The sequence below is a fragment of the Microbulbifer variabilis genome, from assembly GCF_056232115.1.
On the sequence record NZ_CP174325.1, the window covers coordinates 3,990,913 to 4,106,255 of the forward strand.

Below are 115,343 nucleotides of genomic sequence, written 5' to 3' on the forward strand. Positions count from 1 at the left end.
ACTTACGGAAATTATCATAGAAGCAAAAAAACACTACCCAGATGCACGTAATCGCCTTGACCATATTTCTATGATGGATTTAGAAACACGAGAGAAAGTCGTAAAAAATAACATTCCCACTAATGCCACTCCAATGTTTGTTAATGAACTTGATGCGGGGCTAAAAGGCAAGGTGATCTATCAATATATGCCACGTGATTATATTGAAGAGGCCCTTAGCCCTTACCAAGAGCTGGCAAATAAGTATGACAATGTCTCTTTATCTGGCGATACACCAGCAGCCCCCATTGATCGTGCTTATCCTATCTATTTGATGCAACAGTCTATGACTAACAAAGAGCCATCTATTGAAGGTTCAACAGCATTCCCCCCATGGCGCCCTACTTTGACTATTGATCAAGCATTACATACCTATACGGTAGCACCAGCCTGGCAGATGCGCATGGAAGACAAAATAGGCTCGATAGAAGTAGGAAAGTATGCAGATATGGCAATTTTCGAAAAGAGTCTAAGGGATATTGAACCGGACAACTTGATAGAAGAAGCCAAAGTTGTTGGGACTCTTCTTAACGGAAAATTTACCCATCGTGAAAACCTATAACAACAGTCACCGCATCAAAGGCTATGTGTCTCGTGTATAGAATGATAACAGTTACTTTACATCCCTCTTAAGATATCACCCCATACATTAAATCCAAAAATTATTCAGTATCCTACTTATCTTTTGAGCAGTTATTTTAACTTAGGATAACTTACAAAAAGTAATACTCTTCTATATGTTGCCGAGAATAAATGTAATTGTTACGTAAGCGGTACACAAATTACATACTTTTATGAGTAGTGGGGTTTATGCCCCGCTTACGAAGGCCAACAGCGATTAGCAAGCAGTGGATCTGCTCGCCGACCAATTACTGGTTATGGAGAAAGTACACAATGATTAAGTTAGGACTGTTCCGGAGAACCATTTTTTTCGCTTGCTCGATATTATCGTCCACTGTTGCGATAAACCCTGCAGCCCATGCGCAAGTAGTTAAGGAGTCATTTATCGTTCGAGAAAATATCACACCACCAACCGGCTACCAGAAATGCGAATCATTTCTCTTTGGAGATACCGATAAGTATCCCCTCAACCCTACACTTCCTCGCCACCTCAGAAATTGCCCTGCAATTTTTAAAGGTAAATAGCAAGATTTCAATCTCGCCAAATCCAGTGCACTCAATGTATAGGTCAAGTTCTGAATAATATTTGAAAAATATTTTGTGAACAATTCTGGATATTCTAAAAATCAACAATTTTTTTGCTAAATCATGGTATCAGCTGAACGAGCTACCCTATATAGTGGCACCGCCTAACTTTGATTAAAAGTAGGTTAGTTTTCATTGTTTTTTGAGAAGTGGGAGAGATACCAAAGTGATTAAGATAATTTTTTTGAAAAGAGATCTAAAGCTTCCAATCATTGGCGGCTTGATAGCGGCAGCAAGCTTGCTATCAACAACGGCAATGGCCGAAGTTGATATAAATCAATTACGTCAACAATCAAAAATTATGTTCGGCACTCTCTCAGAAACTATGCCAGGCAGTGAGAATGACACCCCAGCTATGGTTGAGCTTGGAAAAACACTGTTCATGGACAAACGGCTTTCAGTCAATGATAGCCAATCCTGTAACAGCTGCCATCAAGTAGGGAACTACAACGGTTCGGGCGTTGACAATGAAACGACATCACCGGGAGCTTTACCTGGTACCAAGGGTGATCGAAACTCTCCAACGGTCTGGAACTCAGGATTCCAGATGGCTCAATTTTGGGATGGTCGCGCAGAGGACCTGAAGGAACAGGCCAAAGGTCCAATTTTAAACCCTGTAGAGATGGGGATGCCTTCAGAAGAGGCTGTTGAGACAAAGATTTCAAAAATTGCCGAATATCAAGAAAGTTTCAAACACGCCTTTGGTAAAGAAAATGCTATCTCTTACGACAATATTGCTCAGGCCATAGCTGCATTTGAGCGCACCCTGATTACGAATGATCGTTTTGATGATTTTATGAGTGGCGATGATCAGGCCATGACAAAAAGTGAGTTAAAGGGCTTACAAACCTTTATCAACACTGGTTGTTCAACATGCCACAATGGTGCAACCTTGGGTGGAAACATGTACCAGAAGATGGGGCTAGTCAACCAATATCCACACCAAGAAGATTTAGGTCGTTATAAAGTTACAGGCCTTGAAAAAGATAAAATGATGTTTAAAGTTCCAATGCTACGCGATGTAAGCAGAAGCGCTCCTTACTTCCACGACGGGCGTGTAGAAACCATTGAGCAAGCAATTTACGATATGGCTTGGTACCAATTGGGGCAGAAATTAAGCACACAACAAGTAGATGATATTGCAACTTTCCTAAACGCTTTAGAACATCAAGCTCATTAAGCTATTTCCCACCCTTCGGGGTGGGGCCCTTTCACTCTATTTAATTTTGGCTAGGCTCGCGGATTTCAAATCACTAGCTCATTGATAACTTATAATCATTCAGCCTTGCCTTTGTGTATCAGACACATTCAGAGATAGCAGCTAGCAGGCTAAACAGTTTCCTGATTGCTAACCAGTTGATAATGTATAGTGCTCTAACAATATCTATACCAAGTCGGAAAACTGAAATCCATAGGGATATGTACAGTTTTCAGCTACCGATTTGCGGCAGCTCCATTGAATTACTGTTCACTACCTGAGCATTCAGTCATCAGATGTCCTTATCCAGGATTACGGGCACGAACAATTACGATACTTACTCAAGAGGCATTTGATTTAGCTAGTGAAAAGATGACGTGAGATGGTTTTGAGGATGATATAAAAGTTCTCCTGGCCACGTCGACTCATTGGCTTCGTCATATTGGTGCAACTGGTGCCTCAATGGATGCAGAAAATAGAGATCTTAAAGACCTATCGGCAAACCTAGGACATGGGAAACTGTGTACTACTGATAAAGAATATGTTCACGCCGATGATAAAAAGCGTGCAGTTTCAGGGAGAACGAGGCGAGTTTGAAAATAAATTATGCATCAATAGATTGCAGTTAATAGAAAAATAGTATTTTGAACAATGATGTATTGGTCGTCGACGCGCGCTATCACTTGATCTTCCCCCAGACAACTGCAACAAGTCGAGCCCTAATGATGATCGCGGCCAACAGCGGATTGCTTGAGGCCGTTGTGATGGTACTCAGTAATGCAGCGCTTCCATTCTGGGTTGAGCTTCTCGCGGCCAGATAGGAAGTGGTTTTGTATCTCATTGATAAAGACATCATTGGCTGATGTCCCCAAAATACTTTGCTTCTGTAGGCCCGCCCTCTTCTCAATATCGAGCTCCTCATTATGATATACGCAGATTGAGAATCTGTTCTAGCATAATGCGGGGGATGCTGGTTAGTTCTGCAAACTTATTGTGATTGATACCTTCGATATTGGTAACTACCCGTCGTCCTTTTTAGGGTATGCTTGGAATTCTGGGCACAGTTCACTTAAATACGGGCTAGGATATCTTATTGCAGTAAAGGAAATTCTTCAATGATTTAAAATTAAGTGAACTGTCCCCCGGATTTTTCTTTATTGGTTAAGCAAGCTCGGATGTATTTTTCGATTACCCAAAATATTTCCTACAACTTTCCCAACTTCTTGCTCAGTGGGAAGTTGTGCTACGTCATACGCGAACCATGCCAGTGAGTCTGCATTATTCACCGCATTCATCACACCAATTTCTTGCATTTTTCTAGCCGCATTATCTTGTCCACGTAACATTTTTAATGCCTCTTGCTCAACGATTTTGAATACTTCATCACTAGACTTGTCCTTATGAATATTAAGATATAAAGGACCAAGTTTACCAATTTCTTCATCTAATTTATCTACAATGCTTCCATCATCCTTGAAGTACTCATGATCCACTGTATCCGCGAATTTATGTGTCCCCTCGTGTATCAGAGTGACGGTGCAGTATATATCACCTTTTGGCCAAATTTTTTTGAAATTCAAATGGACGGGGTGATAGTGAGGCTTCATATAGCCCCCTCCATTGAGTTTTCCCCCCAACATCGAGATTAAACTGTTGCCCCCTTGCCATTGCGCTTTCTTCATCTTATATGTTTTTGAAATATAATTGGGCACGCTTTCAAAAATGTCCACCCACACAAAACCCGCCATATTATCCGTGGGGTCCCCCCAACCTATTTTCTTCATGACAGAAGTCTGAAGTTTTGCCACGATGGGCATCTGTTCCCTGTCTGCAAGCTCCACCCCCTTTTTCAAACCCGCCTGAGTTCTATTTAACCGAGAAATTATCGCGTTTAAACAAGGGATGTATTTTTCTGATGAACTATCTGCGGGAAGGCCGAAGTAGTAAGAAAGTAAATTATGAAATGTACCTGGAACCTTATCAGGGGTAACAAGAGCTGTGGCGCATACTTTCATCGCCCGATTCAGAATTGCCTGTGCTTCATCCAGCCAATATCCACATGATTTTTTTACTTTCGTTTGAAAGAGGGCCGATGCATCATCCTCGACCAACACGGAAAAGCTAACCCCATGCTTAATGCTGCGACTAATTAGTTTTGCCATGACGATTCTCCTATGATCCCTTATTTTTAGGTAATAACTGCAATTGATTCACACAGCGAGTAGATCATCTCGCTGCCCTATAAATAATATATTCGGCTTTATTTCACCCCTGCTTGCTCTTGGTCGACGGTTTAATCGGTTCATAATAAATACACCTTGATAAGCAATGATGACGTGAAACTTAACCGCCAATCAAAACTGTCGGACATCCGATTACAATCTTGCCGCCATGGCCAGTTGTATCTCCCATGCGGGCAGCAGGCTTCTTTTGCAGCAGTACGGTAGTGCTGCCCATAGCCACAGTATCTGGTGGTCCTACACAGGTACAGGCACTGCCAACCGTAGCTGAGGGCATTCCGCCGATAATGACCGTTGGAGCACCTGGGCTGAGGATCGGCCCGCCGACGTGAGGTACAGTACCTGTCACCATCGGACAGACATGCATATCCGTAATACGCGAAGCAGGCTTGCCCATATTTAGTCCTCTATCCTGCCATTACCGCCACGTGCCAGATCCAACCCTTGATTCATGTATCTTGCGAATCTTTTGCCGGGATCCACTGGATCAGATAAAACTGCAGCGAGAGTGACACTACCAGCGACGGCGTGTGCATAAAGATGTTCTGGCGGCTCAACCACAGGCTCACCTTCCGCCGCCAGACTTCCATGGCACCAACTCGCTGCTGTAGCAGCCCAGCTCGCTGGGGTTTTGTGCTTGGTTTTATCGCCCAGGGTTTTGCACTTTAACCGAGTCTCTTCGCTGGGTTTTTTGGCCCAGCTTTCCGCAGCGACTAATGCATTTACATTGTCTTCATCAGTTTCTGGGCTTTGAATATCCCGAGCTGCGAGACAGGCCCACCAAACAGCTTCCCGTTTGGGGAGCCCATGTGCCAATAGTTTGATCGCATCGGGATAAAGACCCGCGTCAACCAGTTGGTTAATGCTGACCTCGGGTGCAGTATCGGGCACCAGGTGCTCTTCCGCTTCTTCACTCACCTCAAAATTTTTTAGCAGCTCCGCCGCGGTAAGTGCTTGTACTTTGATCAGGTCAGTCATTCTTAGTTAATCCCCATCAGTTGATCATAGTCACGCCGCCTTTCAGGGTAAGCATGCCGCCGCCTTTAACTTCAGCTGTAGCATCTCCCTTGCAGGAAAGCATTGTACCTTTGATGGTGATTCCCGCTGGGGTTAGCTTAATACTACTGCCCCCAACCTTTAATTCAATTGAAGCTTTTGAGGATATTTTGATAGCCCCCATAGCATCTGTGGTTTGCGAGCCTTTGCTAATCTTGAGTGTGTGATTGCCTGAACCAATCGTGACAGTCTGGTTTCCTTTATCCACATTCAATTTTTGGTCACCTTTGGCAATGGTGACCACTTCGCTACCATCAGTTACGGTGATGCTACGATCCTGTTTAACTTCCAGAGTTTGCTTGTTTTCTATTTTGCCAGTTTGGTCATTATGGATAACAAAGTTGTGATCCTTACCGGCTTCCATATAGATTTCTTCGTTGCCACCTTTGTCATCAAAGCGCAACTCGTTAAAGGTGCTGCCCTCATACTCGGTTTTCCAGCCACTTTGGGTGGCGGTGTAATTGGGGCCTGGATTATCGCCGTTATATACTGCACCGGTAATCAATGGTCTATCCGGGTCGCCATTAATGTAGGTAACAACCACTTCCTGGTTTACCCTGGGTACAAAGTTTGCCCCCCAGTTTTTTCCGGCAAAAGACTGCATCACTCTGACCCAGCAACTATTTTGTTGTGAGTTCCAGGGGAACTTCACTTTCAGTTGGGTGTAGGGGTCCTGAGAGCTGTCGGATGCGGTTGCTTTTACTTCCAAGACACGTGCCACTTGTGGTGAGTGTATTTTCTTTGCAGAAACATTCGGCTGTGGGCGTGGCATTACCGCAGATGGAATACAGCTGAAGGTATTGTGGAAGTGGGTTTCGTTACTGTTACCGTCTGCAGCTGAAACATGCACAGACGTAATAAGATACTTCCCCTTTTCTGACGACAACGTGTGATCAAAATTAAAACGTCCGCCGGCAGTAAAGGAGGGGCAGTCACTACGTCCATGGCTGACATCAAATAGCGCTTCCTGTGCTTCCATAGCACGTTCTGCCAGTGCTTTATGGTAACTATCAGTAAATTTGTGTTTGTGTTCACCATCAGCCTGGAAGTGGTTCAGGCCATATAAGCCGCGCATGTAGTTAGAAGCATCATTCAGCTTACTGGTGGTTTTAACTTGCTGCTTATTGTCTTTGGTAGCAGTAAATTCACTGTAATCTTTGAGCTCAAAACCGCCGCCATGGTAGTTGAAGTTTCTTCTCCAGCTACTCACTGTGTTTTTTGTGGGATGGCTACCGCCTCCGTCATACTCAATTTTTTCACTTTCACAGTCGTAAAAATCTTGAGGATCATCGCAGAGTACAAGCTCATGCTGCCCTTCAGAGTGCTTGAAGTAGTAGGAAATACCCTCTTCAGCCATTAAGCGATTGATAAATTCAAAGTCGCTTTCATCAAACTGTACACAGTATTCACGGGTGATGTATTCGGCATTTAGCTTTAAGGTCAGTTTGATAACCTTGCTGTATTCACCGAGCACTTCTTCAAGAATTTGCTTGGCGGACTTCTTTTCGAAAACTCTGTTGGAGCCTCCGAGGCTCGTGAACCACAGGCCAGGTTGAAGAATTGCGCTATAACTACGCACGCCTTCGGCGTTTACATCGTGAAGGGAGAACTGGGTAACATAGCCGTTAATATGGCGTGGTGTCTCAGAGTGGTGAATCGAAACAGTTACTGGTTTGCCGACAAGATCTTTTTGCTCAATAGCGTGATCATCAGAAAGAAGCTGTACTTCATAGCGGAATAGCTTGGAGACATGCTCCTCGCCTTGTAAGGTCGTTGCGATCAAAGCATCCGAGCCGACTGGGCTGTCGACCGTAATCATTCTTTTATCTTGATTGAGTGTAGCCATGGGCAGCCCCAACTATCCCTACGGTGCCAAATAAGAAATGAGATTTTAGAAATCTGCAGTTCTTTAGGTCAGTGCTCGTATAAGCACTCAGCTAAAGAACTGGAGGGCGGTAGCCCGCAGGTACTCTGCAGGCCACCGTTCAACCCGAAAAGAGTCGAACCAATTACAGCGGAGTCGCTGTGGTGAGGTCGTATCCAACCTTCATGTTCTTCGGGTTCTTGTTAGTCTTATCAGCGTGGTCGAGTTCGGCTTCGATTTTGGCGAAGCTCAGAGAGATGGACTCCTGAGGAGCGCCACCGGCAGAAGCACCAATGCTGTAAGAGGAGATGATTACGTCAGTCAGCTTGTAAACCGCGTACTTTTCTACAGAGTTGGCGCCGGTCTGTACAACATGAATCTCTACGGGCACACCTTCGTCACCAGTGACAGAAGACTTGAACAAGCCGCCGGAAGCTGCGTCGATGCGCTTGGTGAGAGTAACTTCGCTCAGGCTTGGGCGAGAGGCTTCACGGTTGGAGGTAGCACCGGCTTCCATGGTGATACCGCGGCCAACACCAAAGTTGAAGCTGTCAACTTCGATCCAGTCTTCGTAACCTTTGGCGGTGACGTTGCCTTTAGTGGCTTTGTTATTGAAGTTCAGGTAGATAGACATGGGGATTCTCTCTTGTTTGGCTTTTGATGTTGGTGGTTAACCCTTTACCACGGCGATGAGTCAGTAGCTCAGTTAACGTCGCAGTGGTAACTGGGGTGATTTAAACAGAGAGAAAAGCAAAGAAAAACTATAATTTTTCGTTATTTAATCGACTCTGGCACCAATTATCCGAAGCCCTTTTACTATTGTTGGGTATATGCCCGCTGAGCGTATTCGACTCTGACACCAATTAAATATACAGAGAATTACAGTTTAATTTTCCGTCTCGCAAAAATTTAGAAGGATTTTGAAAATCTTAAGAATTGCTAGCTCTCTTATATTAATTGAAATTATTTTAATAGGGGGCGGAGTTGAACGATAAGATACGTATTGTTTGGCCGAGTGGCTCTTCGCCTGGCCCAGAGTAAGCTGAAAGTGGGTTAACGGAAGATGGTGATGTCACTGTCGTTGTGCGTCAGGATGCTGCCGGTTCCAATGACCGTCTACCAATTCCTGGAATTGATCATCACTGGTAGAATTATTAATATGGAAGAAGCTTGCCGCATTGGATTAACCAACGAAGTGGTGCCAAGGGGAACCGCTTTTAATCGTGCAGTTGAGCTGACACAGTTTATCTCTCCCCTTCCCTAGCCAGTTATTCATTCAGATAAAGGGGCTGCCATTCGCGGCTATGGACAAGGTCTTAAAGACGGTCAGAGTATTGAAGCTGAATGCTTTAGTCGATTATTCAGCAATGCTGAGGTCAAAGCAAAGGTAAACCTAAGACTTTAGAAGAGCTGAGAGAACATGACGCCCTTGTATTTCGAGCACCTACTGGAAAAGTGAGGGCCTGGTCATTTCGAGAAAATGATGATTCAATTATTGAGTTTTCCCCTTCCCCGCTGGCAATATTTAGAGATGGACGAACTTTATTAGACGCAGTTGTTTCTGGTATGGGTATAGCCCAGGCATACGATAAAGCACTCGACTCTTCTATTCAGAGTGGAGAAATTGTTGAGTTATTTCCGGAGAAAGTGGCGCCTGTCCCACCTGTTAGCGCACTGATTCCTGACGGGAGAGCTATGCCTGCAAAAACAAGGGTTTTCATCGATTTTTTGAAAAATGAGCTTAATTAAGCTTCCGGATACTAAATGTAATAATCCAAATACCATCTGGTGCTGGCTCTGTTGTTTGATCCAAAGGTTCCAGGAAGTCTGTAATGCTCAGCACTACAACTTAATCCTTAACAGACAAGCCCCATTTTTATTGGATTCTAAGCTCCAACATTATTCTCTATTATATGTCATATTAACTAATATATTTTTGAGCCCAGGCTCCAATAACATTGCCGACATATTCAGCATCTGATTTCTTCATAAGCAAGTGATCGGCTTTATCTAAGGAAATAAAACTTTTTGGATGGTGCGCAGCGCTAAATATTTTTGCAGCATGATCAATAGAAACAGTGCTATCTAGTGGTGAATGCATAACTAATAAAGCTTTCCTTAATTCCTTAAGGTTAACCAAGATGTCTGCTTCATTTATATCGTCGATAAACTGCTTTTTAAGTGTAAACTCTCGGCCAGCAAGCACCACTCTTGCCTGTCCTGTTTTATTGATGTTATCGAGCTCATCTTTAAACATATGCTGGATATGTTTTACATCACTTGGAGCGGCTATAGTAACAACAGCTTTAGCTGTCTTTAACATACCTGCGGCTTTTAATACGGCAGCACCACCAAAACTATGCCCAATTAGCAATTTTGGTGCTTCAAAGCGGTGTTCAATTTCATTGTAAGCACTAAGCAAGTCTTCAACATTAGATGAAAAGTTAGTATTGGAAAAATCTCCATCACTGTTACCTAATCCAGTAAAATCAAATCTTAATACTGATATTCCTTTGCTAGTCAATGATTTGCTAATAGCGCTCGCAGCAATGATATCTTTTGAGCATGTGAAACAATGTGCAAAAATTGCATAGGCCTTTGGATTTCCGGTGGAATTCTCTAATTTACCCTTTAATTCTACGCCGTCACGATTTGGAAAATTAAACTCCATAATACTATCCAATATATATTGATTATAAGACACTCTAATCATAACAAAGAAAAACCCCTCTCTATTATAGAAAGGGGTAAATGAGTAGGTGGTAGCCTTCTATATACCAACTGATATGGGCTATGCCTGTATTTGCTTAAGTTCGATAGGATATTCCTGCTTCATATAATCGATATCCGCTGCTTTGAAGGTGCTCTCACTATCTTTACTTGAGCCAGTTAATATTTCCAAATCTCCGACAATCTCGCTAGCTAGAAACTGATTCTTCGCTCTCCATGGACCAATAGAAACCCTTTATAAAAACATCAATAGAAACTTTGTCATGAAATACTTTTAAGAATTGGGGTAGCTTTTAAAGTCTGCGGCTTTGAGGTTTCAAAAACATGCAGGAATGTTGTAGGGTTTGGGTTTCTCCGATAATTGTCAGTCTCATCGCCAAATAGCACCTTGCCCTCTTCATCTAAAGCTATCACTGAGGAAGTAAGCTCCTTATGCGCGCTTTTGCCACCTGAGGGGACACATTTCTTGCATCGCATATCTGCTATGGGATGGCCAATAAGTCAAACGATGAGATATTTGAAGCTATAGTAGTGAAAAAGAAATTATCAATGTTGCTTTGACAACGATGATCCGCATGTTAATCATGGGTTGACCCCCAATCTTATCCCTATTGAGGGAAAGACACCCCATTGTCCGCTCCAGCTACTTCAACTATTGCATGGACCTACAAAGCCGCATTTGACTTTGCCAAAGTAATTAATGGTCGTATCGCTTTCTATTCGAATCAAGTGGTAACCGAAAAGGTTGATGCCTTATCATAATATTATAAATATTGGTGATTACACCGGTATAAGATAGACGGCTATTAGAACTGTACCGATCAATCCATATGACAGCTGGAATACAAGTATTCTACGGATTTCCTTGAAGGCTTAATGCGCCCTAAAGAAAGTAGAAACTTTGCCATTTGTTATACTTCCCTACCTTTCTGCTGGCACTTGTAGCGAAGGATCACCCCGCCCGATTTAAGGGCGTCCGCCCGCATGAGCTCGAAATTCTTCTGGATGGCGTCAGCTTTGAAGAGAGGTGAGCCTGCTCCAAGTACGATTGGTGCAAGACATATCCGGTATTCGTCTACCAAGCCCCTTGCGAGCAGAGTAGCCACAAGGTCTGCGCTTCCGAAAACGAAGATATCTCTCTTCCCTGTCTCCTTCTTCAGCTTGCTAACGTGTTCGACGGCCTCGCCTTTTAAAAGGCGAGTGTTTGACCAATCGGCGGTCTCAAGTGTGCGCGTGATGACAGCTTTCTCAAGTGAGTTCATCATGTCCGCAACCGCCCCGGTTTCATTCCGCCAATGACTGGCCATCCCCTCATAGGTGCGACGTCCAAACAACAAGGTGCCGATTTCATCGCCCTGCTGAAGAGAGAAAGCTTCTAACTCGTCGCCCCACACGGTTCCGTGATGGTCCAGCGCCCAGGGCGTAGTGCCTTCAAAGTACCCGTCCAACGTCATCACATTCCAAACAACTAAACGCCTCATATCCTGTTTCTCCTAAACAAGCGCAAGCATAATCTTGAGCAACAATCGTAAAATGCAACCTTGAGATCGCGTGCAATCAACTGCAGCATAAAGTGCATAACCAATATTCAGCACGCCCGCGAGCAGACCGCCATTGAATACCGCTAACCCCATTTTTTTAAATGAGCAGATGAATCCTTCCCGTTGTAGCTGGATGATGTGTGGCAGGCACCCGTATTAGCCATATTCGTTGTGTCTCCGCCACCAATGATACGGCTGTGTCTGCTGAGTGCCGTCGGGAGCCTCTTCCCAGTTTTCCTGACGGCCGAGCGGTGTGATATCCAAAAGAGTCCACACCGTGCCAAGTGTTTCGACACCTCGGCCGTTAGTGAAATAGGTTCGATAGAGGTCCTCTCCATCGCGATAGAAAACGTTGATACCAAATCCGGTAGCCACATCGAAATCACCGTTGAAGTTGTCCTTGGTTTCATACCAGGGGATTGCCCAACCCATACGTTTCCGGAATGCCTCTATCTCAACGATCGGCGCTTTTGAAACAAAAACGAGAGAGGTGTCTCGGGCATGCAGATGGGCAAGATGAGGGATCTGATCGGCGACCATGCAGCAGCCTTCGCACGGGCTGGGATCAGCGGGTTTCAACATATGGTGGTAAACGATTAGTTGTGAATGGTCATCGAACAAGTCAGCCAGAGTCGCAGTGCCTCCTGGACCCGCAAAGGCATAATTTTGTTCGATCTTCACCCAACCTGAATACCGTCGCTTTTCTGCCAGCCGGTCGTGCGCTCGGGTCAGCTCCTTTTCTGCTTTGCGGAGTTCAGCGAGTTCATCCTTCCAGGCCTTTGGTGACAGGATCTGCCGGACTACTCCGGAGATCTCCTTAGTTTTCCTGCTCTGAATTAAAGTCATAATCAGCTCCAGATCTTGAGTTAAGTTGAGAAGAGTACTTCCCCATGAACTCATACCTCCTCGGCCGCCGCCTCGATCGTGGCGATATCGATCTTACTCATGGACATCATCGCCTTAAAAGCACGCTTCGCTTTGTCACGATCAGAGTTCGTAGTCAGATCCAGAAGTTGTCTCGGTGTAATTTGCCACGAGTGGCCCCAGTGATCCTTGCACCAACCGCAAGCGCTTTCCTGCCCACCATTACTGATGATCGCCTCCCAGTAGCGGTCGGTTTCTTCCTGATTCTCGGTGATAACCATGAAACTAACCGATTCATTTGGAGTGAAACTCGGGCCGCCGTTCACGCCAATAAACTTGCGCCCGAGTACGGTGAATTCGACAGTCAGTTCACTGCCTTCCTGACCGCTGGGATAGTCGGTCACCGCTCGATTAACTCGGTCTACATGACTATCTGGAAAAGTTGCAGCGTAGAATTCTGCCGCCTTCTTTGCTTCGCCATAGTCAAACCACAGGCAGTTTACGAGTTCGGTCATATGTATTCTCCTATGCTTTGGACAGTTTGATTGTTTGCACTAATAAAAATCTTTGGTATTTACAGTCATATCGCATCCTCCGTCGGATGCTCTGCAAACCACTCGACGATTTTGGGCATCTTCATCTCAAATGGTCCGCCAATGTAAACGTTGAGAACGCCGGTGCGTTGATTGCTACGGTTTCAAAGTCGTGCTGGACGCCGGGGGGGATCAAAATGACAGTGCCTTTTTTTGCATCGCGCCACTGCTGGCCTACCAGGAAAGACATGGTGCCTTCCAACACATAAAACAGTTCGATCTCAGCCTCATGTGAGTGCGCGCCGAAGCCTTTGGTGTTCGGCTCAATCCACCATTCCGACACTGAGCATTGATTTGCGGTCTCTTCACCGTCAGCTTTGAAAATTGCTGCAATGCGCCCCATATCGTAACTGCGTCCGCGTTCAGGTTCGATAAAGATCCCTGCTCCTGTTGTATTAGTCATGAATGACGGCCTCCGTTCCTCCCGAAGAGGATGTTCTGTTACCTCACTCAGCATGAAAAATATTGTCTAGGACCGCTTAGCCAAATCAGCGCTATACCAAAGACCGCTCTGCACGATAGTGAGTCGTGGTTTGTTCACCCATGCTTCACTTTTATCGTTCCATAGCGCCTTTGCCAGCAATTATTTTTTCGCGGAACTTCGCTATTCTCGAAATGCGTGTAGCGGATTTCTTGGCTGAACTAAGGTTAAAGGTATAGCTTCGCTGACGCCCCGGCGTTAATGCATGAAACGCTTCTGCAAGCTCAGGATCTCCATCCATGGCTTCTACCAGCTCATCAGGGAGTTCGATATCGCGTTCTGCTCTTTGGGGCTTAATACCTGCTCTAGCGTATCCTTTCGCTTCCTCGATATAAGCCCGTATGATTGGTGCAAGCTTTTCCACCTGATCATTGGCCTTCAGGAGGATCATGTGCGGATACTGCGTATTCGCGCCTCGCTTTTGAAGAACACCCTCATGATCCTTCATCAGTGCAGCATTCATAAAGCTAATGAGGAATCCCTCTCGAAATGCCCCCAGGATGACAATATTTCGACCGGCAAATATATAGCAAGGCTGCCCCCACTTAACGGACTCTTCCAGATCCATGCTCAGGCAAATCCGTTGCAATTCAGTAAGGCCAGGTTTCCATTTCTGGGTTGAGCAATCGGGCGTTGCGAAACGCTCACAACGTCCACAACCTTTTGAAAAATAATCTGCGATATCTGAAATCATGGCCATAATTGGTTGTCCCGCACGAGCAAAGTCGCACCCACTATCAAACTATCATTTTCCCGGAGTCCGATTTTGATGCCCCCTCCCCTACGGCTTCTGCCTTTGAACCCTCGTAATTCAGCATCCATGGCGTTCCATATTTATCCGTGAGTAAAGCAAAACGTTCAGCCCAAAATGTTTCGACGGGGGCCATATCTATGGCTTTTGCTTCCTTTGAGAATACGTTATAGATACGATCAAATTCCCTGAGCGATTTAGACGGAATAAAAATACGGAAACCTTGCGGTTTCTCGTACATTTCGTGGGAGTTATCAGAAGCCATCAGGGTGGCACTGCCCAGTGTCATGGCCATATTCATAACCATATCGTCGCCACCGGGCATTCTACTTTCGGGGTTGGGCGCATCTGCATTTAGGAGGGTGCCCCAGATCTTGCCACCGAGTGTCTCGGCATAATGCGTCATCGCCTCAAGGCAGTTTCCATTGAATGTCAGGTAAATGATGGGTTGCATAACTATCGAGCTCCTTTCGCTATTGTCTCAACGTCAGCTTCTGCGTTTTGATTCCATCTAAACTTGAAGTCTCATAAAGGGGGCGGACTTCAATTTCATATGCACCCTCCATGGGGTTTGGACACCGAGCTGCCCATACCATCGCTTCTTCAATATCACGTACTTCCCAAAGCCATAAACCTGATACGAGTTGCTCGAATTCCGGGAATGGACCATCAACTACTGATATTGCACTCCCATCAGATACAAGACGCTTCCCTTCTGCCGTGGGCTTGAGGCCTACCGCTATGCGTCGGATATCGGCGTCGAGAAGTTCTTCATTAAAGCGGTCCATCGCATTACAAACAGCCTGTGAGGGCAATTTGCCTGCCTCACTTGCCGCCGTAGCTTTGATCAGTACCATAACCAGCATTCAAAATTTCCTTTCATTTACGCCAACATGAATTTGGGCTGCCGGCGCTAATCTTATTGAAGGGAGAAATCTCCAGTGGTGATACTTCCATCCCGCATATAGGTCACACAAATAGTGCCACTGTCTGTCATCGTAGATTGTTGTACATGGAACCCAATAGGGATTACACCGGCACCAAAGAGGCGCTTTCCTTTGCCCAGAATCAAAGGAAAAATCAGCAATTTAAACTGATCAACCAGGTCTGCTTTGAGTAGAGTCTGGATAAAGTCAGCACTGCCCGGTACCAGTAAGTCAGGACCATTGCTGGCCTTGATTTCACGAAGTCGTGCTACCGGGTCATTACCCAGCCATTCGCTGCCTTCCCAGGTAAATTCGGGTTTCGTGCGTGAAGCGACATACCGTGTTGTGCCATCGATTTTTTTAGCCATCTGGATTTCGCCATCATCAACGCCTTCTGGTGGAGGATCAGCAGCTACTTTTGGCCAATAGGCAGCAAAAATATCGTAAGTCCGATGGCCAAGCAGCAGCTCGAATGGGGATGCGAACACATCCCCCATAAATTTACCTACACCTTCATCGAAATAGGACGCCACCCATCCACCATGCTCAAAGCCCCCTGAAGTGTCCTCCTCTGGACCACCGGGAGCCTGCATCACGCCATCCAGACTAACAAACGTGTTTACAATGATTTTTCGCACACAGTTCTTCCTTGGTGATTTTGTTGATCAAAATGGCGTCGCAAGTTGTGCTTAGGCTATTGCTTTCAATCACCATTGAGACTTGAAGAGATAGGTTATTGATCTTCTTTATTCGACTTCCACCCTTGTTGCTTCCAGGTAAGCGGCGAGATTAGAAAGAGCGCACTGCCATCCATTGCGTGTTCCGTCGATCATTCCCAAACCGACCAGAGAGGCGATCTGTATCGTCACCTGGAGTTCAGTCGCGCGCTTATTTTCGCTAATCGCCACGGTGATCAGAGAGGCACTCAATAAAGAGTCGTCTGTATATACACGCTCGGTAAAAAGCAGGCGATGCGGCCTACGGATGTCGTAGTAGTGTGTTTCGACCCGGAATTGCAGATCATTCTTTTGGCCGCACCGATGTACGTCAAGGCCTCCGGCGCGAAAGTCGTTTTGAAGAAACTCGATTGCCTCATCCTTAGAGGGTGCCCCCCATAATGAGCGGGTTTTTGGGTTTTCCCATGCTGAAAAAACCTGCTCTGCCGGTGCTTTGATTGTTTTGCTGATGGATATGGTGTCGTGCGATAACTGTTGGCTCATGTTAGCCCCTTTGCTTAATAGCGGTTCCCAGGCTACCGACTAATAGTTAGCTGATTGGATAACTATAAAAAGCAATAACAGTTAGGTCAATGGATAACTTACTAGTGGCGCAAAAGAGTAAGAGAATTGACCTCTATCTGCTCAAAGTGAAGCGCAACGACATAACAACTATGATCGGCAATGTCATAATGGGGTGCGATATGTGAACCGATCACGCCCTTTATTTCTTTAACAGAAGATCAAGTAGCCGGCTATTGGGATGGAGGGATGACCTACAGCCTTGTAATGTGGCACCCTGTATCTTTATCGTACTCAATCATCCTGTCCTTCAGCGCCAAGTGCTTCGACAAAGCTCGCCATTCGTGCCATTCGGCCTTCCCACTGGGCCGTCTGTTTATTAATCCAAGTTTCTGCAGCTGTCAGTTGCTTCGGCTTGATCTCGCAGGTTCGTACGCGGCCAATTTTCTTGGATCGGATCAAACCCGCATCCTCCAGCACACCAATGTGCTTCATGAATGAAGGTAGTGCCATTTCAAACGGTTTAGCGAGCTCGGTGATCGATGCCGGTCCGCTGGTCAGGTGCTGAATGACAGCGCGGCGCGTTGGATCTGCTAAGGCTTGGAAGACTGTATTCAGATTTTCGTGATTGTTACCCATTCGACTAAGTATATAGGTGTAAAATCGTTAGGCAATGGCCGCAGTTTGGTAATGCCCGTTAAAATCACCCTAATAAAAGTGCTTCATCCCATCCCTATACCAGCCGTTATTTGGATGCACCGTTGTGGAAATAGAATTACTGCAGGAAAAAGCTGACATACCGATAGCAACCCGGATCACCTTATCGATCAAGGCAATGAAAACTTTTCAGGTTCATCAGTGAAAAGCTTATGGCCAGTATGTTCAAGCCTGCCAGTCAGTCATCAAGAGGACCTATGCCTTGTTTGGCCAGTTCTGCTATGCCGGCTTTCATGGCTTCTAGCGCTTCCTTAGGATGGCCCTGCCATTCCTTCACCTCGCCGATAACGCGTAAAGGTTTATGAGACCGGAATGACTTTGTAGGGTTACCGGGAAACCTTTTATTGGTCACATTGGGGTCGTCTTCGATTGGACCCGTCGCCTCGACGATGTAAATCCGTTCTGGCCCGTCACCCAGCGCTAGTTCTGCTCCCCAAACCGCAGCATCAAGTGTTCGCGCGAGGTAAATATGGCCGAGCGCCTTTTTGCCGAAATTCGGATTACCTCCCGGCATAAGCATATCTCCCATTTCGAGGTCCGCGCGCGTTCCGTGATAGTAAGTCCATTCACGGACTTCCGATTTAACTCGTACCCGCCCTTTCGATCGATGTGACATATAAGGGTGGCGTGGTGCACTCTCAACTAAAAGCTCGGTCGCATCCTCTATATCACCTTCCGTCTCCACGATATACACTTTCGGTGGTCCATTGCCTTCGGCGAGTTCTGCGGCCCATATGGCTGCATCCAAATTGGGCGACATGTAGGTATGCAAGGTCTCAACATTGTCACCTGCTATGCCAAATGGGCCGCCGGGCGTGACAACATCTCCTGGGCTGAGATTTTTTCGGGAGCCGTGGTAAAACTCCTTCATGCCAGAATGAACCGTATGGCTCTCTGATTCGCTGCTTGGCTGTTTATCATTCATGCTTAAGGAACCTCCATGTATTTTGAACTGGTCATGATTGGCCTAAGATCATGAGCCACCAAATTTCGATTACGCCCTGGGCAACCGCTTAAGACATTTGGGAGACTGTAATAATCCTCTCTTCGAGATAAGAGGTTGGTCCTGTTTATGAACGCCTAACCTGACCGGTTTTCCGTCAATCTAGTCATATTTTGAAAATCGTCTTTACCGGCGCTTTCGAGAGCAGCAATATCGGCATTTTTATTTCCATCATGGTTTGTTGGCCACATCCCCTGCTTTCCTGTCGGGCAACGTGAGCTCTTAAATCAGTACTCCCGGGGCAAAATGATTGCCAGGGGCTGAAACACTGATGAGTGCGCTATCTGAGGTACAACTGAGTTGCCATATTGATTATAGTTAGCCTACAGGGTAACTATAGTGGATAACAAAATTAGGTCAACATGTCACTATTTACGGCCGAATATAGGAGGATAAGCCCCAAGTAGCCATGATATCTCTGGAGCGCAGTAAAGATATGTTTTAGTGTTAACAGAAAGCAGGCCCCCCCCTGATAAAAAGAACAAGGTATCATCGTGATCGATTTTTCCTATCAAGCGGATATTCGAACCAAACCTATCTCCTACACGGTCAGGGCAACACCGGAAGCGGTCTTTACTGCCTGGGTTACGCCGAGCATGGTTGAAAAATGGTGGGGCCCCGACGGTTTCACTACGCGCGTGCTCAATCTCACGGCAGAGGTTGGCGGGAATTTTGCTTTTGAGATGACAGCTCCAGACGGCAGCTCTTGCGTAATGTCTGGAGTATATCGTTGCGTCGACAGACCGAAGTTACTGAGCTTTGAGGTCCATGAACATTGCAATCTCAGCTTGCCACATGGCACAGAACCGCAAAAGAATTCGTCATTGGTCGAAGTTGTGTTCAGAAGCAGTGAACTTGGCACTGTCGTTTCGCTTACGCATACACTTCTTAACCCTGACTACGCAGAGTTGGCGGTGGTCAGCTGGGCCCAATCACTTCGAAGTATGGACGCCCAATTTTCCGGATCGGTAAATCTGATCTGAGATGGCAAGGTATATTGATGGCAGTCATGAGTCTGTACACAACTTACCACGCTCACTAATTCTTAGACTAAACGCAAGTCAGCGTACTGCAGTGGTCAGTTTACATAATTGTTCAGCCGTTCTTACTTTCCATCCCTACGGCTGGAATTAAGGTTGGCTGTCTCTCAGCACATTGAAAAGAACTAATAGCTTTGACTTCTTAGTGAGTAGCTAGCATCAGACTCAACTTAATTGCTTTCAAGTATTAGAAAGAGCATTAAAAGCCGGTATTGAAAGGCCAGCACTATAACCACCATCTACATTAATGGCTTGACCATTTATAAATCCACAGTCACTTGCTGCTAAGAAGTGTATAAGCGCTGCGATTTCTTCAGGTTTTGCTATGCGTTGCAAAGGAACCGCGGTTTTTTCCATTGCAAGCTGTTGCTTCCCTCCTCTTGCATGAGCCATTGGTGTATCAACTGAAGTAGGGCATATTGCATTAACTCTAATATTCCTGTCTCCCAATTCGAGCGCTGCCGTTTTGGTAATACCAATGATCGCCGACTTTGAAGCAACATATGGCCCCAAATAAGGTACTCCTGATATTCCGGCAGCTGACGCGATATTAATAATTGCCCCACCTTTTTTCATATATGGCGCGGAATACTTAATACTATAGAAAACCCCTAAAGTATTAACCTTAAAATTCTTCATAAAATAGCTATAACTACTATTGCATAGTGAACCGTAGCCCTCATTAATTCCTGCGCAATTAACTACGATATCAATCCTCCCATGTTTCTTTTCTGTCATTTTCATTAGCTCTTCAACTTGGGGCTCTATAGAAACATCTGTTTGTATATAATGCCCTCCCCCAACCTCCTGCAATACTTCTTCTCCTCTTCTGCGTGCTGCAATAACAATTGTTGCGCCTGCCAAATAAAAACGTTTTGCTGTGCTCAAACCTATCCCAGAGCTTCCTCCCGTAATAACAGCAACTTTATTCTCCAAGCTAAAAAAATTACTCATAATGTTTGGGTCCTACCAAAATAAAATTTCAGACACATTAATCGAGAGCAGCTCGAATATATATGTTCAGCATTATTGATCAAGCAGAAATTCTGAGGTGCCTCTTAATTAAATTCATTTGAAAAATAAGTGGTTGACCTATCATATGCCAATAAGCTTCACGTATTAAACTAAGTGCATTCAAGTCTGGCCCTGTGTGACTTAGCGAATCACCTCAATTGACATAACCCTATAAAGATGATGGCAATATAGGGCTGACTATAAAATTGGTTCACATTAAGAAGCATGTGGCTCTATGCTTTTTGGGAATTTATTGCAATTTTATATTGCGATTCATAATATCTGGTGAGGCTTAATGCCGGACTGAAAAATAAAACGACAACACGAACCACCTATAAATATTAAACATTATTAGAATAATGTGGAGAGGACCTATGAGAAGTTATTTAATATCCATTTTTTGTTTGCTGTTAACGTTACCTCTTTATTTGCCGGCAGATGACGGTAGAAAATATCGTTTGATGGAGGAAATCAATTCCGATCAGGTAGATTTCAAAGATTCTCAGAAAAATAGAAAATCAATAGTAAAAAGAGGAAGGTTTAATGGTGAGTTGCGAAAAATAGTAACTGGTGATGAGTTGGAGGTTCTCATAGATGGTAAGTTATCACGATTTAAAACCAAGAATGTTAATAGGAAAAAAAATAGAATCTCTTTTGCTGCATTTGGTCAGAGGAAAGGGGATTTTGTAACGATTGCCGAGAATAATGGTAATGTTGTAGGGTCTATACAAATGTCCGGAAAGCTATACAAAGTTAGGCCGGGTGAAGGTAATACTACAGATATCATAGAGGTGCCTACCGCTACCCTGATTGATCACGATATTAATTATTACGAAGATTTCCCCATGGATGTAGGCGAAAGACCTTCAAATATTGATTCTAGCTTGGGGTCTTTGGATTCAGCCGAAAAAATTACTGTTATTGTCGCATATACCAGTAATTTTGAGAGTGACGCTGGTGATGTTGTCGCTTATATGGATCTATTGGAAGAGGAAACAAATATTTCCTTCTTAAATAGTAATGTAAATACATCCGTTGAAATTGTACACTCATACAAAACAAGTTATGAAGGTAGTGGTGACTTTTATGTTGATAGAGATTTTTTCTCTAACTCAGAAAACCCAGAAACATCTGAGTTACTTCGCCTGAGAGAAACATATAAGGCGGACATCATGATGGTATTGACCGGGAATTCTGGTTATTTCTATTGTGGCGTAGCCAGAGAGATTGGTGCAACCGAATCTACAGCTTTAGCCTTAGCCAGAGAAGGATGTGCAGCTGGATACTTCAGCTTTGCACATGAGATTGGCCATCTATTCGGAGCAAGGCATATTATAACACGTGACCCCAGTATGGAGCCTTTTTCATATGGCCACGGATATTGCAACTCTACGCCATCTACATGGAGAACAGTAATGGCTTATGGTTGCCCATCAAATACTGGAGGTCCAAGGATCCAGCAGTGGTCTAATCCAGGTGTATTTATCAATGGTGAAACCACTGGTTCTATTAATGTGGAAGATAATGCCCGGGTTTTAAATGAACGAGCATTAGAAGTTGCTAACTTCAGGGTATCTGAGGCTTCTGAGTAATATCTAAAGCGTTCAAAGTTATTTTCGCGGGTAGTTTGGCAGCTCGGTTTGTATTTTCAATGAGAACTGAGCTGTCATATCCTACCCTCTCCTATCCCACCTGAGCTGGATGGAGATAAGCATCACTCAGAGAAAATTACTGCATATACATTGACCATATCAATCAATTCCAATCGAAAGCAGATTTTAGATAAGATAAAGCCCATTGACCAACGTCATTTCTGATATCACGATTCGAGCTCGGGTCCTTGATGAGAACCACCGGTATCCAAGGGACGGGATAGGCGTATTCGAATCTGTTTCTCAATCTCGATAATTGCAAACAGCGCAACACCTACACTAACGATAAGTATCCCATCCTGTAGAGATACGGCTTCGGTGGAGAAGATGCCTTGCAAAGGCGTGAAGTAGGTGATGGCGAACTGACCTATGGTAACTACGATCACCGCTAACCATATGACCCTGGTTCCGCATACCGCTTTCCATGTTAAGGAAGTACCGTACATATTGCGGATAAAGAAAAGGTGGAATATTTCCATTACCACCAGTGTATTCATTGCCATAGTACGAGCTAGGTCGAGGGAATACTGCCGCTCAATTGCATAGGTGTAGACCCCGAATACGCCGCAAAGAAACAGGATGCTCACCAGTGCGATATGCCATATCAGTACGCCTGTGAGCAGTGGCTGGCTGCGAGGACGAGGTGGGCGGCACATGGTATTTTCTTCGGTCGGCTCGAAAGCGAGGGCAATACCGAGAGTGACCGCAGTGATAAGGTTCACCCACAGAATCTGAATAGGTGTTATCGGCAGCACCATACCAAACATCAGCGCCACAATAATGGTTGAGGCCTCCCCAGCGTTGGTTGGAAGGGTCCAACTGATTACCTTTTTGATATTGTCATAAACCGTACGCCCCTCACGTATGGCGGCGTCAATTGAAGCGAAATTGTCATCGGCCAACACCATTTCCGCAGCTTCCTTGGCTGCCTCGCTCCCTTTTTTGCCCATCGCAATGCCGACTTCGGCACGCTTCAGTGCGGGCGCATCGTTAACACCATCACCGGTCATGGCAACGGTCATTCCGTGGGCCTGCAGGGCAGTTACCAGTCGCAATTTGTGTTCGGGACTGGTGCGGGCAAAGATGTCGACGTTCAACACTTCTGTTCCCAGTACCGTATCGTCGAGATTATCAATATCCACACCGGTCAGCGCATTTTCAGTGTTTTGCAGGCCTATCTGTTGCCCAATAGCTATGGCGGTCGCCTTGTGGTCACCAGTGATCATCTTCACTCGGATACCGGCCCCTTGGCATTCCGCTACTGCCAGAATCGCCTCCTGGCGGGGTGGGTCAATCAAGCCAACCAGGCCGAGAAAGATCAGCGCATTATCCAGGTCAGTTTGTTCCAATACGGTATGTTCAGGTTTTACGGGCTTGGTGGCCAAGGCCAGCACCCGATAGCCTTGTGCTGCAAGTTCGTTTACCCATTCCTGCCAATAAGCCTCATTCAGCGGAGCAGTGCCTCCCTCAGCGGTACGACTGCTTTCACACATCCCCAGAATCTGTTCTGGTGCCCCTTTAACAGCGATTAGCGCATGGTTTTCATGGTTATGGTCCAGGGTGGCCATGAACTTGTGTGCGGAATCAAAGGGAATGATATCTGTGCGAGTCCATTGATGGCGCGCCTCCCCGCCATCCATTCCTGCCTTGGCGGCAAACGCCAGAAGTGCACCCTCCATAGGGTCACCTTCAACAGTCCAGACACCTTCGAGCTTTCTAAGCTCTGCGTCGTTACATAGGGTTGCTACGCGGGCCAACTCGAGCAAAGGCGAAGGGGCTGATATGGAGGTCGGACTATTCTCGTTTGAGATATCCCCTAGTGGCTCATAACCAACGCCTTCTACGGTATACCGGTGCTGAAGCGTGATCACCGATACGATGTTCATCTCGTTGCGTGTAAGGGTTCCGGTTTTATCTGTGCAGATCACCGAAACCGAGCCCAACGTCTCAATGGCTGGAAGACGGCGGACAATGGCATTTCGTCTCGCCATGGCCTGCACGCCAACTGCCAGCGTAATGGTCAATACTGCCGGCAGGCCCGCCGGTATGGCTGCCACCGATAGACTCACGACGGCCATAAACAATTCGGAAAAATCGTGATGTAAAACAAATAGCCCGAAGGCGAAGATGAGCGCGGCAACTGCCAGGATAAAGAATGCGAGCCATTTGGCGAATATTCCCATCTGCTCCACTAATGGGGTTGTCAGGGTTTCGACCCTGGCAAGCATACTGCTGATACGCCCGACTTCAGTTTGGGCTCCGGTCGCTACTACCACGCCCATGCCCTGCCCGCTGGTAACATTGGTACCGCTGTAGGCCAAACAGGTACGATCACCTAGTGCAGTTTCGATGCCAACCGGATTGGTTCGTTTTTCTACGGCAAGAGACTCCCCTGTCAGTATTGCCTCCTGGATCTGCAAACCGTGAGTCTTCAACAGCCGAAGATCCGCTGGTACTTTATCACCAGCTTCAAGTAATACTATGTCGCCGGGAACCAGCTTCTCGCTATCAACGGTATATCTCTGGTTACCACGCAATACCCCAGCCCGCGGTGCCAGCATATGCCGGATAGCATCCATCGCCTTTTCAGCCTTGCCTTCCTGAATAAAGCCGATAATGGCATTGACGACAACCACGGCGAGAATTACCCCGGTATCCACCCAGTGTTGAAGCAGGCTGGTGATAAACGCAGCCCCCAGAAGGACGTAGATCAGTATATTGTCGAAGTGCGAGAAAAAACGTCGCAGCAGCCCCTTCCTCGGTGGTGCTGGCAAGCGATTGGCCCCATAGATTTTGAGCCTTGCGAGTGCTTCACTTTCGCTAATACCTGCTGAAGTCGTCTTCAGTTCGGAAAGGACTTCATTTTGTGGCAACGCATGCCAATTCTTCTCAGGTCTCATCTCGAATCCCTGGTGGATTCCATTTTATCTCCGGCTGAGAATAGCAATAACCTGAAGCCTTCTGGGCTGTGCAACATACAGGGTGCATGAGCTAGAGTTGTCTATCTGCAGATTTAAGGAATTCCATATTTCTCTGCCAGCCGATCAATTTCTGCCTTGGACCTGGAATTATCGGGGCATTTAGCCCGAAACCATGGATTTAAGTCGCTATTTGTGTTTCCAGGTGGCAAGTCTTTAACATTAAAACATCGGTCCCCAACCTCAACAAAAGTGCCTGTAGTCGTTTTATACATGGCTTCTGTGCGTTCAAGCCGCCGAACTCTATTGCGTTGCTGCGCTAACTTTCTCTCTAAAACCGGATCAAAAACTGCGGGTTGGCTTCTGGTTTCAGAGTCGCCAGATGCTTCTAATGTTGGCGTCGGCTTTTCCATACCTAGGTGATCAGGATTCTGCGGCTGATCGATTTGCTTACTGATTGTTGAAGAGGAATCTGCATTGGTTATTGATCCGCCATTGATATTAGGTGTCGAAGGCGCTTCCTCTATTACATTGTTGCCGATTGTTTCCGCGGTATAACCCTTAAGCTCCTGGGATTTTATATGGGAAGGAGGTAGTTCGGTGTCATCCGTTCTGGGTACTTCTATTTTCTTATTCACCGACAAGTTGATTTCAAGCGGAGATGCAATGCCTGGTGACGTATCTGGTGCAATTGACATCGGTATAATGAGCAGCCCTATATGCACAGCAACAGCAATAACCAATGATATAGCCAGTCGCCGGACATTTATTGTTGTCTTGCTATTGCTGCACAAAGAAGCCGTTATGTTTAAATCCATTTACTTCGTGGACCAAATACTCAGTAAATTTGATCAAAATCCTTGTTTCAAAAGGCAACTGATGATCGGTAAGCTTGGAGATAGGACTCTTTAAAGGCTCGAAAGTTCTAACTCTAATTATAAGATTACAATTTGCCTGCCGACAAAACTAATGTTCAACCTTACGTTCAACCACTATTTACTTATTGAGAACCAAAGACTGAGTGATAGAGGGAAGGCTTTCCAGATTAGACTGACGGAGAGTTTTTATTGAAAGCGAAGCTTGGTTATTACTCATATTCTCTTTTTATATATTAATTTTGCGAAATAGTTCTCACGAAAACCTAAAAACCTTCCAGGGTGAGTTAATCTTTTTGCAGACTCTTTTAGATATTATCTCAGTTGTAGGTATCGACTTGTTAAGGCAGTTGTACTTTCGGTCATACAGTATGACATTTCGAATGTTACCGATAGCAAATACCTATAAGCATTTAATAGTCATATGAGACAGCACAGTAAGAGCTGTTTAGAAATTACTAATAAAATAACAGGAATAATAATGAAAAATATCCGCATAATATGGTTGTTTCGACGCTTGCAATCGGTTTGCTTGGCATTAATGGTCAGTACTGTTTTTATGGGTTCGCCACTTGTAGCGGAAACTGATCCGTACACAATGTTGGTGCAGTTCAATCTCTATTACGATTATGAAACTGAACAACGCACCGATGATCATGCTAAATACGCCTTAGAGCTTCAGCGACGTCTTACATACTCAACACCCATTCGCTACACCCAGGTATTGGCGACACATAATAGTTATAACTCTGATGCTTATGGTGCAATCTGGGTCGGTGCAGAACAATCCCTTAGGGTAAAAGATCAGATTGATGTTGGGGCGGAAATTATAGAATTGGATTTACATCAATTCAGTGGTGAACAGGTTTTTTGTCATGGATCATTTTATTGTAACTTCTGGTTCGACCCTCAGCGTGTCCCCATTGCAACAGTACTGGGAGATTTGAGAGACTGGGCCTATAAGCAAGATCAACACGGCACTAATCGAACAGTAATAGTACATATAGAAAATGCAGTATCCTCTGGTGCTCAAACCACTTTTAAAAATCATCTTATCAGCCAAATTGGCCTGGATTATATTTACACACCGGAAGACTATAAAGAGGACTTTCCCAACGGCCTTGAAGTGGCTAATCACAAGCGAACCTCACTTCCTTCCCGTGAGTTATCAAGAGAAAAAATTCGGCAGCATGATGGTCTGAATGGCAAGAAAAGATTCGTATTTTTCTGGACAAAAAATGACAGCGATACCGATGATAATCATGAAACATTCGATGTAGTATTTGATGGCTGGGGCGGATTGAACCGGCACTGGAAAAGTGGCGACGATGATAGCCTGGACAATTGGGATGATGGCATCAACACGGTAGAGCACTACGATGTCAGTGCCACAGATAGCCGGTTTCAAAATAAAGGTCTATGGTCTTGGGGCGAGGGTGAGCCCAATGACCATGGCACAGGTGAGGACTGCGCCGCTATTAGAAGTGATGGGCGCTTCAATGACCGCCGGTGCGACCGAACCAGTGTATTTGCCTGCAAAAGACGTTTAAATGGTGCCTTGCATGCAGACGATCTAAAGGATGATGGTGCCGCAGACTATCCCCTTATGTGGTCACTGACAACAACAAAAGGCGCATGGCCAGATGGAGAGAGTGAGTGTCAGGCGCTGGGCTCCCAATGGCATTTTGACGTGCCGCGCAATATGGTGGAATCCCTAACATTAAAGGATAAGTTAGCGGTTGCTGGTGAAACGGTTGCCTGGATTGCTTACACCGACCAGGATAGCGAGGGTACGTCGGAAGGTGACTTCGTTATAACAACTGTCGACTACTAATAACTTTATGTTCTTCGCCTAACCACCACCATGTGGTTAGGCTCTCTAACCCCTCCCACCTTCTTTCAGCCTCTCCCTTTCTTTCACCCTCATATGCGAGAGAGTTAAGAGGCGAGATATTTGTCGTTATCCTTAAAATTCGCCAGCTAGACTTTATCCAATCAAAATTAAGGACTAGGCACGACTTCTAAGGAACTCATCTATGCGTATTCCCGCTATCTCTCCAGATGATCTTAACGAAGAGCAGATACCTCTCTACGACGACATGAGCGATGAAATGAGTGGCTACTTCTCTGGATTCGTCAAAAAACGTAGGGATGGTGCTCTGCTTGGCCCTTGGGCACCGGCTCTCTACTATCCGCAATTTGGCAAACCCTGGTGGGAAAATATCAAAGCCATTGCCGCTAAACCCAAGCTTCCAAAGTTGGCTCGGGAAGTTGCCATCCTAGCCACCGGCGCTCACTTTAAGGCGGGATATGAACTCTATTCTCACACTGCTATCGGTGAAAGCCTTCACTTGGATTCGGATAAAATTGCCACCATTACTGCAGGGCAGCGTCCCCACGACCTGACCCGGGATGAAGGGATCGCCTACAGCATTGCTACCTCGCTTGCCTCTGGAGGCAGGCTTCCTGAGGCCACCTGGATAATGGCAGTGGACGAATTTGGGGAAGATGGGGCTGCAGAGCTGATCTTCCTGATAGCTGGATATCACCAGTTATCAGCGATTCTAAATGGCTTTGATGTTGCTATTCCCAGTGAAGATACTTAGGTCTTAGCCTCTGGCTGCAACAAAAATTCCACTACTAATCAATAAAGCTCCTGAACCACACTTCAGAGCAGGCGCCTTGTTTGAATTTCCGAATGAGAGCTTTGCCTTGATGGAAAAGTAGGCATAACCTGCCATAACACTGCCCACTGACAATGTTGCTATCGTGAAGATAGCGAAGATATCGGTTGAAGTAACACTGGTCAGGTCGAGAAATGCTGGGAAAAAGCTCGCATAGAAAAGGATAGCCTTCGGGTTGCCCAAGGTTGTTAGCAGGCCTAACAAAAAGCTCGAAAAGATACCGCCACCACTTGATTCTGGTACTTTCTCTTCATTTTTGATGGCCTTCCCTTTACCAGAAGTGAGAATCAGGTTCACTCCGAGCCAGATAAGGAATGCCGCTCCCGCATATTTAATGATGACAAAGAGGCTACCCATGGCCTCGGCCAATGTGCTTAGCCCTAGTAGAGCCAATAGGATAAATAAATAATCGCCTGCAACAATTCCGGCTGCAGCGATCAGGCCCTGACGCAGGCCTAATGTAAGGCTGCGGGATATCACTGCCAACACGCCAGGCCCTGGAATAAGGGCTAGCACCAGCATTGAAGCGAATAAAGCAAAGGAAGCTGAGATAGTCATTGTGCGTTATCAGTTGGCAATTTTCCCTGCCAGCGATTCTAGCGTTTAACAAATCCTCGGCAACTGTTCTCCGGGTAATCGCTGTAACAAACGGTCACAACCCAGGCTGTTCCGCAGTATTACCTGGGCGTAGCCCTCGCCTTCAACACGACCTATGATTTCGCAAGACGTACCCACGTCAGTTTCCCGCAGGGTTGCGATAGCCAATTCGGAAGCGCTTTCGGGAATGATGGCTACAAAGCGCCCTTCATTGGCAACATAAAGTGGATCTAACCCCAGTATTTCACAGGCTCCCTGCACTGCCTCACTAATGGGGATGCTGCTTTCCTCCAATACAAAGCTCCTGTTGGAACTCTCCGCCAATTCAACCAGTGCAGTAGCCAATCCGCCACGAGTAAGATCCCTCAGGCAGTGGATTTCAACCCCGGCCCGCAGCAGTTTGGATACAGCGCCGTTGAGGGGAGCACAATCACTCGCCAGGCTGCTTTCGAATTCAAGGCCTTCGCGGCTGGCCATTATGGAGATTCCATGACGACCAATATCTCCCGAAAGCAGAATCAGATCCCCACTGCGGATACGACTGGGGTCTATAGATTGATTGCTCTCCAGGACGCCGACTCCACTGGTATTGATGTAGATACCGTCACCTTTGCCTCTTTCCACCACTTTGGTATCGCCGGTAACCAGCTTCACTCCGGTTTTACTGGCTGCTTCTGCCATTGATATCAGCACCCTTTCCAGTATTGCCAATGGCAGTCCCTCTTCCAAAATGAGCCCACAGCTGAGGAACTTCGCTTCAGCTCCTCCCATTGCCAGGTCATTTACGGTGCCATACACCGCTAGCTCACCGATGTTGCCGCCGGGGAAAAATAGTGGAGTGATTACAAAGGAATCGGTGGTAAAGACCAACCTATCGGCATCCCAGGGAAGAGTTGCGCTGTCATGGGCTTGCGATACCCAGGAATTATTAAATAATGGCTGGATATAGTTTTTAAGCAGACGCTGCGTCATCTCTCCGCCACTGCCGTGGCCAAGCTTGACGATCTCATCCGTTTTTGTGGGCAACGGACACTGGATGTTCACGGGGTTTTTCCTGTTGGCTGTAGCGATAATAGGCGGAGCAGGCGCCCTCTGAAGAGACCATTGGAGCACCCAGAGGCTGCTCCGGGCGGCACCCCTTTCCAAAGTGGGGGCAATCTTTGGGTTTTTTCTGGCCCAACATAATTTCGCCACTGATACATTGATGACACTCGGCAGTGCTAATGCGTATGAGATCAAATTTTGACTTGGCATCCAGTGCGGCGAACGCATCATTAAACACAAGGCCGCTCTGGGGAATCCAGCCAACACCACGCCATTGCTGCGCTGAAACCTTAAAAACTCTCCTTATCAGTTCCTGTGCTTGCCGGTTGCCAGCTTGCTCTACCGCGCGCAGATATTGGTTTTGTACGCCGTAAGCACCCTGCTCCAGTTGGCTGATGCACATCAGGATTCCCTCAAGGATATCAAGAGGTTCAAATCCGGTAACAACAATGGGGATATGGTGCTTCTGTACGAGTGGCAGGTATCGCTCATAACCGGTGATTGAGCAAACATGGCCCGCTGCGAGAAAAGCCTGCACACGCGATTCTGGTGAGGAGCAAATGGAATCAATTGCTGGTGTAACCAGAAATTGCGACACAAGCATGGAAAAATTATCCAGTGCTTTATGTAGGGCTTGGGAAGCCGCTATCGCATTGGCTGCTGCAGTGGTTTCAAACCCTACCGCGAAAAAGACCACTTCCCTGGATGGATTTTGCTCGGCAATCTGCACTGCTTGTAGTGGTGAGTAGACAATTCTGACATCGCCACCCCGGGCTTTGACTGCAAGCAGATCACTTTCTGAACCCGGCACGCGCAACATGTCTCCAAATGAGCAGAAGATAACTTCAGGTATGGATGCAATGGCAATTGCGCGATCGACCATTTCAAGAGGGGTCACACAAACCGGGCAGCCGGGACCATGAACCAGCTCCAGCTCTTTGGGGAGTAGTTGGTCCAAACGATGTCTGACGATCGCATGGGTCTGGCCACCGCAGACCTCCATTAGCGTCCAGGGCTTTGTGGTGACTTTGCGGATTTCTGTAGCTATTTTCCGAATGTTATCGCTTTGGCGATACTCATCAAGGAATTTCATGGCCTCTCCAGGGTGCCTGACTCGTCCAGAGCATCCAGGTAACGAAACACCCGCTCGGCTTCTGCTTCCTGAATCTGGCTGATAGCGATTCCCACATGGACAATCACGTAGTCACCGACTTGTGCATCGGGCACCAGCGATAAGTTGATTTCCCGTGCTATACCGCCGAATCGTACCTTGCCCATGCGTTCCAGCGGCGAGTTGCCGGTGATTGCTTCTACCAGGCCGGGGACTCCCAGGCACATAGTGCTTAACCTCCCAGTGGTTGGCCGGCAGCGGCCATACAGTGGGCGTAGTACACCTGGCCAAGGGCAATACCTCCGTCATTTGGAGGTACCTGGCTGTGTGAGTGCACCGTAAAGTTGTACCGCTGAAGCAGAGAGGTAACCGTTTCTGTCAGCCGCTTGTTTTGGAAAACCCCACCCGACAAAAAAATTTGCGGCTCAGCAACTTCTCCAGCTACAGACAGGATCATCTGGGCCAAGGTATTGTGAAATGCCACTGCGCGCTGCGGTAAGGATCTTCCTTCATCATAAATTAACGCACTGACACTGGGTGCCCAGTCTAGTTGCCAGCGGTTGCCCCGTTTTTGCAGGTCAAATGGATAGGCATCCCGGCTTTGGATACCGCGAGCCGAGTGCTCCAATGCCTGTGCAGCCTGCCCTTCATAACTGGTATGGCTTCTGAGACCAAGCAGAGCGGCAACAGCATCAAATAAACGGCCGGCACTGCTACATTGTGGGCTGTTAATTTCCCCTTTCAACATAGTGACCAGGTTTTGCCGCTCACCGCGGGAAAAACAACGTTTGATTAAATCGTGCTGCAGGGCCACGAAGCCGGATATTTCGTACAATAGCCCGGCTGCGGACCGTCGTGGTTCACGTACGGCTTTCTCACCACCAGGCAAAGGAAAAGTCCGCAGGCTGGCAATATTTTTGACGTCAGAATCGCCATTCCAGTAAAGGAACTCGCCTCCGCGAACCACACCGTCAATATCATAACCAGTGCCATCCCAACAAATACCAAGTGCGGGGCCACTGTGGTTATGCTCTGCCATACAGGAGAAAAAGTGCGCAATATGATGTTGCACACCGAGTTTTGGGGTTGGCTTACTAAGCGCCCAGCGATGAGAGTTAAAGCCGGGGTGCAAGTCGTGAACCAGGGTATGTGGCTCGCACTGCTGAAAGGCAGTCAGATCCTCGATGGTTTTGTCGAAGCGCTCAACACTGGTGGCGTTCTCCAAGTCACCAATGTGTTGGCTGGAATAGATCCAACCGGAATGAGATAGGGCCACTGTATTTTTTTGATCTGCTCCCAACCCCAGATAAATGGCTGGGTGCTCAGTACTTTCCTGCGTAATTTGTGGGCGCATGAGTGGAAGAGGCGCAAAACCACGGGCTCGGCGCAGCATGACAGGACGATTATCAATCACCCTGAGTACGGAATCATCAAGGTGGCGCAAAATCCCGCGATTATGCATAAGGAAACAATCGGCAATTTTGCCAAGCCGGGTCAGTGCTTCATTATTTTCAGTACAGATTGGCTCATCGGCCAGATTTCCACTGGTAGCAACCAGCGGTGCACCATATGTCTGGACCAAGAGCTGATGCAAAGGCGAAGCAGGAAGCATCACCCCCAATTCTGGGGAATCAGGAGCTACCAGGTTATGTATTCGCTGCCCGGCATCAGCTTTTGCCGCTAGTAGAACAATCGGCCTTTCGGGAGACGTAAGTAAGTCGGCTTCCACTTTGGAAACCTCGCAATCCCGGTGTACGGCTTCCAGTGAAGGATATAAAAGCGCAAAGGGTTTGTGTGGACGCTGTTTCCTTTTACGCAGCTTCTCCAGTGCTGCGCCATCAGCTGCATCTACAAGCAATTGGAAGCCACCAACACCTTTTAACGCAACGATCTGTCCGCTGGATATCTCCGTCACGGCTCGTTCCAGAGCGTGCTCATTTGGAGCCAGCACTTTGCCTGTGCCATCAGATAATTCCAGTTGCGGGCCACATTCCGGGCAGGCATTGGGCTCAGCATGAAAACGGCGATCGGAAGGGTCTGTATATTCTTTGTGGCAACTGTGACAAAGGGGAAATGCAGACATGGTGGTATTGGCCCGATCATAGGGGAGCTTATCGATAATACTGAAGCGTGGGCCGCACAGGGTGCAGTTGATAAACGGATAGTTATAACGCCGGTCGTTGGGGTTTGCCAATTCGGCCAGGCAGTGATTGCACGGCGCTAGATCCGGAAGGATAAGGGTGGACTTTTCTGCATGCTTTGCACTTGCACGTATCTCAAACCCGCTGTCCCCTTTTATAGGAACGAGTTTGGTGAGGACACTAAGGATTTGACTGTGAGGTGGTTTTTCCTCCGGGACCCTGCGCAAAAAATCCGCTATATTCAGGGGATCGCCTTCTACCTCTAGCCGTACGCCACCACTATGGTTGACCACCCAACCATTGAGTTTACATTCCCTGGCCAAGCGATAGATAAATGGACGGAACCCAACCCCCTGCACCAAACCTGTAATTTCTACTTGCTGGCGTTCATTGTCCATCCTTGGCCTCGAACTGAAGATTCTCCAGGATAATGTCCTGGGCCTCGGCATGATGGATATCAGTGAGTACTTCAATTTCCAGGCGCAAACCTTCCAGGGCAGTACCGAAAATTTCCTGCTCGAAGTGCTCGCGAAGGTGTGTTGGTGAAATATGTGCCAGTGCCCCAAGGCGCAACTTAGCCCCAACGACCTTGCCATCTTCATCGGCGGAAAGCTGTTGAATCTTTTCGATCAGGTTCTTAATCAGTGATTGTTCGTGCATTGCTGACCTCCATTGTCAGCCTGTACAAGTTCAGTGATTTGTTGCTCCGCCAGAACTGCCCCCCTCTTTACTTCAGCCGAGAGGCGATTACCGCAGGTAAAGTTCTCTGCGCATATAGCGAAAATCTCCAGCCGTCGGGGCAGTAACCGCACATTCTTTCCCAGCTCTATGGCCTCTTTCAGGTTGAAGCCATGACTGGAGGTATTGCACAAGCTGGGGGCCAGCAAGTCTGCCAATCCATTGGCACGGATTAAATCTCCCTGCTTCCGCCCACTCACTTGAACCGCATCTACCAGACAAACCCGGCGATCTTTCCACTGCCCCAGTAGACCAACCATATCCCCGCCGCTTTCATAGAAATCTGCAGCATGGCCTAGGGATGCTTTTAACTTTTGAAGTAAAAAGGGCCCTACTCCATCATCACTGCGAAAGCGATTGCCCAGGCTGATGAGTAACCAGCGTTCAGAGACTTCCTGGTTGGTCATGTTGCAAATGTAGCTGCAGGAAGTGGGTTGAGCAGGAAATACAGGGGTCATAGTTACGAATGGCGCGCTCACATAAACCTTGTAACTGGTCCTCGGGCAAGTGCATAAACTTTGGCAGCATCAGGCGCAGGTCTTGCTCGATTGTTTTCTGGTTTTGTGAAGTGGGAGCAACAATTTTTGCGTGGGTTATCTTGCCCTGTGCGTTGATGCCGTAGCGGTGGTACAAAAGTCCACGTGGAGCTTCGGTAGCGGCGCAGCCACTGGCCTTCCGTGGTTTGACGGTGAGGTAGGGATGGGCTGGAGGCTGGTAATTCTCGATAATCCGCAGTGCCTCATCGAAGGCATAAAGCACTTCCAGGCAACGCACCACAATGCTCTTGAATGGGTTGGTGCAGGGCGGCCTAAAATCCAGCTCTTCTGCCACTTGCTTGACCCTCGAAGAGAGGCGGGAATAGTTAAGGTTGAAGCGCGCCATTGGCCCGACCAGGTAGGCGCCGCGTTCGATCAGAATACTGTGAAGAGCGGTGCTGTGCGGTACCTGCTCTTCACTAAAATATTGCTCATAGTCACCTGCTGAAATATCCAGTCCTCTACTCGATTGAATGCGACCTTCATTCATCGGGTATTCGTCTGGATTGACTAAGGAAACAAACTCAAACTCCTGGTTGTTTTCCGGGAATGGCAATCTAGCTGACCATCGACACATTTGCTCGGCTAAATCACGAGCGGCCAATAGCTGCTCGCGCAAGCTCTCGAATTGCTCCGGAATAGGTGTTCGATAGAAGCCTCCAACCCGGACATTGATCGGGTGGACCTCCCGCCCTCCAAGCAGTCGCAGCAACGCATTGCCTGCTTTCTTTATCTCGAGAGCTTGGCGGACTATCTCCGGGTGATCCTTGGCCATAGCTACAGCACTGGGGTAACCGAGGAAGTCTGGCGCATGCAGCATACTGACATGCAACATGTGGCTCTCAATCCATTCCCCGCAGTAGAGCAACCGGCGCAGGGTCCTTAGCTCTGGCGTGGGCACCAAGTCCAGAGCATCTTCCATAGCATGTAGGGCACTCATCTGGTAGGCCACTGGGCAGATGCCACATATGCGGGCAGTAATGTCGGGAGCCTCAGTGTAATCACGTCCGCGCAAGAAGGCTTCAAAAAAACGCGGAGGCTCAAAGATCTTCAGCTGAACATCGTGCACTTGATCATCATCGTATCGAATAAAGAGCGCCCCCTCGCCTTCAACCCGCGCAAGATAATCAACTTTGATGGTTTTGCCTTTACCCGACACTCTTCATAAACTCCTTTAAGTAGTACGTTTTTTATTCACTTCCAGACTTTCACCTATTTTCTTAAAAGAACCTGCTAATGCATTGTAATTTCTAATATTTTCAATAATTGTTGCTTTGTCTGTACCCAGTTTTTCTGCCCACCAGTGGCAAAGAGATTCTCCATTAGGGTTTTCTTTTGGGCCATAGCAGGCATAGCAGCCACGGTTATAGCTTGGACATAGCGCGCCACAACCTGCATGGGTGATTGGCCCCATACAGGGGGTACCGTGAGCCACCCAGACACAGACATTGCCTTTCAACTTGCACTCAATACAAACGGAGTGTGCAGAAACCTGCGGTGCCCGTTGATTCAAAAATGCACTGATTACTTCCAACAATTGGAGCTTGTTGATTGGGCAACCCTGTAACTCAAAGTCCACCGGAACATGCGCAGAGATAGGTGTGGAATCTTTCAGGGTTGCTATGTAATCAGGCCGGGCATACACAACGGATGTAAATTCAGTGACATCGGCAAAATTGCGCAGAGATTGGATGCCCCCAGCGGTGGCACAGGCGCCAATAGAAACCAGGAACCTGGATTGCTTTCTGACCTTCTGAATCCTTTGCACATCATCAGGTGTGGTGATTGAGCCCTCCACCAGGGAAATGTCATAGGGTCCCTCCTCCACCTTGCTGGACGCTTCCAGGAAGTAGGCAATCTCCACTTCCTCAGCAAGCAATAGGAGTTCGTCTTCACAGTCAAGCAGACTCAGTTGGCAGCCGTCGCAGGAAGTAAACTTCCATACCGCCAGCTTGGGTTTCCCCTTTTCGGTTGCTATAAGCCGTGGATCTGGAACCATGCGCGGATATCCTGGTAGCAGAATACGGGGCCGTCCTTACAGATAAAGTTTGGCCCCCATTGGCAGTGTCCGCAGAGACCAATGGCGCATTTCATATTACGCTCCATAGAAAGGTAGATAGCAGATTCAGGAACCCCTTTGCGCAGCAGCACCTGAATGCAAAAGCGCATCATAATTTCCGGCCCGCACAGGAAAGCGACCGTATTGGCGCCGTCGATATCAGAAGCCTGTAGAGGATCAGTAATGACGCCAATATGCCCAGGCCAGGCGTTGTCGCCGTGATCAACAGACATCACCACATCCAGCTTTGTTATCCAGTGTGGAATTTCATCTCCATAAAGAAGCTCTGTTGGGCGACGTGCACCGTAGAAAAGCCGGGCCCGACTGGCCTTCAGTTTCCCTTGCCAAGCCCTGTAAACGACAGGTCGCAAAGGTGCCAGGCCCAGGCCACCTGCTATAAGCAGCAGCTCCTTGCCCTCAATGCCCTGTAGTGGCCAACCTCTTCCAAACGGGCCGCGAACTCCCAGTGAATCCCCTTTCTTTAATCGCTCCAGTGCTCGAGTCACAGTCCCTTGTGCCCGAATGGTATGAACCAACAGACCCTCCTCCACTTCCAGACCACTGAATGAAATAGCAGATTCACCAGTACCAAAGGCATAGAGCATATTGAACTGGCCTGGCCCGTAGACCATGGGTGGTGATGCCGGACTTTCTAGATGCAAGGTGAAGGTTCCCGGGTACTCTTCCTGCCTGTGAATCACCTTGTAGACTTCGGGGATCACGGAGTCGTCCCCGGCTTAGGTGGGGTGGAGCCATAGATATCGAGTAATTGAATACGAGCGGACTGCAATCGCTCGGTTGCAATCCGGGCAAAGCGCTTCATCAATTCGAAGCCGAGACGAGGTTCTGTTTCGCACTTTTCCCGCAAGCAGGCGCCACCGAGGCGTATGCTGCGAACTTCCTCCAGAGCACGTGCATCGAAGGCTGAAATGTAAGGTGGAAAGAGCCAGGACCAGCCGAAAATATCACCGCCGTGTAGGGTCAGCAGGCATAAGGCGCCGCGGTTAGGCACAAAGGTTTCTACCGCCACCCGCCCACTGCGGATCAGAAAGAAATGATTGGCCGGCGTATCCTCCTTAGCGAGATGTTCTCCCTCGTGGTAGACGCAGTTTTCCGCACATGAGGCAAGAAACTGCAGATCGCTTTCTGGCAAACCATGAAAGAAAGGGTGTTCATGCAGCAGGTTGGCAATAGTCTTCATGGCTGTTCCAGGTTGCGAATAGTCCTGACTTCCTCTGTCAGGTCGATACCCACCGGACACCAGGTGATACAGCGGCCGCATCCTACACACCCAGAGCTATCAAACTGGTCATGCCAGGTAGCAAGCTTATGTGTCATCCACTGCCGATAGCGTGAGCGCGTGTCTGCGCGCACCGAGCCCCCGGTGATATGGCTGAAGTCCGACGTAAAGCATGAGTCCCAGCGCTCCCAGCGCTCGGCATTTTCTCCGCTGAGGTCTGTAGTATCTTCAACGGTAGAACAGAAACAGGTAGGGCAGGCCATGGTGCAGTTGGCACAGGATAAACACCGTTCTGCCACTTTATCCCAACTGGGGCTCTCAAAATTGCGGTACAGTAACTCCTTTAGATCAGAGCTATCGAAGTGACGCGGTCCCTGTCGCATTTGAGTTTCAGCGCTTTCTATGCCCTTCTGTGCCTGCTGCTTCTCCTCTACCGTGGAGGGCTTGAGTGGTAACTGCGCCAGGATCTGCGCTCCTAACTCGGTACCGCTTTCAATCAAAAAGAAGTGGCGCTTACCCTCCAATACTTCTGTCATCGTTAGATCACTGGTAAGAGTCACGGCAGGACCTGTTTGCATAGCCGTGCAAAAGCATGTGGGAGCCGCAGTGGTACAGTTTACTGCTACGGTAAATAGCCCACTTCTTCTGTCTCGATAATTACTGTTGGGGTAGTCACTCTCTATCAGGACACGATCTTGGATAGCAATGGCGTGTAGCTCACAGCTACGCACGCCGAGGAATGCCAGCTTGGGGACGTCCTCCTTGATTTCGATAATTTGAACTTCTTGTTCCTGACGAGAGGATTTCCAAATGGGTCGATGAGGTAATTGCAGGTATTTTTTCCACGAGTGGGGCCCCACGACATAGCCAAAGTAGGCATTGTCCGTACGGCGCTTTACCCGGTAATGCCCCCCTTCTTGTTCATCAGTCCAACCTTGGGGTAGATCGGCCGACGAGAGAATCTTGCCATAAGTGATGGCCTTATCGACCAATGTAGGACCATACACCTCATATCCATGCTCGAGGATCGCTTGAATTAAGTCATCCAGGTCGGCAGCTTGTAACAGGTGTTCATAGCTATCCATATTTGCTGAATCAATTTGGCCCAGGTTAGCCATGCTGCCAACTCTCATCTTACTCACCACTGAAGCGAATAGCGCTTAGGATTGCAATTGAGAGTAGATTGATAAGGAACTCAGCTGAACAGCTAATTAGGCGGAGAATGCTTTCAAATCTTTGTCGTTAAAGTTGAAGTGGAGTCACCTCTACAGCATTTCATCCTTAGAGAGTTCCTACTGCTTGTCTGGCTTTCTAGGTAAAATAGAGGTGACACTGGAAGTATAGCGCTGGGTTGCGGAAGTTATCTTTAGGAAGAAGGTCTCAAAAAGCTGGGAATAAAGTTTAAACATATAGGGGTAATCAGCTTAGTAAGAAATTCCTATATTTCTATTGTTCATAGTTAACTAAATAATACTGCTATTGCGAAACTACGATGATATTTCCCGTTCCATCCTGAGTAGTGTAAACAGTATTACCATTAGTAGCCTGGTTGATATTTAATGCATTCGATGCGCCAGCCTGAATGGCCACTACAACATTCGATGCTCCAAGCTGGTTAATTGTTGCCGTATTTAGCGAACCGGTTTGGTTGGCTACGACAGAATGAGAACTCCCTACCTGGGTGATAGACAAGGAATTATTTGCACCTTCTTGGCTTAAATAAGCTTGAATATAAGAACCTGTTTGTAAGAGTGAGACAACATTTGTATCACCAGTTTGATTAATCTCAGCAATACCGTTGGAAAGTAGTTCCTGCTCGATTATCGCGGTGTTTGATTGTCCGGTTTGTGTCGTTGAGGCAACGCTGTTAGAAATAGACCTTTGTGACGTTGTTGCGTTATTGCTGTCTCCATCCTGGCTAATTGACAACGTATTCGCTAGACCCAAGGTTTGCAGAAACTCTGCTGAATTGGAGTTACCTTTTTGAGAGACCACCACTTTACCAGAGCTTTCTTTTATCTGGCTTCCTTCTGCACTATTGTTATCCCCATGCTGATTAATTACGATCGTATTGTTTGTTGTCGTTTTCTGAACAACTGAAACCAGGTTCGAGGATTCCTTTTGACTGATTAGTAAACTGTCATTATTTGAATTTACTTGCGAGCTATAAGATTGGTTTCCACTTCCCTCCTGTAAAAAAGTTATTGCGCTGGATACAGTATTATTTTGTAGCGTTTCTGCCAGATTATCTTCACCAACTTGATGAATTTTAACTGATGCTTCATTACTACTGTTTTGCTCAATGACTGGAATCAAATTACCCGTTCCGCTCTGTGTAGTTGAAATTGTATTATTTAAGCTGTTATTCACTTGATAAGTGGTAACGGAGTTACTGGTCCCGTTTTGGATTAATGTACTGATATTTCCATTTGTATTTGCGCCCGCTTGAATTGAGCTTGCAATATTCTCCCATCCGGTTTGATACAGATCTACCGAATTGTTAGCGGCAAAAACATTTCCATTGAACATCAGTGCGGCTATAGTCAGGAATTGAGCGTGAGATTTCATATTAACGACCTTTGTATAAAAGGGCTTCGTTTGTTCTGGCATGCTTAAAGCAAGCTCTTAAATCTGAAATGCAGCCGAATGGGTAATCGGGCGGGAAATACTTTGTAAATTTCCTTAAGATCGATCAGTAACTTCCATGCCGATTGACGCATAATGGCATTAATTCGTTAGGTATGGAGACAATAAATAAAGATTAGTGCCAGTGGCGCTTGTATGCTGTAGGAAGAAAATCCTATTTACATGAGAAGAAAGTTTGGAAATAAGAAATGACTGATAGGCCGCCCTGGATCCTGTATTGAGCTGGATTGTAGCGCCACTCTCCCTTAGTATTGGGTCAATCAAGGAGGTGGAGGTCCTATTTAATACTGGGCTTAATCAGGAAAAATCAGGGTTCTATTTGAATAGATACCTGGATTATCTTCCTTGTTCAAAATAGGGGTCAGGAGATATAACTTTGAAACAGAGCAGCGATGATATCGCTTATACATCGACGCCCCCATTGGCTAAAGGGTGGCTGCGCTGGTTGTGGGGTGCCCTAGCCTGTTTCTTTTTGATAGTGGGGATAATTGGGGTTATATTGCCGGGCTTGCCTGCAGCCGTTTTTATTGTTCTAAGTGCCTGGGCAGCTTCACGTAGCTCAGAGCGTTTGCATCAATGGATTGAGGATCACCATCTATTTGGGAACCTGATAAAAACCTGGCGGAGCGGCCATATCAGTCGTAGAACCAAGTGGCTGGCAACATTAACAATGCTATTGTCCATGGCCGTTGCCCTTCATCATTTCAGTAATCTCTACTTATTAATCTTTATCGTGGGTGGCATTGGTTGCGCAATGCTTTGGATATGGACGAGGCCTGAACCCAAAAAGTGAACAAGCATTATTCAGTGGCCTTTATAGTTTTTAGTTTCCTAACTTGTAAATGGGATATTTGTACCGAATAGATTGTGACACCTGACTCTCTATGACAAATAAAATCTTCAACTTATTACCATTAGGCGACTACCCCAAAGTAGGTATTTACCTCGTCAAAAACCACTTCAAACAGTATGAATTTGAATAAAAACAACAAAGTTAAAGATTAATGTCTCAATGTGGTTAAATTGGTGTTGTAAGCGGTTGACATTGACGTTGAGAGGAATATCCTCTGCGCCCTTCTGTTGATTGGGACGCCTGGTGTGCCCCGGCGCTCTTTATAATGGAAAAGCATCGAGAAGATCTGGCTACAAGAGCAATTTAATAAAATTTGCTCACTAGGCAATAACAACAAGGATGTTTTATGCAGGATGTGTATCAGGCAACGGAAAATTCTCTGAGTGATGAAACATATATCTATAAATCCAGTTTCACCTGGAAGATATTGTTTTTTTTGCTGCTACCTATTGAAATCTTGTCTCAATATGAAGCATTCGTACTGAATGAATACAATCAATCGGTTTGGTGGTTGATTGCCAGCTTCATTATCTATAGCACCTATTTTGTTGGCTTTTATGGTTTGGCCTTTGCAAGGCGAATCGCCACACCGAGATTTTGGGGGTTCTTTCTGCCACTCATAATGGTGACAGACATTTATGAAATAGGGACGGTAGTTGCCACTATGAATATGGCAGTGTTGAGAAACCAGTTAATCCTGTTGTGTATTTCCCCAATTGTACTTTTTTTGTGGTTTATTATTTTTAGGTATCGCAAAGTCCTACGATACATGAATTAAAAGCCAGCGCGTATAGTCACAAATGTCTTAGTGATTACATAGCTGGCTATTATTCAATAATAGAAACGTGGCACAAAGCTATTGCAAGTGCGTTCCCATATTGCCGGTGCCAAGCTGAGTAACGCTGATTGATTCATTTGTACCAGATTGCACGGCTGTTTCCATATTGGATGTGCCAATTTGTGTAACTATAAGACTGCTGCTAACAGTACCATTCTGGGAAAGGCTGACATCATTGAGTTCACCAATCTGATTTGCGATTAGCACACTAAAAAAGACAGAACCTGATATGCCTTGATCCACGTCTGCTGTATTTGAGGTTCCAGTTTGAGCCAAGGACGCAAAACTAGAAAGGGTTGTTAATGGCACATTTTCATTGCCCTGATCCAGGTCGGCAAAGTTAGAGGTCCCAGATTGAATAATCTGGCTTGTCGAGGAAGTTGTTGCCTCCTGGTCTACGCGTCCAGTGTTTGAATCTCCAGTTTGCACCACTACCGCCACACTGGAAACTACGGCACCCTGATCGCCCTCCTGTTCTATATTCCCAAAGTTTGATGTGCCATTCTGGTCAATGATTGCAATACTGGAAGTAACGACTTCATCCTGTTCCATGGAAGCACTGTTTGAGCTACCGACCTGGGATACTGATGCCAGGCTTGTGGTTACATCCCTGTCCTGGTCAAAATTTACAAAGTTTGAATCACCGATTTGATTCACAATAGAGATACTACTATCCACCCTTTGAAGCTGGTCTAGAAATATGTCGTTGGAATTGCCTTGCTGATTGATAAGGATAATGCCTCCGTTTATATCGTCATTTTGATTTACGACTGCACTATTCATTTCGCCACCTTGGATAATTGTGGCTGAGCTCAACGTGGCATCACCTTGCAAAAAATCCAGGGTATTGTTGTTTCCAGCCTGAGTGGCAATTACTGTACTGGTAGTTGTGCCATCTTGCTGAGTAGACGTTACTGTATTCAGTGAGCCAATCTGGGTTAGGAAGGCAGAACTTCCGTTAGTGTTGGTTGTTTGGGTTGCTGTGGAGGTGTTGTCATCCCCAATTTGGGTTTGAACAATCAGGCTATTGCTGACAGTAGGATCACTTTGATCGGGAGTTGCGGTATTTCCATTACCTATCTGGTTAATAATGGAAGTGTTGGCGACTGCAATATTGCCAACAGCGAATAGTACTGTGGCTGCGATCGGTCTTAACGTCTTCATAGTAACTCCTTTTGCAATATTTTGACGCTAATAAAGGGGATACCAATCCAAAGGGGTGGACTGACCGGTGAATTGGGGCTGGTGGTAACTCCAGATTCTGAATTCAATCAGGAATAGAGCTTTCAATGGATGGGTGGCTCCCGTAACTGCTAACTTCTTGAGGCATTAGATTTGCTCAAAGCCGCACGTACAGCAGAACCATTGCGAATTTGTTTATAAATCGTGCAGTAAGCCTGGACGATCTCACTTCTTCCGACCATGGGAAAGAAGGGCCGTTTTACTGAGAAAAAAGCCTGGAGTTTGGCAGTTAACCCCCTTGGACACAGCTTGACTCTAAACCCTCTCCAAATAGCTATGCGCATGTGGTGAACGGATGGTGATTGGTGGGTCAGCCGAGGGATTTGTCCATCCAATCAACTTGCTGTATAACCATACAGTTTTTTTGTTGCCCATATCCCCATGACTGTCGCCGTAGAGCTTCCTGCTGATTACTACTTGACCAACTTCTTAACCTTGATGAAGTTTGTCACAGCCCGTTATAAATCATTGCTGTCAGCAGGAGAGGATCAATTTTACGAGCGCTTTATGTCACTTGGCATCAATGGCCAAAAACTATATGTAAGACTTTTGTCTCGCAAAGGTGCCCCCTCATCAGCTGGGGCCTTGTTCCGTCTCAGTAAATTGCAATATGCAGAAATAGAAGATCTGGAGCATGCATGTCGGGAACTGGAGGTAAGTGGATTATTGCGACTAAACCCTCAGATATCTAACCAGGAGTTGCTACCTCTTTTCACCAAGCCTGAACTATTCAGAGCGAGTAACAAGCCTCTACCAAAAGCACTTAAGCGAGCTGACCTGATAGCTGCCCTCCTGGAACAGGGCGTGGATTCTGACCTACATAAATTATTGGCCGCTGATACTCTATTAGCTGTTCAGCACGCCAGTTGCTTTGAAACCTTCAAGCTTTGCTTCTTTGGCAATCTTAACCAGGACCTGACAGATTATGTTCTGCGGGATTTGGGGCTTTTCCGTTACGAAGATTATCCATTGGATCGACAAAATCTGCCTTTCCAGAACCGGGAACAGATAGATCAGCACTTGAACTATTACCATTGTCTGGATCTGGCCGAACAGACGTTGACAGGCGAGACATCTGATATCCTCACCCTGGCAGAGCAGCTGCCATCAGGAATAACGGGGGATGCCGCGCTTCACCGGCGCCTGGATCGCCTGCGTTTAAAACTGGCCCGTCAGCTAGAGCGTATGGGTGAACTAGCGGCAGCAGATCGGCTATACAAAATGTGCCAACGGCCACCGGCTAGAGAGAGGCGCGCACGTATTGCAATTAAGAATGGCGATACTGGCAAAGGGCTTGGACTTTGTCAGCAGATTCTTGAAGCACCTCTGGATGAAGCAGAAAAAATATTTGCCGAGAGTTTTGGCCACCGTACAGCCAAAGGCCTGGATTGCGCTAAAGAATGGCCAGCGCCGAAGCGCTATCGCCCTCCTGCGGAAACGATAGTCCTGCCCCAGAGTCCTGAGCGAGTTGAGATTCAGGTTGCCTTACATCTGGAACAGTTGTCAGAGGGCAATTGTTACTATGTTGAGAACTGCTTGCTAAACGGCATTCTTGGTCTCTATATCTGGGACATCTTGTTTGCATCGATACCAGGGGCTTTCTTTAATCCCTTCCAGTCTGCTCCCAGTGACTTCAGGACAGCTGACTTCTATCTTTCCCGCCGTACCCTACTTGATCAGAGGTTGGCTGAACTGGATAAAGATACCCTGCGAGAGAGGGTATGGTGTAGCTATCGCGATAAGTGGGGGATTTCCAATCCGCTGGTTGCCTGGGATGTTCTGCCCAAGGAATTAGTAACTACCGCAATGGAAAGAATACCAACCTCCCATTGGCGCTCCCTCTTCCAACGGATACTGAGTGATATTGCCCATCACCGCAACGGACTGCCGGATCTTATCCTGTTTCCTGCAGCTGGGGACTACGAACTGATAGAAGTGAAAGGGCCCGGAGATCGGCTGCAACAAAACCAGCAACGCTGGCTTACATTTTTTGCCAGCCAGCGGGTGCCCCATAGGGTAATTCACGTGGAGTGGCTATAGTCTTGAATGAAGCGGCCACAGAACTCCACTCAACGACAACCATTAGTGCTACTAAACAGGCCTCATTCCTGCGCCTTTCGGTTGGTGAGCTGGTCGCATTTTCCTGTCGAAGCGGCGACCTGATTAATGACGCAGGTTCCGGCCCCTCCGCCCAAGAGGGCATTCGCACACACCAGAAACTGCAAAAGAAGCGCCCCAAAGGCAGTGAAGCTGAATATCCATTGCAAGTTCAAGTACGATGTGAAGGCTATGATGTGGTTCTTACTGGCAGGGTGGATATCTTTCACCCGCAGGCAGATCTGCATACCCCTGTACAGATCGATGAGATCAAAACCACTTACTGCCCTCCTTCCAAATTACCAGAGGCTATTCGGCAGTTGCAGTGGGCTCAGCTAAAAGTCTACGGATTCTGTTACCTGTTCCAGCAAAGGCATGGGCAAGGAGGCACCGGTGAGGGCAGCGATCGTGTGGCACTGCAAATGCTCTGGTACAACCTTAAAGAGAAGAAGCCTTACCCGGAATTGCAGGAGTTCAACTGGGAAGCACTGGAGAGTTTCACCCTCGCTGCGCTTGCAGATTATATCCAATGGCACAAGAGCTGGCAGGAACATCGTCAACAGGTGGCTACCAGTGCCCAAGCCCTGGCATTCCCCTTTCCCAAGTATCGGCCAGGCCAACGTCAGCTAGCCGTAGCCACCTATCGTTGTTTGAGAGATGGTGGCGAGTTGGTCGCAGAGGCGCCCACGGGAATCGGTAAAACCATCAGTACCCTATTCCCTGCCATCAAGGCCCTGGGAGAAAAGCAGCTAGACCAGCTGGTTTACCTTACTGCAAAAAACTCAGGGCGGCAGGTGGTCAGGGAAACCGTAGAGAGCCTACATAAGCGTGGCCTAGAGTTATCCCTGCTGGAAATACAGGCCAGGGATAAAACCTGTGCCTGTAGTCTTGGTATGTGTAGCCGCGACCAGGAGGGTGTTTGCCCACGCACAATAGGTTTTTTTGACCGATTGCCGGCTGCGCGCAAGAAACTTCTAGGCTTACCTCTTCTCTCTCCGCAACTGCTGGCAAAAGTCGCAGAAGAAATGCAGCTGTGCCCTTTCGAGCTGTCCCTGCAAATGCTGCCTTGGGCAGACCTGATAGTATGCGATTTCAACTATGTATTTGATCCCCTAGTGCGACTGACGGCTCTACAGGAGCAGAGCCAGCGCCGTGCGCTACTTGTGGATGAAGCCCACAATCTCAGTGACCGCGCCTGTGATATGTACAGTGTGACCCTGAGCCGCAAGGAAACCCGCCGTGCCGCGGCAAGCTGTAAAGGAAGTCACCCCAAGCTGCAGCGCAGCATCCAGGCACTGGTGAGGGCGATTGACCGGTGGGTTAAACAGCTTAGAGATCCTGAAGCCACCAGCAAAAGCCACGCTCAATTAAACAAATCAGGCTCCGAAGTGTGGGTGACTTCTCTCACATCGCCAGAAAACCAGCCGGTGACCGTTTCCAGGGCAGCCCATAAAGTGCTCTTAACAGTCAGTGAGCTATGGGAGAGCTCTCAATCGCCGCCAGAGGAAATTAGCGAATGGCTAAAGTCCATTTACCGCTATGTATGTATTGAGCAAGACTTATCTGAACAACATCAAGCTCTCACTCGGGTATTTGACGCGGGCACGCCCTGGCAGGAGCAGCAGTTCAAGCTGCTTTGTTTGAATGCCGCTGGGTATATCCAGCAAACTATTCGCCAGTTTCATGGAGCTATCTTATTTTCTGCCACCTTGCGCCCGGCAAATTATATCTTTCAGCAACTGGGGGTGAACAGCTCGGCTCCATACATGAAGCTACCCTCTCCCTTTCTTCCATCACAGCAAGGCGTCTTCCTCTGTCCATATGTTGATACCCGCTATAAATCACGTAATCAGGCTACAGAAAACTTGGTAGAGATCATCGCTCGTACTTACCAGGGCCATCCAGGTAACTATCTGGTGTTTTTCCCCTCGTATCGATTCCTCCAACAAGTGGCAGTCGCATTTGAGCAAAGCTTTCCTGAAGTGGATTTATTGCAGCAGGAACCTGGGGCCAGTGAAAGCCAGCGCGCAGCATTCCTGGCAGCCTTCACTGAAGGTTCCCGTACTTTGGGCTTTGCAATTATGGGGGGAGTTTTTGGAGAAGGCGTAGACTATGTGGGTAATAAACTGATCGGTACCATCATTGTGGGTACCGGCCTGCCACAAGTTAATGAAGAGCAGGAGTTGATCCGCAAGGGTTTTGATAATGGAACCCCAAACACGGTGGGTGCTGGTTTTGATATTGCCTACCGCTATCCAGGGTTAACCAGGGTTTTGCAAACAGCAGGGCGAGTAATTCGCTCAGAATCGGATCGTGGAGTGATTGTCCTGGCTGATTATCGCTTCACTGACAGGTTTTATCAGTCACTTTATCCGGAACACTGGAGTCTCGAAATATGCAGAAACGGTACAGCACTTTCGAAAAGTCTGGAGGCTTTTTGGAATAGCTGGCTGAAATAGGCAGTTTCACGAAAAAACTGGGACAAGTAAAACCTTGCCCCAGCCGATCAGGACTAGTTCACACTTTTTGAGTGGTAAACAATCGCTTGCCAGACGTTCTGCTGCCCGCCGATGTAGTTCTCAAAGGTAGGGTTCTTGATATAGTTCCAGGCAACTTTACCGTTACCCAGATACATTGGCTCATCCAGCCCGCCCCACCCGTAATCGGTGAGTTTTACCGGCCCCTCGAGCACATTCAGGTCCGCATCAATCTCCATCACATAGTAGGCTTTAGGTACCAGCATACGCATGGCCTCGCCTTTCTTGTTATAACTACGATTGTATGGGAGGTTATCGGAAATACACTGGAATTGTGCATAGCCAAACAGGTAGCGACCATTCTTCAGGTCGACCAGTTGCGGGTCGCTAATCTGGCAATCTGAGTCTTCAGCCAGCCATTTGATGCCAACCCCCTCAATATTGCCTTCCCAATCAACCTTGGCGATACCCACGCGAGTTAAGGAAGATTTATCCAGGGCGCCGCCAGAATAGAGTCCTTGCCTTGGTATCAGTGAATAGTCACCCTCATCATATTCGATTTCCTCGAGATACGAGAAGAAGCAATTCTTATTGGCCTTATCAGCACATTGATCATCAAAGGGACCATCTCCACTGGTATCAATACCGAGTGTATCCTGTAAGAACCTATCCATATCCTCATCTTCGATGTACTTCGGTGAAACGATAACAGATAAATTAGTATTAGCATCAACTGGGACTACTGTGTGCCCTCCCCCGTTGGAAATCATTGCACTTGTTGTAGGAACCACGTGATTGTAGGTGCCTTCAAGGACAGAGGAGCCATCATCTTCCATTTTGATGGCAATTGCATTCAAGCCAGGAGAGGGATGATATTTATTCCCATCACTGGTACAGAGCGCACCAAACATTTCGTTGCCAGGGTTATAGAAAGCCCGGATATTCAGTACATGACCATGTCCACATAGCCAATACCACCCCCTACGCTCATCCCCCGTCATGGTCATTGACCAGTCATCCCGGTCGATCACTGTAAGTCCCGCAGAATAGTGAGAACCGCTAACCAGTACTCGAGCAGTCACGGAAAATGCATAACTGGTTCGTCCCTTACTGTCATCCTCAACATATAATAGTTCTTGGGTGCCAAGATGAGTGCCACCATGCATTTTATTAACGACGTAAGCATCAGGTACTTCGGACAAAGGCTTGTTATCCCACTCCATCAGCCAGATCTGATCGTTATACTTTTTCTCATTATCGGTACCTGCAACAGCGTCAAGATTGTCCTCAATCTTCATCCAGCCAATACCGTGCTCTTCAATTAGATCTTTCTTAACATCGTATCGCTCACTAGCCTTATATTCTGTGTTACACAAAACAGCAACCCTGGAGCAGTCTGCGCTAGCTGTTATACCGTGAGACTCATAACACTGTTTCAGAATCGTGGTATTGCCAGTTTGATCAAAACTTGAAGTTTCAGGGTTGTATTGGAGTTCATAGACGGAGCCATAGGTTGGATTTGAGGCACTTTGTCCTTCAGATAAGGTCGTGGATACAAACATCCTAGGCTTATCTGTATCAGTCGCGCAGGTCGCAGTGTAGCTACGAATAGGGATATCGATATTTTCTTCATCTTGCTCACTATCTGTTCGGCCAATATAGTGTGCAAGCTGGTAAACTTCCTGGGCGTTTACCATTGCATCAGGCAGGGTGATATCTGTAGCAGTTATTGTGGCAAACCCCAGATCGGAAGTAGAAACATCTCCGACCGTTACGGTTGAGGGATCATTATCTGGAAGCGGAGTGTTACTCCCAGTATCGCCGGACCCACTACCATCTCCCTGGTCTCCGCTACCCTGATCACCACCATTGTTGCTGCCACCATCCCCTACGGCTGGTGTCTCAGGTTCGGAGTCTGAAGAGCCCCCACCCCCTCCACCGCAAGCTGCCAACGCCGCGGTTAATGCCAGTACCAATAATTTCTTGCTAAATAACTTGTCCATAAACGCCTGAAGTTCGTGTTTTTTTGATTTTGAAGTTAGGTGGAGATTAAGAGATTAGTTCCAGTAAGTCGCGAAATGAAAATACGAAAAGAATTTTATTTTTTCGTGAATAATTTTCTGTGTCGCATTTAAAAAAATGAAGAAACTAAAGCCTGCCTATATCGGTGCTTTTCTGACGATATTTGTCACCTATATACAAATTGGGTGAAAAATACACTCCGCTAACAAAAAGACTCATGAAAGCAGCTGATCATACTCGCGTAGCTACTTTCCAAAGTTGACTTAAAGGGATTCCAATTTTGATTCTTACCGAGTAACCGGTAAGCTTAATGGTCAGACAATAAGCATTTAGTGATGGATCTAATAAGCACTTAGTAATGAAGGGATCACAATTGCCTCACTTACTGAAGTAAACTTTGCTCAGTAAGTGAAGCGCTATCACTCCTAGATGTATTTTTGTACTTTCCAAAAGAAAGTAACAAAGGGATTAAGATTAGGGTAATCGGTGTAGCAAATAGCTCCCCGAATACCAGGGATATAGCCGCTGGCTTTAAATATTGGGCTTGCTCGCTGGTTTCGGCTAATAAGGGTAGCAACCCACAGATAGTAGTCACCGTAGTTAAGAAAATTGCCCTTACGCGACTTTTCCCAGCTTGAAGTAGCGCTGTTTTTACTGGTACGCCCTGCGCGTAGAGCTGATTAAATCGGCTCATTAAAACCAGGGAATCGTTAATCACTACCCCAGTCATTGCCATCATTCCAAACAAGGATAATAAGCTTACTGGGAAGCCCAACAGGCCGTGTCCAATAATTGCCCCTGCAAAGCCCATTGGAATCACCGACATAATAATCAAAGGTTGCCAATAGGATTTTAGTGGTATCGCCAACAAAACGTAGATAAGTAAAAGCGTCAGCAACATGGACTTTTTAAATCCAGCCTGTACTTCTACTATTTCGGCGAATTCACCAACGGCTTTAATTTGGACACCCGGATAAAGGCGCTCCAGTTCTGGCACCAGCTCTTCTTTTAACCGCTCCCAGTTGTTTTCCGGTGAACTGACAGAGCGATTCTGACGCCAATAGATACTGACCACTTCATCGCGATTACGTCGATAAATAACCTCGGGTTCACGCTCGTACTTAAGCTGGGCGATTTCGCCTAAGCTTACGTAGCTGTTGTTATCCAGGTTAATAGGAGTAGCTTTTAACTGCTCAAGTGTTTTGGTTTCTGTTTGAGGAAAGCGAGCCAACACTAGAGTTTCTTCACCTTTATCCAACAGGCGATGTATCTCAATCTGGCCGAATGCTCCCCCTATCAGCACTGCCAGATGACTTTGATCAATTCCCAGGCTGGCTCCCCGCTCATTGACCGTAATTTTCAGCTGTCTTTTGGCAAGTTGGCTATCATCGTATACATCGTTCACACCGGGTAACTCTGCGAGTAGAGCCTTGAGGCGGCCAGCCACTTGTTTCGCCTGATCTCGATTACTGGCAGAAACCGCAATGGCAGTATCCCCCGCCGGCTCTTCCGTAAGGCTAAACTTCACTGCATAGCTTCCCTCCAGGATACCTGTTTGCAGCCGCAGCTCCTCTAAAAAGCGGTTGCTCTCTACTCTGGCCAGGGCATCATGTGTTAATTCCGCTGTCAACTCTATGGTTTTGGTGCCTTCCTTTGACACGATATACTTGCTAACAGGTGACTCCGGCAACCCATACTCCTGTTGCAACCTATTTGCGGTGCGCTTGATGGCCTGTTCAAGTTGATCGGTATTACGTTCCGTTAAAGTACTTGCAGCTCCATGCTGCATAGTGACTTTAACCGTGGCATAGCGTCCTGGAATTTCAGGGAAGAATACTGAGGCGATATGCCCCTTGAACATAGCGCCATAGGCCAGCAGCAGAAAGGTGGCAAATAGACTAATACTTGTTTTCCGGTTTGCCAGGCTCAATGACAAAAGCGGAATATATATCTTATCCGAAAATCGATTTAATAAACGGTTACATTTCTCTCTGGCAATCTCAATCCATCGTTTTATTGCGCCACTAGTTTGAGTTTGTGTATTTGGATAGCTTAAATGCGCAGGTAATATAAATTTGCTCTCAATTAATGAAAATATCAGTGCAAATATCACTACAGCAGAGAATCCTGACAGCACCTTTGCCAACTCATTTTCAATCCATAGCATCGGTGAGAAGGCCGCGATTGTAGTCAATACGCCAAAAACTGTGGGCACGGCTACGGCTTCAACCCCCTTCCAGGCAGCTTCTTTGGTGTCAGTTGTATTTTGTCTCGCCTGGTGAATACTTTCACCGACCACAACGGCATCATCTACCAATATCCCCAGTACCAAAATCATACCGAATAAAGTGATATCGTTGATGCTGTAATCCAGGGAAGGAAAACCCATCAATGTAATCGCACCAGCCAGGGATATGGGAATACCTAAGGCAACCCAAAAGGCCAGCCGCGTATCTAAAAAAAGCACCAATAGCAATAAGACGATTAATAATCCCTGCAAGGCGTTGGAACTTAGCAAGTCTAATTGCTCGGAAATATAGGGAGACATATCCGCCATTACATCCAACTGCATGTTCCTGGGTAATGTCGATTCCAATGATTCTAATACTGATTTTGTGGCTTCATGGATATGAAACAGGTTGTCTTTTTGGCTGGTGGATACCATCAGTGCGACTGCAGGTTGCCCTTGATATCGAACAATACTGTCGGTTTGCTCATAATCTCGCTTAACAGTAGCGATATCACTGAGTCTCACTCGTGCCGTCGATGTAGTGATAATGGGGATATTCCTAAGTTCCGCCAAGTTGTCAGCCAGGGAACTGCCCTGCAGCACAATATTTCCATTGGCCGTTCTTAATTCACCACTGCGATATTCCACTGACCACTGGCGAATACGTTCCGTTAGGTTCTCAAGAGACAAACCGTAGCGTTGAAGTTTCCTGAGGTCTGGCTCTATAGCCAATAGTTGCTTTCTTTTCCCCAGATTTGTCACTTTGGAAATAGCAGGATGTTTCTTAAGCACTCGCTCTACTCGTGAGGATACCTGCTGAAGCGAATCATTATTGTCACCACCGTAGACCATGACAAACGCCGCAAGATTCGTATATTCACTGCGATAAATACGCGGCCGCTCCGCCAATGCGGGAAAGCCTTCGATACTTTCAACTTGATTGCGAATATCTTCAATCAAACGATCCAGCTTCACATTAGTATTTTTTTTCACTACCAATGAAGCGTAACCTTTGCTTGATTGGCTGGTTATGCGCTTTATTCCTGCAACACCACTAATAGCTTCCTCAATACGCTGTGTAATGCTCTCATCGACCTGGCGGGCAGTGCCGCCGGGGTAGACAACGGAGATTTCGACTTCCGTAGGTGGAATTTGTGGAAAGCTTTCCACCCGCAGATTTTGAAAGGTCAGCAAGCCTGCAACCAGAATGAAAGCCATGAGAAGGTTAGCGGCAACTGGGTTATCCAGGAACCAGCGTGAGAGTGTTTTCATTTCCAGGCCTTAGTGGATAGTCATTGCAACCGCTTGACCTTCTACAAAGTTGGTCAAAGGAAAGCGAATAAGCTGACGATTCTGGTGGGGTCGATTCTTGTAACGAAATAGAACCGAATCCGGCCGCATATCCAGTAGCTCTATCTCTTCCAAAAGTAGGGATTGTTCAGAAACGCTCCATACTTTCCCATCTTCTGTAAGAACCGATGCCGGTGCACTGACAACATAGCTCTGCGTGTTGCCTCCAAACACTACATCAACCTGCTGATCGGCGAGCAAGGGAGTCTGGCGCTGAAAGGGGTTAGCCACTTGCAAAATAAGGCTGCGCTGGCGGGTATCCGCATCCATGATTGGGCTTAGGTAACGGACCGAGGCCTGCCATTGTTGTCCGTCAGGCGCCTCTATAGTGATTTTGTAGGGGCCTTGCTGAAGGCCGTTTAAGCGCTGCCAAGCCTGCTCAGAAAGCTCAACCTTGATATCCAGGTACTCACTGGCTGCTACTCGATAGAGTACATCCCCCTCATTAATCCATTGGCCAGGATGGATTAAATCTGCAATAACCACCGAGTCAAAAGGCGCTTTAATTTGTGTATCAGCCAACCTCTGCTGTGAGGATGCGAGAGCGGCCCTGGCCGCTTCCCGATTTGCCTCTGCGGCTTTGACATGTGGCTCCAGTCGGCCAAATGATGACTTCGCTTTATCCCCTCGTTTTGCCACGTATTGACGCGTGAGTATCTCGGCCAAGTTGAGTTCAGCCTCTGACACTCTGGCTTGAGCAGCACTGAGCTCAGCCTGGTAAAAAGTATCCTGTAGCGACGCCAGTATTTCTCCTTTCCTAATGAGATTGCCCGGCATTGCGTGGTTAGCAATATGGGTGACACGCCCGCTGACTGACGCGATAACTTCAGTCGCCCAGCGGGGTTGTGTTATGCCTGTTGTTTTGACTTCAAGCTGAGCATCCGCCGGTACTGCCTCCACGACAGTGACAGTAAGGCCAAACTCTTTGGGCTTATCCACCATGGCTGCTGGCTGTTGCTCAGCCATAAGCCACAGCCCTACCAAGACCAGCAAGCTGGTGACAGCAATACCTGCAGCCCGCCGCTTTAACCAGATTCCCGCAATTTTCATCATGCCTAGGCAACTTACAAGTTATGGAACATACTTGCACCATAACTCGGAAGGCATTATGATACAAGTATGTTCCATAAAGTTCGGGTAATAACTCCATGACTGATCACCTAGATGCGCGTATTCAGAAGTCACAAACTGCGATCATGAAGGCAGGTATGGAACTCCTGAGCAAAAATAGGGAGGCATCCTTTAGCGATATTGCCCGGGCGGCCGGAGTTGGACGCACTACCCTTTACCGTCTTTATGACACGAGAGAAAAGCTGATTAAGGCGGTTGCGATTCACTGCCTGGAGGCATTTGATAAAGCGACCGAACACTTGGAAAGCGAGGCTGAATCGGCTCTGCAAGCCTTCCACCTGATGTTCAAGACGATTTTTCCGCTGTCGGCCGAAATGGAGTTTTTAATGAAGTTGGGAGACTTTAATGAAGATGACCCAGAGCTCACCGCTATCTATGAGAAACAAGAGAGTGAAATCGCGACATTGGTGGAATACGCAAAATCTGAAGGCAGCCTGTCCAAGAAACTTCCTACTTCCTGGGTGGTAAACCTGGTAGAGGGGCTGCTTTATACATCCTGGCTAACAAAAAATGCAGAATCCATAGATCACGATACGCTGGCCGATTTAGCGTTTCACACATTTTGCAATGGCGTTGCTCGTTAAGCATTGAGAGAGTTGTTAAATGACTCAGCCAGTTACCACTGTTTCAAAATCAACAGATGATGATTATACGAAAGGCAAGCACAAACATTCTTTACTTTCGATTTTTATCCGATTTAAGTGGCGAGTATCCTTGACCCTATCGCTGGTCGTTATTGAAACACTCCTCGAACTACTTTTTCCACTTGCCATCGGCTGGGCTATCAATAGCTTATTAGAACAGTCCTATGATGGCATTTATTTATTGGCAATCTTGGGCACTATCTCTGTCCTTATGGGAAGTGCTCGAAGATTTTACGATACACGAATCTATGCACATATTTACCAGGTAGTTACGTCGGAAATGGTGGCCCGTGAAAAAGCAAAAAGGCAGTCGGTGTCGACTATCACTGCACGCTCCAGTTTATTAACTGAAATTGTCGAATTCTTTGAAAATAGCCTGCCAGAAGTTATTACCGTTTCTATTGGTATGGTGGGTTTACTCATTATCATCAGCGCTATCAATCTCAACGTCTTTCTGGCTTGCCTGGCAATTCTCGCTTTGATTATCCTGATCTATTGCGTAATCGGAAATACCAATTACCAGCTGAATGAATCTTATAATAATGAGCTGGAATATCAGGTTGATGCGCTTAAACAACCAAATGTTGAGCATGCAAAAGCCCACTTCCGGCGCCTTATGCGGTGGAATATTGAATTGAGCGACCTGGAAACAGGCACTTACTTTATATTGTGGGCTGGCATAGTCGCTTTGTTTGTTTACGCTCCCATAGCGGCAATCGATGAGGGCCTGGTTAATTACGGATTAATAGTTGCCTTATTGATGTACGTTTTCGACTTTATCGGGAAGGTCTCTGCGTTACCACTCTATGTTCAGCAGGTTATTCGTTTGAAGGAGATTTCTAATCGGATTGGATCATAAGAAAAAGAGGCGGGAATACAGTGTCTCGCGACTGGGAGTATGAATTAGAGTCAATTTTTATTCTTGCCTTAAAAGCTGCTTCAATTAGTCGAATAGGAATCCCTGTACTCCAATCACTTAAACGAAAGGACCACTAGACAATTGTTATCTAGCAGCAAGTGTGAAACTCGCTACTACTTGTGCAACACACCCCAAAATACTGCACCCTACCCCTATTACCCTAATACTGACACCTTGATATTTAAATGTTTTTCAACTAGGCAGCTTGTCATCCGGGCACAACATAGTGTGCCAATTGAATCATAAAGCACCATATATAGTGATCCAGATCAAGCACTCCTCTCTTGCACTTCTTTAAGCTTCCCGCACAATCTGTGAAGGAAGGCCCATGACAAGTACCACTACCCCAGAAATTGACAGTGCGATATCTCCTACTCAAAACCTAAGCAGTTTTCTGGTGCGAAAGCGGGATGGGCGCGCTATGGCTTTTGATTCTCAACGTATTACTTCAGCACTTGTGCGAGCCGGGCGGGCTACTGGTGAATTTGGTGAGGATGAAGTTGATTGGCTAACCCAGGGCATCCTGAAAGTGATTAATCATCGCTTTGATGCAGCGACACCAGTCGATATTGAGGAAATCCAAAATATCGCCGAGCAAATATTAATCAATTGCGATTACATAGATACAGCACGGGCCTACATCGCCTATCGGGAGCGACATGCTCGCATACGTAATGATCGCCAAACACTGGTAGATGTTGGGGCTTCCATCGAAGAATATCTGGAGCAGGCGGACTGGCGTGTCGCTGCTAATGCCAACCAGGGCTACTCTCTCGGCGGCCTGATTTTAAATAGTGCCGGTAAAATGATTGCCAATTACTGGCTAAATCATGTCTATTCCCCGGAGATTGGTGCAGCCCATCGGGATGGCGATTTACACATCCATGACCTGGATATGTTGGCCGGCTATTGCGCAGGCTGGTCACTTCGCACCCTGCTGCACGAGGGGTTGAATGGGGTTCCCGGCAAAGTGGAGTCTGCACCGCCCGCCCACTTGACCAGTGCAGTTGGGCAGATCGTTAACTTTCTTGGCACATTGCAAAACGAATGGGCTGGAGCCCAGGCATTTAGCTCCTTCGATACTTATCTCGCACCCTTTGTACGCAAGGATCAGCTGGATTACGCCAGTGTGCGCCAGTGCATGCAAGAGCTGATTTTTAACCTGAACGTGCCATCCCGCTGGGGCACCCAGACTCCCTTTACCAACCTCACTTTCGATTGGGTTTGCCCTCAAGACTTGCAAGACCAGGTGCCGGTGATTGCCGGCAAAGAAATGCCATTCACTTATGGTGACCTGCAGGTGGAAATGGACCTGATTAACCGCGCCTATATTGAGGTGATGAGTAAAGGGGACGCGCGCGGCAGAGTCTTCACTTTCCCAATTCCAACTTACAATATCAGTGAGGACTTTCCCTGGGAGAGCGAAAATGCCGAGCGGCTATTTGCCATGACTGCCCGCTATGGACTGCCCTACTTCCAAAACTTTATTAACTCAGACCTCAGTCCAAACATGGTGCGCTCCATGTGCTGTCGCCTACAACTGGACCTTCGAGAGCTGCTTAAACGGGGCAATGGATTATTTGGCTCCGCGGAACAGACCGGCTCTCTCGGTGTAGTAACGATCAACTGTGCACGTCTGGGCTATTTGTATAAGGGGGACTGGGACCTCCTGCTCGCCCAGTTAGATAAACTACTGCTACTTGCACGGGATTCCCTGGAAGTGAAGCGCAAAGTGATTCAGCGGCATATGGACGCCGGCCTGTTTCCCTACACGCGTCGATATCTTGGTACTCTGCGTAACCACTTCTCTACCATTGGCGTTAACGGCATTAATGAAATGCTGCGAAACTTTAGTGAAGACCGTGAAAGTATCGTCACAGAGCCTGGTAAAAAGCTTGCCGAGCAGTTGCTCGATCATATTCGTTTGCGAATGACAGAGTTCCAGGAACAAACCGGCCACCTCTATAATCTCGAAGCCACACCGGCTGAGGGAACTACTTACCGTTTTGCCCGCGAAGACCAAAAGCGCTATGAGGACATTATTCAGGCTGGCAGCACGGAAGCACCTTACTATACAAACTCATCCCAGCTGCCAGTCGGCTTTACCGATGATCCTTTCGAAGCGTTGGCCCGGCAGGAATCCCTACAATCCCGTTATACGGGTGGCACTGTGCTGCACCTATACCTGGGCGAACAACTTCCAGATGCCGATAGCTGCCGCCGCTTATTACAGCGCGCCCTGAAAAATTATCGGCTGCCCTATATCACAGTAACTCCCAGCTTTTCTATATGCCCAGTACACGGCTACCTGAGTGGCGAACACGAATTCTGTCCCCGCTGCGATGAGGCCCTGCTCGCTCGTGAGCAATCTTGCTGCAGCGATTAAAACCAACCACCAAGGAGAGACATCATGAATAAACCAACCTCATCACTCAAAAATGAAGAGCGCACCCGCTGTGAAGTCTGGAGCCGGGTGATGGGCTATCACCGCCCTGTCTCCTTCTGGAATCCAGGCAAACAATCGGAACACAGGGAGCGCCGCTTTTTTGTTGCTGGTAGTGACAAATAACCATGGCTGAAAAGCTGCGCATTGGCGGTTTTACACCATTTACCGCTATCGACTTCCCTGGTGAATTGGCCGCGGTGGTCTTTTGCCAGGGGTGCCCCTGGCGTTGCCGCTACTGCCATAATGGTGATCTGTTGCCGGCCCGCGCGCCCAGTGCCTACGACTGGGACCAGATATTGGGGTTCCTCGCCAGCCGGCAAGGACTGCTGGATGCGGTGGTATTTTCTGGCGGAGAGCCAACTGCCCAGGGGGCACTGGAAGCAGCCACTGCCCAAGCCCGAAGCCTGGGATTTAAGATAGGTTTACATACTGCCGGGATCTACCCTCGGAAACTGAGTCGCTTGATCCCCAGCTTGGACTGGGTTGGGCTGGATATAAAAGCGTTGCCGGAAAATTACCCTGCCATTACCGGGGTAGATGGTAGCGGTACAGCACCCTGGCAATGTGTAGAGCTACTAGTCGAGGCGGGAACAGCAATGCAAGTACGCCTTACCAGGCATCCTCGCCTCACCAGCGATGAGGAGCTAGCTCAAATTCAGGAGAAGCTTCGCAAATGCGGTGTTCATCATTTAGAGGTGCAGCGCTGTAATACCGAGCAAGCGCTTGACCAAACTCTGAAGTTTATTTCATAGGGCTAACAAGTTTGGTGGGCGCTTGCTGAATTGGCCTGACCTGACAAGCATCACTTGCTGCCTTGTTGATGGAACAGAGGCTGTATTAATATCCAAACTTCCCCAATAGACCCCTGCCCTAATCCACTATGGTGTTGTCCCGACAGTTCTATCGCCAAGGCCCCAGCCGGCGGGATAATTCACTGGTCTCTTTTGCCGATGTCAGAAGGCGCTTTGGCTTCAGATCTATAGCAGTTGGGCGCTGGGTAACCGATAAAGAGCGAGATCGAGCTGCGGGCCTATTTTACGATGCCCTTGTTGATTTAATGGCCATCCTTAAGGGGCCAGAAGCACTTATATCCCTAAGAGGCAGCTTGTCTTTTCAATATGGAATCGGCGGTCGGCCAGGTATGTCGGCTTTTTATGACCCTTCTGCACGTAGCTTTTCACTAGCTAAAAACGCCGGACCCGGATCCATCGCCCACGAATGGTTCCACGCGCTGGATCACTATCTTGCCCAGAAGGCATTCAGTGATACTTCTCAAAGTATGTATGCCTCAGACGCCTGGCTCCGCGGTGCGACTCCCGAACCCCACCCGCTAAATGATCTTCTTTTCGCTTGCTTTAAAACCATTATGTTAGACGAGGAAGGCAGCAATCCCAGCGATCTGGTTACTGCATCCGTAAAGGCTGATAAGGCAAACAGTTCCATCTATTACAGTGAGCCAGTTGAACTTTGTGCCCGTGCCTTCGAGGCCTTTATCCAGGATTCCAGTATCAGCAACAACTTTCTGGTGGCGGGCTCAAAGGCCAGTAAAGAGGCCAAGCTTGGCCTCTACCCGATAGGACACCAGCGCCAGCAGATCAATCTTGCATTTGAGCAATACTTTGCTTTCTTAGGGCGAGCGCTGTGGGCTGAGTTGAATGAGAGTGAGTAAGTTGGCTTTTGAGTTTAGTAGCAAGCTCTTCGGCCAATGACTGACTTTGTAATAAAGCCTGGTTTACCGAATTTCGATGCCGTTCATCCGCAAACTCCTGGAATTCCGCATTGATTTCATGGACTTGATCGACCCCCAGGTAATGGCTCAGTGTCCTGATATGAGGACCCAAGTGATTCATGTTCTCGCGTATTCCCCCCTCTGCAAAGCCAAACTCTCCGGCAGAAGTAATTAGCACCAGAACCTTCCCCGACATAATGGGCTCAAGCGGATAGTCTCCACGGGCCAAGTCAAAGGTGAAGGTCTTGTTGATGCGTATCACCTGGTCGAACCAGGCTTTTAAAGCCGCCGGCATACCGTAGTTATACATTGGGGAGGACATTACTATGACATCCGCCTGGTCGAGTTCATTGATCAAAGTATCCGATAATGTAACCAACGATTTTTGCTCTTCACTACGCTGATCTTCTGGAGTGAATACAGAGGCAATCCAATCCTGGGTAATGAATCCTGGCGGGGTCTGGCCAACATCCCTATAGATGAGTTTATCTTTTGGTCTTAGTCCAAGCCAACGCTTCACAAAACTTGCGGCAACGGCCTTGGAGATAGAGGAGTGTTTTGGTATGTCCCTATACTCCTCCGGTACCTGAATAGTCCCGAAAATCTGGGCGCTGGCTTCAATATGAAGAAGGGTTTTCATTTACTAGACCTCGAAAAATTCATCATTTGGTCCAGCGATAGTGCAGTCTACAAGCATTCTTGACAAATGAGATATTTTTCCTTATAGATGAATTAATTTCATCTATAAGGAAGAGTAGTCCATGTATCCAAGCCTACCCTCCCTCAATTCCTTAAAGGTTTTTGATGCAGCTGCGAGGCTCGGTAGCTTCAAGAAAGCTGCAGAGGAACTCTTTATCACTCCTACAGCAGTATCCCATCAGATAAAAAGCCTGGAAGAAACGCTAGACAGCCAGCTGTTTGAGCGTAAAACCCGCGCAATACAATTAACAGAAGAAGGAAGGCTACTCGCAGAAACAACTTCACGAGTTTTTCAGCAACTTGCAGCAGCAATAGGTGAAATCGCTAACTCAAATAGTGTGATTGCTGTCAGTACAACTTCATCTTTTGCTGCACTGTGGCTGGTTCCCCACCTGGAGCGCTTTTATCAGAAGCATCCTGGTATCGAGATATCCATTTCGACCGGTGAACAGATAGATGATATTGAGCGCGACCGACACATTGATGTAGCTATTCGCTATGGTGAATTTGATCCAAAAGCCAAAAATAGCACAAGGCTTATTACTGAATCAGTGGGTATGTATGCTACGCGGAACTACTTATCAAACATAACCGACCTCGAGCAGGCACAGCTATTAGAAACCAAATGGATCAACCAATCTTTAACCCCATTCAGTTGGAAATCCTTACTTGGCGACTTCAATAAAAACCTTACCATTCGTCAATATGATCAGGAGTATCATGTCATACAAGCCGCACTAGCGAGCCAGGGGATTGCATTAGTCAGCTCCCTACTGATTCAGAATGCCTTACAGAACGAATGGTTGGTACCATATAAAAGCACAGCAGCTACAAAGCAAAAGGCTGAAGGGCTTTCATACTGCGCAGTAATCCCAGACCGCAATATAAATAACAAGCAGGTTAGTGTGTTTCTTGATTGGCTACTTGAAGAAATAGAATAAACTATGTATACGATATCGCCCTTACGAGCAAAGCTCGAAAGGGCGATAAACAAGCCATCACTAAAAAGCAATAAGACTTAAAAATTTAGAGGCAAATAATATTTTCTGCCTGAGGGCCCTTGGCACCCTGGGTAACTGTAAACTCTACAGCTTGCCCTTCCTGCAATGTTTTAAAGCCACTGCTGGCAATGTTGCTGAAGTGTGCAAAAACATCGGGGCCGGATTTTTGTGCAATGAAGCCAAAACCTTTGGCTTCATCGAACCACTTAACAGTACCAGTCGTTGTGTTAGACATAATAAATATCCTGAGAAAATAAATTGATCATAGTTGACCTGTTGGTCGAGCGGGCAAAAACTGAGAATTTAAAAGAGACAGAACGAAGGATTATGACTAAAACCACGAGTTGAACTAAAATAAAAACTGGGCGTTTATACCAGCTATCAGGATAGTAGCACCTAGAGCTAACTCGTGTCTATAAAAATAGAAATTAAGGATAGGAATGAAGCAGATAACTCAATAACTGTATTATAAATGGCCTATTTTAAAGATTTTCCGCTCTAGCTATAGTTCACTCAGTGTCCTAGAGAGCTCTCACTAGGGAGTGCTACCTAGCTCCATACGAAAACGCCTTCTTAATTGTTTGAGAAAGGTCATCGGGGCCAGCCTGTACAAGTAGGCTCCAATCAGGCTTATATCTTTTGGAAACCAACGCTCCCTGCCCTTTTCCAATGCCGTCATAATCTGATTGGCCATCCACTCAGGGCTACGCACCGCTCCCACGGTGCTCCTTTGGTGCCGCGCCTGCCCACCATCTCCAGCTAAAGCGTTCTGCTCAATCGTTGTAGCCAGGAAACTTGGGTAAACCATTAATACACTAACTCCATCGTTCCGCACTTCCTCACGGAATACCTCAAAATACTGGTGCAATGCACTCTTGGCTGCGCAATAGCCCGCCCGCCCCAATACCGGCATCCATCCAGCCATTGAACTGATATTTACCACACAGCCTGATGCCGCTTTTAGCTCCGTAAACAAGCCTTGAGTAAGCTCTACCGGGACATGGTAATTCACCGCCATCACCTTGCGAATAACCGCGCTGGACGTCTGTGTAGAGAGGCTTCGGTGTGTAATGCCAGCATTGTTTACCAACAGATCGACTCTTGAATGCTCATTCCGTAAGGATTGAGCCAGCTCCTCTAATGCCAAGCAGTTTGATAGGTCAACGGTATATATCCTGACTCGAACACCGATAGCCCTGAGTTGGGCCTCTCTTTGACGAAGTTTTTCAGCTGAAATATCGACCAGAACAAATTCAGCTCTATATTTTTTTGCAAGGCACAGGGTAATCGCCCAACCCAAGCCTTCGGCAGCCCCTGTAATCACAAAAGTCTTCTGTAAATTTTCCGACTGATTTGTGTCCATCTCAACTCTCCTCCACAGACAAGGGAGTTTTACTGGAGAGTGCTACTATGCCGAGTGCCCTTTCTGCAAACAGGTGAAAAACCTCTTTTGAAGTCTTCTCCGGAATAAACCCCAACTCTTCTTTTAAACGGCGATTATCCAGTACCGGCCTGTATTGTAAAAAGGCCACGTGGTCTGGGTGGGTATCCGTTAGGTGGAGGCTGTAACCCAGCCAGAGAACCGCTTTTATCAGCCATACTGGTGGTCTCATCAGTGGTTTGGACAGAATTTGACCTATTTCCTTGGGGCTGAGACTGCCATCACCGGTTAGATTGAATATGCCACTGTTCCCAGTACTCACACCAAGCGTGAGTGCGCGGATCACATCCTGGTCCCAGATAAAGACAAAGGGGGAATTATGCCCACCGGGGTCCAGAAGTACTTTTCGGCTAAAGAGTGCGCTGATCTTATTATTGGTGTTGGCACCTAAAACGGAAGACACGCGAAATACCAGTTGCTTGAGATACGGATACCGCTCACGGTATTCAGCCAGCAGCTTCTCAACTTTGCGCTTGTTATTGGAGTATCCAAATTCAGGGTTCCCCCTCAAAGGGTGATGTTCCTCGAGTTTGGGTGGATTATCCGGATAATAACCATAGGCGGCGCCACTGCTTGTTACAGTGATATGTTCAACTCCCGCGTAGAGACAGGCCTCCAATACATTTCTTGTGCCTTCCACATCTATACGGTATTCAGCAGCGTGGTCACGTCCCGCAGCCATCACTGATGCTAGATGAATCACATGGGTTATAGATTCGTTCTGAATTATCTTACCCAGGTCTTTATCACAGATATCATGAGCAAGAATTGGAAAACTCGCGATTCTAGTTCGGATATCAATCCCGGTCACAGGAAAAGTCTTACTCAACTGCTCCCCAAGCTGGAGACCTATATATCCCGCCGCCCCAGTAATCAAAATCCGCTTGTTCATTTTGAGGCTCCTATCAGGAAGTTGCTTCTGGCCTGCTTGTGCAGAAAACCTCATCTTGTGGTAGGAGATCTTTTTGTAAATCTGCCTTATGTGTTCTGAGTGCCCTTAAATAGGCGTCTTTGTGTACATAATACGCCATGCGCTCAAGTTCCAGATAACGTATACCGCCGTTTACACGTTTTGCCGATCTCTGCTGGATGATTTTCCTAAATCTACTAGCAGACGGTGCGCCAGAAATTAACTGACGAATAAAAAGTGCAACAAGTTCCGCTTGCTTATTGCGTCCTTCCCATCCCAATCCAGCCGCCTCTACCATACCCATCATAAAGAGGTTGTCGGACTCCGGATGGAATACATTCAGATAGAGGCTTGGTGCATGACCACCCCAGTTCAGCTCGCTGCTATCCAAGAACGGGTAATGCAATTTGTAACCGGTAGCTTGCACGATCAGGTCATACGCTCCGCAACTTCCATCTGCGAATCTCACCTTATTCTCATTGACTGATTTGATATCAGGCCTGGGATTGATATCTCCATGGCCAATATGATGCAGGAGCAAGGAGTTGACTACTGGGTGAGATTCAAAGAATTGATAATCAGGCTCTGGCAAGCCGTATTGAGATGGGCGACCCAATGAAAATTGGGTCAGCGCCTTTGTAAGGCGCCGCTTAACAAAGAGAGGTAACTGTAGTTTGCCGCCTAACTGATCGATAGGTTTGCCGGCAATGTACTTCGGCAGAAAGTAATAGCCACGGCGCAGGCTGATATCAACGCTTTTCGCTCTATGTGCTGCGTCTACAGCAATATCCGCCCCACTGTTACCACAGCCAATCAACAGGACTTTTTTCCCGGCAAAGATTTCAGAGGACTGATATTGCGCAGAATGTAGTAACTCTCCAGCAAATTGGCCCGGAAGTTCAGGCTGGTTGGGGTGGTGCAAAGTTCCGCTGGCAATGAGTAGTCCGCTAAACTCCCGAGTTCTTTCTTGCCATTTTCTACGAGTGGTAATCAGCCAGTTTGGCCCGCTACGTTCACATCTCAAGACTTCTGTGTCGAACTCGTAATGGCCATAAAGACCAAATTTTCTCGCATAGGATCGGAAGTAATCACGCATCTCCCTGTGACTTGGGTAGTCAGCGACGCCCTCCCCCATCGGAAACTCAGCAAATTCGGTCATCTTCTTGGAGGAAATAAGGTGCGCCGATTCATACATTGTGCTGGTGGGGTTATCGATATCCCATAAACCCCCGACATCACTGTGCAGCTCAAAGCCAATACAAGGAATTCCATGCTTGAGTAAATTTCGAACGGTACAAAGGCCCATAGGACCGGCACCAATCACTGCATAGGTTTTCACGGCAGCTCCCTTTCCCTGTTTATTCGTTATAGCGCCAAGATAAAAGGAATATACCGTGACAAATCAATTACAGATCGTCATTATCGGGCATGTACTGGTTAATTTGGGACATTTTTGATGGATTTGACCGACACCAGAAGTGTAAACCTTAACTATACCAGGGCCTTATTCGAGGCTCTGACCAGCTTGGGTCTCGCCATACCAGAGGGAGCGAGCAACTTACTGTCCCAAATAAACCAGGAAGAACGTATTCCAATTTACCTGCAGGACCTGTTGTGGGAGTCGGTAATCGAGAGTTATCACGACCCTTTATTGGGGGTAAGGCTTGGGCTTGCCATGCAAGCGAGCCAAATCGGCATAGTGGGTTACCTCCTGATGACCCAAAAAAATTTGGGAGAGGCGATAGAGCAATTGATTACCTACCACCCGTTGCTGGGCGAAGGTGGTCACTTTGAAATGCGTCGCGATGCATTTGCTGTAAACCTGTGTTACCACCCCAGCTTTTTAAGCTTTGCAAAAATCCGTGTAGAAACAGTGCTCACTGCTTGTATTGCTCAAACACGAATCTTGACTGGCGGAAAGTTTCAACCCCTCAAACTACTTCTCTCGTACCCTGCGCCTAGCCTTGCCCTACAGCAATGTTATCAGGAACTTTTACAACTACCACTTGAGTTCAATGCCAAGGTATCAGCGATTCAATTCACAGCTAAAGACTTAGCTCTACCGTTAATCGCGGCGGATGAAGAAGTCGTGGCCTGCTTAAAACCCAAAGCAGATGTTCTCTTACAGACGTTTGCCGCAAAGACCCTACACCGAAAGGTAACACTTTTACTTCAGCAGGCCCCAGGTTTAACACGTGAGAAAGTCGCCAAGCATCTTTGCCTAAGCCCTAGACATTTGGGTCGTAAGCTGCAGGAAGAACAGATCAGCTTTCGTGCTCTTCAGGATGAAGTGCGTAGTCACTATGCGAAACAATGGCTTAAAGAAGGGGAAAAAACAATTGTCGAAATTGCCTCGACCCTAGGATACTCCGATGAAAGTGCCTTCGGTAAAGCATTCCGGCGCTGGGAGAGCATTTCTCCTGGCTCTTATAGACAGAGTCTTAAACACAAGACAATTTGATTCTTCAATAGTAGAAGCCGATCTGTTCACTAATACTGGCCTTCTTGTAGCCAATTTCTTCCTCATACTCCCTCAAAAGTAAGGGCGCGCTCCATATTTGGGCGGCTATATCCCGATCATTCCGTTTAACCAGAGCAGGCGCTACAAACATCTCCATTGAAAGCGCTAAATCTAACCTCCCAAGAATAGTTAATAAACACAAGCGGCACTTTATCCGACAAAGACCCGGCCACTACACAGAGGCTATGATCAAAATTCGAACACTAGATTTTTTTTGTAAGGAGTTCGATATCAATGAAAGGCGGAATTTTTTCTAGGGCGCAATTTAGCAACTTAGGTGATTACAACTCAACTGATCCTTTTATTAAACGATTTCATGCCATCAATAAAGATATTCGGACCAGAACTTATGGCAATTTTCCACCCTTGAGGGGAAATTACGAAGATTGGAAGAGCTTTATTGAGGACGCTGTGGCCGAGGATGCCAAAGCAAGTTTTGAATTGATTGAAGCCAACCAGATACTTGCGGCCTGGGAAACTGCACTGGGTATTGGAAAAGTTTCATCATTTCCAATCAGTATCAGTGCGAGTATTACTGACATCTGTAACGCCCGGTGCAACTTTTGTGCATACCTGCCTGAACGGGTATCAAATCAGAAACTGTCATTTGATCAATTTCAAAAAGCCAACTGGCTTAAATTTTGTCGTGCTTTCAGGCCCAATGGCGGAGGACTTGGTGAACCTTTTGCCCACCCAAAAATTCTGGAGATACTGGAACAGCTTAGGGAAACTGCACCATATTTGTCTCTAGGGTCTGTCACTAATGGTTCAATTATGCGTCCAGAGGTGGCAGATATTGTCGCGCAGTATTTTTCATACCTCTATGTATCGGTAAATGCCGCGCGCAAGGAAACTTATGAATGGACCATGGCCCCATTAAAGTGGGAGCGGTTCGTAGACAATATGGATCGACTTAATGACTTAAAGCAACGACACGGCAGAGAGCGCCCATGGCTAAGGGCTGGATATGTTGTTCATAGCGGCAACCTTGATGAACTTCCGGAATTACCAGCTTTGCTACGCAGGTTTGGCTTCAAGGATTTGAACGTTAATCCAATGGTTCCGCCACCCCAGTATGGCCGCAACCAATTGCTGACTGAGGAAGCCAGTATTTTCAAGATTCCTCATAGGGCAGATTATGTTTTCCGGCAGCTTGAACAAGAGTGCGCTATCCACGGCATTGCACTTTCAAAAGCTCTTCCTAGTTTGAAGAAACTGCTTGGTGCGGCAGAAGGCGATAGAGTATGTCCACAGCAGAATAACCCCTCAATCGTAGCTACTGATAGAGAGTATCACATCACACCCAGCAGTCATAAAGTACCAGGCATGCTGAGCAATACCCCAAAGTCGCTAGTAATAACCAACAGGTTATCCAAGAAACCGATTGACAAGAAAGTTAATACTGCCAATGCCGCATTGAGAGCGAGTAAACCCAAAATCAGGCCAGTCATGGTCTCCATGCCTCAGGCGACAGGCTTAAACCTAGCAAAGGTAGTGGTAAGTAACAGTGACCTGGAGGCTATGGCGGAGACTGGTGATGGTGTGTCCTACAGCTACGAGTGGTCTGTTTTTGAGAACCAGAACCTAATTCCTATCTGCTGGGCCCCATGGAGAGCTCTCAAGATAGATATCTTTGAACGTACTCAAGTCTGCTGTAACTTTTTCCGGAAATTACCAAAATTTAAATGGACCAACGCCAAGGACTTCCATAGCGAAAAAAACATGTGGAATCACCCTTATATGCAGCATCTGCGAGAAACAATGGGTACACCTGAGGAGGTACCTTTTTGCACATTATGCAAGTCAACTGATAAAAGGCATTTAAAGAACGACAAAGAAAAACGTTCAATAATGCTGAAAAGCCAAAAAAAGTATTATGAGATTGTAGCCAAAGTATCTGGTGTAGAGCTATGTGGCAAACTTGACTCTGTAAAGTCTCCACTACCTGATTGGAGCATCAAAAGTTCATTGCCCGATCAAAGGCCAATTTCACCATACACAAAGGGGATTGATTATTACAGGTACTCAGTCTTTCAACATGGATTCCATAACATTGGTAAAGTGTTGATGCTTGCAAGAGTCCCTGCAGTCTGGGCCCCCTTTCTCGCAGAAGTCAATGAATCGGTACATATCCTAAGCCCGCGACGAGGCCAGTGTGTTATCGCTGAGGATGTGTTAAAAGCATTTCAATTTAGTAATTACAAATTCACTCGTCTCGAGCAGCAACTTCTCGTAGCTGCCCCAAGTAAGTTAGATTTGTATGATGCGGTCTGGCTGGATGGGCTTATTTTTGAAGCCTTCAGCCGTGACGAGGTACTCTTGTGGGTACGTAAGATGCTAAAAAATGGCGGGAGACTTAGAGTAATTGGCGCTCCAGGCATTGGCAAAGTTGCAGAATCAATTCTTTCTAATCCTGAAAGCTCATCAGGAAAATTAGAAACGTTACGAGCTGGCATCCAGTTTTCTGGTAAGGGCAGCTATTTCACTCAGGATGGTGTTCTAGGTGCACTCAAAAAGTATAATCTTGCTCTAGATCGCCTGATGCCGCCCTCTGGTAGCCGTATTGTGCTTGCAGATGGTGTAAAAGGCACCGAAAAACTGAGTGAAACAGAGTTGATCAAAAAACTGGAGCTATTTGTCAGCGGCGGTGAATTAAGCCCCCAAAAGTACTTGGCAGGTATGGACCGAACAGTATCTTTTGCAGCACTAGCGGTCTAACTGCAGAAAAACTGACCTGACAAAGGCCGCCTAAATAGCTGTAAAGAGGCGGCCTTTTTCAACCGCTAGAAATTAGCAATACTGACATGCATCTGGATTAATGATGCGAATTTTTTAATGGCATATTATAGGGTGACAAATTAGGTGAAATTACTTAATTTTTTTCTTTTCTTTTAAAGAAAATTTCAGATTTAGAATTTCTACTGCTAGTGTTATTCATAAACCTGAGAACCATAAAGATCACCAATTTGAACCATGGATACGTCAGAGTCGAAAATAGACGAAGTTAATTCGTCAGGTCTTACCTGCACATGAAAAACAAAGGGCCTTATAGGTAATTAAGGGAACAACGCATTAAACACCGGCGCCAACATTGTACATAGAATATGGATATTGAGAGGCAATTCATGAGACGAGGAAATATACGTTTACTGATGGTAGCTGCTGGGGCCTGCTCACTCTTAGTCAGTAGTCTCGGGGCTGCGAATGTGGATGAGAGTGACGGCGATACGAGTAACGAAGTCACTTATTTCCAGACTAAGCTGGTAAAAGCCGAAAAAGTTTGCAAATTTGAGAATGATCTACCAATCCCAGCCACTATTGATGTTCGTGACGCTATACCGCCTTTCAATAGAGTCAACCTTACCGTTGAAAAGACTCAGGCTGATTTGGGGCTAAAATATTGTGATGGCTCCAATCAGGTGTTCCCCAAGGCAACAGTCTACGGTTTCAGATTGGAGGGAGAAAGTGAGGTACATTCCCCTGGCCCAACATTTCTAGCGAAAGAAGGTTACCCTATTTCTGTTGCCTTCGATAATAAATTGCAAGGACCCCACTTATTCCCTGTTGACACTTCCATACATGTTCCATATGTAGTCCGGAAAGATCCTGATGCGCGCCCCATTGTAATTCATCTACATGGTGGGCATACAGAACCTCGCAGTGATGGTCATCCTGAAGCTTGGTACACAAAGAATTTTGCATTTACAGGGAAAACATTTGATCTTGATAACTTCCGCTACAATTATTCGAATACTCAGGATGCCACAACATTATGGTATCACGATCACACAGTTGGGCTCACCCGACTCAATAATTATGCGGGTACTGCTGGCTTCTATCTAATTACAGATGACCATGAACAGGAGTTGATTGCCGAAGGAAGGCTTCCAGATGATAAACATACTATCCCAATTATGGTGCAGGACAAACTGTTTAGCACTGACGGACAACTCTACTACCCAGGGGTACATGGTGAACCCTTATCACCGTTTCCCAATGTTGACATACGGCCGGAATGGCCCAACCCAACGATTCTCGATGAATTCTTTGGCAATATTATCTTGGTAAATGGGAAGGTATGGCCGAAGCACCAGGTAAGCCCTACGGTATACCGACTTCGCTTGCTTAACGCATCAGATACGCGAACCTATGTGTTTAAGTTTGAAACTGAATCCAATGATGCGGTGGAATTTTATGTAATTGGGTCTGATGGAGGGTTATTAGAGCATCCTACCAAGGTCGATCAACTGGTGATGTCTCCAGCTGAGCGGTATGATATTTTGGTGGATTTTTCGCCTTATAAAGGCAGTCGTGTTTTCTTGCGCAATGAGGGGGCTGATAGCATGTTTAAGGGGTATTTTAATCCCGAATTGCCAGCTCCAAACGGCCAGACCGAACTGCTGGTCTTTAAGAAAGATGAAAGCTGGTTCTTGCTTAGGAAAGACGATGAAATAGCTCCGCCTACAGAGGTTGCCAGGGATATCTTGCGCTTCGATGTAGGGAATGATCTTGATCAGAGAGACCGTTATTTTGAAGAAGACTGTAAGCCTAACTGCATAGGGAATTTAAATCTATCCGCTGATACTCAACTAGGCAATCCGCCAATCCTGCCTCAAGTAGTCGACCGGCGCCGGAGACTATCTCTATTTCGAGTTTCGGACAACGAGGGGGACACATTAGATCACGGCCGCAGCTTGCTTATGCTAGGTACTTTTGAATTTGGCAGCCTCTCTTTTCAGGATCCGCTAACAGAGATCGTCCAGGTAGGTGCAACAGAAATCTGGGAGTTCCACAATACTACTCGCGCAGCACATCCGATTCATGTACATCTCGTAGAGTTCGATATACTGAACCGGCAGCAAGCTCTTTACGAGCTGATTGATAGGCCGCAAGTGGACCCCTCCGATCCTTTCGGACAATTGATTACTGGCGCGATTATCAACCCATTAACATTCAAGCTTACGGGGGACGAGGTGCTGCCCCAACCCAATGAGTCCGGCCGTAAAGACACTGTCATCACTCTTCCTGGCTATGTTACTCGGATCAAAGCAAATTTTGACTGTACGGGAATCGATTGTACTGACGGAGAGTATGTGTGGCATTGTCATTTGCTGTCCCATGAGGACTACGACATGATGCGCCCTATGAAAATGTATGGCAGAACTTTAGAAGATAAAAAAAGACCTATTCCTTATCCGCTGAGCTCGAGAGAGCAGGATTCAAACTTCAGCTTTCTTGAAACTCTCTTAGGTAAAAATGACGAGCCGACCCGGCCTTTCTACACCAAGAGTTTCAAGCAAAGCTTGAAAACCAGCGATGCAGGCAGCCACCTCACCTGTGAACTCACCAAGAGAAAGATGTAAGAATAGATCAATGGATGGCGGTCACGTGGCGTTCCGACTGACTGATAAATGAGACTGACAAGCATGATTTCTTAAGTATATGTTATTAAGCAATATACAAACACTTTTTACATAGTGAGCGTCGCAATTGTGACGCTCTTTTTTAGAAATCCCGCTATTTGGAGCGACACTCAACCCCACAATCAAGCAAGTCTTCTGTAAGAACAAATAACATGCTTAACCCACATTGCATAAATTTTCTGAAAGTTGATCAGCTACTGAGAAGAATACTTTCAAGTCTTCCTTGCTAATACCTTTAGTTAATTGCTGTGAGAATTCAGCTTCTATTTCTTCTATGGTTTCGAAGAATTTGTAACCTTTCTTGGTAAGTTTTAGCAACTTACTGCGACCATCATTAGGGTTGGGTACTCTCTTTACCATATCCAGACTACAAAGTTCATCTACAAGTCGGGTGACCTGTCCTTTGTCGCGTTTCAGCGTAGCACTCAGTTCAGCCAGGGTGGACTCTTCCTTAGTCCAAATTTGCCGCATGGCCCTCAGTTGTTGGGGAGCAAGCTTCATGCTCAGGCGGCCAAGTTCCGGGGCTATCTGCAAGCTTAAGTCATAGCTCAAACGAAATGCAGCTTCATGAACCGTTCTGTTTTTTGCCATTGGCACAACTCCATATTCAATGGTGAGTACAGCAGGTGCGAAGCACCCGGCTCCATTATTCCTTAACTCCGTTCGTTGACAAGCAGCAATTGCTTCAGCATAGATGACATATATCAACTAGATTGATTTAGAGAAGATATTGCAGGGTAAAACACCAGCAAATTTGCAGGAAGTATTAGCGGCCGTATAATCAGAATCTGCCCCTCCTTCAAAGAGGTGGTTAGTTAGATAGCACTAATATGCCCCGGAAGAGTATGCCTAAAACCAGTAGTTCAACATAAGTGAAACCTGGCTCGCACTGTTCACTGCCACTATAGGGCTATTACTAATCTCATCACCATACCAAGCATGTTGAACTCTCCCCAATAGCATCAATCTGGGAGTAAAGCCATAGCCGACTTGCAAGCCTAATTTAGAGACAATGCCGGCATCCGCTTTATATGCAGCCCTATTTAAAGTGGCTTCATCGATATTCACGCCATAGTAATAATCCAAGGTCTTCTCACTCTGCCAACTGGCATTTAATTCAGGCTTGATAATCCAATTTCCATGCTTATAAGGCAGGCTGTAGCCAGCAGATAGACTGTATCCGTCGTGGATACCGCTAATATCCTGAGACAATCCCACCTTCCAAAGTCCCACTGAGCCGCGGTACTCCATAGACAAACGCGCAAGGATAGAGATATCCAACTCCTCCATATCAGCGAGTTCATCACTATCACCGCGGTCTTTATCGCCTACAAAGTCGCCCCCAACTCCGAATTTCACATTAATTCCATGATTGCGATACAAATTAGCTCCTAGCTCAAAGCCCTGGAAATAAAAACGTTTATAATGGGCGGAAAGCAAAGGAAATATGCGATTTTGGTTCTCGCCCCCTACGTAGATAGACTCTGAACTAAAGGCACCAATCCCCAGCGAATAGCCGGCTTCAGCCTGCCTTGGGGACTGTTCAACTTCTTCTTTGGCCCAAACGGACTGTGACAGAATCGCGCTACAAAGTACGAAGCAGGTCCGAAAGGCCGGCGAAGTTGAAAAATGTCTGCACTTATCTCGCGTAATTGTCATGAGTTGATACCTTAATTATTATTAGTTGCAAATCCTTGTGAGCATTGTATCCATCGCAAGTGAACATTTCGCAACCAGCGTCACTTCCAAGGCAAGTTCATCGTTAAGAATTGTTTACCTGAATACGAGTCCAATACCTATTTTTGCTGATTATTGATATGGGCAGGTCCAGATGCACTTAGCATATTAAATTATGTATAGGTTGATCTTTAGCGGCCTTCACAAAAGTTGGCAACCCAAACAGGCAAAATTTAAATTTTTTTCAGCAAATCTTAAGGCTGGCTGGCATATTTACTTAACCTTCGCACAATCAGAGAACTGCTACTTAAACTGAAGTCCACTGCTTCATAAATGCGCGATGGAGAGGAGGTATAGATGATATGCATTTGGCGGAGAACCAAAATAAAGATTTTGCCAGCGGGTTCTCAGAGGATATCAGGTATCTTGCGATTTCTGTTTTCTTAACAACAGAAGCGCCCACCTTACGACGCGTATAAGAATATTGATCAACATTTCCATAGACTATAGACATTGCGGCAGCAATAGCATCTGCCATACCCAGGTTCATCCCTTTCCCGCCTACTGGAGAATGGCAGTGGGCAGCATCGCCAGCCAATAGAACACGGTTTTTACGATAGGTTTCCGCCTGCCTGATAGAAATTTGAAAGGTTCCGGTGCGCCGGACACTGCCAATATTCAGCGGTAATCGCATATTTCCCAGAGCGTCCTCAGTTGATGAGGCAATACGGGCACGATACTTCTCAATTGGCAGGATTAATGTAAATTGGCAATCTCTACCATAGAGATCAAGAGTAATCTCCTCGGAATCAAAATCTCCAACAATATCTACATCCGCAATAGACCACTTTCCTGGTAGATCTATTCCAGGGTATCCGATCTGTAGCTGCTCCCGGACGGTAGACTGGATACCATCTGCCGCAATAACCCAGTCAAACTCACCGCTGGTATTATCTGAAAAATGCACTTCTGCTTTGTCTGCACTGGTAGAGATTTTCGTTACAGAAAGATCATATTCCACCTGTACACCTTTATCCATCAAGGCATCCCTTAAAATACCCTCCGTTCGATTCTGAGGCAGCCCCAGCGGAACCCGGTCTCTATATTCGTTTCCACTATTATCCAGATAAACCAGAGTCTTCTCATCGCGCAGGACATGCATCTTTCGCAATGGCATGGCTTCTGCCAGAAACGCATCTGCAACTCCCAGGGATTTCAAAGCATCAATCGTTACCGGCATTATGCCAACGGCACGAGACAACTCTGAGGGCTCACTTTTACGCTCTACAACACGACAAATGATTCCCTTGGAGGCCAAAGCTGTCGCAGCTGTTAACCCGGTGGGACCCGCACCTATAATTAATACGTCCATATTCACGATTTTCAACCGGAAAAGTCTAGAGAAAAGGTAAATGGAAAGGATCGACAGGTATCAAGTTCGACCCGCTCTAAGAGGTTCTAGTTGAAAGCTTAGACGAATGTCCATGGGGAGTTACAGCCATAATAAGATCCATGGTTATCTATAAAATCTTGACCAGTTGCTACGATCAACCGGCAATTTCCTGATTCAAAGTAAGGCTAACTGTGCGAAACAAGAGTTTCGCACAGTTAGCCTTACTTTTTATCTTCGGATTCATTAGAAGCTTCACTGTAGCCCAGTGCAACCCCCTGCTTATCCAAAGCTGCTCCCTGCCGATCCAATACGCCGATATCCAATACTGGTGAAGCATCGATATGTTGCGCATCCATCATTTGAGCAACTCGCTGCAGCGATGCGATGATCATGCTTTGCTCCCAATCCTTCAGGTCACCAAACTGGCGAGCAAACTGGTCTTGGAGTGGGATGGGGGCATCGCGCAAAGTTTCGGCAGCCTCTTCTGTAAGGTAGGCATGCACTTTGCGCTTATCTGCTTGAGAGCGCTGCCGGTATACAAACCCCCTCTTCTCCAAGCGATCCAATATATTAGTCACTGTGGCCTGACTGAGGCTGACTTCATTCGCAAGCTCGCCAATTGTCACCTCACCCTTATTTCGAATGGCTTGTAGCAGTAAAACTTGTGGAGCGGTCAGACCTGTGGTTTTAGCCAAGTGCTTAGAGTGTAAATCTGTTGCTCTTATCACGCGCCGCAAGGCCACTAACACTTGTTCAATACTGTTCAAAGCTACCTCTCAATCTCAGAGTTAGGGTAATCCGGCAGATTATATAGGTCCGCACCATATTCACTAAGAACTTCTGATATTGCAGCGAAATGGCATCTTCTCAACATGGAGAAAACTATAAGACCGCTCCTTTCGTGTTCATTTTTTATACAAAACTGATTTCACTTGGAACTTTTCATCGCTAATCGATGGGATAAATTGAAGTCAATTTCGCACAGCAATAGGCCAAAAATCCCAAGAAACTGCACTTTCTTAGGGTAAATATTGTGACCAGCTTCGCTAAAGCAGCCCTAGACTTTAAATTTAATTTGTGTACGATGTTTAGCACTCAAAACAATTTAATCTAGATTTTGAAGAAAAAACACCGATATAGAGTGATATATAAACAAGTTGAGTAATTTTCAAGCAAATAAATATTTAGAAGTGAAATTATAATTTACTGGTAGGGAAGGTTTTTTGTCTACTCCAGAAAGTATTTTGTTAAGAATGCCATCCCTTGAGGATGGAATGGATGTTCATCGGCTGATTGAGAGCTGCCCACCATTAGATACCAACTCCAGCTATTGCAACCTTCTTCAGTGTGATCACTTTGCCAATACCTCGGTGATCGCAGAGATAGATGGAGAAGTGATGGGCTTTATTTCGGGATATATCATTCCCGACCGAACAGACACTCTTTTTGTTTGGCAGATTGCGGTATCCCAAGTAGCGAGGGGGTTGGGGCTCGCCTCCCGTATGCTGAGAGATATTGTCGATCGCCCCCAATGCGAGTCGATTAAATTTATCGAGACAACAATCACGGAGCACAACCTACCCTCCTGGGCTCTTTTTCAGAGTGCAGCAGAGAATCTCTCTACCAATCTCCATTCCTCACCCTGGATGGACTCTATGGCTCACTTTGATGGGCAGCATGATTCCGAAATCCTCGTCCGCATCGGACCCATTACTCGAATAACTAAACTTCACAAAGAGAAGAGAATGAAAATTTTTGATGAGATTGAATCAGAAGTGCAAAGCTATGCCCGCTCCTTTCCGCGAGTTTTCAATCGCGCAAAAGGCGAGCTGATGTGGGATGAGGAGGGAAATCAGTACTTAGACTTTCTGGCTGGTGCTGGCACTCTCAATTATGGACACAACAACCCTCTGTTTAAACAGGTTCTACAGGATTACATTCAGGATGATGGCATCACCCACGGCCTCGATATGCACACCAAGGCCAAGGGTGAATTTCTACAGGCACTGAATGAAAAAATTCTTAAGCCGCGGAATATGGAATACGTGGTGCAGTTTACCGGCCCGACAGGGACGAATGCGGTAGAGGCGGCAATGAAAATTGCCCGCAATGTTACCGGGCAGCAGAATATCGTCACCTTTACCAACGGTTTCCATGGCGTAAGCCTTGGCTCGCTGGCCGCCACCGGCAACTCGCATCACAGGGATGCGGCTGGTGTCAGCCTCAATGGCACGCATCGCATGCCCTTTGACGACTATCTAGGCAAAAATATCGATACCACCGAATACCTCGACAAGGTCCTCTCAGATTCTAGCAGCGGTATTAATTCTCCCGCAGCAGTGATTGTTGAGACAGTTCAAGGGGAAGGCGGTATCAATGTGGCCAGCATCGAGTGGCTAAGAAACCTTCAATCCGTCTGCAAAAAACACGGCTTACTTTTTATTGTCGATGATATCCAGGCGGGCTGCGGCCGCACGGGCAATTTTTTCAGCTTTGAAGAGGCCGGTATCGAACCCGATATCATTACGCTATCCAAATCCCTCAGCGGCTATGGGTTGCCATTTGCGCTGGTGCTAATGAAACCAGAACTGGATCAGTGGAAGCCCGGTGAGCACAACGGCACTTTCCGTGGCAACAACCTGGCTTTTGTAACTGCGAAAGCCGCTATCGATCATTACTGGTCTGACGAAAACTTCTCACGGGAAATCAAACGTAAGGGCAAGTACATTTCCGAGCGCTTGAATGTGATTGTCAGCCGATATGGTGAGGGCAACTTCACCACCAAAGGCCGGGGTATGTTTCAGGGTATCGACTGCATCAGCGGCGAACTTGCAGGAAAGATCACCAAACTCGCATTTAAGCAGGGACTAATTATTGAAACCAGCGGAGCCGATGACCAGATCGTTAAGCTCCTTTGCCCACTGATTATCACCGATCAAAACCTTAAAAAAGGGATCGACATTATTGAATCCGCTATTCGGGAAGTCTGCGCCGGAGAGCAGGATATGCCTGAGGAAAGAGTCTTTTTTGAAGCCTGCTAGACTTTAAGGGCCTCAGAAAAGGTTCACGTAAAAAGATCCAACTGCGCAGGCTGCAAATTAAGAATATTGCTGACCAGCCAGACTCGAACACACACGAAACAGCGAAGTACCAATGATTGTCAGAAATTTACAGGAAGCTAAAAAATCCGGCCGCCGGGTTGTTTCACCGGATAACAACTGGGAGAGCACCCGACTCCTGCTTAAAGATGATGAAATGGGTTTTTCTTTCCATATCACCACTATTTATGCCGATGCTGATTTCCAAATGCACTATCAAAACCATTTGGAAGCGGTTTACTGCATTTCCGGCAGAGGTGAGGTAGAAACTCTTGAGGATGGCAAGAAGCACCCTATCGAACCTGGAACTATCTATATTCTAGATAAGCATGACCGGCACATTTTAAGAGCCTTTGAAGAAATGACTATGGCCTGTGTATTTAACCCGCCTTTGAATGGCAAGGAAGTACACAATGCTGAGGGAGCCTACGAACTTGAGGCTGATAAGATTGATGAATAATTAGTCAGTCATAGGGCAGTATCCATGAAGTACCTTCCAGATAGCTCAAGTGTTACCAGGGAAGATTGCTACCCCTCCCGAAAACCGGGCCTTCTGGGTGGTGCCATGGTGCGCAAAGATCCAATTGTGTATGGGGGCTGCCAGCCCCTCTCACCACTGACACCATCTCAACTCAAGCGCTATGCAGAGCGGGGCTTTGTTGTACTGGAGAATATATTTTCCCAGGCAGAGATTCACCTTTTTACGCAAGAGTTGACTGAGATTAAACAACGCAGTCACACTGAAAAATCGGAAGAAATTATCACCGAACCTGAAAGTAACGAAGTGCGCTCAGTCTTTCGTATCCACAAAAGCAGCCGAATTTTTAACCGGCTTTCCAGGGATCAGCGGCTATCAAGTATTGCGAAATGTATTTTGGGTGATGATGTTTATATCCATCAGTCTCGCGCGAACTACAAACCTGGTTTTCGCGGGAAAGATTTTTATTGGCACTCCGATTTTGAAACATGGCATGTCGAGGACGGCATGCCCCGTATGCGCGCACTCAGCATCTCCATTACCTTAACAGAGAACCATCATTTTAACGGTCCGTTAATGCTGATTCCCAAGTCCCACCGCCATTACATTGCTTGCGATGGTGAAACACCAAAAAGGAACTACCTCAGCTCACTTAAAAAGCAAGAACTTGGTATTCCCTCAGATAGCCAATTGAGGGCTCTGATATCCAGTGGTGGGATATCAGCTATTACAGGCAAGCCCGGCAGTGTCGTTGTGTTTGACTGCAATTTAATGCATGGGTCCAGCAACAATATCAGCCCCGACCCGAGATCTAATTTGTTTTTTGTTTTTAATGCCTTGAGCAACAAGGTGGAGGCTCCGTTTTGCGACTTACCTCCCAGGCCGGAATACATCTGTGCGAGGAAATCAATTTCTATTATCTGAAGCGAATCTCAATTCAAAGCACTCACCCAGTATTTAAGAGAAAGAAGGACCAGTAAGAGACGATGCATACGATAGAAAAGATTGGCGGCACCTCTATGACGGACTACGAAGCGGTCCGGGATAATATTATCAAAGGTGACTCCAAGGGGATCTACAATCGTGTTTTTGTAGTCTCTGCCTATGGCGGTATTACTGACCTGCTTCTAGAGCACAAGAAAAGTGGTCAACCAGGTATCTATGCCCTCTTCTCCAGCAGTATTGAGGACGATAGCTGGCTGGTTAAGTTTGATGAGCTTCGAGCAGCACTGCGGCAAATCAACGAGCGCCTTTTCGGGCATGGCGATCTTCTCGCGGAAGCCAACCTGTTTTTGGATGAAAGGCTGGAGAGCGCTAAAAAATGCCTGAGAGACCTGCAAAGCCTCTGTCAGCACGGCCACTTCTCCCTCGACGCCCACTTGGGCACGGTAAGGGAGATGTTAGCCAGCCTCGGTGAGGCCCACAGCGCATGGAACACTTCGAAACTGTTGCAGCGGGATGGTGTAAATGCCTGCTTTGTCGACCTGACTGGCTGGCGGACCAACAAGCACATTCCCCTGGATGAGCGTATCCGGGATGCCTTTGCCACTATCGACTTAAGTAAGCAGCTACCCATTGTTACCGGCTATGCCCATAGCGATAAGGGCCTGCTGATCTCATTTGATCGGGGCTACAGCGAGATGACTTTCAGTCGTCTCGCCGTCCTCACCGGGGCAAAGGAGGCGGTGATTCACAAAGAGTTCCACCTGAGCAGTGCAGACCCTCGCCTGGTGGGAGAGGGAAATGCAGTACCCATTGGCCGCACCAACTATGATGTGGCCGACCAACTGGCAAACCTGGGTATGGAAGCGATTCACCCAAAAGCTGCCAAGGGGTTGCGCCAGCAAAATATTCCTCTCAGGGTAAAAAACACCTTCGAACCCGAGCACGCAGGCACCCTGATTACTGGTGACTATATCAGTGACTCTCCACGGGTTGAGATCATTGCCGGCTGTAAAGGGGTTTATGCCCTGGAATTATTTGACCAGGATATGGCGGGTAGCATCCACGACTATGACCGCGAAGTGCTACTGGTGATCAAACGCTTCAAGGCCCATATTATTTCCAAAGACACTAATGCCAATACCCTTACCCACTTCCTCTCCACCAATCTGAAAACAATTAAGCGGATTCAGGCTGCATTGGAAGAGCATTTTCCAGAAGCCGAACTGAACCAGCGCAAAGTCGCCATAGTTTCAGCCATCGGTAGCGATATGCAAATCCCCGGCGTGCTGGCCAAAGCGGTGCAGTCGATGTCCAAAAGCAACATCCGCGTGCTCGCCATGCACCAGTCCCTGCGTCATGTGGATATGCAGTTCATCGTTAGTGAGCCAGACTATGATGCAGCCGTTCGGACTCTACACGAGGCACTGGTAGAGATTTACAATCACGGGACGGCGATATGCCTCGCATCCTGAGCCTTTGTGCCCTGCTCTTTTTATTAACTTCCGCCACCTCTATTTCCCAGGAAGCGGAAGAAAAGAAAAAAGACAGTGCGCAAAGCGAGGTCGACACCCTTGAGAGGCCCTTGTACACACCCTTCGTCGAGCGCTATGTGCTAGACGAAATTAAGCAGCTGCGAATCGATCAGGCTAATGCCAAGCAGGAATTGATTCAGCAAATTGTCGATCGTGAACACAACTCTGTCGATCGAGCCGTAGCCTACGCAACCGATACGGTTACCTACTTTTTCTACTTGATAGCCGCCGCCACTTCAATTTTGGTTTTAGTTGGTTGGCGGTCATTTCAGGATATTAAAGAGCGGGTGCACTCCCTGGCCGATGAGGAAATCTCAAAGCTGGTCCAGGAATACGAAAAGCGTTTGGAAGTTATAGAGAAGCAGCTTCAACAGAAAACACAGCATATTGAAGAAAACCGCGAGGAAATCGAGCTAACCCAGGAAGTGCAGTCCCTGTGGCTGCGCGCCCAACAGGAATCCTCAGTGGCAAATAAAATTGCCATTTACGACGAGATTCTGCGCCTTCGTCACGAGGATGTAGAAGCCCTTACCTATAAAGCTGATGCGGTGCTGGAGCTTAATGAACCCCAGTGGGCCGCCAATCTTTGTCACCAGGCCCTGGGTATTGATCCGGATAACAGCCATGCCTTCTACCAACTGGCATGCGCCCATACTGCCATGGGTCAATTTGATGAAGCGCTGCGTTATCTGGCTGAAGCCATCAAAAGGCGGGAAAGCTACCGCGACGAGATCCTGGTTGATAGCGCCTTACAGCCTTTAGCGGAAAGTGAAGTATTTGAGGAACTCGACCAGGTTATTGCCAATACTCCCTCGCCGCAAAGTGGTGGCAAGGGAAGCTAGAAATATTCGGATAACCTCTGAAGACCACCCCATAAAAAATACGGGATAAAAATAATAGGATTGCCGATGATCTATTCATTTCTTGGTTTTTTACTTTTGTTCACTCTGGTCGGCCTCTCCTCTGCGATGTTCAGCCGTCAAACCAAAGCCGACTATTACCTTGCCAGCAGTGGCGTCTCCCCTTGGCTGGTAGGCTTGTCTGCCGTGGCAACGAACAATAGCGGTTATATGTTTATCGGGGTTATCGGCTATACCTACACCACCGGGTTGGCCTCCATCTGGTTGATGGTGGGGTGGATTGCCGGAGATTTTCTGGCTTCCCTCTATGTACACAAACGATTAAGAACCGCTACCAGTTCAAGTGGTGAAGTCAGCTACGCAGGTGTTCTCAGTAACTGGCACGGACAGAAGTACTCAGCCCTGCAGCGCCTGATCGGCATCATTTCCCTGCTGTTTTTACTAACTTATGCCTCTGCCCAAATGGTTGCCGGCAGCAAAGCCCTGCACGTACTGCTGGATTGGCCCCTCTGGTCCGGTGCTGTAGTTGGAGCTGTGCTTGTTTGCCTGTACTGTTTAGCTGGCGGCATCCGCGCATCCATTTGGACTGATGCGGCCCAATCCATCGTTATGATGGGGGCTATGGCAGCACTTCTAGCCGTCGCCCTTGCCAATTTGGGCGGCATCACCAGTGCGGCGATACAAATGCAGGCTATTGAAGGTTTTACCCATTGGTTTCCCGAGGGGCTCGCCTTTGCGGGCTGGGGCGGGGTGATACTCTTTGTGATCAGTTGGGGGTTTGCCGGATTGTCTGTGATTGGACAGCCCCACGTTATGGTTCGATTTATGACCCTGAGGGATTCCAGCAAGATGAACCGGGCAAGGGCCTGGTACTATCTGTGGTTTATCCTTTTCTATTGTATGGCCACCGGGGTCGGCCTGCTATCCAGAGTGTTTATTGCTGACACAGGGAGCTTTGATGCAGAGCTTGCTCTTCCCACCATGGCTATGGATTTGTTGCCCCCTGTTTTTGTTGGGCTGATCCTTGCTGGTATCTTTGCCGCAACCATGTCCACCGCAGACTCCCTGCTTCTCAGCTGCTCCGCAGCCATTACCCACGATATTCTTCCGCACAAGATTGAAAAAACCTGGTTCCTCAAGCTTGTCACAGTTGCCATAACCGGCGGCGCATTGCTACTGGCGCTCGCCAATAGCCAAAGTGTGTTCAGCCTAGTTATTTTCGCATGGTCGGGACTTGCCAGCGCATTTGGCCCCCTACTCCTGGTATTGTGCTTTGGGGGCAAGCCATCCCAGGCAACCTCTATCGCAGCAGTAATTATCGGCTTTACAGCAGCGATTACCTGGCGGCTACTGGGGTATCACGGCGTGATCTATGAGGGATTGCCGGGTATTGCAGCTGGGTTAGCAGTGCTATATCTGGCCAGCCTGAACCGCCAAACCTCCACTTTACGCGAGGCAAACAGTTAAATTCACTCAAAGTAATTCTGGGGAGGTAGAGCCTCCCCACCTGCCAGACCTTCACCAGCTAGAGCCTCCTCCCCCAAAAGCGACAAATTCTATCTCCTGCCGCCCAAAGCCCCTCCTTACGGGCACCTGACTTGATCCCGAGATCGTCAGATTGAGCAAAATTCATACAGTACTTTTTATAGAGTTCAAATGAGATTTTTGGCCCAACCCAGCCCACTTTTAACCTTTGAAAATGCGGATTAACTCTGTAGTCGCTGAAAAATAAATCCTCCTACGAATCCGCCAGCTTTGTTGCATTGAGTGCTAACAATTAGAGTTCAAATTAAAAATATGTTACATTTTGTGTCATATCGCTCGATAAACGACTATCGAGCCTGGGCTGGAATCTGACGATTAGGGACAAATGTCTTCGTCAGACCGGCCCTTTTTTATGATGACTGGACCTTCACGATCGGCCCATTGCGCCCTTCAAGTCCATCGCCAATGAACAACCGACTGACCCTCTGTTAAAGCAGTATGGAGAGACAGATGTCACTGGACAAACAACGGAATTTTGTAGACGGCCGCTATCTGTCGAATGAGAGCGGCGAGTGCTTTGATGTATATAACCCGGCTACCAACGAGGTCAGCTATCAGGTTGAGGTTGCCGACGAAAAGGTACTCGCAGAAACCATCGAGAGCGCCAAGCGTGGTTTTGCCCAGTGGTCAGCGATGATGCCGGTCGAACGCGGTCGCATCCTGCTGAAAGCAGTAGCACTGTTGCGCGAGCGCAACGACGAACTGGCAGCTATCGAAGTGGCTGATACCGGCAAGCCCTGGCAGGAAGCCAGTGTTGTCGATGTGGTGACTGGGGCCGACTCTATCGAATTCTTTGCCGGCCTGGCCGCAGGCATTGAGGGCAATCAACAGCAAGTCGGTGAGGACTTTTACTACACCCGCCGCGAGCCCCTGGGCATCTGCGCTGGAATCGGTGCCTGGAACTACCCCTTACAAATCGCCTGCTGGAAAGCCGCCCCGGCCCTGGCCTGCGGTAACGCCATGATCTTCAAACCTTCCGAAGAGACCCCCAAAGGCGCTTTGAAGCTGGCTGAAATCTTTATTGAAGCGGGCATGCCCCCGGGTGTTTTCAACGTAATCCAGGGCGATGGCGCCGTGGGTGCCTGGCTCACTAACCACCCGGATGTCGCCAAGGTTTCCTTTACCGGCGAAGTGGGTACCGGCAAGAAAGTAATGGCCGCAGCGGCTTCCAACCTGAAAGAAGTCACCATGGAGCTGGGAGGCAAGTCCCCGCTAGTGATTTTTGATGATGCCGACATGGAGCAAGCCGTTTCTGCTGCCATGCTGGGCAACTTCTACACCCAGGGCGAAATCTGCACCAACGGCACCCGGGTATTTGTACACCGCAGCATCCACGATCAGTTCCTCGCTCGCCTGAAAGAGCGTGTTGAGCAAAACATTATTGCCGGTGATCCGATGAATCCGGACACCAACTTCGGCGCGCTGATTTCTGCCAAGCACCAGCAACTGGTGATGGACTACATCAGCAAGGGTAAAGAGGAAGGTGCGACCCTGTTCTGCGGCGGCCACACCCTCTCCCCGGAGAATTCACCTAACGGTTACTTCGTTGCTCCCACCGTATTCACCGACTGTCATGACGATATGACCATCTGCCGCGAAGAGATCTTCGGCCCGGTAATGTCGGTACTGGTTTTTGATGATGAAGACGAAGTGATCCGCCGCGCTAACGATACCCGTTTGGGCCTCGCCGCCGGCGTATTTACCCGTGATATCACCCGCGCCCACCGTGTGATCCACCAGATGCAAGCGGGTATCTGCTGGATCAATGCCTACGGTGCTTCGCCGGCAGAAATGCCGGTGGGCGGATACAAATTGTCCGGAATCGGACGCGAAAATGGACTTGCGACCCTGAATCATTACACCCAGCTAAAAGCGGTGTATGTGGGCCTGGCACCACTGGAAAGTCCATTTTAAGCGGTACCCTGTATGAGTGAGTTTGACTATATCATTGTCGGCGCCGGGTCTGCCGGCTGCGTTCTGGCTAACCGCCTGTCTGCCCAGGAAGATAAAAAAGTCCTCCTGGTAGAAACCGGCGGTAGCGATCGCAGTATCTTTATCCAGATGCCCACCGCACTATCCATTCCGATGAATACCGACAAGTATGCCTGGCAGTTTATGACTGAGCCAGAGCCGTACCTGGACAACCGCAGCATGCATTGCCCCAGAGGCAAGGTGCTCGGGGGTTCATCCTCGATTAACGGGATGGTTTACGTGCGCGGGCACGCCAAAGACTTTGATGAGTGGGCACAGCACGGCGCCGAAGGCTGGGACTACGCGCACTGTCTGCCCTACTTCAAACGCTCTGAGACCTGGGCTTTCGGCGGTGACGATTACCGTGGCGACGAAGGTCCACTGGGGGTCAATAACGGCAATGAAATGGCCAACCCCCTTTATGGAGCCTTTATCGAAGCTGGCAAAGAAGCTGGCTACGACTACACCGCAGATTACAACGGTGAGCAGCAAGAGGGCTTTGGTCCCATGCATATGACGGTAAAAGATGGAAAGCGCTGGTCTACCGCCAACGCTTACCTGAAACCGGCCATGCAGCGCCCCAATTTGACGGTATTGACCCACGCCACTGTGCATAAGGTGATTCTGGAAGGTAAACGGGCAGTCGGAATCAAACTTGAACGCAAGGGAAAGATCCTGGAATTCAAGGCGCGGCAGGAAGTCATCCTCAGCGCAGGTCCCATCGGCTCCCCTCACCTTCTTCAGCTCTCCGGAATCGGAGACCCCGACACACTGGCAGAAGCCGGTATCGAACTCCAACACGAACTCCCCGGCGTCGGCCAAAACCTGCAGGACCACCTGGAGTTCTATTTCCAGTTCCGCTGTAACCAGCCGATTTCCCTGAATGGCAAGCTCGACCCCTGGAATAAATTCCTGATCGGCGCTCGTTGGATACTGAAGAAGGATGGCCTTGGAGCCACCAACCATTTCGAGTCCTGCGGTTTTATTCGCTCCAAGGAAAACGTGGAGTGGCCGGACCTGCAATATCACTTCCTGCCGGCAGCCATGCGCTATGACGGCCGCGAAGCTTTCGATGGCCACGGCTTCCAGGTACATATCGGGCACAACAAGCCCAAGAGTCGCGGCAGGGTCAAAGTGGTGAGCAGTGATCCCAGGCAATCCCCTTCCATCCTGTTTAATTATTTACAGGAGAAAGAGGATATCGAGGGTTTCCGCGCTTGTGTGCGACTGACTCGCGAGATTATCAATCAGCCGGCTTTCGACGAGTACCGAGGCGATGAAATCCAGCCCGGCACCGATATCCAGACTGATGAACAAATTGACGCTTTCGTACGGGAATCCGTCGAGAGTGCTTACCACCCATCCTGCTCCTGCAAGATGGGCACTGATCCAATGGCAGTGGTAGACCCGGAAACCCGTGTACACGGTTTGCAGGGTTTGAGAGTTGTAGATTCCTCCATCTTTCCAACCATTCCCAACGGCAACCTGAATGCGCCCACCATTATGGTGGCGGAGCGGGCTGCTGACCTGATTTTAGGGCGCCCCGTATTGGCGCCCTCCGAGGCACCGGTAGCGACCAAGGCTACCAGCACTCAGCGACCTGGCCGCCCTGCGCGCTCTGTGAGCTGAATTTACGTCGGCGCTCTGGCAGAGATTTGACTGCCCCCTTCAAACGCGACGGGGATATTCAAATCTCGCACAGCAATGCCCTTTGGGGGCGCCGGCATACCAATAACTAGCTGGAGACTCAGCATGACAGCTTGGCTTTCCGCGGGATTATTGTTTACCTTCACGGCAATAATTTTCTCGCTGATTAAATGGGGAAATGTGAAGATGGTCGGGGTAACCCCGGTCAAAACCTTCACTTTTATAGCGATCCTTTTCACCTCCGGCCTTGATGTAGGCCTGATCATGTTCCCCCTCACCGAGTTCGGTGGCTACGCAGACTTAGCCAATAGCCCAGAATATGGTTTCACCAACCCACTCGCGATTGAGTTTGGTTTTTGGGCCTTCCTGATCTGGGGCTTCTACTTCCTCACCTGTTTTTACTTCTGCATTATCGAGCCCAAAGTTAAATTCTTTGAGTTGGGCCCAGTAAAGCTGATCAACAATGTGGTGATTATCGGAACCTGTGCTTTTACCGCCTACTTGCTGCTCAGCAACCTGCCCTGGTACCTGCCGCAAGTTGGCGATGGTGAAACCATTGTTGGCACCTTCTACCTGATCGTCTTTGCAGTGATCGCCGCTGCGGTCTACTCATCCACTAGCCTGCGCTATGTACGCTTCCTCAGCCTGGCGACTACCTGGATGTTTATTGGCCTGATCGCGGTCATGTGGGTAGGCGCCTTTACCGGTGAGAATGGCAACTTTGGAGACTTTGCTTCCACCTTTGCACTGCTCGGCGGTTACTTCGGCAATATCCACCAGTTCGTGCTTCCGTTAAATGACTACCACGAGTTCTACCTGTTCTGGTGGTTTGCCTGGAGCATTATGATCGGCCAGTTTACCTCCCGCTTTGTGGGCGGCCTGCGCACTTACCAAGTACTGGCGGCGATGCTGATCTTCCCGTCTATCCCCATCGCGCTCTGGTTCACCGTGCTCTACTACTACTCCAGCCAAGGCCTGGATACCAGCGGCTTCTACAACCTGGCTATGGTGATTGTGGGTATTACCTTCGTGATCAACTCGCTGGATTCCCTGATTCGCCTGTACACCGATAATCTGGGCATGACCGTTGCGCGCCTGGGCAAGTGGAAGTACTTCGTGCTGAACCTGGCTGCAATGAGCCTGCTCACCCTGTTGTTCAAGCTGGACTTCCTGCAAATCCAGTGGATCGGCGCTCTGGTGATCGGCATCTTCTTCTGCTGTCTGGGTTACATCCTGGTGAAGCGCTTTAGAGCGGTAGCAGCTATCGACTCCTCGCCTAAAGAAAACAAAGTCGACTTTAACAAGATCGAACTGGCGAGCTAACTGTTGAAATCCCCCGCCTGGTTTGGCGGGGGCTACAAAATATAAATAAGTGGTAATTGAACAATGAAATCGACGTTGAAACTTTCTGCACTCACTTGTGCTTCCCTACTGGTACTTGCTCAGCAATCCCAAGCGGAGCTGTCTTCTACTGTAAATCTGACCACCGACTACACCTTTAACGGTGTTAGCCAGACCCAGAATGACCCAGCACTGCAGGCTAGCCTGGACTACGGCTTTGATAACGGTTGGTATATTGGTACCTGGGCTTCCAACGTGGACTTTGGCAAAGGTGATGACACTAACCTGGAGTGGGACTTCTACGCAGGTAAGTTCATGCAACTTACCGACAAAGTGAGCCTGGACACCGGAATCGCTTATTACACCTATCACGGTGATAATGATTTCTCTGAAGAGTACGCTTACCCGGAAGCTTATGCCAAGTTTGGCTACAGCTCTGCACTGGGCGATTCCGAAGTCAACGGTTGGTACAGCTGGGATTACTTTGGCCAGGGTGGTGGCCACTACATTATGATGCTGGCCCATACCTTTGAGCTTGCAGAGGGTCACAATATTCGCTTCAGTGCTGACCGCTCCACCAGCGTCAATAAAGATAACTGGACCTGGGAAGGTAAAAAAGCCTACAACCACTACCGTGTAGAGTACATGACCTCCCTGAACGGCTTCGACCTCAATGTTGCAGCAGAAAACACTACTCTCGATTCTGAGAATGCCGACGAACGTATTGTTTTCTCTGTTGCCCGCACCTTTAACTTTTAAGTTAAGAATGCAAGCCGGGGCCCAAAACGGCCCCGGGGTTCCTCGCCAGGCAACTCCTAAGGCAACTCCCCTTCACTTCCCTTGCCGAGCTTCTCAGCAGATTTCATCATCACTTGTTCTTGCGCAGGCGCCCCATTTGAGTTCCGGTGTTCTTCTTTTGGCAGGCCCTCTAAAACGATTTCCTTTTCAGCCAAGGCCGGATGTAAAGCCAAGTCGTGCCGGGCAACTTTGACGATTGAGATACAAAGTAAAAGTGCGATTAGCAGTAAAGGTACACCGGCAATAATACTTGCGGCCTGCAGTGCTTCGAGCCCACCGATAAACAGCAAGGCGATTGGCATTACTGCCAGAGCAAATGCCCAGAAAATTCGATTCCACCGAAGAGGCTCACCATCGACCTCCTTCTGCACAACGGCCGCAAGAATGTGAGAAATGGAGTCAAAAGTAATAACCGTGAAGACCAGTGCGATCAGTGTGTATAGCAACACAACCAACTGGCTTGCCGGGAGCGTATCCAAAATCGCAAAGATCGTGCTATTAGCGCCTTGCTGATTCAGCATTTGCACCAAATCCAACTGACCCGAGAAATGCAGGTAAACCCCGTAGTTGCCCAGCACCATAAAGAACAAGAAGCATCCGAGAGTGCCAAATAATATTGAACCAAGGATCATTTCCTTGATGGTCCTGCCTCGGGAAATACGCGCAATAAAAAGGCCAATACTCGGCGCAAAAACCAGCCACCAAGCCCAATAGAAAACGGTCCACTCCTGGGGAAAACGGGTGTTGGGAAACTGCTGGAAATGAGAGAAGGATTCAGTCCAAGTGGCCATCTGCAAAAAGTTATGCAGGGCCCTGCCCAGAGAGTCCAGCCCGCTGTTAAGCATAAATAGCGTTGGGCCAACGACAAATACAAAGAATAGCAGTGCAAGGGACAGAAAAATAGTGAAGTTCGAGAGTGCGCCAATTCCCCGTTTCAAACCTGCAAGGGCACTGTAGCCAAACAACAGTGCACATATCACAAGTACGCCAACCTGAACCCCCAGTCCGGTAGGCGTGCCAAATATCTTATAAAGCCCCAAAGTAATCAGCGGCGCAGCAATACCAAGTCGCGTAGCGGCACCTCCGAGCATCCCAAACACCAGGGAAATATCTATAGCCTTGCCAATGGGCCCATTTGCTCTCCCCTCTCCCAGCACAGGCGCAAGTGCTTGGCTAAATTTCAGGACTTTACGCTGGCGTACATAATAGAAGTAAGCAATAGGCACCGCAGGGATCAAATAAATGGACCAGGCTAATGGCCCCCAGTGAAAAATTCCGTAAGAAACGGCCCAACGGGCGGCTTCGACTGAGCTCGCTTGAACTTGGAACGGCGGCTGTTGGTAGTAGTAGATCCATTCAACCATCGACCAATATAAAATCGAAGCGCCAATGCCAGAAGAAAACAGCATGGCAGCCCAGGACACAGTTGAGAACTCTGGAGCTTCCTTTTGGCCTCCCAGTTTTATCCGGCCGATATCGCTAAATGCGACATATAGCACAAACAGCATCGCCCCTATGCCAAGTAGAAGATAAAAAACACCTAACTTTTCTGTTACCAGGTCTTTCACTGCCAAGAGCCACATAGAGCCAGCCTCGGGATATAGGATCAGAGGCAGTGTTGTCACTAGCAATATTGCCAGAGCGCCCAAAAAGGTGGGCCAGTCTATTAGATCTTCCGATCCCCTATTCAATAAATCTCTCCGTATTAATTGATATTGGTGGTCAAAAGAAAAATAACATACACCAGTATCACTATTATGACTTGAGCCTTTTATAAACCCCCTACGCAACACTACCGAACATTAATACGCCAATCTTTTAGGAAGACAATGTGATGCCAAAAAGTATACTGATATGACATTCATATGGCGAAATTCACTACTAACTTTCCTTACCAAACACAGATCGGCACATATTCAAACAGCTTTGAAAGTTAAAAATTTCAAAGTAAAAGAGAAGGATCGATATGTATAAATTGGCGATCACCATTCTATTTGGCTTAGCTCTGTGGGCGTGTACAAAAAGTCCTTTAAGCGATATTGATATCTATGACTTCAGGCCTGAATCCGAAATAGGTGTTTATGATGTCTCCCAAAAGGATTGTGAGCTAATGGGATATAGGCAAGTTATCAGAAGTGATTCTCCTATCGGCTGTGGACGTCTAAAGAGAGTAGTTTTTAATTTCTATCCACTCTTACCTAACCCGACAGAAAAAAGTAATGCAACCAGTAGTAATAAAGGTGCCACAAGTATCAATCAAACAAGTACTATTAAGACCCCTGAAAAAGGGGCAATTATTGTACTTGATGTCGTTGCCGCTGAAGTATTGGATCTTTTTACAGAGCTATACCAATTGCATTTTCCGATAGAATCAGCAATACCAATTGAGTATTTCACGAAGAAAGAGCGTCTTGCAGATGATATGAATAACACGCTCGCCTTTGATTCCCGGCCCATCACCGGCGGAAATAAGTGGTCTGAGCATGCTTATGGTGTTGCCATTGATATCAACCCCCTACAGAATCCCTATCTACATATAGATAAACACTCAAAAGCAGTGGTAATCCCGAAGGATGCAGCAGAGGGTTATTTAAACCGAGCAAAATACCGGGCAGGAAAGCCGATACGCAAAGGAATGTCTGAAGATATAACTACAGTTTTTGCCAAGCATGGCTTTGCTGTCTGGGGAGGAGATTGGAATGCTCCGATTGATTATATGCACTTCCAGGTTGGTACCCGCCAGTTTATTAACCGGCTCGTTTCTTTACCGGTAAAGGAAGCAAAGCTGCTATTCAACCAGTATGTGAGCCTGCTTAATCAGTGTTTCAAAGAGAACACGCTTATCAATAACCCCACTCACCTCAGAAAATACTGTGTAGATCGGGTGACGCCTGCATTTGGTTCTCAATAATGTAACTGTGGTAAATAGCGGCTAAATTGGCGCCATATTTTTAGTAGCATATCTAAGACGTCATCTTAGAGGTACGAATCGTAAAATATCACGCCTTTATAATACAAGCTAGAAGATCCAGGCAGCGTTGTATCAAATGGCAATTTTAGCTCCCATATAAGTACCCTATTTGGGATACCACTACACTCATTTAAATAGCCAAACTTCATTAAGAGTACAGAATGAAGATTTTCGATGAGGTTGAATCGGAAGTGCAAAGCTATGCACGATCCTTCCCAAAGGTGTTCTGTCGCGCAAAAGGTGAATTATTGTGGGACCTGGATGGAAACCAGTATTTAGATTTTCTGGCTGGAGCAGGTGCACTCAATTATGGGCACAATAACGCACTATTCAAAGGGGCTCTATTGGATTACATCCGGGCCGACGGTATTACACACGGTCTGGATCTACACACCAAGGCCAAGGGAGAGTTTCTCCAAACCTTTAGTGACAATATCCTTGCCCCCAGGGGCATGGAATACATCATCCAATTTACAGGACCTACAGGAACTAATGCAGTAGAAGCCGCCATGAAGGTTGCCCGCAAGGTCACTGGACGGCAAGCCATTATTGCCTTTACCAATGGTTTTCATGGTGTAAGTCTTGGTTCCCTCGCAGCAACGGGAAACTCCTATCACAGAGATGCGGCTGGTATTCTACTAAGTGGTACCCATCGAATGCCTTATGACGGCTACTTGGGGAACGGCATTGACACAACGGAGTACCTGGATAAGGCACTATCGGACTCCAGTAGTGGTATCGGCTCACCAGCTGCCGTTATTGTGGAAACAATTCAAGGTGAAGGCGGTATTAATAGTGCCAGTATCGGATGGTTAAGAAATCTACAGAGTGTTTGCAGAAAACATGAATTGCTTTTGATAGTTGACGATATCCAGGCTGGCTGTGGACGAACAGGCGATTTCTTCAGTTTCGAAGAGGCGGGAATTGAGCCCGATATTATCACTCTTTCCAAGTCGCTTGGAGGTTATGGATTACCGATCGCACTAGTCTTAATGAAACCCAAGCTGGATCAATGGAAGCCAGGGGAACACAATGGTACCTTCCGCGGTAACAGCCTGGCATTTGTAACCGCAAAAGCGGCAATTGACCACTACTGGTCAGACCCTAGCTTCTCTGAAGATATAAAGCGAAAAGGCAGCTATATCTCCTCACGTCTTAACAGCATTATTAATCAATACGGCGAGGGCCTACTGAAAAGTAAAGGCCGTGGTATGTTTCAAGGCATCGACTGCGTAACAGGCTATCTGGCCAAAAGGGTATCCGAGTATGCGTTTGAACATCAGCTGATTATTGAGACCAGTGGCGCCGATGACCAGGTTCTTAAACTGCTTTGCCCCCTAACTACCAGTGATCAAAACCTTCAAGGCGGTATCGATATTATTGAAAAAGCATTTCAGGAAGTCTTTGCCAGGGAAGAAAATATACTGCAGACAATGACCAACATTGACACCTGCCGAATATAATTTATCCAGCGGACCAAGAATAGAAAACACCTAGAGCCTATAACATACATGGATGTATATATTTATGTTGAATGAGAAACAGATAAATTTAAGTAATATTCTCACTGAAGAGAATGACTATTCCAACTCCCCTTTTCTTAAAGTAAAGGAGAGAGATCTTAGCCTGCCAATAATAACTGCAGAAGCTGAAAGGTTAGGATGCACTTTCAAGTTTCATGAAAAATCTATTTACGAGATCATCAATGGGGACCTGCGAGTCCCATTCTTGAGCAACTCCCCATCAAGCTCCTGTGTTCATAGCTACTGTGCAAGAATCAAGAACATTGCAAAGAAGATGTTAACTGAGAATGGAGTGCCGGTTCCGGAGGGGAATGTTTTCAAGGATATTAAGAGCGCTCTTGCCTATTTCAAGAACTTTAATGGCAAGGTTGCCATCAAACCAAACAATGCTTCCATGGCCAGAGGTGTTACCACCGGTATTTGCACCGAAGAAGAATTCATTAGCGGCTGGGAATTTGCAGCAAAGTACAGTAAGGAAATTATTGTTGAGAAAAGCATTGACGGATATGATTTAAGGGTCTGGGTAATTGGAGGCAAAGCCGTAACAGCATTTGTTAGAATTCCTGCAAATGTAGTTGGCGACGGAATAAGCAGTATCAGGCATTTGATAGAAAAGAAAAATGAACGCAGAAAGCTCAATCCTAATCTGATTCATGACCCGATCAATCGGTTTGACTTGATCGATAGGAAGGGCCTCACTTTAGATTATGTCCCCGAGCATAATGAGCGAGTATGGCTTACAAGCGTAGCAACAGTTGGGGGGGAAATAGTCAATTTTATTGACCACGTAGATAAGGCAACACTTGAAATTGCAGAGAGGGCAGCCGCTACTTTTCCTGGAATTATACAGGCAGGCGTTGACTTGATTGTGGATACAGAAAAGGAAAATGCCAGGGCCGTTGTCCTTGAGGTTAACTCCAATCCAGATATATCTTCCCCTACATTTCCGGGATACGGCGATCAGATTAACACCCCTAAAGCACTACTTGAATATGTTTTAAAACACCCATCTGCGGCCACTGGAAACAAAAAGGCTAGCTACAATCCAGCCCCTCAATACTCTTACACCATAAGTGATAATGCATCACTTAGAGAGCTTGGAAACTCAATAAAATTTATCAAACAGGCTGCCCTAAGGAAAGGAATCAAAACTGAGGATGTAGATGACAATGTGTTTATTGCCAAAAATAAAAAACAATCGCACCTATTTCTTGGCTGCATGCCAGAAAGCACATCTTTAGTATCGCGAATAATATGCAATGATAAAAGTTTTCTCTCAAGCTTCCTGAAGTACAAAAAAATACCTTACTTCAGTAAAAATGATGTAGGTGAAAAACTAAAGATATACAGGCTGGTACTAATAGATGGTGCGGTAGTGTCCGTACTTCAAAGCATTCATGAAGGATACAAGCTAAATACAGAGCTTGGAGTAAACCATAGATGGCAGGAAGTAACCAGGGAGATACATTGCAAATTCACGGAGATTGCGAGTCATGTTATATCAGAGTTGTTCCACCCCTACCTTTCCGGGGTAACTATTATTGCCGAAGATATATCTGCATCTCCTAAAGATCAGGAATGGGCAATTAGAGATGTCACATACAAGCCCTTTCTGGCTTGGCATCACCATCCAGATATTGGTATTGGTCGAGATGTAGCTGGCGCTTTACTGGACTCTTTATTTGAAAGTGAAGATCAAACTATAACCATTCAAAAATCTATACATATCCAACTAGGTAAAGAGGTATCTTTTAAAGATCTTGCTGAAAAAATACAAAAAAGTGCGGCAAGATTTGGCATTTCAGGGTGGGCGAAAAACATCCAAAATGAAACCTTGGAAATGCTTTTAGAGGGGGCGCCCAGAGCTCTTGATGACTTTCTTACCACCTGCCAAGACCTCATGGGAGCAAACTATGGAGATATAATTCGAATTGAAGAATATAGTAAAATTCAACATTCAAGCTTTGTGGTGGTTAGCTAATGGCAACTCCTTGATTTTTTAAGAGTGATCTAGAAGGCACCTCTAGAAAAAAGTGCCTTAGAGCGCTCACCAGAGCATTACCTGTTCTTATAACCTGGACGGATGGCTTCTAGGGTCACCTTCAATATGGGGCTTATCGTCATGTGATATCCCATGGGTGCCATGACTGGGTATCTCCCAGTCCCCTTCCTTAGTCCAGGGGTCTTCCTTCGGGAAGTCTTCGATATAAATTTCCTTTTCCTCATAATCAGGCTGGTAGCGCAAATCATAATCAGCAGCTTTAACGATCGATATGCAAAGCAGGAGGGCAACAATAAGCAATGGGACTCCACCAATAACGCTGGCTGTCTGCAGAGTGTCTAATCCACCGAGAAACATCAAAGTCACCGGCATCACAGACAAAGCAAAAGCCCAAAATAGGCGATTCCATCGCGCTGGTTCCTCATCTACTTCCTTCTGCACCACAGCAGCGAGAATATAAGAGATGGAGTCAAAGGTAGTTGCTGTAAAGATAAGCGCGAGTATGGTGTAAACCAGGATGACCAGCTTACTGGCGGGAAGTGTTTTAAGCGTAGCAAAGATAGCCTCTGTAGCCCCCTGCTCATTTAATATCTGTACAACATCCAATTCACCGGAAAATTGAAGATAAACTCCGTAGTTACCCAACACCATAAAGAACAGAAAGCAACCCAGGGTACCAAAGAAGATAGAACCGACTACCATCGTCTTGATAGTCCTGCCGCGAGAAATGCGAGCAATAAATAAACCAACACTGGGTGCAAAAACCAACCACCAGGCCCAGTAAAAGATGGTCCAGTCTTGCGGGAAGTGTGTATCCGGGAACTGCTCAAACCTGGCAAATGGCTCAGTCCAGGATGCCATATGGAAGATGTTGTCCAGCACACGGCCCAAGGCATCTAACCCGGTATTTAGCATAAACAGGGTTGGACCAACAAGAAAAACAAATACCAGCAGGGCGATCGAAAGCCACATGTTCACATTGGAAAGCGCCCGAATACCCTTCTTCAGACCTACAAATGCGCTATAGCCAAAGATCAGCGTACAGATCATTAGTACGGTTACCTGGGTACCCAGCCCAGTTGGCACACCTAGCAGTTCATGAGCGCCTTGGGTAATCAAAGGAGCGGCAATCCCTAAGGTAGTGGCACCACCTCCCAGCATGCCAAACACAAACAAGACGTCAATCAGCTTGCCAATACCCCCTTGCGCCCGCTGCTCCCCCAAAACCGGCATCAGTGCTTCACTGATCTTCAATACACTGTGATTGCGTACATAGTAGAAATAGGCAATAGGTAGTGCCGGTATCAAATAAATAGACCACGCCAAGGGCCCCCAATGAAATATACCGTAAGCGACCGCCCAGCGTGCAGCCTCAGGCGTTCCCCCTTCAACCTGAAAGGGCGGAGACTGGTAGTAGTAGATCCACTCGACCATGGACCAATAGAGGATTGAGGCCCCAATGCCCGCGCAAAAAAGCATGGAAGCCCAGGATAGTGTTGAAAATTCAGGGTTCTCTTCAGGGCTACCCAGTTTGATCTGACCTATATCGCTAAATACGATGTAGACCATAAACAGAATCGCCCCAACTCCCAGCATCAAATAAAAGACCCCTAATTTGTCAGTGACAAAATTCTTAGCCACCAGTACCCAGGCTGCGCCGACCTCAGGGTAAAGCACCAAGGGCACAGTCACCATTATCAGCAGCGCCAGCGCTCCAAAGAAAGTGGGCTTATCAATAATCTCTCTAAAGTTACTGGACAACACTTGCCTCCTGTTTGCCATAAAAAACTGCGGCAAAATAAAAGCAAGTGAGACTGTATATAAAGAACTGAAAATAAGGCGATGTTATTGAGCTAGAACTTATATAAAAGAAGGAATCAGAATGAATTGCTTTTTAGTTTTGCTTTTATGCTGGTGGATTTTATCAACATCTCACTGAAGTTCAATGCAGACTCCACTTTCTCCTCGTATATGCATTCTGGACCACGAGAGTCAACGCCTGTTTTCAGCCCGCTTCTCTCATAACCTCAACGACTTGAACGTTGCCACAAGGCTTTCACTTCTGAATTTTCAGGGAGTTCTCCAGCTGGGTGAACTGCCCTTGTATCATCGCCTTTTCCTGCAGCAGGATACGATTTTCATCCGCCAGCTGCTCTATGCGGTCCTTGGATAAAGTCAAATCTATTTCGAGCTTTTCCATGGACTGATATTGTAACTGTGCCTCTTTGGCGAGAGCTGAGTAGTCACTTTGCAGTTGGGCTAACTGGTTCTGTAAGCTGGTTATCTCCGTAGCTCTAGCCATGTCCAGCTTGCCCTGATCTTCAGCCTGCCTTCTAAGCACCTCGACTTCCGCTTGAGATGCTCCAATCTGTTCACATAGATCATGCTTTTCTCGATTAACTTCTGCCACCAGTGCCTGCCCGTGTTTATTCAGCAGCTCCTGCTCACTTAACTTGCGCTCGGTCAGTGCCAACTGCTCAGTAAGTATGGCGACTTGACCTTTCAACTGCTCATTTGCGGAGCGGAACTGATCCCTTTCATGCTGACGATCGCTGGCTGTTCGCTGCTGGAAATGCTCGAAGTGCTCACGGATATCACGGTTCTCGAGCCTCATTTCCTCAATGGACTCTTTCTGCTCCTGAATACGGCCCAAACCCTCTTCACGTTGAAATTCGCTCTTCTCAACTGCTTTCTGTGTATCATCTAGAGCCCGCTTTAGCTGGCGCTTTTCGGTTTCCGCAATCGCCAGCTTCCGCTCCAGCTCACAAACACTGGCCGCCTGCTTGGAGTTTTTCTCCTGAACCTCGCTGAGTTGGGCGGCTATTGATTCTTCCTGAGCCTTAAATTCCTGCTGAACCTCTTCAACTCTTTGGTCCGCCTGCCCCTGGATGCGCTGGTGTAACCCTTTGAGAGCCTCCACCAGGTCCCTAGGGAGGCCGCTAACATCTGTGTCATTGGCAATCTCGCTACGCCAACGCTTTAACAGTGGCGCGATAGTGCTTTTGCTGCCAGTTCCCAGGTGAGATCGCACCCGATCTACCGTTGGCTCTTCCCCCAGGGCCTTTACCGCTTTCGCAGCCTCAACAATATCGAAATAAGTAACCCCTGCACGTGCCATTAGCCTTTCCTTAGATTATTTCGTTACAAATTACGTAATACGTAATATTACATAATACTATACAATTAACCAATTCTTGAATTTACCTTTATAACCTTCGATAATGATTCTTATCGAAGGTTATATTCATAAGAAAGCCCGCATTTCCTGTACCACCAGTACAAACAATACTTCTTAAGGTGTCTTGAAAATCATGGGAATCCAGCCCTCCCCGCCCGGGATACCCCCGCTAAAAACCAGCTCTCTTAGTACAACTGGACAGGCTGACGCTCTGCTATCAGAGGAGGACATCCAGAAATACCTGCGCGCGGCCACCTCTGACAGCACGCGCAAGGCTTACCGCTCAGCCATCCGCCAGTTCGAACGCTGGGGTGGCAGGCTGCCTACCGATGGCCACTCACTAGTGAGCTATCTGATGAGCCGGGCAGACAAGTTGAACCCTCGCACATTGGATCTGCACCTTACCGCCATTGGCCAATGGCATCTGTATCAGGGAATTCCAAATCCAGTCACCGAACCCTTGGTACAAAAGACTATGCGCGGCATTCGCCGCACGCATGGCAAGCCCAAACAAAAAGCCAAGGCTTTGAGCCTCCAACACATTGCCACTATGGCTAATCAGTTGCGCTCGCAACCGGATTCAAATAAGAAGGCAAGGGATCTCGCTCTGATTCTAATTGGCTTCTTTGGGGCATTTCGGCGTAGCGAGCTGGTAGCGATCCAGGTGGAAGACCTGGTCTGGGAAGAGGAAGGCCTGATTGTGCGTCTACCTAAATCCAAAACAGATCAAAACGGTCAAGGAATTATGCGTGCCCTCCCCTTCGGTAAACCAGAATCCTGCCCAGCTCAAGCCCTCAAAACCTGGCTAAAAGTAAGTGGTATTGTTCGTGGGCCGGTATTCAGAGCGGTTAACCGCTGGGATACAGTTCAGGACCGGCAATTAAATCCCACTGCCATCAATGACCTACTGAAGAAGCTTGGGGCAGATTGTGGATTTGACTTCATCAATGAACTCAGCAGCCATAGCTTCCGCCGCGGACTGTCTACATCTGCAGCCCGGGAAAAGGTTGGTTTTGAGTTGATCAAAAAGCAAGGTGGCTGGAAAAGTGATGCCACAGTTTGGGAGTACATTGAGGAAGGGCAACGATTTACTGAGAATGCCTCAGCAATTCTTATGAAGAAGATGGCAGAATTACTTTAGCTGCAATGGGAGCCCGGAATCTGTCTCAGGCTCCCGAAAAAAAGCCCGCTAAATCTGTAAGCTTGAGCTGAATCGCCCTATGGGAGCACCAAGACCCACCCTGCCGATCCACTTTCCATCTATCTCAGGCTGTCTACACTGAGAAGCTCATAAAATTACCCACGCTCGCCAATAAAAACCTGGGACCAACTAAACTCTCCGGGCAGCAACGGGCAATATCTACTAACTAACCCTAATTACCACAGCACTCTTGTACCCAGGCGCCAAAATAGTTCTTTTTGAGCCGTAACTTGGCCCGGGTCAGGACTCACCAGCTTTTCCTGGAGACACCAACCATGGTTAAACCCACCTGCGTCGTTGTAGGCGTCGGACCCGGGAATGGGGCCGCCTTTGCCAAGAAGTTTAATCACGAAGGCTACCAGGTGGCGCTTCTTGCCCGAAATAAAAGTTACCTAGATAAATTGCAGACTGAGCTGGGCGAGGCAAAGAGTTACATCTGTGACGTTACCAAACCTGATCAAATTGCCGATGTATTCAGCCGCATCCAAGCTGAAATGGCCCCAATCGAAACATTGATCTACAACGCTGGCTCTGGCCACTCCTGCACCATTGAAAATCTCGATATCTATGAATATGAATCGGATTGGAAGATAAATTGCCGGGGCTGCGCTCTATTCGGCCAACTGGTGACTACTGAGATGATCCAGCATGGCAAAGGAAACATCATTATTGTGGGAGCAACCGCCTCCCTCCGCGGCAGAGCGAACTTTGCTTCTTTTGCATCAGCAAAGGCTGCGCAGCGCAGTCTTGCCCAATCGATGGCCAGACATCTTTGGCCCAAAGGGGTGCATGTAGCCTACCTGATCATTGATGGGCCGGTAAGTAAAAGTCGCACACTAGATGGAAGCACAAGAGATAATCAAGCATTTTTGCAGCCACCAGATATCGCCGACACGGCCTTTTTCCTGACAACCCAGGCCAAATCCGCCTGGACTTTCGAGGTGGATCTTAGGCCCCATGTGGAGAAATGGTAACAACTATCAGCTAAGTTAAAACTGCTCATTCTGATTTGCCGGGAACCAGATTTTGCAAGGAGGCCAATAATGACCCTTAACAAGAAACAAATTGAAGAGTGTGAATCCAGCCGTTGGGACTTTTCTGACCTGAAAGCTGTATTTCTTAACTGCACTCTGAAGCCTACGCCGGAACTATCCCATACGGATGGACTGGTTACTATCTCCCGAGAAATCATGCAAAGAAACGGTATCTCGGTACAGGTACTGAGACCAGTTGACCACGATATTGCCTTCGGCGTTTACCCAGATATGACTAAACACGGCTGGGAGAACGATGAATGGCCACAGATATTTCAACAAGTGATTGAGGCCAATATCCTGGTTATAACAACACCTATTTGGCTGGGGGAAAAATCATCCATATGCACCCAGGTTATAGAAAGGCTTTATGCCAATTCATCTGATCTGAATGACCAGGGACAATACGCCTATTATGGGCGAGTCGGGGGCTGCCTTATTACTGGCAATGAAGACGGAGCCAAACATTGTGCGATGAATATCCTCTACTCCTTGCAACATCTTGGCTATGTTATCCCACCCCAAGCAGATGCGGCCTGGGTTGGTGAAGCAGGCCCTGGCCCCTCATATCTGGACCCAGGTTCTGGCGGCCCGCAAAATGACTTCACCAACCGCAACACCACCTTTATGACATGGAATTTGATGCACCTTGCGAGAATAATAAAAGATGCCGGTGGTATCCCTGCCCATGGAAATCAGCGCTCGGCGTGGGATGCCGGCTGCAAGCCCGATTTTCCCAACCCCGATTATCGATAGGGACGCCCTCCCCCGTTGATCAATCTGTGTCCATCGATTGGCGGGGAAGTGTAAATAAATCGAAGCATGATGTATCAATGCCTTACCTTGGCTCTAAGTCAGAAAGTAATAGCCTTTTGCTGAGGATATATCTAACCATTTCGTATCGCTATTGATCGGCACTATTGAAAGTTGCCCTCAGAACTTGCCACATAGAAACCAGATAGCGGTACTGCCAGTCTTATGACCAAGAAACCCAATGTGTCTGCTTCATGTCATAGGTAGTTTCACGCGCGAAAGCCAGTGGTCAATTTGCGTATTATCCATTTCGCGTTGGAGCATTCATCCTCGAAACCTAATACCATCATACTAAATATCCAACGCTCATCGCCTTAGCCTCAACCTCAGCCAAATCACTCTTTCAGGAGCTCATCACTGCCCATAGAAAACTCAATCGGACACGACTCACTGACTGATAAAAAGGCACTCACAAGCAGGTGCTATTTGAAAAAACAATAGTGTAAAGCCCCAATAAAAATAACAGTTACTTTCTTTGAATTAAGGTTCATAACCATGATGGCCTATTAGCCTTTATAGCAACTTAAAAATAGAAACGAACTAAGCTATAAGAAACAAACGCAGAAAATCGATCAATATGAACATGCAAACAGGGATATAGAAGGCAAACTTATTTATGAGCCATTCTACAACACATCCAATATACAATGGCGCTTATGCCATAATTGATCAATTAGATGCAAACAAAGTAGATTGTATTTTTGCCTCGCCCATCGCCATTATGGCGCCAGTGTGGGAAGTATTCGCTGCTAGAGAAAATAAAATAAACATACGCTATTTTCGTTGTCGTCATGAACTATTGGCTGTCAGCCTTGCCTATGGATACTTTAAGGTTAAGGGAAAGCCGCAGGCTGTTTTTCTCCCTTCCAGTCTGGGAGTATTAAACGGCTCTATGGCACTAAGGTCCTCATTACAAGAACGAATCCCGATGCTCGTTATATCACCTGATTCATTAACCTACGGTGAGGATGCTACAACCGATCCAGGTCCGGAATGGCCCTCTTTACTTGTTGATTTTGCAGGCCCAGCAATAGAGGGAGAAAGAGTCGTCAAATGGTCAAAAAAAGCAATAACTTCATCTGATCTAGTACAAGAGCTTAATCGGGCCCAATTTATTGCAAATGCTGTCCCGCGAGGGCCCGTTTTACTTGAAGTATCTTTCGATATATTACTACATGAAGCACCCAAGTCTCTGCCTCCCGTTCTGGCTTCAAGTCCGGTAGTGGCTACAAAAAGCCAAATAGAAGAAATAACAAATCTGTTAGCAAGTGCATCATTACCTATTATTATCACAGAATATGGTGGACGAACAAAAGCTGAAAAAGAACAACTAATCCATATCGCTGAAACTCTTGCAGCTCCTGTTTTCGAGTTCATGATGCCTGCGTATCATAACTTCCCCAGGTCTCACCCGCTGTATGGGTTTGAAATTACAAGTGAAATCCTCAATAAAACTGACGTCATTCTGCTCATTGGCTGTAATGCCCCCTGGCATCCTCCCCACCGGGCATTAATGCCTGATTGCACTGTCATTCATCTTGAAGAAGATCCATTAAGGCCTCGTGCGCCCTATTGGGGTTACAAAACAACCCATACTATTGCAGGTGACCGCTTTCTCAATATGAAGCAAATATCAGCCTCACTGGAAGACAAAAAAATTGATAACAAAAAGCGTGCTAATGATTGGTCACGTTATTCAAACTCAATACGGGAAAAAAACCGTAAAGATGCACAAGAAGTGTTACAAGCAACGAAACAAGGTATTCCGGCTTCAGAATTATTCCGAGTTTTACATGATACTTTACCCGAAAACTGCGCATGCATCGATGAGATTGTTGCCCAGGTTCCTCAGATGCTGAATCATTTGTACAGTACTAAATTATTTCAACAATTTAGAGGCTGGTGTGGTGCATTAGGAACCGGATTGGGCACAGCATTAGGGGTAAAACTTGCGAGCCCCGACAGGCTCGTCGTTTGCATTATTGGTGATGGCGCCTGGCACTATAATCCTGTTCCGGCTGCGCTGGGATTCTCCCAGGAATATGGATTACCGCTTTTCATCGTCTTATGTAACAACAACCAGTACTTATCGCAAACTTGGAATATACAAAAGTACTTCCCAAATGGTGCAGCAGTTAAAAATAATCATTTTGTTGGCAATCTTATACAGCCTGAACCTGATTATTGTAAAACGGTCGAGTCTTACGGAGGGCAAGGCCTGCGAGTAAAAGAGATAAGCGAGTTAAAAAAAGCTATCAACAAAGGATTGCAAAGTATTCAGACCGGGAAAACATTTTTGCTCGATGTTAAAGTTGCGCCATAAACTAGAGAACCTGTATCAACTCAGACCTGGACATGTGTCTAATTCATCTAATAATGTTAACCAACGGATGAGATGTTTCGATAACTCTCCCCCGACTCTAGCTATCGATAGAGATATCCTATACTTGGTCTTTTTTGGGTGTCTATAGCCTAAAAATATGGGTATTTGGCCAATCCTATCCACACTTTTAGCAAGCTATTTACAAGATTCACAACCAAGGATAGATTGCCCGCCTTCGTGATTTTTACCAGTCCCCACCACTATGACTTTGTATGCCCGCCTTCATCGAGAAGTCGAGCGTTGATATGGTGGCTTACCCATCTCCGTGAGGTCCCTTTTCCGAATGAAACCAGAGTTCTTGGAACACATCCTGGATAGCAAACTATTTGTCACTGTATGCCTGGTTACAGCCATTATGCTGTTGCGCGGCTTGCTTACGCTAGCCATTGCCCGAAGTAGCTGGCAGAAAGCTGATAAACGTCGCCGCATCAATACTGTACATAATATCGGCAACTTATTGCTGGTAGTCGGTTTAATGGTGATTTGGGTAAGTGAACTTCGGGATTTTGCCCTGTCTATTGCCGCTTTCTCTGTGGCAATTGTTCTGGCACTTCGTGAGGCTGTACAGTGCTTGGTTGGCGGTCTATATCAAGCCAATATGCGCTCTTTCACCGTTGGGGACTGGATTAAAGTTGGCGACCAGTTTGGTGAGGTCACCGACAGTGATTGGTTAAGCACCACACTTTTGGAAATCGACCCTCACGGACTTGGCAATGGTTATACTGGAACCACCCTTTACATTCCCAACAATGCGTTCTTCACCCAACCGGTAAAGAACCTGAACTTCATGCGTCGCTATATCGAGCACACTTTCTCAATAACTCGCGAACGCAGTGAAATAAACCCTTTTGAGGCCAAGAAGTTTATTGCAGAACGCTTGAAGGAACACTGTGATTCATTCCGGGAAGTTGCCGAGCGCTACTGCAAGCTGATTGAGAGTCGTATGGGCGTGGAGCTATCTGGCCCTGACGCGAAAGTGAGTGTTACAACCAATGATCTTGGTCATGATGTGATCACCGCTACAATATTCTGCCCTCGTGAAGAGGCAACAAATATCGAACAGCTAGTGACCGAAGATTTTTATAATTTCTGGTTTGAGAAAACAAAAAATTTGAAGGCTGGAAACTAACAGCGGCATTCTATCTCAAGCACTGGTGGATAGCTTTTCCCAGTGCTTGGGTTGCTCCCACCTACACCCTAATGATCAGCAAAAATTTCTGTTAGCCATTCAATAAAAGTCCTAACTCTAGGCGACAGGAAACGATTCTGAGTAAAAACTACAGAAACCGGTTCACTTGGTGGGCGAATGTTAGGTAACACTTCTACTAGATTGCCCTCAGTTAGATCCTTTTCAACATGAAATCTGGGGAACTGGGCCAGGCCAATCCCTAATTTAACGGCATCCCGATAACTCTCCGTACCCGTTACCGTGATAGGCGCTATAGCTTCCATGGTTTCAACCTTGTCCCCGACGCAAAATGATAGCGGCGTTGACTTCCCCGTTGTTATCGAACGGAGGGCCACTGCGCGGTGATGGCTCAAGTCACGTAGGGATTTCGGGGTGCCGTAACGCTCAAGATAACCCGGTGAAGCACAGGTGAGTCTGTCCAGCATTGTCAGACGCCTCGCGATCAACTCACTATCGGCTAAATGACCATATCTGATCGCACAGTCCACTCCTTCCTGGACCAAATCAACCCAGCGATCCCCTTCGCTCATCACCAAAGTAATATCGGGGTAACGTTCAAAAAATTGCGGAAGCTTAGGCATAACGAAGTGGCGAGCAATTGTTCCCTGTACATCGACACGAACCTCCCCTTTCGGCAACGAGCCCTTAAATGCACCTTCCGCTTCCTCTACATCCGAAAGTATCGTTAGACATCGCTGGTAATACAGCTCCCCATCCAGCGTTGCTTTTACCTTGCGTGTGGATCTCTGTAACAACCTCACACCAAGCTGCTTTTCAAGCTTATTGATCACTTGTGTAGAGGTAGATCGCGGAACATCCAAGTCGCATGAGGCCGCGGTAAAGCTGCCACGCTCAACGATTCGAACATAGAGCCGCATTGCATCCAGCTTATCCATATTAAGCCCATTGTTTATCTATTTAGAACAATAGGTTCCATTTTAGCTAGATTATCTACTCAAACCACGAGCTTATTCTCTTCGGGAACATTACTCATAGAGTCACAGCTGTGACTCCAATCAGCTTGGAGGTCATTTTGGAAAAAGTTGCACTAGTCACCGGCGCTTCCAGAGGCATAGGTGCGGCTATTGCCACCCGACTGGCAAAGGACAACTTCACAATCTTGGTTAACTTCGTTGGCAACTTCAATGCCGCTGAAAAGCTGGTCAATCAGATTGAAGCGGCCGGAGGAAAGGCCGTCACCGTTCAGGCAGACGTCAGTGATTCCAACGCAGTTACTAGATTATTTGAATCTGTGGAAGCCACATTTGGTGGTATTGATGCTGTTATCAATAGTGCTGGCATCATGAAGTTAGCGACTTTAGCCGAAAGTAAAGAAGAAGACTTCGACACCATGGTTGCCGTCAACCTTAAAGGTACATTCAACACAATGCGGGAGGCCAGTAAACGCCTTAGACAAGGTGGGCGAATTATCAACTTGTCCTCAAGTGTTGTAGGCCTATATATGCCCACCTACAGTATCTACGCAGCAACCAAAGCCGCCATTGAGGCGATGACACAGGTAATGTCCAAAGAGATGCGAGGACGAAATATTACCGTTAATGCTGTTGCCCCGGGACCAACAGCAACCGAACTTTTCCTCGATGGCAAAACTGATGAGATGGTGAACAGCCTCGCCAACTTGTCTCCACTGGAGCGACTGGGAAGCCCGGAAGATATTGCAAACACGGTTGCCTTTTTGGCCGGGGAGCAAGGGGGATGGATCAATGGGCAGGTGATTCGGGTTAATGGCGGGATTATATAAATCCAACCTTAAGCCCGGTTCATTATTCGCAGCAGTTTAAGGAACTTAAGCTGCTGCTATTGATTATTTTTCTGACTTGGAAAGAAAGCCGATGTCCTCCCTAACCCAGGCGTTAAACCTAAAGCGCAGTAGAGATACCTTTATTGCTGCAACTATTGCCAGTGCCGCCGCCTTTACTTGCCTTGCAACAAATTTAGCTCCGTGGGCAATGTTTGTCGGCTGGGTTGTCTTTTTCACCAGGCCCACCTCTATTTCCAACACATTAACCGGTAGTATTTGTGTCACTTTGGGAATTTTACTCGGCGTAATTGCTTCTGTAATAAACAGTGCGTTACTGCCTGTAATGGGTAAAGCTGCCTTCGCTGCGACAGTATTTATTGTAGCTTTTATCGTGGTTTCCCTCAGGGGAAAGCCCATTATCGGCAATATTGCCGCTTGGTTTCTGGGGTTAATTACCTTTTTTGCTGCACATGCCGAGACCACTTATATAGGAATAGCCTCACTGATCGCCCCTGTTCTCCTGGGAATATCCTCAGGCCATTTATGTACCTATCTACAATCCCTACCAGGGAAAAATAAAGCGGATTAATCTGCTTCCAATTCTCTTAGGCGCTGGCGAATAATTTCAGCCAGCCTTCTTGCTCCTGGGCCTGTAGTCTCGCGATCGGCAAATATCAGGTACATAGACACCTGCCTTTCATTGCCACCGCGTAAGGGCAGTGGCTTTAAGGTGCCCTCTTCCAGTTCCTGTCTAATTTTCTCCTCCGGCAGCCAGGCAAAACCATAGCCACGGCAGGCCGCGCCAATGGAGGTGGCCATATTGCTGACAGTCCAGCGTTGGGCCACATCTACCGTATGGGTCCGACTGGTTCTCTGTGAGCCTGTATCCCGCACCACCAGGTGGCGATGATTGCGTAAGTCTCGCAAGGTCAGCTCTCGCCCCAATTGGTGTAAAGGATGATCCGGGTGGGCAACGGGAATGATTCGTACCGGGCTGTAGAGCAGCTCACCATTGAAGCCTTTGGGAATATGTGGGCTGATAGCGAAGTCGATCTTGCCCTGCTGCAGTGCTTCAGGCCCACCGCCGATAACGGTTTCATAAACTTCAATACGGGTCTGCGGGCTTTCCTGGCCAAACTGGTCAAGGCACTCCAATAACAACCAAGTGGGAAAAAAGACCTCTATGCCGATAGCAATTTCTGACTCCCAGCCAGCAGAAGCCTTACAGGCTGCAGCCTCTAAAGATGCGGCATCCTCCAGCAGCTGCCGTGCATGGCGGTACAGCATATCGCCCGCTTTTGTCAGCACTGCTTTGCGGCCACTGATAGTGAATGCGGCCACACCCAGCACAGACTCCAGTTTTTGCACCGCATAGCTTACGGAGGACTGGCTCTTATGCAGGCGTTCCGCCGCCTGGGCGTATCCTCCGCCCTCAACAACCGCTACCAAACACCGCCATTGCTCGAGCGTAATTTTCGGGTTTGAAGATGATCTGGCAAACTGATTAGTCATAAATCGGATATTTCGATAGATTTCAGTGAAATTTTCTAATTTTTAATCGATTTAACCAATGTTTCAATAGTGTTCAAGCTAATTGATTCACTAGGAACCAGTCATGACAAAGTTGCTCAATATCCAATCCAGCATGTTCCAAGCCGGAGGACAGACCTCCCAGCTGGCTGCAAAGTATATCGAGAGCTGGAAAACGAATAATCCGGATGGCGAAGTAATTCAGCGTGATCTGGTGGCAGAGCCGGTGCCCCACCTGTCTCTGGAGCGCTTTCAGGCCTTCACTACCCAGGCTGAGCAGCGCACCGCAGATCAGCAAGCTATTGTTGATTTTTCGGACAAACTTATTGAAGAGATTACTTCGGCAGATGTGCTGGTACTGGGTGTACCTATGTACAATTTCACAATCCCCTCCACCCTGCACACCTACTTCGACCATATCGCCCGAGCCGGCGTCACCTTCCGCTACACAGCGAATGGTCCTGAAGGATTGCTGAAGAACAAGAAAGCAATCGTCTTTGTCGCTCGAGGTGGCTATCACGGTGACGATCATGCGCAGAGTGCCTTTCTACGTCAGTTCCTCGGCTTTGTAGGTATCACCGATGTTGAACTTGTTTACACGGAGGGGCTTGCGACCGGTGAAGAGGCAAAAGAAAAGGCCGTCGCAGCTGCAAATGAACGTATTACTGAGCTTGCTTAAACCTGCAAGTGCTACCGCATTCATTGGAAATAAAAAAGCCAGGCCCTATTATCCGGCCTGGCTTTTTCAGATATAAATTTATACAGCTTCTACAGCCTCAGTCTCATTGCGTTCAGGAGCATCAGCCTGAGATGACTCTTTATTATTAGCCTTTCTCCCAAACAGTCTCTGCACCACCACAAAGAACAAAGGAATAAAGAAGATTCCCAGCAGCGTGCCCACAACCATTCCCCCCAGTACCCCGGTTCCAATTGCGCGTTGCGCGCCAGAACCTGCACCAGTGGCTATCGCCAGCGGAAGAACTCCCAAACCAAAAGCCAAAGAAGTCATCAGGATAGGGCGCAGGCGATCGCGTACTGCACGCATAGTAGCCTGCACCAGCTCCATACCATCCTCTAAGTTTTGCTTGGCAAACTCCACAATCAAAATGGCGTTCTTACTGGTTAAGCCCACAGTGGTCAACATGGCCACCTGGAAATAGATATCCCTTTCCATCCCCCGCAAGCTATTCGCCAGCACCGCGCCAAGAATACCTAAAGGCGCCATTAACAATACGGCTGTTGGTACTGTCCAGCTCTCGTAAAGTGCGGCAAGGCACAGGAAAACAATCAGTAATGAAAGGGTATAAAGCAGTGGTGTTTGTGCTCCGGCGGCACGCTCCTGATAAGAAAGGCCACTCCACTCAATACCAGCACCCGCCGGCAACTGAGCTACCAGTCTCTCCACTTCTGCCATGGCCTCACCAGAGCTGACTCCTGGAGCTGCCTGGCCGTTGATTTGCATGGATGGCACGCCGTTGTAGCGCTCCAGGCGAGGAGATCCGTACTCCCAGGAGAAGCTGGCAAAGGAAGATAGAGGCACCATATCGTCTTTGTCATTGCGCACAGACCAAAGCTGGAAGTCTTCCGGCACCATGCGATATGGCGCATCCGCCTGCATATAAACCCGCTTCACCCGGCCGCGGTCGATAAAATCATCGATGTACGAGCCACCCCAAGCGGTACTCAGCGCGCTGTTAATATCGGCAATAGACAAGCCGAGGGCCGCAGCCTTGGCGTTGTCAATTTTCACCCGGAACTGCGGCGTATCCTCCTGGCCATTGGGGCGTACGTTAGAGAGTAATTTGCTCTGTCCAGCCATTCCCAAGAATTGGTTGCGCGCAGCGGTAAGCGCTTCATGCCCCAGGTTGCCATTATCTTTTAAGTAAAAGTTGAAGCCACCGGATGAGCCCAACTCTGGTAGGGGCGGCGGTGCGAAGGCAAAAGCCATGGCATCTTTGATTTGCATCAGCGCACCCATTGCGCGCATGGCTACCGCTCCGGCACTTTGCGATTCCTCTTCCCGGTCGGACCAGTCTTCCATATTTACAAAGGCGATACCGGTATTCTGGCCGCTGCCAGCAAAACTAAAGCCCTGTACCGAAAATACCGACTTCACGATACCCTGCTCGTTGTCCAGAAACTGATCTTCCACTTTGCGGATAGATGCCATGGTGCGTTCCTGGGTCGCACCTACAGGTGCCTGCACCATAGAGAAGAGCACGCCCTGGTCTTCATCCGGCAGGAAGGAGCTGGGTAAGCGCAGAAACAGGAAGGCCATCACGGCCGAAAGGGCCACAAACAACAGCATAAAACGGCCGCTGCGTTTTAGAATGCCCTGCACTCCGCCCTGGTAACGCTGGCTGCCGCGCTCAAAGTTCCGATTAAACCAACCGAAGAAGCCTTTCTCACCGTGGCTTTCCCCTTTTGAAAGTGGTTTCAGCAAGGTGGCACATAGTGCGGGGGTCAGGATAATCGCCACTAATACGGACAAGGCCATGGCAGCAACAATGGTTGCTGAGAACTGCCGGTAAATTACGCCAGTGGCGCCATCCATAAATGCCATAGGCACAAACACTGCCGAGAGCACCACGCCGATACCTATCAGTGCCGCAGTAATCTGCTTCATGGATTTTTTAGTTGCTTCCTTTGGTGACAACCCCTCTTCACGCATCACCCTTTCTACGTTCTCCACAACCACAATGGCATCGTCCACCAGCAGGCCGATGGCCAACACCATGGCGAACATAGTGAGCATATTGACCGAAAATCCCAATGCCGCGAGAACCGCAAAGGTTCCCAGCAGTACTACTGGCACTGCAATCGTGGGAATTAAGGTTGCACGGAAGTTTTGCAGGAACAGATACATCACCAGGAAGACCAGCACAATGGCTTCAATCAAAGTACTGATCACACCTTTGATGGAGACCTCAACGAAGGGCGTGGTATCAAAAGGTACGACCGAGGTAAGTCCCCGCGGGAAGAAAGGCTCCAGCTCCTTGAGCTTTGCTTTAACGCCCTCTGCGGTATCTAACGCATTGGCACCAGTAGCCAGGTTAATGGCAATACCCGTTGCCGGTTGGCGGTTGTAGCGGGAGATAAACTCGTAGTTCTCTGCCCCCAATTCAACACGGGCGATATCGCCAAGCCGCAGCAGGGAGCCATCATCATTGGCACGGACCACAATTTCCCGGAATTGCTCCGGGGTTTGCAGGCGTCCCTGTGAGGTAATGGAGGCATTGAGTTGTTGCCCCGGCACTGCCGGCGCACCTCCAAGGCTGCCCACGGTAACCTGGGCATTCTGTGCCCGCACTGCTGCGGCGACATCATTCGGTGTCAGGTCGTAAGTGGTCAGCTTATTGGGGTCAAGCCAAATACGCAGTGCATACTTGGAGCCGAATACCTGCACGTTTCCAACGCCCGGTACCCGGCTAACCGGGTCCACAATGGCTGAATTAATATAATCGGCAATATCGTTGCGATTCATACTGCCGTCTTCAGATACAAAGCCCGCAACCATCAGGAAACCGCCGCGGGACTTACTGACGTTGACCCCCTGTAGCTGTACCTCTTGGGGCAACAATGGCATTGCCAACTGCACCTTGTTCTGGACCTGTACCTGCGCGGTATCTGGATCGGTACCATTCTCAAATGTCAGAGAAATGGAAGCACCACCGTTGGATTGACTGGTAGCAGACATATATAGAAGGCCATCCAGGCCTTTCATATTCCGTTCCAGGATCTGTGTAACGGAGTCTTCGACCACCTTGGCAGAAGCGCCTGGGTAGTTCGCCTCAATATTGATAGAGGGCGGTGCAATATTGGGATAACGCTCCACCGCCAACTTGCTGATGGACAAAGCACCAGCCAGCATTGTGATAATTGCCAGAACCCAGGCAAAGATGGGTCGGTTGATAAAAAAACTCGCCATAACCCCTACCCTCAGGAACCCTGCTCAGCTGTGGTTTTTTCATCGCCAATTGCTGCAGGTGGCTGTTTGTCCTCACGCTCACTCGGCTGCACCGGGGCGCCGGGGCGGATTTTCTGCAATCCAGCCACCACGACACGGTCGCCGGGCTCAAGCCCCTCTTCTACCAGCCATCGATTGCCAACTGTGCGGCTTACCCGTACTGAGCGCTGAGCAACGATATTCTCTTCATTGACCACCATGGCTGACGTATTGCCTTTCGGGTCCCGCGCAATACCTTGTTGAGGCACCAAAATAGCGTTATCGCGTACACCGCTGCCCACTATTGCACGCACATACATGCCCGGCAGCAACATATTATCCGGGTTGGGTACAACTACCCGTAGCAATACGCTACCAGTTGAGGGATCAACACTTGCTTCGGCAAACTCGAGTTTGCCCTGGTGTTCAAACTCACCGCCATCTTCCAGCAGGATCTTGACCGGCAGATGAGTGGCATCCGCCAGTGTGCCGGCCTGGAGAGCCCGGCGAAGGCTTACCAACTCTGCAGCCGACTGAGTAACATCCACATAAATGGGGTCCAGCTGTTGCACTGTGGCCAAAGTTGCGGCCTGATTGGCCGTCACTAGTGCCCCCTGGGTTACAGAGGATTTACCAATTCGGCCCGTAATCGGGGAAGTAATTTGGGCGTAGTCCAGCTGTATCTCAGCCCGGTGCAGCTCCGCTTTAGCCTCGGCTACATCTGCACGAGCTTCCTGCAAATCCGCCTCAGCCGCATCATTTTCCTGCTTGCTAACGGCTCCATTACTTATTAAGCCTCTAGTCCGTACCGCCTTCAATCGCGCGATATTCATGGCGGCGTTGGCACGCTGTAACTTCGCGCGGGCACTGTCCACATCCGCTCGGTAAATGGCATCATCCAGCTGATAGAGCGGCTGATTTGCATCGACACGGCCACCTTCACGGAACAATTGCTGTTTTATGATGCCATTAACTTGCGGGCGAACTTCCGCCACCTTGAAAGGGGAAGTGCGCCCCGGCAACTCCCTTGTGAGGGTCACTGGCTCAGATTCCAGCGTGACAACTGTAACCTGAGGCGCCATCATCGGCGGTGAAGCGGCCTTTTCATCGCAGGCCGCAAGAACAGAGGATGCGACCAGAAGACTGATTAGCGCTTTTTTATTGAACATGGTTACCTCAATAAGGGCTGACTACCGGTATTGCGGGTCAGTTGCGGGGAAACATGAAAAGAGACAGGAAAGTCTAGTTCTAGTTGCTTGACATTTTATGTGCACGCATGAAATTCAATCAACTGTTCATCAGCGCGTAATAATCGACTAAGATGCACTTTCACCCAGTGTTTTCAAGGGTTTGCACGAATATCTCATTTAGCTACCGTGCGGCGAAATGCGGTGAATATGCGGTCAGATGAGACAAACATGATTAGAAAAGAAGCTGCAGTCCCCATGACCAAACTCAGAAAAGAGCAAACAGCGGCAACTCGTGAGCGTATCCTGGACGCCGCGATGAATGTATTTCATGAATTCGGGGTATCACATGCCTCCCTTGCAGAGGTGGCTGAACTGGCCGGGGTAACCCGTGGCTCGATCTACGACCATTTCCGCAGTAAAGCTGGATTGCTTAATGCCTTGGCAGAGCGCATGGAACTTCCCGGTGAGAGACTATGTGAGACTGCCGGGAAAGAGCTGAAGGAAAACCCTTTGGGAACCTTGCGTACCCGCTGGGTTTGGTTGTTCCATGATATTGCCTGCAATGAACAATGGCAGCGGGTCCTCGAGATTATCTTCCTACCATGTGAAGCTGTCAGTGAA

The 115,343-nt window shown here is 47.5% G+C and carries 94 protein-coding genes and 4 pseudogenes (2 of these 98 only partly in view); 44 read left to right on the plus strand and 54 right to left on the minus strand.

Annotated features, from left to right (window positions below; genetic code table 11):
- The 3 genes from ACJJI7_RS17820 to ACJJI7_RS17830 form a co-directional block, all read left to right on the plus strand.
- On the plus strand, positions 1–601 hold the 3' portion of the coding sequence (locus ACJJI7_RS17820) for an amidohydrolase (RefSeq protein WP_444901592.1). 1,067 nt of this gene lie to the left of the window's left edge; only the last 601 of its 1,668 coding nucleotides appear in the window; its start codon lies beyond the left edge, outside the window; it ends in the stop codon at positions 599–601.
- Positions 602–1,411: 810 nt separating this feature from the next.
- On the plus strand, positions 1,412–2,425 hold the full coding sequence (locus ACJJI7_RS17825) for a cytochrome-c peroxidase (RefSeq protein ID WP_444901591.1): 1,014 nt from the start codon (positions 1,412–1,414) through the stop codon (positions 2,423–2,425).
- Between the two features lie 662 nt (positions 2,426–3,087).
- The gene (locus tag ACJJI7_RS17830; RefSeq protein WP_282953529.1) at positions 3,088–3,264 is read left to right on the plus strand and encodes a hypothetical protein; all 177 of its coding nucleotides are present in this window, start codon (positions 3,088–3,090) and stop codon (positions 3,262–3,264) included.
- Positions 3,265–3,597: 333 nt separating this feature from the next.
- Here ACJJI7_RS17830 and ACJJI7_RS17835 read toward each other — a convergent pair whose 3' ends face one another.
- The 5 genes from ACJJI7_RS17835 to ACJJI7_RS17855 all read right to left on the minus strand — a co-directional run bounded on the left by ACJJI7_RS17835 (position 3,598) and on the right by ACJJI7_RS17855 (position 8,237).
- Positions 3,598–4,605, minus strand: coding sequence for a hypothetical protein (locus ACJJI7_RS17835; RefSeq protein WP_353377259.1), 1,008 nt, complete (start codon positions 4,603–4,605; stop codon positions 3,598–3,600).
- A 181-nt stretch (positions 4,606–4,786) separates the two neighbouring features.
- Positions 4,787–5,080, minus strand: a complete 294-nt coding sequence (locus ACJJI7_RS17840; RefSeq protein ID WP_020413592.1) for a PAAR domain-containing contractile injection system baseplate protein — start codon at positions 5,078–5,080, stop codon at positions 4,787–4,789.
- Between the two features lie 2 nt (positions 5,081–5,082).
- Positions 5,083–5,661: a DUF6931 family protein gene (locus ACJJI7_RS17845; RefSeq protein WP_020413591.1), complete on the minus strand. Its 579-nt coding sequence runs from the start codon at positions 5,659–5,661 to the stop codon at positions 5,083–5,085.
- A 16-nt stretch (positions 5,662–5,677) separates the two neighbouring features.
- Positions 5,678–7,585, minus strand: coding sequence for a type VI secretion system Vgr family protein (locus ACJJI7_RS17850; RefSeq protein WP_444901590.1), 1,908 nt, complete (start codon positions 7,583–7,585; stop codon positions 5,678–5,680).
- A 163-nt stretch (positions 7,586–7,748) separates the two neighbouring features.
- The gene (locus tag ACJJI7_RS17855) at positions 7,749–8,237 is read right to left on the minus strand and encodes an Hcp family type VI secretion system effector (RefSeq protein ID WP_282953525.1); all 489 of its coding nucleotides are present in this window, start codon (positions 8,235–8,237) and stop codon (positions 7,749–7,751) included.
- A 435-nt stretch (positions 8,238–8,672) separates the two neighbouring features.
- Between ACJJI7_RS17855 and ACJJI7_RS17860 the strand changes: the two genes are divergently transcribed.
- Together ACJJI7_RS17860 and ACJJI7_RS17865 are read left to right on the plus strand one after the other, a co-directional pair.
- Positions 8,673–8,867 (plus strand): hypothetical protein, encoded by a 195-nt coding sequence (locus tag ACJJI7_RS17860; protein ID WP_444901589.1) that lies wholly within the window; start codon positions 8,673–8,675, stop codon positions 8,865–8,867.
- Between the two features lie 146 nt (positions 8,868–9,013).
- Positions 9,014–9,352, plus strand: a complete 339-nt coding sequence (locus ACJJI7_RS17865; protein WP_475717142.1) for a LysR substrate-binding domain-containing protein — start codon at positions 9,014–9,016, stop codon at positions 9,350–9,352.
- 172 nt (positions 9,353–9,524) lie between these two features.
- Here ACJJI7_RS17865 and ACJJI7_RS17870 read toward each other — a convergent pair whose 3' ends face one another.
- The 13 genes and pseudogenes from ACJJI7_RS17870 to ACJJI7_RS17930 all read right to left on the minus strand — a co-directional run.
- On the minus strand, positions 9,525–10,274 hold the full coding sequence (locus ACJJI7_RS17870) for an alpha/beta hydrolase family protein (protein WP_444901588.1): 750 nt from the start codon (positions 10,272–10,274) through the stop codon (positions 9,525–9,527).
- A gap of 970 nt (positions 10,275–11,244) precedes the next feature.
- Positions 11,245–11,814 (minus strand): dihydrofolate reductase family protein, encoded by a 570-nt coding sequence (locus ACJJI7_RS17875; protein WP_282953518.1) that lies wholly within the window; start codon positions 11,812–11,814, stop codon positions 11,245–11,247.
- A 216-nt stretch (positions 11,815–12,030) separates the two neighbouring features.
- Positions 12,031–12,774 (minus strand): DUF899 domain-containing protein, encoded by a 744-nt coding sequence (locus ACJJI7_RS17880; protein ID WP_444901587.1) that lies wholly within the window; start codon positions 12,772–12,774, stop codon positions 12,031–12,033.
- A complete protein-coding gene (locus tag ACJJI7_RS17885) occupies positions 12,771–13,253 on the minus strand; it encodes a VOC family protein (RefSeq protein WP_444901586.1) in 483 nt (160 codons plus the stop codon). Before ACJJI7_RS17885 ends, ACJJI7_RS17880 begins: the two co-directional genes overlap by 4 nt.
- A gap of 121 nt (positions 13,254–13,374) precedes the next feature.
- The gene (locus ACJJI7_RS17890) at positions 13,375–13,734 is read right to left on the minus strand and encodes a cupin domain-containing protein (protein ID WP_444901585.1); all 360 of its coding nucleotides are present in this window, start codon (positions 13,732–13,734) and stop codon (positions 13,375–13,377) included.
- Positions 13,735–13,885: 151 nt separating this feature from the next.
- Positions 13,886–14,512 carry a YdeI/OmpD-associated family protein gene (locus ACJJI7_RS17895; protein ID WP_282953513.1) on the minus strand — a complete coding sequence of 209 codons (627 nt, stop codon included), beginning with the start codon at positions 14,510–14,512 and terminating at the stop codon, positions 13,886–13,888.
- A gap of 37 nt (positions 14,513–14,549) precedes the next feature.
- Entirely contained in the window at positions 14,550–15,017 is a 468-nt protein-coding gene (locus ACJJI7_RS17900; RefSeq protein ID WP_444901584.1) for a VOC family protein, read from the minus strand.
- Between the two features lie 19 nt (positions 15,018–15,036).
- Entirely contained in the window at positions 15,037–15,429 is a 393-nt protein-coding gene (locus tag ACJJI7_RS17905) for a YciI family protein (RefSeq protein ID WP_444901583.1), read from the minus strand.
- Positions 15,430–15,482: 53 nt separating this feature from the next.
- Positions 15,483–16,127, minus strand: a complete 645-nt coding sequence (locus ACJJI7_RS17910; protein ID WP_020412765.1) for a dihydrofolate reductase family protein — start codon at positions 16,125–16,127, stop codon at positions 15,483–15,485.
- Positions 16,128–16,235: 108 nt separating this feature from the next.
- Positions 16,236–16,709, minus strand: coding sequence for an SRPBCC family protein (locus tag ACJJI7_RS17915; RefSeq protein WP_020412766.1), 474 nt, complete (start codon positions 16,707–16,709; stop codon positions 16,236–16,238).
- Between the two features lie 312 nt (positions 16,710–17,021).
- Positions 17,022–17,366 (minus strand): ArsR/SmtB family transcription factor, encoded by a 345-nt coding sequence (locus tag ACJJI7_RS17920; protein WP_020412768.1) that lies wholly within the window; start codon positions 17,364–17,366, stop codon positions 17,022–17,024.
- Between the two features lie 256 nt (positions 17,367–17,622).
- Positions 17,623–18,003 (minus strand): annotated as a pseudogene (gene arr / locus ACJJI7_RS17925) (NAD(+)--rifampin ADP-ribosyltransferase); the annotation flags it as partial.
- Positions 18,004–18,018: 15 nt separating this feature from the next.
- Positions 18,019–18,369, minus strand: a pseudogene (locus ACJJI7_RS17930) (NAD(+)--rifampin ADP-ribosyltransferase); the annotation flags it as partial.
- Between the two features lie 572 nt (positions 18,370–18,941).
- Here ACJJI7_RS17930 and ACJJI7_RS17935 point away from each other — a divergent pair.
- Entirely contained in the window at positions 18,942–19,430 is a 489-nt protein-coding gene (locus ACJJI7_RS17935; protein ID WP_444901582.1) for an SRPBCC family protein, read from the plus strand.
- Between the two features lie 237 nt (positions 19,431–19,667).
- On the opposite strand, the gene ACJJI7_RS17940 is transcribed toward ACJJI7_RS17935, so the two are convergent.
- Positions 19,668–20,441 (minus strand): SDR family NAD(P)-dependent oxidoreductase, encoded by a 774-nt coding sequence (locus tag ACJJI7_RS17940; RefSeq protein WP_444901581.1) that lies wholly within the window; start codon positions 20,439–20,441, stop codon positions 19,668–19,670.
- Positions 20,442–20,875: 434 nt separating this feature from the next.
- Between ACJJI7_RS17940 and ACJJI7_RS17945 the strand changes: the two genes are divergently transcribed.
- Positions 20,876–22,093 (plus strand): M12 family metallo-peptidase, encoded by a 1,218-nt coding sequence (locus ACJJI7_RS17945; RefSeq protein ID WP_169337102.1) that lies wholly within the window; start codon positions 20,876–20,878, stop codon positions 22,091–22,093.
- Positions 22,094–22,320: 227 nt separating this feature from the next.
- Here the strand turns inward: ACJJI7_RS17945 and ACJJI7_RS17950 are convergent, their stop codons facing one another.
- Positions 22,321–25,053: a cation-transporting P-type ATPase gene (locus ACJJI7_RS17950; protein WP_444901580.1), complete on the minus strand. Its 2,733-nt coding sequence runs from the start codon at positions 25,051–25,053 to the stop codon at positions 22,321–22,323.
- 113 nt (positions 25,054–25,166) lie between these two features.
- Positions 25,167–25,889, minus strand: coding sequence for a hypothetical protein (locus tag ACJJI7_RS17955; RefSeq protein ID WP_444901579.1), 723 nt, complete (start codon positions 25,887–25,889; stop codon positions 25,167–25,169).
- Between the two features lie 538 nt (positions 25,890–26,427).
- Here ACJJI7_RS17955 and ACJJI7_RS17960 point away from each other — a divergent pair.
- Together ACJJI7_RS17960 and ACJJI7_RS17965 are read left to right on the plus strand one after the other, a co-directional pair.
- Entirely contained in the window at positions 26,428–27,780 is a 1,353-nt protein-coding gene (locus ACJJI7_RS17960) for a hypothetical protein (RefSeq protein WP_020412777.1), read from the plus strand.
- 202 nt (positions 27,781–27,982) lie between these two features.
- Positions 27,983–28,552: a carboxymuconolactone decarboxylase family protein gene (locus ACJJI7_RS17965; RefSeq protein ID WP_020412778.1), complete on the plus strand. Its 570-nt coding sequence runs from the start codon at positions 27,983–27,985 to the stop codon at positions 28,550–28,552.
- Positions 28,553–28,555: 3 nt separating this feature from the next.
- Here the strand turns inward: ACJJI7_RS17965 and ACJJI7_RS17970 are convergent, their stop codons facing one another.
- The 13 genes from ACJJI7_RS17970 to ACJJI7_RS18030 all read right to left on the minus strand — a co-directional run bounded on the left by ACJJI7_RS17970 (position 28,556) and on the right by ACJJI7_RS18030 (position 40,664).
- A complete protein-coding gene (locus ACJJI7_RS17970; protein ID WP_020412779.1) occupies positions 28,556–29,188 on the minus strand; it encodes a LysE family translocator in 633 nt (210 codons plus the stop codon).
- A gap of 45 nt (positions 29,189–29,233) precedes the next feature.
- Positions 29,234–30,271, minus strand: coding sequence for a hydrogenase expression/formation protein HypE (hypE, locus tag ACJJI7_RS17975; protein WP_026305020.1), 1,038 nt, complete (start codon positions 30,269–30,271; stop codon positions 29,234–29,236).
- Entirely contained in the window at positions 30,234–31,364 is a 1,131-nt protein-coding gene (gene hypD, locus ACJJI7_RS17980; RefSeq protein WP_444901578.1) for a hydrogenase formation protein HypD, read from the minus strand. Before hypD ends, hypE begins: the two co-directional genes overlap by 38 nt.
- Entirely contained in the window at positions 31,361–31,609 is a 249-nt protein-coding gene (locus ACJJI7_RS17985) for a HypC/HybG/HupF family hydrogenase formation chaperone (protein ID WP_020412782.1), read from the minus strand. Before ACJJI7_RS17985 ends, hypD begins: the two co-directional genes overlap by 4 nt.
- A gap of 5 nt (positions 31,610–31,614) precedes the next feature.
- A complete protein-coding gene (gene hypF, locus ACJJI7_RS17990; protein WP_444901577.1) occupies positions 31,615–33,921 on the minus strand; it encodes a carbamoyltransferase HypF in 2,307 nt (768 codons plus the stop codon).
- Positions 33,911–34,183 carry a hydrogenase/urease maturation nickel metallochaperone HypA gene (locus ACJJI7_RS17995; RefSeq protein WP_282953498.1) on the minus strand — a complete coding sequence of 91 codons (273 nt, stop codon included), beginning with the start codon at positions 34,181–34,183 and terminating at the stop codon, positions 33,911–33,913. Before ACJJI7_RS17995 ends, hypF begins: the two co-directional genes overlap by 11 nt.
- Complete coding sequence (locus ACJJI7_RS18000; protein WP_444901576.1) at positions 34,165–34,668, minus strand: hydrogenase maturation protease; 504 nt, start codon at positions 34,666–34,668, stop codon at positions 34,165–34,167. The genes ACJJI7_RS17995 and ACJJI7_RS18000 overlap by 19 nt, the downstream gene beginning before the upstream one ends.
- Positions 34,646–35,956, minus strand: coding sequence for a Ni/Fe hydrogenase subunit alpha (locus ACJJI7_RS18005; protein WP_444901575.1), 1,311 nt, complete (start codon positions 35,954–35,956; stop codon positions 34,646–34,648). Before ACJJI7_RS18005 ends, ACJJI7_RS18000 begins: the two co-directional genes overlap by 23 nt.
- Before the next feature lie 15 nt (positions 35,957–35,971).
- Positions 35,972–36,796 carry an NADH-quinone oxidoreductase subunit B family protein gene (locus ACJJI7_RS18010; RefSeq protein WP_020412787.1) on the minus strand — a complete coding sequence of 275 codons (825 nt, stop codon included), beginning with the start codon at positions 36,794–36,796 and terminating at the stop codon, positions 35,972–35,974.
- A complete protein-coding gene (locus ACJJI7_RS18015) occupies positions 36,772–37,578 on the minus strand; it encodes an FAD/NAD(P)-binding protein (RefSeq protein WP_040628575.1) in 807 nt (268 codons plus the stop codon). The genes ACJJI7_RS18010 and ACJJI7_RS18015 overlap by 25 nt, the downstream gene beginning before the upstream one ends.
- Complete coding sequence (locus tag ACJJI7_RS18020; protein WP_444901574.1) at positions 37,575–38,057, minus strand: cyclic nucleotide-binding domain-containing protein; 483 nt, start codon at positions 38,055–38,057, stop codon at positions 37,575–37,577. The genes ACJJI7_RS18015 and ACJJI7_RS18020 overlap by 4 nt, the downstream gene beginning before the upstream one ends.
- Positions 38,054–39,229, minus strand: coding sequence for a 4Fe-4S dicluster domain-containing protein (locus ACJJI7_RS18025; RefSeq protein WP_020412790.1), 1,176 nt, complete (start codon positions 39,227–39,229; stop codon positions 38,054–38,056). The genes ACJJI7_RS18020 and ACJJI7_RS18025 overlap by 4 nt, the downstream gene beginning before the upstream one ends.
- A 343-nt stretch (positions 39,230–39,572) precedes the next feature.
- Entirely contained in the window at positions 39,573–40,664 is a 1,092-nt protein-coding gene (locus ACJJI7_RS18030; protein ID WP_353376178.1) for a hypothetical protein, read from the minus strand.
- A 454-nt stretch (positions 40,665–41,118) separates the two neighbouring features.
- Here ACJJI7_RS18030 and ACJJI7_RS18035 point away from each other — a divergent pair, with 454 nt between their 5' ends.
- Positions 41,119–41,535 carry a YbaN family protein gene (locus ACJJI7_RS18035; RefSeq protein ID WP_020412792.1) on the plus strand — a complete coding sequence of 139 codons (417 nt, stop codon included), beginning with the start codon at positions 41,119–41,121 and terminating at the stop codon, positions 41,533–41,535.
- A gap of 916 nt (positions 41,536–42,451) precedes the next feature.
- Here the strand turns inward: ACJJI7_RS18035 and ACJJI7_RS18040 are convergent.
- Positions 42,452–43,597 (minus strand): hypothetical protein, encoded by a 1,146-nt coding sequence (locus ACJJI7_RS18040; protein ID WP_444901573.1) that lies wholly within the window; start codon positions 43,595–43,597, stop codon positions 42,452–42,454.
- Positions 43,598–44,056: 459 nt separating this feature from the next.
- Between ACJJI7_RS18040 and ACJJI7_RS18045 the strand changes: the two genes are divergently transcribed.
- Both ACJJI7_RS18045 and ACJJI7_RS18050 read left to right on the plus strand, forming a co-directional pair.
- Positions 44,057–45,715, plus strand: a complete 1,659-nt coding sequence (locus ACJJI7_RS18045; protein ID WP_444901572.1) for a VRR-NUC domain-containing protein — start codon at positions 44,057–44,059, stop codon at positions 45,713–45,715.
- Positions 45,706–48,231, plus strand: coding sequence for an ATP-dependent DNA helicase (locus ACJJI7_RS18050; RefSeq protein ID WP_475717095.1), 2,526 nt, complete (start codon positions 45,706–45,708; stop codon positions 48,229–48,231). The genes ACJJI7_RS18045 and ACJJI7_RS18050 overlap by 10 nt, the downstream gene beginning before the upstream one ends.
- A 53-nt stretch (positions 48,232–48,284) precedes the next feature.
- Here ACJJI7_RS18050 and ACJJI7_RS18055 read toward each other — a convergent pair whose 3' ends face one another.
- From ACJJI7_RS18055 to ACJJI7_RS18065, 3 genes are all read right to left on the minus strand, one after another.
- Positions 48,285–50,252, minus strand: coding sequence for a hypothetical protein (locus ACJJI7_RS18055; protein WP_020412796.1), 1,968 nt, complete (start codon positions 50,250–50,252; stop codon positions 48,285–48,287).
- 401 nt (positions 50,253–50,653) lie between these two features.
- Positions 50,654–53,773, minus strand: coding sequence for an efflux RND transporter permease subunit (locus ACJJI7_RS18060; RefSeq protein WP_444901570.1), 3,120 nt, complete (start codon positions 53,771–53,773; stop codon positions 50,654–50,656).
- Positions 53,774–53,782: 9 nt separating this feature from the next.
- Entirely contained in the window at positions 53,783–54,904 is a 1,122-nt protein-coding gene (locus ACJJI7_RS18065) for an efflux RND transporter periplasmic adaptor subunit (RefSeq protein ID WP_444901569.1), read from the minus strand.
- 95 nt (positions 54,905–54,999) lie between these two features.
- On the opposite strand from ACJJI7_RS18065, the gene ACJJI7_RS18070 reads away from it, so the two are divergent.
- From ACJJI7_RS18070 to ACJJI7_RS18090, 5 genes and pseudogenes are all read left to right on the plus strand, one after another.
- Positions 55,000–55,566: a TetR/AcrR family transcriptional regulator gene (locus ACJJI7_RS18070; protein WP_444901568.1), complete on the plus strand. Its 567-nt coding sequence runs from the start codon at positions 55,000–55,002 to the stop codon at positions 55,564–55,566.
- A 19-nt stretch (positions 55,567–55,585) separates the two neighbouring features.
- Positions 55,586–56,485: an ABC transporter six-transmembrane domain-containing protein gene (locus tag ACJJI7_RS18075; protein WP_444901567.1), complete on the plus strand. Its 900-nt coding sequence runs from the start codon at positions 55,586–55,588 to the stop codon at positions 56,483–56,485.
- A gap of 481 nt (positions 56,486–56,966) precedes the next feature.
- Positions 56,967–59,114: pseudogene (locus tag ACJJI7_RS18080) on the plus strand (ribonucleoside triphosphate reductase).
- Positions 59,115–59,116: 2 nt separating this feature from the next.
- Positions 59,117–59,743 (plus strand): anaerobic ribonucleoside-triphosphate reductase activating protein, encoded by a 627-nt coding sequence (locus tag ACJJI7_RS18085; protein WP_444901566.1) that lies wholly within the window; start codon positions 59,117–59,119, stop codon positions 59,741–59,743.
- A gap of 128 nt (positions 59,744–59,871) precedes the next feature.
- Positions 59,872–60,660, plus strand: coding sequence for a CLCA_X family protein (locus ACJJI7_RS18090; protein ID WP_444901565.1), 789 nt, complete (start codon positions 59,872–59,874; stop codon positions 60,658–60,660).
- On the opposite strand, the gene ACJJI7_RS18095 is transcribed toward ACJJI7_RS18090, so the two are convergent.
- The gene (locus tag ACJJI7_RS18095; RefSeq protein WP_444901564.1) at positions 60,587–61,360 is read right to left on the minus strand and encodes an FMN-dependent NADH-azoreductase; all 774 of its coding nucleotides are present in this window, start codon (positions 61,358–61,360) and stop codon (positions 60,587–60,589) included. The two genes, ACJJI7_RS18090 and ACJJI7_RS18095, sit on opposite strands and share 74 nt — an antisense overlap.
- 121 nt (positions 61,361–61,481) lie before the next feature.
- On the opposite strand from ACJJI7_RS18095, the gene ACJJI7_RS18100 reads away from it, so the two are divergent.
- Positions 61,482–62,360, plus strand: a complete 879-nt coding sequence (locus ACJJI7_RS18100) for a LysR family transcriptional regulator (RefSeq protein WP_444901563.1) — start codon at positions 61,482–61,484, stop codon at positions 62,358–62,360.
- Between the two features lie 85 nt (positions 62,361–62,445).
- On the opposite strand, the gene ACJJI7_RS18105 is transcribed toward ACJJI7_RS18100, so the two are convergent.
- From ACJJI7_RS18105 to ACJJI7_RS18120, 4 genes are all read right to left on the minus strand, one after another.
- Complete coding sequence (locus ACJJI7_RS18105; RefSeq protein ID WP_020412807.1) at positions 62,446–62,655, minus strand: cold-shock protein; 210 nt, start codon at positions 62,653–62,655, stop codon at positions 62,446–62,448.
- 300 nt (positions 62,656–62,955) lie between these two features.
- Positions 62,956–63,783 carry an SDR family NAD(P)-dependent oxidoreductase gene (locus ACJJI7_RS18110; RefSeq protein WP_020412808.1) on the minus strand — a complete coding sequence of 276 codons (828 nt, stop codon included), beginning with the start codon at positions 63,781–63,783 and terminating at the stop codon, positions 62,956–62,958.
- A 1-nt stretch (position 63,784) separates the two neighbouring features.
- On the minus strand, positions 63,785–64,753 hold the full coding sequence (locus tag ACJJI7_RS18115; protein ID WP_020412809.1) for an SDR family oxidoreductase: 969 nt from the start codon (positions 64,751–64,753) through the stop codon (positions 63,785–63,787).
- 13 nt (positions 64,754–64,766) lie between these two features.
- Positions 64,767–66,110, minus strand: a complete 1,344-nt coding sequence (locus tag ACJJI7_RS18120) for a flavin-containing monooxygenase (protein WP_444901562.1) — start codon at positions 66,108–66,110, stop codon at positions 64,767–64,769.
- Between the two features lie 117 nt (positions 66,111–66,227).
- On the opposite strand from ACJJI7_RS18120, the gene ACJJI7_RS18125 reads away from it, so the two are divergent.
- The 3 genes from ACJJI7_RS18125 to ACJJI7_RS18135 all read left to right on the plus strand — a co-directional run bounded on the left by ACJJI7_RS18125 (position 66,228) and on the right by ACJJI7_RS18135 (position 72,655).
- A complete protein-coding gene (locus tag ACJJI7_RS18125) occupies positions 66,228–67,232 on the plus strand; it encodes an AraC family transcriptional regulator (protein ID WP_444901561.1) in 1,005 nt (334 codons plus the stop codon).
- A gap of 294 nt (positions 67,233–67,526) precedes the next feature.
- Complete coding sequence (locus ACJJI7_RS18130; protein ID WP_020412813.1) at positions 67,527–70,010, plus strand: radical SAM family protein; 2,484 nt, start codon at positions 67,527–67,529, stop codon at positions 70,008–70,010.
- Between the two features lie 407 nt (positions 70,011–70,417).
- The gene (locus ACJJI7_RS18135; protein WP_444901560.1) at positions 70,418–72,655 is read left to right on the plus strand and encodes a multicopper oxidase family protein; all 2,238 of its coding nucleotides are present in this window, start codon (positions 70,418–70,420) and stop codon (positions 72,653–72,655) included.
- A 216-nt stretch (positions 72,656–72,871) separates the two neighbouring features.
- On the opposite strand, the gene ACJJI7_RS18140 is transcribed toward ACJJI7_RS18135, so the two are convergent.
- The 4 genes from ACJJI7_RS18140 to ACJJI7_RS18155 all read right to left on the minus strand — a co-directional run bounded on the left by ACJJI7_RS18140 (position 72,872) and on the right by ACJJI7_RS18155 (position 76,552).
- Positions 72,872–73,306 (minus strand): MarR family winged helix-turn-helix transcriptional regulator, encoded by a 435-nt coding sequence (locus tag ACJJI7_RS18140; RefSeq protein ID WP_282953471.1) that lies wholly within the window; start codon positions 73,304–73,306, stop codon positions 72,872–72,874.
- A 258-nt stretch (positions 73,307–73,564) separates the two neighbouring features.
- Positions 73,565–74,374: a MipA/OmpV family protein gene (locus tag ACJJI7_RS18145; protein ID WP_444901559.1), complete on the minus strand. Its 810-nt coding sequence runs from the start codon at positions 74,372–74,374 to the stop codon at positions 73,565–73,567.
- A gap of 325 nt (positions 74,375–74,699) precedes the next feature.
- A complete protein-coding gene (locus ACJJI7_RS18150) occupies positions 74,700–75,764 on the minus strand; it encodes an FAD-dependent oxidoreductase (protein WP_282953469.1) in 1,065 nt (354 codons plus the stop codon).
- Between the two features lie 242 nt (positions 75,765–76,006).
- Entirely contained in the window at positions 76,007–76,552 is a 546-nt protein-coding gene (locus ACJJI7_RS18155) for a MarR family winged helix-turn-helix transcriptional regulator (protein WP_444901558.1), read from the minus strand.
- A gap of 507 nt (positions 76,553–77,059) precedes the next feature.
- Here ACJJI7_RS18155 and ectA point away from each other — a divergent pair.
- From ectA to ACJJI7_RS18210, 11 genes and pseudogenes are all read left to right on the plus strand, one after another.
- Positions 77,060–77,440 (plus strand): annotated as a pseudogene (ectA, locus tag ACJJI7_RS18160) (diaminobutyrate acetyltransferase); the annotation flags it as partial.
- A gap of 90 nt (positions 77,441–77,530) precedes the next feature.
- Positions 77,531–78,826, plus strand: coding sequence for a diaminobutyrate--2-oxoglutarate transaminase (ectB, locus tag ACJJI7_RS18165; protein WP_282953584.1), 1,296 nt, complete (start codon positions 77,531–77,533; stop codon positions 78,824–78,826).
- A gap of 112 nt (positions 78,827–78,938) precedes the next feature.
- Positions 78,939–79,343, plus strand: coding sequence for an ectoine synthase (locus ACJJI7_RS18170; RefSeq protein WP_282953468.1), 405 nt, complete (start codon positions 78,939–78,941; stop codon positions 79,341–79,343).
- 24 nt (positions 79,344–79,367) lie between these two features.
- Positions 79,368–80,285: an ectoine hydroxylase gene (thpD, locus tag ACJJI7_RS18175; protein WP_282953467.1), complete on the plus strand. Its 918-nt coding sequence runs from the start codon at positions 79,368–79,370 to the stop codon at positions 80,283–80,285.
- Positions 80,286–80,347: 62 nt separating this feature from the next.
- The gene (locus ACJJI7_RS18180) at positions 80,348–81,778 is read left to right on the plus strand and encodes an aspartate kinase (protein ID WP_282953466.1); all 1,431 of its coding nucleotides are present in this window, start codon (positions 80,348–80,350) and stop codon (positions 81,776–81,778) included.
- Positions 81,763–82,680 carry a TPR end-of-group domain-containing protein gene (locus tag ACJJI7_RS18185; protein WP_282953465.1) on the plus strand — a complete coding sequence of 306 codons (918 nt, stop codon included), beginning with the start codon at positions 81,763–81,765 and terminating at the stop codon, positions 82,678–82,680. The genes ACJJI7_RS18180 and ACJJI7_RS18185 overlap by 16 nt, the downstream gene beginning before the upstream one ends.
- A gap of 66 nt (positions 82,681–82,746) precedes the next feature.
- Positions 82,747–84,165 (plus strand): sodium/proline symporter, encoded by a 1,419-nt coding sequence (locus ACJJI7_RS18190; RefSeq protein WP_282953464.1) that lies wholly within the window; start codon positions 82,747–82,749, stop codon positions 84,163–84,165.
- 528 nt (positions 84,166–84,693) lie between these two features.
- Positions 84,694–86,157, plus strand: coding sequence for a betaine-aldehyde dehydrogenase (betB, locus tag ACJJI7_RS18195; protein WP_282953463.1), 1,464 nt, complete (start codon positions 84,694–84,696; stop codon positions 86,155–86,157).
- A 12-nt stretch (positions 86,158–86,169) separates the two neighbouring features.
- Positions 86,170–87,843, plus strand: a complete 1,674-nt coding sequence (betA, locus tag ACJJI7_RS18200; protein WP_282953462.1) for a choline dehydrogenase — start codon at positions 86,170–86,172, stop codon at positions 87,841–87,843.
- A gap of 123 nt (positions 87,844–87,966) precedes the next feature.
- The gene (locus ACJJI7_RS18205; RefSeq protein WP_444901557.1) at positions 87,967–89,184 is read left to right on the plus strand and encodes a BCCT family transporter; all 1,218 of its coding nucleotides are present in this window, start codon (positions 87,967–87,969) and stop codon (positions 89,182–89,184) included.
- A 63-nt stretch (positions 89,185–89,247) separates the two neighbouring features.
- Entirely contained in the window at positions 89,248–89,961 is a 714-nt protein-coding gene (locus ACJJI7_RS18210) for a TorF family putative porin (protein ID WP_282953460.1), read from the plus strand.
- A 56-nt stretch (positions 89,962–90,017) separates the two neighbouring features.
- On the opposite strand, the gene ACJJI7_RS18215 is transcribed toward ACJJI7_RS18210, so the two are convergent.
- Complete coding sequence (locus ACJJI7_RS18215; RefSeq protein WP_475717096.1) at positions 90,018–91,625, minus strand: BCCT family transporter; 1,608 nt, start codon at positions 91,623–91,625, stop codon at positions 90,018–90,020.
- Positions 91,626–91,966: 341 nt separating this feature from the next.
- On the opposite strand from ACJJI7_RS18215, the gene ACJJI7_RS18220 reads away from it, so the two are divergent.
- From ACJJI7_RS18220 to ACJJI7_RS18230, 3 genes are all read left to right on the plus strand, one after another.
- The gene (locus ACJJI7_RS18220; protein WP_282953459.1) at positions 91,967–92,911 is read left to right on the plus strand and encodes a M15 family metallopeptidase; all 945 of its coding nucleotides are present in this window, start codon (positions 91,967–91,969) and stop codon (positions 92,909–92,911) included.
- Between the two features lie 221 nt (positions 92,912–93,132).
- Positions 93,133–94,434: a diaminobutyrate--2-oxoglutarate transaminase gene (ectB, locus tag ACJJI7_RS18225; protein ID WP_444901556.1), complete on the plus strand. Its 1,302-nt coding sequence runs from the start codon at positions 93,133–93,135 to the stop codon at positions 94,432–94,434.
- Positions 94,435–94,498: 64 nt separating this feature from the next.
- The gene (locus ACJJI7_RS18230; protein WP_444901555.1) at positions 94,499–96,475 is read left to right on the plus strand and encodes an acylphosphatase; all 1,977 of its coding nucleotides are present in this window, start codon (positions 94,499–94,501) and stop codon (positions 96,473–96,475) included.
- An 87-nt stretch (positions 96,476–96,562) separates the two neighbouring features.
- Here ACJJI7_RS18230 and ACJJI7_RS18235 read toward each other — a convergent pair whose 3' ends face one another.
- Positions 96,563–98,257, minus strand: coding sequence for a BCCT family transporter (locus tag ACJJI7_RS18235; protein WP_475717097.1), 1,695 nt, complete (start codon positions 98,255–98,257; stop codon positions 96,563–96,565).
- Positions 98,258–98,552: 295 nt separating this feature from the next.
- The gene (locus ACJJI7_RS18240; protein WP_444901553.1) at positions 98,553–99,614 is read right to left on the minus strand and encodes a DNA-binding protein; all 1,062 of its coding nucleotides are present in this window, start codon (positions 99,612–99,614) and stop codon (positions 98,553–98,555) included.
- 193 nt (positions 99,615–99,807) lie between these two features.
- Here ACJJI7_RS18240 and ACJJI7_RS18245 point away from each other — a divergent pair, with 193 nt between their 5' ends.
- From ACJJI7_RS18245 to ACJJI7_RS18265, 5 genes are all read left to right on the plus strand, one after another.
- Entirely contained in the window at positions 99,808–100,815 is a 1,008-nt protein-coding gene (locus tag ACJJI7_RS18245) for a tyrosine-type recombinase/integrase (protein ID WP_444901552.1), read from the plus strand.
- A gap of 335 nt (positions 100,816–101,150) precedes the next feature.
- On the plus strand, positions 101,151–101,849 hold the full coding sequence (locus tag ACJJI7_RS18250; protein WP_444901551.1) for an SDR family NAD(P)-dependent oxidoreductase: 699 nt from the start codon (positions 101,151–101,153) through the stop codon (positions 101,847–101,849).
- A 69-nt stretch (positions 101,850–101,918) separates the two neighbouring features.
- Positions 101,919–102,665 carry a flavodoxin family protein gene (locus tag ACJJI7_RS18255; RefSeq protein ID WP_444901550.1) on the plus strand — a complete coding sequence of 249 codons (747 nt, stop codon included), beginning with the start codon at positions 101,919–101,921 and terminating at the stop codon, positions 102,663–102,665.
- 673 nt (positions 102,666–103,338) lie between these two features.
- Positions 103,339–105,045 carry a thiamine pyrophosphate-dependent enzyme gene (locus ACJJI7_RS18260; RefSeq protein ID WP_444901549.1) on the plus strand — a complete coding sequence of 569 codons (1,707 nt, stop codon included), beginning with the start codon at positions 103,339–103,341 and terminating at the stop codon, positions 105,043–105,045.
- A 343-nt stretch (positions 105,046–105,388) separates the two neighbouring features.
- Entirely contained in the window at positions 105,389–106,234 is an 846-nt protein-coding gene (locus ACJJI7_RS18265) for a mechanosensitive ion channel family protein (RefSeq protein WP_020412834.1), read from the plus strand.
- A 68-nt stretch (positions 106,235–106,302) separates the two neighbouring features.
- Here ACJJI7_RS18265 and ACJJI7_RS18270 read toward each other — a convergent pair whose 3' ends face one another.
- Complete coding sequence (locus tag ACJJI7_RS18270; RefSeq protein ID WP_444901548.1) at positions 106,303–107,190, minus strand: LysR family transcriptional regulator; 888 nt, start codon at positions 107,188–107,190, stop codon at positions 106,303–106,305.
- A gap of 137 nt (positions 107,191–107,327) precedes the next feature.
- On the opposite strand from ACJJI7_RS18270, the gene ACJJI7_RS18275 reads away from it, so the two are divergent.
- Positions 107,328–108,056 carry an SDR family oxidoreductase gene (locus tag ACJJI7_RS18275; RefSeq protein WP_444901547.1) on the plus strand — a complete coding sequence of 243 codons (729 nt, stop codon included), beginning with the start codon at positions 107,328–107,330 and terminating at the stop codon, positions 108,054–108,056.
- A 91-nt stretch (positions 108,057–108,147) separates the two neighbouring features.
- Positions 108,148–108,645 (plus strand): DUF1097 domain-containing protein, encoded by a 498-nt coding sequence (locus ACJJI7_RS18280; RefSeq protein WP_444901546.1) that lies wholly within the window; start codon positions 108,148–108,150, stop codon positions 108,643–108,645.
- Here ACJJI7_RS18280 and ACJJI7_RS18285 read toward each other — a convergent pair.
- Complete coding sequence (locus tag ACJJI7_RS18285; protein WP_444901545.1) at positions 108,642–109,568, minus strand: LysR family transcriptional regulator; 927 nt, start codon at positions 109,566–109,568, stop codon at positions 108,642–108,644. The genes ACJJI7_RS18280 and ACJJI7_RS18285 overlap by 4 nt on opposite strands.
- Before the next feature lie 103 nt (positions 109,569–109,671).
- Here ACJJI7_RS18285 and ACJJI7_RS18290 point away from each other — a divergent pair, with 103 nt between their 5' ends.
- Complete coding sequence (locus ACJJI7_RS18290; protein WP_444901544.1) at positions 109,672–110,265, plus strand: FMN-dependent NADH-azoreductase; 594 nt, start codon at positions 109,672–109,674, stop codon at positions 110,263–110,265.
- 78 nt (positions 110,266–110,343) lie between these two features.
- Here the strand turns inward: ACJJI7_RS18290 and ACJJI7_RS18295 are convergent, their stop codons facing one another.
- Together ACJJI7_RS18295 and ACJJI7_RS18300 are read right to left on the minus strand one after the other, a co-directional pair.
- On the minus strand, positions 110,344–113,514 hold the full coding sequence (locus tag ACJJI7_RS18295; protein ID WP_444901543.1) for an efflux RND transporter permease subunit: 3,171 nt from the start codon (positions 113,512–113,514) through the stop codon (positions 110,344–110,346).
- An 11-nt stretch (positions 113,515–113,525) separates the two neighbouring features.
- A complete protein-coding gene (locus tag ACJJI7_RS18300; protein ID WP_444901542.1) occupies positions 113,526–114,701 on the minus strand; it encodes an efflux RND transporter periplasmic adaptor subunit in 1,176 nt (391 codons plus the stop codon).
- 249 nt (positions 114,702–114,950) lie between these two features.
- Between ACJJI7_RS18300 and ACJJI7_RS18305 the strand changes: the two genes are divergently transcribed.
- Positions 114,951–115,343 carry the 5' portion of a TetR family transcriptional regulator gene (locus ACJJI7_RS18305; RefSeq protein WP_444901541.1) on the plus strand. Its footprint extends 291 nt past the window's final position, so 393 of the gene's 684 nt are visible here — the first part of the coding sequence; the start codon lies at positions 114,951–114,953; its stop codon lies beyond the right edge, outside the window.

Coding starts and splice junctions, on each gene's coding strand:
- ACJJI7_RS17835 (WP_353377259.1), bottom strand. CDS start 4,605: ATGGCAAAACTAATTAGTCGCAGCATTAAGCATGGGGTTAGCTTTTCC.
- ACJJI7_RS17840 (WP_020413592.1), bottom strand. CDS start 5,080: ATGGGCAAGCCTGCTTCGCGTATTACGGATATGCATGTCTGTCCGATG.
- ACJJI7_RS17845 (WP_020413591.1), bottom strand. CDS start 5,661: ATGACTGACCTGATCAAAGTACAAGCACTTACCGCGGCGGAGCTGCTA.
- ACJJI7_RS17850 (WP_444901590.1), bottom strand. CDS start 7,585: ATGGCTACACTCAATCAAGATAAAAGAATGATTACGGTCGACAGCCCA.
- ACJJI7_RS17855 (WP_282953525.1), bottom strand. CDS start 8,237: ATGTCTATCTACCTGAACTTCAATAACAAAGCCACTAAAGGCAACGTC.
- ACJJI7_RS17860 (WP_444901589.1), top strand. CDS start 8,673: ATGTCACTGTCGTTGTGCGTCAGGATGCTGCCGGTTCCAATGACCGTC.
- ACJJI7_RS17870 (WP_444901588.1), bottom strand. CDS start 10,274: ATGGAGTTTAATTTTCCAAATCGTGACGGCGTAGAATTAAAGGGTAAA.
- ACJJI7_RS17875 (WP_282953518.1), bottom strand. CDS start 11,814: ATGAGGCGTTTAGTTGTTTGGAATGTGATGACGTTGGACGGGTACTTT.
- ACJJI7_RS17880 (WP_444901587.1), bottom strand. CDS start 12,774: ATGAGTTCATGGGGAAGTACTCTTCTCAACTTAACTCAAGATCTGGAG.
- ACJJI7_RS17885 (WP_444901586.1), bottom strand. CDS start 13,253: ATGACCGAACTCGTAAACTGCCTGTGGTTTGACTATGGCGAAGCAAAG.
- ACJJI7_RS17890 (WP_444901585.1), bottom strand. CDS start 13,734: ATGACTAATACAACAGGAGCAGGGATCTTTATCGAACCTGAACGCGGA.
- ACJJI7_RS17895 (WP_282953513.1), bottom strand. CDS start 14,512: ATGGCCATGATTTCAGATATCGCAGATTATTTTTCAAAAGGTTGTGGA.
- ACJJI7_RS17900 (WP_444901584.1), bottom strand. CDS start 15,017: ATGCAACCCATCATTTACCTGACATTCAATGGAAACTGCCTTGAGGCG.
- ACJJI7_RS17905 (WP_444901583.1), bottom strand. CDS start 15,429: ATGCTGGTTATGGTACTGATCAAAGCTACGGCGGCAAGTGAGGCAGGC.
- ACJJI7_RS17915 (WP_020412766.1), bottom strand. CDS start 16,709: ATGAGCCAACAGTTATCGCACGACACCATATCCATCAGCAAAACAATC.
- ACJJI7_RS17920 (WP_020412768.1), bottom strand. CDS start 17,366: ATGGGTAACAATCACGAAAATCTGAATACAGTCTTCCAAGCCTTAGCA.
- ACJJI7_RS17940 (WP_444901581.1), bottom strand. CDS start 20,441: ATGAGTAATTTTTTTAGCTTGGAGAATAAAGTTGCTGTTATTACGGGA.
- ACJJI7_RS17945 (WP_169337102.1), top strand. CDS start 20,876: ATGAGAAGTTATTTAATATCCATTTTTTGTTTGCTGTTAACGTTACCT.
- ACJJI7_RS17950 (WP_444901580.1), bottom strand. CDS start 25,053: ATGAGACCTGAGAAGAATTGGCATGCGTTGCCACAAAATGAAGTCCTT.
- ACJJI7_RS17955 (WP_444901579.1), bottom strand. CDS start 25,889: ATGGATTTAAACATAACGGCTTCTTTGTGCAGCAATAGCAAGACAACA.
- ACJJI7_RS17960 (WP_020412777.1), top strand. CDS start 26,428: ATGAAAAATATCCGCATAATATGGTTGTTTCGACGCTTGCAATCGGTT.
- ACJJI7_RS17965 (WP_020412778.1), top strand. CDS start 27,983: ATGCGTATTCCCGCTATCTCTCCAGATGATCTTAACGAAGAGCAGATA.
- ACJJI7_RS17970 (WP_020412779.1), bottom strand. CDS start 29,188: ATGACTATCTCAGCTTCCTTTGCTTTATTCGCTTCAATGCTGGTGCTA.
- hypD (WP_444901578.1), bottom strand. CDS start 31,364: ATGAAATTCCTTGATGAGTATCGCCAAAGCGATAACATTCGGAAAATA.
- ACJJI7_RS17985 (WP_020412782.1), bottom strand. CDS start 31,609: ATGTGCCTGGGAGTCCCCGGCCTGGTAGAAGCAATCACCGGCAACTCG.
- hypF (WP_444901577.1), bottom strand. CDS start 33,921: ATGGACAATGAACGCCAGCAAGTAGAAATTACAGGTTTGGTGCAGGGG.
- ACJJI7_RS17995 (WP_282953498.1), bottom strand. CDS start 34,183: ATGCACGAACAATCACTGATTAAGAACCTGATCGAAAAGATTCAACAG.
- ACJJI7_RS18000 (WP_444901576.1), bottom strand. CDS start 34,668: ATGACCAACCAGGAAGTCTCTGAACGCTGGTTACTCATCAGCCTGGGC.
- ACJJI7_RS18010 (WP_020412787.1), bottom strand. CDS start 36,796: ATGGTTCCAGATCCACGGCTTATAGCAACCGAAAAGGGGAAACCCAAG.
- ACJJI7_RS18020 (WP_444901574.1), bottom strand. CDS start 38,057: ATGAAGACTATTGCCAACCTGCTGCATGAACACCCTTTCTTTCATGGT.
- ACJJI7_RS18025 (WP_020412790.1), bottom strand. CDS start 39,229: ATGAGAGTTGGCAGCATGGCTAACCTGGGCCAAATTGATTCAGCAAAT.
- ACJJI7_RS18030 (WP_353376178.1), bottom strand. CDS start 40,664: ATGAAATCTCACGCTCAATTCCTGACTATAGCCGCACTGATGTTCAAT.
- ACJJI7_RS18040 (WP_444901573.1), bottom strand. CDS start 43,597: ATGAAGACGTTAAGACCGATCGCAGCCACAGTACTATTCGCTGTTGGC.
- ACJJI7_RS18045 (WP_444901572.1), top strand. CDS start 44,057: ATGACTGTCGCCGTAGAGCTTCCTGCTGATTACTACTTGACCAACTTC.
- ACJJI7_RS18055 (WP_020412796.1), bottom strand. CDS start 50,252: ATGGACAAGTTATTTAGCAAGAAATTATTGGTACTGGCATTAACCGCG.
- ACJJI7_RS18060 (WP_444901570.1), bottom strand. CDS start 53,773: ATGAAAACACTCTCACGCTGGTTCCTGGATAACCCAGTTGCCGCTAAC.
- ACJJI7_RS18065 (WP_444901569.1), bottom strand. CDS start 54,904: ATGATGAAAATTGCGGGAATCTGGTTAAAGCGGCGGGCTGCAGGTATT.
- ACJJI7_RS18070 (WP_444901568.1), top strand. CDS start 55,000: ATGACTGATCACCTAGATGCGCGTATTCAGAAGTCACAAACTGCGATC.
- ACJJI7_RS18075 (WP_444901567.1), top strand. CDS start 55,586: ATGACTCAGCCAGTTACCACTGTTTCAAAATCAACAGATGATGATTAT.
- ACJJI7_RS18085 (WP_444901566.1), top strand. CDS start 59,117: ATGGCTGAAAAGCTGCGCATTGGCGGTTTTACACCATTTACCGCTATC.
- ACJJI7_RS18090 (WP_444901565.1), top strand. CDS start 59,872: ATGGTGTTGTCCCGACAGTTCTATCGCCAAGGCCCCAGCCGGCGGGAT.
- ACJJI7_RS18095 (WP_444901564.1), bottom strand. CDS start 61,360: ATGAAAACCCTTCTTCATATTGAAGCCAGCGCCCAGATTTTCGGGACT.
- ACJJI7_RS18100 (WP_444901563.1), top strand. CDS start 61,482: ATGTATCCAAGCCTACCCTCCCTCAATTCCTTAAAGGTTTTTGATGCA.
- ACJJI7_RS18105 (WP_020412807.1), bottom strand. CDS start 62,655: ATGTCTAACACAACGACTGGTACTGTTAAGTGGTTCGATGAAGCCAAA.
- ACJJI7_RS18110 (WP_020412808.1), bottom strand. CDS start 63,783: ATGGACACAAATCAGTCGGAAAATTTACAGAAGACTTTTGTGATTACA.
- ACJJI7_RS18115 (WP_020412809.1), bottom strand. CDS start 64,753: ATGAACAAGCGGATTTTGATTACTGGGGCGGCGGGATATATAGGTCTC.
- ACJJI7_RS18125 (WP_444901561.1), top strand. CDS start 66,228: ATGGATTTGACCGACACCAGAAGTGTAAACCTTAACTATACCAGGGCC.
- ACJJI7_RS18130 (WP_020412813.1), top strand. CDS start 67,527: ATGAAAGGCGGAATTTTTTCTAGGGCGCAATTTAGCAACTTAGGTGAT.
- ACJJI7_RS18135 (WP_444901560.1), top strand. CDS start 70,418: ATGAGACGAGGAAATATACGTTTACTGATGGTAGCTGCTGGGGCCTGC.
- ACJJI7_RS18140 (WP_282953471.1), bottom strand. CDS start 73,306: ATGGCAAAAAACAGAACGGTTCATGAAGCTGCATTTCGTTTGAGCTAT.
- ACJJI7_RS18145 (WP_444901559.1), bottom strand. CDS start 74,374: ATGACAATTACGCGAGATAAGTGCAGACATTTTTCAACTTCGCCGGCC.
- ACJJI7_RS18150 (WP_282953469.1), bottom strand. CDS start 75,764: ATGGACGTATTAATTATAGGTGCGGGTCCCACCGGGTTAACAGCTGCG.
- ectB (WP_282953584.1), top strand. CDS start 77,531: ATGAAAATTTTTGATGAGATTGAATCAGAAGTGCAAAGCTATGCCCGC.
- ACJJI7_RS18170 (WP_282953468.1), top strand. CDS start 78,939: ATGATTGTCAGAAATTTACAGGAAGCTAAAAAATCCGGCCGCCGGGTT.
- thpD (WP_282953467.1), top strand. CDS start 79,368: ATGAAGTACCTTCCAGATAGCTCAAGTGTTACCAGGGAAGATTGCTAC.
- ACJJI7_RS18180 (WP_282953466.1), top strand. CDS start 80,348: ATGCATACGATAGAAAAGATTGGCGGCACCTCTATGACGGACTACGAA.
- ACJJI7_RS18185 (WP_282953465.1), top strand. CDS start 81,763: ATGCCTCGCATCCTGAGCCTTTGTGCCCTGCTCTTTTTATTAACTTCC.
- ACJJI7_RS18190 (WP_282953464.1), top strand. CDS start 82,747: ATGATCTATTCATTTCTTGGTTTTTTACTTTTGTTCACTCTGGTCGGC.
- betB (WP_282953463.1), top strand. CDS start 84,694: ATGTCACTGGACAAACAACGGAATTTTGTAGACGGCCGCTATCTGTCG.
- betA (WP_282953462.1), top strand. CDS start 86,170: ATGAGTGAGTTTGACTATATCATTGTCGGCGCCGGGTCTGCCGGCTGC.
- ACJJI7_RS18205 (WP_444901557.1), top strand. CDS start 87,967: ATGACAGCTTGGCTTTCCGCGGGATTATTGTTTACCTTCACGGCAATA.
- ACJJI7_RS18210 (WP_282953460.1), top strand. CDS start 89,248: ATGAAATCGACGTTGAAACTTTCTGCACTCACTTGTGCTTCCCTACTG.
- ACJJI7_RS18220 (WP_282953459.1), top strand. CDS start 91,967: ATGTATAAATTGGCGATCACCATTCTATTTGGCTTAGCTCTGTGGGCG.
- ectB (WP_444901556.1), top strand. CDS start 93,133: ATGAAGATTTTCGATGAGGTTGAATCGGAAGTGCAAAGCTATGCACGA.
- ACJJI7_RS18230 (WP_444901555.1), top strand. CDS start 94,499: ATGTTGAATGAGAAACAGATAAATTTAAGTAATATTCTCACTGAAGAG.
- ACJJI7_RS18240 (WP_444901553.1), bottom strand. CDS start 99,614: ATGGCACGTGCAGGGGTTACTTATTTCGATATTGTTGAGGCTGCGAAA.
- ACJJI7_RS18245 (WP_444901552.1), top strand. CDS start 99,808: ATGGGAATCCAGCCCTCCCCGCCCGGGATACCCCCGCTAAAAACCAGC.
- ACJJI7_RS18250 (WP_444901551.1), top strand. CDS start 101,151: ATGGTTAAACCCACCTGCGTCGTTGTAGGCGTCGGACCCGGGAATGGG.
- ACJJI7_RS18255 (WP_444901550.1), top strand. CDS start 101,919: ATGACCCTTAACAAGAAACAAATTGAAGAGTGTGAATCCAGCCGTTGG.
- ACJJI7_RS18260 (WP_444901549.1), top strand. CDS start 103,339: ATGAGCCATTCTACAACACATCCAATATACAATGGCGCTTATGCCATA.
- ACJJI7_RS18265 (WP_020412834.1), top strand. CDS start 105,389: ATGAAACCAGAGTTCTTGGAACACATCCTGGATAGCAAACTATTTGTC.
- ACJJI7_RS18270 (WP_444901548.1), bottom strand. CDS start 107,190: ATGGATAAGCTGGATGCAATGCGGCTCTATGTTCGAATCGTTGAGCGT.
- ACJJI7_RS18280 (WP_444901546.1), top strand. CDS start 108,148: ATGTCCTCCCTAACCCAGGCGTTAAACCTAAAGCGCAGTAGAGATACC.
- ACJJI7_RS18285 (WP_444901545.1), bottom strand. CDS start 109,568: ATGACTAATCAGTTTGCCAGATCATCTTCAAACCCGAAAATTACGCTC.
- ACJJI7_RS18290 (WP_444901544.1), top strand. CDS start 109,672: ATGACAAAGTTGCTCAATATCCAATCCAGCATGTTCCAAGCCGGAGGA.
- ACJJI7_RS18295 (WP_444901543.1), bottom strand. CDS start 113,514: ATGGCGAGTTTTTTTATCAACCGACCCATCTTTGCCTGGGTTCTGGCA.
- ACJJI7_RS18300 (WP_444901542.1), bottom strand. CDS start 114,701: ATGTTCAATAAAAAAGCGCTAATCAGTCTTCTGGTCGCATCCTCTGTT.